General features: G+C 70.4%; 74 protein-coding genes, 2 tRNA genes and 6 pseudogenes. 48 read left to right on the top strand and 34 right to left on the bottom strand.

The annotated features are described in order from the left end of the window. Positions 1-212: 212 nt before the first annotated feature. The 3 genes and pseudogenes from VQ02_RS10110 to VQ02_RS10105 all read right to left on the bottom strand — a co-directional run. A pseudogene (locus VQ02_RS10110) lies at positions 213-1,214 on the bottom strand (sodium:proton exchanger); the annotation flags it as partial. A gap of 51 nt (positions 1,215-1,265) precedes the next feature. After that, entirely contained in the window at positions 1,266-1,514 is a 249-nt protein-coding gene (locus tag VQ02_RS39015) for a hypothetical protein (protein ID WP_236012820.1), read from the bottom strand. Positions 1,515-1,611: 97 nt separating this feature from the next. Then, the gene (locus VQ02_RS10105) at positions 1,612-2,163 is read right to left on the bottom strand and encodes a DedA family protein (protein ID WP_091891680.1); all 552 of its coding nucleotides are present in this window, start codon (positions 2,161-2,163) and stop codon (positions 1,612-1,614) included. 225 nt (positions 2,164-2,388) lie between these two features. Here VQ02_RS10105 and VQ02_RS10100 point away from each other — a divergent pair, with 225 nt between their 5' ends. Next, positions 2,389-3,924: a phospholipase D-like domain-containing protein gene (locus tag VQ02_RS10100; protein ID WP_048444050.1), complete on the top strand. Its 1,536-nt coding sequence runs from the start codon at positions 2,389-2,391 to the stop codon at positions 3,922-3,924. A 6-nt stretch (positions 3,925-3,930) separates the two neighbouring features. On the opposite strand, the gene VQ02_RS10095 is transcribed toward VQ02_RS10100, so the two are convergent. Continuing rightward, positions 3,931-4,335 carry a flagellar basal body rod C-terminal domain-containing protein gene (locus VQ02_RS10095; protein ID WP_048444049.1) on the bottom strand — a complete coding sequence of 135 codons (405 nt, stop codon included), beginning with the start codon at positions 4,333-4,335 and terminating at the stop codon, positions 3,931-3,933. Positions 4,336-4,557: 222 nt separating this feature from the next. On the opposite strand from VQ02_RS10095, the gene VQ02_RS10090 reads away from it, so the two are divergent. Then, positions 4,558-5,037: a DUF2721 domain-containing protein gene (locus tag VQ02_RS10090; protein ID WP_048444058.1), complete on the top strand. Its 480-nt coding sequence runs from the start codon at positions 4,558-4,560 to the stop codon at positions 5,035-5,037. Between the two features lie 106 nt (positions 5,038-5,143). Next, positions 5,144-6,679 (top strand): carbohydrate porin, encoded by a 1,536-nt coding sequence (locus VQ02_RS10085; protein ID WP_053080306.1) that lies wholly within the window; start codon positions 5,144-5,146, stop codon positions 6,677-6,679. A 505-nt stretch (positions 6,680-7,184) separates the two neighbouring features. Here the strand turns inward: VQ02_RS10085 and VQ02_RS36865 are convergent. Beyond that, positions 7,185-7,328: pseudogene (locus tag VQ02_RS36865) on the bottom strand (IS5/IS1182 family transposase); the annotation flags it as partial. A gap of 92 nt (positions 7,329-7,420) precedes the next feature. Between VQ02_RS36865 and VQ02_RS10080 the strand changes: the two are divergent. After that, positions 7,421-8,449, top strand: a complete 1,029-nt coding sequence (locus tag VQ02_RS10080) for an IS110 family RNA-guided transposase (protein ID WP_048444048.1) — start codon at positions 7,421-7,423, stop codon at positions 8,447-8,449. 260 nt (positions 8,450-8,709) lie between these two features. Here VQ02_RS10080 and VQ02_RS35495 read toward each other — a convergent pair. After that, positions 8,710-9,048: pseudogene (locus VQ02_RS35495) on the bottom strand (transposase); the annotation flags it as partial. 74 nt (positions 9,049-9,122) lie between these two features. Here VQ02_RS35495 and VQ02_RS10075 point away from each other — a divergent pair. Next, positions 9,123-10,151 (top strand): IS110 family RNA-guided transposase, encoded by a 1,029-nt coding sequence (locus VQ02_RS10075; RefSeq protein ID WP_048444047.1) that lies wholly within the window; start codon positions 9,123-9,125, stop codon positions 10,149-10,151. Between the two features lie 248 nt (positions 10,152-10,399). Here the strand turns inward: VQ02_RS10075 and VQ02_RS36860 are convergent. Next, positions 10,400-10,582 (bottom strand): annotated as a pseudogene (locus tag VQ02_RS36860) (IS5/IS1182 family transposase); the annotation flags it as partial. 306 nt (positions 10,583-10,888) lie between these two features. Between VQ02_RS36860 and VQ02_RS35120 the strand changes: the two are divergent. After that, positions 10,889-12,301 (top strand): ISL3 family transposase, encoded by a 1,413-nt coding sequence (locus VQ02_RS35120; RefSeq protein WP_048444046.1) that lies wholly within the window; start codon positions 10,889-10,891, stop codon positions 12,299-12,301. Between the two features lie 58 nt (positions 12,302-12,359). Here the strand turns inward: VQ02_RS35120 and VQ02_RS35490 are convergent. After that, positions 12,360-12,512: pseudogene (locus tag VQ02_RS35490) on the bottom strand (transposase); the annotation flags it as partial. 125 nt (positions 12,513-12,637) lie between these two features. Here VQ02_RS35490 and VQ02_RS10065 point away from each other — a divergent pair. After that, complete coding sequence (locus VQ02_RS10065) at positions 12,638-13,864, top strand: IS701 family transposase (RefSeq protein WP_238235811.1); 1,227 nt, start codon at positions 12,638-12,640, stop codon at positions 13,862-13,864. 68 nt (positions 13,865-13,932) lie between these two features. On the opposite strand, the gene VQ02_RS35485 is transcribed toward VQ02_RS10065, so the two are convergent. From VQ02_RS35485 to VQ02_RS10055, 3 genes are all read right to left on the bottom strand, one after another. Continuing rightward, positions 13,933-14,226, bottom strand: a complete 294-nt coding sequence (locus VQ02_RS35485; RefSeq protein WP_083469131.1) for a FitA-like ribbon-helix-helix domain-containing protein — start codon at positions 14,224-14,226, stop codon at positions 13,933-13,935. A 69-nt stretch (positions 14,227-14,295) separates the two neighbouring features. Next, the gene (gene mobF, locus VQ02_RS10060; protein WP_048444045.1) at positions 14,296-17,241 is read right to left on the bottom strand and encodes a MobF family relaxase; all 2,946 of its coding nucleotides are present in this window, start codon (positions 17,239-17,241) and stop codon (positions 14,296-14,298) included. Beyond that, positions 17,238-17,534 (bottom strand): hypothetical protein, encoded by a 297-nt coding sequence (locus tag VQ02_RS10055; RefSeq protein ID WP_048444044.1) that lies wholly within the window; start codon positions 17,532-17,534, stop codon positions 17,238-17,240. The genes mobF and VQ02_RS10055 overlap by 4 nt, the downstream gene beginning before the upstream one ends. A 314-nt stretch (positions 17,535-17,848) precedes the next feature. On the opposite strand from VQ02_RS10055, the gene VQ02_RS10050 reads away from it, so the two are divergent. From VQ02_RS10050 to VQ02_RS36855, 5 genes are all read left to right on the top strand, one after another. After that, positions 17,849-18,376: a hypothetical protein gene (locus VQ02_RS10050; RefSeq protein WP_048444043.1), complete on the top strand. Its 528-nt coding sequence runs from the start codon at positions 17,849-17,851 to the stop codon at positions 18,374-18,376. After that, complete coding sequence (locus VQ02_RS10045; RefSeq protein ID WP_048444042.1) at positions 18,376-19,122, top strand: P-loop NTPase family protein; 747 nt, start codon at positions 18,376-18,378, stop codon at positions 19,120-19,122. The genes VQ02_RS10050 and VQ02_RS10045 overlap by 1 nt, the downstream gene beginning before the upstream one ends. Before the next feature lie 83 nt (positions 19,123-19,205). Beyond that, entirely contained in the window at positions 19,206-19,760 is a 555-nt protein-coding gene (locus tag VQ02_RS10040) for a hypothetical protein (RefSeq protein ID WP_048444041.1), read from the top strand. A gap of 54 nt (positions 19,761-19,814) precedes the next feature. Next, positions 19,815-21,479, top strand: coding sequence for a type IV secretory system conjugative DNA transfer family protein (locus tag VQ02_RS10035; protein ID WP_048444040.1), 1,665 nt, complete (start codon positions 19,815-19,817; stop codon positions 21,477-21,479). A 175-nt stretch (positions 21,480-21,654) separates the two neighbouring features. Beyond that, positions 21,655-22,341 (top strand): hypothetical protein, encoded by a 687-nt coding sequence (locus VQ02_RS36855; protein ID WP_135417729.1) that lies wholly within the window; start codon positions 21,655-21,657, stop codon positions 22,339-22,341. On the opposite strand, the gene VQ02_RS10030 is transcribed toward VQ02_RS36855, so the two are convergent. Further along, positions 22,338-23,153 (bottom strand): IS5 family transposase, encoded by an 816-nt coding sequence (locus VQ02_RS10030; RefSeq protein WP_048444039.1) that lies wholly within the window; start codon positions 23,151-23,153, stop codon positions 22,338-22,340. The two genes, VQ02_RS36855 and VQ02_RS10030, sit on opposite strands and share 4 nt — an antisense overlap. 1,121 nt (positions 23,154-24,274) lie before the next feature. Here VQ02_RS10030 and VQ02_RS35480 point away from each other — a divergent pair. The 10 genes and pseudogenes from VQ02_RS35480 to VQ02_RS09985 form a co-directional block, all read left to right on the top strand. Further along, positions 24,275-24,665 (top strand): annotated as a pseudogene (locus VQ02_RS35480) (hypothetical protein); the annotation flags it as partial. Between the two features lie 216 nt (positions 24,666-24,881). Beyond that, positions 24,882-25,625 carry a YoaK family protein gene (locus VQ02_RS10025; protein WP_048444038.1) on the top strand — a complete coding sequence of 248 codons (744 nt, stop codon included), beginning with the start codon at positions 24,882-24,884 and terminating at the stop codon, positions 25,623-25,625. A gap of 54 nt (positions 25,626-25,679) precedes the next feature. Continuing rightward, positions 25,680-26,813, top strand: a complete 1,134-nt coding sequence (locus VQ02_RS10020) for a cupin domain-containing protein (RefSeq protein ID WP_048444037.1) — start codon at positions 25,680-25,682, stop codon at positions 26,811-26,813. Between the two features lie 259 nt (positions 26,814-27,072). Further along, complete coding sequence (locus tag VQ02_RS10015) at positions 27,073-27,540, top strand: hypothetical protein (protein ID WP_048444036.1); 468 nt, start codon at positions 27,073-27,075, stop codon at positions 27,538-27,540. Beyond that, complete coding sequence (locus VQ02_RS10010; RefSeq protein WP_048444035.1) at positions 27,537-27,791, top strand: monovalent cation/H+ antiporter complex subunit F; 255 nt, start codon at positions 27,537-27,539, stop codon at positions 27,789-27,791. The genes VQ02_RS10015 and VQ02_RS10010 overlap by 4 nt, the downstream gene beginning before the upstream one ends. Then, the gene (locus VQ02_RS10005; protein WP_048444034.1) at positions 27,788-28,072 is read left to right on the top strand and encodes a monovalent cation/H(+) antiporter subunit G; all 285 of its coding nucleotides are present in this window, start codon (positions 27,788-27,790) and stop codon (positions 28,070-28,072) included. The genes VQ02_RS10010 and VQ02_RS10005 overlap by 4 nt, the downstream gene beginning before the upstream one ends. A 24-nt stretch (positions 28,073-28,096) precedes the next feature. Next, positions 28,097-28,342, top strand: coding sequence for a hydrogenase subunit MbhD domain-containing protein (locus VQ02_RS10000; RefSeq protein ID WP_048444033.1), 246 nt, complete (start codon positions 28,097-28,099; stop codon positions 28,340-28,342). Next, complete coding sequence (locus VQ02_RS09995) at positions 28,339-29,115, top strand: MnhB domain-containing protein (RefSeq protein ID WP_048444032.1); 777 nt, start codon at positions 28,339-28,341, stop codon at positions 29,113-29,115. The genes VQ02_RS10000 and VQ02_RS09995 overlap by 4 nt, the downstream gene beginning before the upstream one ends. Next, entirely contained in the window at positions 29,112-29,486 is a 375-nt protein-coding gene (locus VQ02_RS09990) for a sodium:proton antiporter (protein ID WP_048444031.1), read from the top strand. The genes VQ02_RS09995 and VQ02_RS09990 overlap by 4 nt, the downstream gene beginning before the upstream one ends. Further along, positions 29,483-31,228, top strand: a complete 1,746-nt coding sequence (locus VQ02_RS09985) for a complex I subunit 5 family protein (protein WP_053080303.1) — start codon at positions 29,483-29,485, stop codon at positions 31,226-31,228. Before VQ02_RS09990 ends, VQ02_RS09985 begins: the two co-directional genes overlap by 4 nt. 348 nt (positions 31,229-31,576) lie before the next feature. Here VQ02_RS09985 and VQ02_RS09980 read toward each other — a convergent pair whose 3' ends face one another. Further along, complete coding sequence (locus VQ02_RS09980; RefSeq protein ID WP_048444030.1) at positions 31,577-33,205, bottom strand: long-chain-fatty-acid--CoA ligase; 1,629 nt, start codon at positions 33,203-33,205, stop codon at positions 31,577-31,579. Between the two features lie 186 nt (positions 33,206-33,391). Here VQ02_RS09980 and VQ02_RS09975 point away from each other — a divergent pair, with 186 nt between their 5' ends. Further along, positions 33,392-33,874, top strand: coding sequence for a MarR family winged helix-turn-helix transcriptional regulator (locus VQ02_RS09975; RefSeq protein WP_048444029.1), 483 nt, complete (start codon positions 33,392-33,394; stop codon positions 33,872-33,874). A 116-nt stretch (positions 33,875-33,990) separates the two neighbouring features. Next, the gene (locus VQ02_RS09970; RefSeq protein ID WP_048444028.1) at positions 33,991-35,130 is read left to right on the top strand and encodes an aldose epimerase family protein; all 1,140 of its coding nucleotides are present in this window, start codon (positions 33,991-33,993) and stop codon (positions 35,128-35,130) included. A 17-nt stretch (positions 35,131-35,147) separates the two neighbouring features. Here VQ02_RS09970 and VQ02_RS09965 read toward each other — a convergent pair whose 3' ends face one another. After that, positions 35,148-35,801: a glutathione S-transferase family protein gene (locus VQ02_RS09965; RefSeq protein ID WP_048444027.1), complete on the bottom strand. Its 654-nt coding sequence runs from the start codon at positions 35,799-35,801 to the stop codon at positions 35,148-35,150. A 370-nt stretch (positions 35,802-36,171) separates the two neighbouring features. Between VQ02_RS09965 and VQ02_RS09960 the strand changes: the two genes are divergently transcribed. Both VQ02_RS09960 and rpsU read left to right on the top strand, forming a co-directional pair. Next, entirely contained in the window at positions 36,172-37,401 is a 1,230-nt protein-coding gene (locus VQ02_RS09960) for a polyhydroxyalkanoate depolymerase (protein WP_048444026.1), read from the top strand. A 324-nt stretch (positions 37,402-37,725) separates the two neighbouring features. Beyond that, positions 37,726-38,025 carry a 30S ribosomal protein S21 gene (gene rpsU / locus VQ02_RS09955; protein ID WP_048444025.1) on the top strand — a complete coding sequence of 100 codons (300 nt, stop codon included), beginning with the start codon at positions 37,726-37,728 and terminating at the stop codon, positions 38,023-38,025. Positions 38,026-38,114: 89 nt separating this feature from the next. Here the strand turns inward: rpsU and VQ02_RS09950 are convergent, their stop codons facing one another. Beyond that, positions 38,115-38,498 (bottom strand): response regulator, encoded by a 384-nt coding sequence (locus tag VQ02_RS09950; protein WP_048444024.1) that lies wholly within the window; start codon positions 38,496-38,498, stop codon positions 38,115-38,117. Positions 38,499-38,937: 439 nt separating this feature from the next. On the opposite strand from VQ02_RS09950, the gene VQ02_RS09945 reads away from it, so the two are divergent. Then, entirely contained in the window at positions 38,938-39,729 is a 792-nt protein-coding gene (locus VQ02_RS09945) for a class II glutamine amidotransferase (protein WP_048444023.1), read from the top strand. 98 nt (positions 39,730-39,827) lie between these two features. Here the strand turns inward: VQ02_RS09945 and VQ02_RS09940 are convergent, their stop codons facing one another. Both VQ02_RS09940 and VQ02_RS09935 read right to left on the bottom strand, forming a co-directional pair. Next, on the bottom strand, positions 39,828-41,507 hold the full coding sequence (locus VQ02_RS09940; protein ID WP_048444022.1) for a methyl-accepting chemotaxis protein: 1,680 nt from the start codon (positions 41,505-41,507) through the stop codon (positions 39,828-39,830). Positions 41,508-41,729: 222 nt separating this feature from the next. Then, on the bottom strand, positions 41,730-43,220 hold the full coding sequence (locus VQ02_RS09935; protein ID WP_048444021.1) for a carboxypeptidase M32: 1,491 nt from the start codon (positions 43,218-43,220) through the stop codon (positions 41,730-41,732). A gap of 352 nt (positions 43,221-43,572) precedes the next feature. On the opposite strand from VQ02_RS09935, the gene metG reads away from it, so the two are divergent. Next, positions 43,573-45,252, top strand: a complete 1,680-nt coding sequence (gene metG / locus VQ02_RS09930) for a methionine--tRNA ligase (protein ID WP_048444020.1) — start codon at positions 43,573-43,575, stop codon at positions 45,250-45,252. Between the two features lie 55 nt (positions 45,253-45,307). Here metG and VQ02_RS09925 read toward each other — a convergent pair whose 3' ends face one another. Beyond that, the gene (locus VQ02_RS09925; RefSeq protein WP_053080302.1) at positions 45,308-46,060 is read right to left on the bottom strand and encodes an AprI/Inh family metalloprotease inhibitor; all 753 of its coding nucleotides are present in this window, start codon (positions 46,058-46,060) and stop codon (positions 45,308-45,310) included. Between the two features lie 20 nt (positions 46,061-46,080). Next, entirely contained in the window at positions 46,081-47,037 is a 957-nt protein-coding gene (locus VQ02_RS09920; protein WP_209436995.1) for a 2-hydroxyacid dehydrogenase, read from the bottom strand. 276 nt (positions 47,038-47,313) lie between these two features. Here VQ02_RS09920 and VQ02_RS09915 point away from each other — a divergent pair, with 276 nt between their 5' ends. The 9 genes from VQ02_RS09915 (at position 47,314) to VQ02_RS36850 (ending at position 54,946) form a co-directional block, all read left to right on the top strand. After that, complete coding sequence (locus tag VQ02_RS09915; protein WP_048444019.1) at positions 47,314-48,405, top strand: ABC transporter ATP-binding protein; 1,092 nt, start codon at positions 47,314-47,316, stop codon at positions 48,403-48,405. A gap of 89 nt (positions 48,406-48,494) precedes the next feature. Continuing rightward, positions 48,495-49,805 carry an ABC transporter substrate-binding protein gene (locus VQ02_RS09910; RefSeq protein ID WP_048444018.1) on the top strand — a complete coding sequence of 437 codons (1,311 nt, stop codon included), beginning with the start codon at positions 48,495-48,497 and terminating at the stop codon, positions 49,803-49,805. A 357-nt stretch (positions 49,806-50,162) separates the two neighbouring features. Then, the gene (locus VQ02_RS09905; RefSeq protein ID WP_048444017.1) at positions 50,163-51,107 is read left to right on the top strand and encodes a carbohydrate ABC transporter permease; all 945 of its coding nucleotides are present in this window, start codon (positions 50,163-50,165) and stop codon (positions 51,105-51,107) included. Positions 51,108-51,123: 16 nt separating this feature from the next. Continuing rightward, entirely contained in the window at positions 51,124-52,014 is an 891-nt protein-coding gene (locus tag VQ02_RS09900; protein ID WP_048444016.1) for a carbohydrate ABC transporter permease, read from the top strand. 209 nt (positions 52,015-52,223) lie between these two features. Next, on the top strand, positions 52,224-53,639 hold the full coding sequence (gene leuC, locus VQ02_RS09895) for a 3-isopropylmalate dehydratase large subunit (RefSeq protein WP_048444015.1): 1,416 nt from the start codon (positions 52,224-52,226) through the stop codon (positions 53,637-53,639). Positions 53,640-53,733: 94 nt separating this feature from the next. Continuing rightward, positions 53,734-53,818, top strand: a tRNA-Leu gene (locus VQ02_RS09890). Between the two features lie 396 nt (positions 53,819-54,214). After that, positions 54,215-54,299: transfer RNA gene (locus VQ02_RS09885), tRNA-Leu, on the top strand. A gap of 165 nt (positions 54,300-54,464) precedes the next feature. After that, entirely contained in the window at positions 54,465-54,662 is a 198-nt protein-coding gene (locus VQ02_RS09880) for a hypothetical protein (protein ID WP_157080560.1), read from the top strand. Between the two features lie 143 nt (positions 54,663-54,805). Beyond that, positions 54,806-54,946, top strand: coding sequence for a hypothetical protein (locus VQ02_RS36850; protein WP_157080559.1), 141 nt, complete (start codon positions 54,806-54,808; stop codon positions 54,944-54,946). Between the two features lie 198 nt (positions 54,947-55,144). Here the strand turns inward: VQ02_RS36850 and VQ02_RS09875 are convergent, their stop codons facing one another. The 5 genes from VQ02_RS09875 to fliL all read right to left on the bottom strand — a co-directional run bounded on the left by VQ02_RS09875 (position 55,145) and on the right by fliL (position 62,123). Next, positions 55,145-58,537, bottom strand: coding sequence for a hypothetical protein (locus VQ02_RS09875; RefSeq protein WP_048444013.1), 3,393 nt, complete (start codon positions 58,535-58,537; stop codon positions 55,145-55,147). Between the two features lie 124 nt (positions 58,538-58,661). Next, positions 58,662-59,690, bottom strand: a complete 1,029-nt coding sequence (locus VQ02_RS09870; protein WP_342447817.1) for a MotE family protein — start codon at positions 59,688-59,690, stop codon at positions 58,662-58,664. Beyond that, a complete protein-coding gene (locus VQ02_RS09865; protein WP_048444012.1) occupies positions 59,687-60,316 on the bottom strand; it encodes a DUF6468 domain-containing protein in 630 nt (209 codons plus the stop codon). Before VQ02_RS09865 ends, VQ02_RS09870 begins: the two co-directional genes overlap by 4 nt. Before the next feature lie 52 nt (positions 60,317-60,368). Further along, on the bottom strand, positions 60,369-61,583 hold the full coding sequence (fliM, locus tag VQ02_RS09860; protein ID WP_048444011.1) for a flagellar motor switch protein FliM: 1,215 nt from the start codon (positions 61,581-61,583) through the stop codon (positions 60,369-60,371). Between the two features lie 27 nt (positions 61,584-61,610). Next, on the bottom strand, positions 61,611-62,123 hold the full coding sequence (gene fliL, locus VQ02_RS09855; protein ID WP_048444010.1) for a flagellar basal body-associated protein FliL: 513 nt from the start codon (positions 62,121-62,123) through the stop codon (positions 61,611-61,613). Between the two features lie 291 nt (positions 62,124-62,414). Here fliL and flgF point away from each other — a divergent pair, with 291 nt between their 5' ends. From flgF to flgH, 4 genes are read left to right on the top strand one after another with little or no spacing between them, the layout of a single operon-like run. After that, entirely contained in the window at positions 62,415-63,161 is a 747-nt protein-coding gene (gene flgF / locus VQ02_RS09850) for a flagellar basal-body rod protein FlgF (RefSeq protein ID WP_048444009.1), read from the top strand. A gap of 12 nt (positions 63,162-63,173) precedes the next feature. Next, the gene (flgG, locus tag VQ02_RS09845; protein ID WP_048444008.1) at positions 63,174-63,965 is read left to right on the top strand and encodes a flagellar basal-body rod protein FlgG; all 792 of its coding nucleotides are present in this window, start codon (positions 63,174-63,176) and stop codon (positions 63,963-63,965) included. An 8-nt stretch (positions 63,966-63,973) separates the two neighbouring features. Then, positions 63,974-65,026, top strand: coding sequence for a flagellar basal body P-ring formation chaperone FlgA (gene flgA, locus VQ02_RS09840; protein WP_048444007.1), 1,053 nt, complete (start codon positions 63,974-63,976; stop codon positions 65,024-65,026). Between the two features lie 12 nt (positions 65,027-65,038). Beyond that, a complete protein-coding gene (gene flgH, locus VQ02_RS09835) occupies positions 65,039-65,779 on the top strand; it encodes a flagellar basal body L-ring protein FlgH (RefSeq protein ID WP_048444006.1) in 741 nt (246 codons plus the stop codon). Between the two features lie 317 nt (positions 65,780-66,096). On the opposite strand, the gene dksA is transcribed toward flgH, so the two are convergent. The 4 genes from dksA to VQ02_RS09815 all read right to left on the bottom strand — a co-directional run bounded on the left by dksA (position 66,097) and on the right by VQ02_RS09815 (position 69,637). Further along, positions 66,097-66,516, bottom strand: a complete 420-nt coding sequence (gene dksA / locus VQ02_RS09830; protein WP_048444005.1) for an RNA polymerase-binding protein DksA — start codon at positions 66,514-66,516, stop codon at positions 66,097-66,099. 160 nt (positions 66,517-66,676) lie between these two features. Then, complete coding sequence (locus tag VQ02_RS09825; protein ID WP_048444004.1) at positions 66,677-67,720, bottom strand: hypothetical protein; 1,044 nt, start codon at positions 67,718-67,720, stop codon at positions 66,677-66,679. Positions 67,721-67,735: 15 nt separating this feature from the next. Continuing rightward, on the bottom strand, positions 67,736-69,112 hold the full coding sequence (locus VQ02_RS09820; RefSeq protein ID WP_048444053.1) for an MBOAT family O-acyltransferase: 1,377 nt from the start codon (positions 69,110-69,112) through the stop codon (positions 67,736-67,738). 108 nt (positions 69,113-69,220) lie between these two features. Continuing rightward, a complete protein-coding gene (locus tag VQ02_RS09815; RefSeq protein WP_048444003.1) occupies positions 69,221-69,637 on the bottom strand; it encodes a flagellar assembly protein FliX in 417 nt (138 codons plus the stop codon). 233 nt (positions 69,638-69,870) lie between these two features. Here VQ02_RS09815 and VQ02_RS09810 point away from each other — a divergent pair, with 233 nt between their 5' ends. From VQ02_RS09810 to VQ02_RS09800, 3 genes are read left to right on the top strand one after another with little or no spacing between them, the layout of a single operon-like run. Further along, positions 69,871-70,986 carry a flagellar basal body P-ring protein FlgI gene (locus VQ02_RS09810; RefSeq protein WP_048444002.1) on the top strand — a complete coding sequence of 372 codons (1,116 nt, stop codon included), beginning with the start codon at positions 69,871-69,873 and terminating at the stop codon, positions 70,984-70,986. Positions 70,987-71,026: 40 nt separating this feature from the next. Next, positions 71,027-71,365, top strand: a complete 339-nt coding sequence (locus VQ02_RS09805) for a rod-binding protein (protein ID WP_048444001.1) — start codon at positions 71,027-71,029, stop codon at positions 71,363-71,365. After that, positions 71,358-71,846, top strand: a complete 489-nt coding sequence (locus VQ02_RS09800; protein ID WP_048444000.1) for a hypothetical protein — start codon at positions 71,358-71,360, stop codon at positions 71,844-71,846. Before VQ02_RS09805 ends, VQ02_RS09800 begins: the two co-directional genes overlap by 8 nt. Before the next feature lie 6 nt (positions 71,847-71,852). Here VQ02_RS09800 and VQ02_RS09795 read toward each other — a convergent pair whose 3' ends face one another. After that, complete coding sequence (locus VQ02_RS09795; RefSeq protein ID WP_245239673.1) at positions 71,853-72,182, bottom strand: porin; 330 nt, start codon at positions 72,180-72,182, stop codon at positions 71,853-71,855. Positions 72,183-72,479: 297 nt separating this feature from the next. Next, positions 72,480-73,685, bottom strand: a complete 1,206-nt coding sequence (locus tag VQ02_RS09790) for an iron-containing alcohol dehydrogenase (RefSeq protein WP_048443998.1) — start codon at positions 73,683-73,685, stop codon at positions 72,480-72,482. A 348-nt stretch (positions 73,686-74,033) separates the two neighbouring features. Between VQ02_RS09790 and VQ02_RS09785 the strand changes: the two genes are divergently transcribed. The 3 genes from VQ02_RS09785 (at position 74,034) to VQ02_RS09775 (ending at position 76,883) form a co-directional block, all read left to right on the top strand. Next, on the top strand, positions 74,034-75,245 hold the full coding sequence (locus VQ02_RS09785) for an ABC transporter substrate-binding protein (protein ID WP_048443997.1): 1,212 nt from the start codon (positions 74,034-74,036) through the stop codon (positions 75,243-75,245). 17 nt (positions 75,246-75,262) lie between these two features. Next, complete coding sequence (locus tag VQ02_RS09780; RefSeq protein WP_048443996.1) at positions 75,263-75,853, top strand: glutathione S-transferase family protein; 591 nt, start codon at positions 75,263-75,265, stop codon at positions 75,851-75,853. Positions 75,854-75,965: 112 nt separating this feature from the next. Then, on the top strand, positions 75,966-76,883 hold the full coding sequence (locus VQ02_RS09775) for a LysR substrate-binding domain-containing protein (protein ID WP_048443995.1): 918 nt from the start codon (positions 75,966-75,968) through the stop codon (positions 76,881-76,883). 12 nt (positions 76,884-76,895) lie between these two features. On the opposite strand, the gene VQ02_RS09770 is transcribed toward VQ02_RS09775, so the two are convergent. From VQ02_RS09770 to VQ02_RS09760, 3 genes are all read right to left on the bottom strand, one after another. Beyond that, a complete protein-coding gene (locus tag VQ02_RS09770) occupies positions 76,896-77,921 on the bottom strand; it encodes a UDP-glucuronic acid decarboxylase family protein (protein ID WP_048443994.1) in 1,026 nt (341 codons plus the stop codon). Between the two features lie 158 nt (positions 77,922-78,079). Next, positions 78,080-79,180 (bottom strand): CgeB family protein, encoded by a 1,101-nt coding sequence (locus VQ02_RS09765; RefSeq protein ID WP_048443993.1) that lies wholly within the window; start codon positions 79,178-79,180, stop codon positions 78,080-78,082. After that, positions 79,177-80,304 carry a CgeB family protein gene (locus VQ02_RS09760; RefSeq protein WP_048443992.1) on the bottom strand — a complete coding sequence of 376 codons (1,128 nt, stop codon included), beginning with the start codon at positions 80,302-80,304 and terminating at the stop codon, positions 79,177-79,179. Before VQ02_RS09760 ends, VQ02_RS09765 begins: the two co-directional genes overlap by 4 nt. 191 nt (positions 80,305-80,495) lie before the next feature. On the opposite strand from VQ02_RS09760, the gene VQ02_RS09755 reads away from it, so the two are divergent. Then, positions 80,496-82,469, top strand: coding sequence for an SDR family NAD(P)-dependent oxidoreductase (locus tag VQ02_RS09755; protein ID WP_048443991.1), 1,974 nt, complete (start codon positions 80,496-80,498; stop codon positions 82,467-82,469). Positions 82,470-82,644: 175 nt separating this feature from the next. Here VQ02_RS09755 and VQ02_RS09750 read toward each other — a convergent pair. Next, positions 82,645-83,714 (bottom strand): extracellular solute-binding protein (locus VQ02_RS09750; RefSeq protein ID WP_342447816.1); only part of this gene is annotated, 1,070 nt, incomplete at its 5' end.

Here is an 83,714-nt window from a genome sequence, read left to right as displayed (position 1 = left end):
AAGCAGGCGGTCGCGACCGCCGAGCAGAAGGCAGGCGGCAAGGCGGCCGAGGCCGAGGTCGAGCGTGAGGCCAGCAGCGTGCAGTACAAGATCACGGTGATGACCGGCAGCCAGTCGCAGAAGATCAGGGTCGGGGCGGACGGAAAGATCATGCCGAGCAAGTAGGTCGGCAGGGCTGGGCGGAGTTGTCGGCTCCGCCCGGACCGCTCCGATCAGCGGGCCGTAGACGGGACGCGGCTCTCGTCTGCCGATGGCTCCAGGTCGGTTCGTGTGCCATCCGAGAGATCCTCAGACGGCTGACCGGTGAGAGCGCTGCGCACCAAGGCCACAAGGCGGCGTCCGTTGATCAGGAACAGAAGGCCGGCTAGGCCGAGATAGACCCAGGCGAGCCAGGTCAGCGTCGCGATCGTGCGCGCCTCGTCGTTGCGGTAGACGAAGGCGAGCCCGACCTGCACGGCAAACAGCCCGGCCAGAGCCAGCGCGGACCAGAGGCCGAGGCGCAGGCGCAGCAGGAGCGCGATGCCGAGCAGCGACTGGGCCGCTGTCAGGAAGAACTCCTCGCCCTGGCGCGCATCGAGCGGCAGGGGGCTCATCGCGCCCGCGCCGACGCTCAGGGCGAGCGGCAGCATGCCGACGAGCAGCGTCCACTGGTTGATCTTGTCGCTGATCATGGCGATCAGCCCGTCGCCGGCGCGGTTGGCCAGCACGAACAGCACCGCCACCGAGATGGCCGGCGCCTCGCTGGCCAGGGGCGCCAGCCACTGGATCAGCAGAAACTCGTTGAGCCCGATCGCCCGGCCGGTGCCCACCATGGCCTCGGCGAAGGGTTCGGCCGAGGCGAGGATGACGCCGCAGGCCACGGCCACCAGAGCCCCGATCGCGGCCCATTGCTGGCCGGGAGACAAGGCGTTTAGAGCGGCAGCTGGCCCCGGCTCCTCCGCCTCGTCCGGATTGTCGCTCTTCTGAAGGTTGCGCACGCGCCAGACGTAGGCCGCAAAGATGGCCGCGAGCACGGCGAAATCCACGACGGAAATGCTGCGCTTGAACAGGATCACGAAGGCGTAGAGGCTGGCAAGCAGCAGGAAGCCCATCTCGACGGCATTGACAGGGGCAAGATCGACCGCGCGGTGCCGGTCCTTCGTCCAATGCAGGAACACCATCAGGGGCCAGGCCAAGCCGACGAGCAACCGGTTGGCGCCGGTCATGTTGGCGGCGGCGTAATGAACGTATTGCGACCCCGGACCCTCGAGCCCGGCCTTGTAGGCTTAATAGAGATCGACCGCGTATTCCGGCAGCACGGTCACCAGGGCGACCACGGCCAGGATCAGGCCTTGCGCGATATGCTGCTCGGCCGTCTCCGCTCCCCAAGACAGCAGGAAGCCCGCCGCCAGAATGGCGCTGCCGAAGGCGGCGGCATCGAGGACCGGGCTGGGCCGCCAGCCCGTCGCGCGCAGCAGGAGGGCCGGGAGGGTGGCCATGACCGCGACGGCAACCAGGATCAGAAAGCGTTTCACGCGAACTCCTCTACGTCATGTCACGGCCTGCCTGTTCGCGTTCCGCTGAAGCGAGCGTCGCGCGATCACGCCGGCAAAGGACTGTTTCTGCCGCGCCTCAGCCCCGAACGCCGCTCCGGCGTCCGAAGGTGGCGACACGATAGAGGTAGAGCACGAGCGCCAGGACCAGCACGCCGTTGCCGATCGGCTCGATGAGGCGGCCCACGCTGCGGTAGTTCTCGCCAAGCCCGTAGCCGGCCGCCGTCAGCAGCCCGGTCCAGACGATCGTGCCGAGAGCCGAGTAGGCCAGAAAGGGCGTGAGCGGCATACCGGCCACCCCGGCCGGCACCGAGATCAGGCTGCGCACGCCCGGGACGACGCGACCGACTAGGACGGTGACGCCGCCGCGCCGGGCGAACCAGGCGCCGGCCCGATCGACCTCCGCCGGGCTCAGGGTGAGCCAGCGCCCGTGCCGGGCCGCGAAGCGCCGCAAGCGCTCGCGTCCGAGCCAGCGCCCCACGCCGTACCAGACCAGCGCGCCGGAGAGCGATCCGGCCGTGCCGGCGAGGAACACGCCGACGAGGCTGAGCTGGCCGCGCGCCGCGGCAAAGCCTGCCAGCGGCATGATCACCTCAGAGGGGATCGGCGGGAAGATGTTGTCGATCAGCATCAGCAGGAAGACGCCGAGATAGCCGGTCCGCTCGATCGCGGCTACGATCCAGTCGACCAGCGCAACCTCCTCGCAAGCGGCACCTGCAGAAGCCTTGCCGCCGCAGGTCGGATCGGGAACGCACTAAGTGGGGGGCGGGTTCATACGCAGACACCAAAGCGCTGCCCGCGCCCTGTTGCAGCGCGACGATGCAGCGGGCCGCCATCCCGGGGACCAAACGCGCCGATGCATCATCCGCCCCATACGGCATCGGTCCCGCTCACGGGCGGGGCGAAGCTGCTGCAGTCCGGCCTGACCTGCTGGCGCGTCGAGCCTGCGGCGCGCTTTGCCCCAATCGTGGATGCCGCCGCCTACTTCGCGCATCTGCGCAGCGCCCTCCTGCGCGCCCGCCACGCGGTTTTGTTCATCGGCTGGGAGTTCGACACCCGCATCAAGCTCGACCCCGACCACCCGCTGCCGGGCCTGCCGGAGGAACTCGGCCCGTTCCTGTCCGAACTCGGCCGGCGCCGGCCGGAGCTGAGCATCCGCGTGCTGCAGTGGAATTTAGGGGTCCTCGGCACGCTGGCGCGCGGCACGACGCCGCTCTACCTTCTGAACTCGATGCGGGCCCGCGGCTTCCAGTTCCGGCTCGACAGTGCCCACCCGCCCGGAGCCTCGCATCACCAGAAGATCGTGGTGATCGACGACGCGCTCGCTTTCTGCGGCGGCATCGACATGACGGACGACCGCTGGGACACCCGCGACCATGCCGACCAGGACACGCGCCGGGTGCGCCCGTCGGGACGCGCCTACGCGCCGTTCCACGACGCCACCGTCGCGGTCGACGGCGCGGCCGCGTCAGCCCTCGGTGACCTTGCGCGCGAGCGCTGGCACTATGCTACCGGCGAGCGGATCGCGCCGCCCGGTCCATCTACGCAAGACCCCTGGCCCGACGGGCTGAGGCCGCTTCTGCGCGACGTGCAGGTGGGGATCGCCCGGACCGCGCCGCCCTTTCACGGCCGCCCCAACGTGCACGAGATCGAGCAACTCTACCTCGCCGCCATCGCAGCCGCGCGACACACGATCTATATTGAGAGTCAGTACTTCGCCGCACGCTGCATCGCCGAGGCCATGGCATCCCGTCTGAGGGAGCCGGACGGGCCCGAGATCGTCGTGATCAATCCCGAGCGTGCCATGGGCTGGCTCGAGGAAGCGGCCATGGGACGGGGACGCGGCCGTGTTCTGGCGCGTATCCGCGGCGCGGACCGCTTCGGACGCTTCCGCATCTATCGTCCGGTGACCGCAGCCGGGCAGCCGATCTACGTGCATGCCAAGGTGCTGATCGTCGACGACTGCCTGCTGAAGATCGGCTCGTCCAACCTGAACAACCGCTCGATGGGCCTCGATACGGAATGCGATCTGGCCGTCGAAGCCGTGCCTGGCCATGCGACCGATCGAGCCGTCGCGGCAGAGATCCTCGGCTTGCGCGATGCGCTTCTCGGCGAGCACCTCGGTGTTCCACCGGACGACATCGCCCGCACCCTGGCGCGCTCGGGTTCGCTGATTGCGGCGATCGAGGCGCTACGCTGCGACACCGGGCGTACACTGGTTCCCCTGGACGCATCAGCCGCAGGAGCCGTGCAGCCGTTGAGCGAGGGCGAGCTTCTGGACCCCGAGCAGCCCGAGCCGGTCTGGAGAGCCGTGCTGCACGCGCTCGCCGATCGGCGCCGCGCGCATCCGCTGCGCCGCGGAGCCGAACGAACGGGCGTCTCAAGCGAATGACGCTCCTCAGATCTTCAGCAGGTCGACGGTGCGCCTGTTGAGGTCGTCGAGCGTCGCGATCACCTTCAGATTGGATTCGTAGGCGCCCATCGCCGCGCGCAACCCGGCCATCTCGGTGGCAGGATTGACGTTGGGCAGCTTCAGAATGCCCTGCGCGTCGGCAGCGGGGTGCCCGGGGCTGGAGATTGAGCGGAACGGGCTGGTGTCGCGCACGACGCGACCGGTCGGCTCGGCATCGGCCCCGACCGGCTCGAACACCGCGATCTTGCGCCGGTAGGGGTCGCCGCCGGGCGTGCTCGCGGTGCTGTTTGCGTTGGCGAGGTTCTCGGTCATGACGCGCAGGCGGCCCTGCTGCACCCGCAGGCCTGCCGCCGCAATGGCGGATCCAGAGACGCCCTCGCTCCCGGCCATCTGTTCTCTCCCCTGATCCGGCGAGCGGACGATCGATGCCGGCGCGACTCGCAAAATCCTGAAGGAAGGGTTAGGGATTGCGGTTAATGGCCGGTTAATCACGGCGCGTTGGTTCAGTGGATGGCGTCGCGACCGCGCTCTGCAGGGCTGCACGTGGCGAAGCGTCAAACCGCCCGCGATCGGCCCTGGTATCCAAGGCCTGCTTTGCCTATGAGCCTCGGCATGCCAAATCCGACTGCTGTTGCCCTCGACAATCTGTCTCACATCATCCAAGTCGCCTTGACCCCGATCTTTCTACTCTCGGCCCTGGCGACCTTGCTCAACGTTTTCGCAACGCGCCACGGCCGGATCGGGGACCAAGTCCGTGACCTCTCCCAGGATCTTAAGAAGGGGCCTTCCCGCGAGACCAAAAGGCTGGCGCGTCAGCTGTCGCAATTGCAGCGGAGATCCCTCCTGCTCGACGGAGCTGTGTGCCTCGTGGCTTTGGCGGGGTTCCTGACGGGCATCGCAGCCATGGTGCTTTTCATCGGCGAGTTGAGGAACGCGACAACGGAGACGGTGCTCTACGGTTGTTTTGGACTGGCTCTGGCCTTCACGATCGCCGCCATTGCAGGCTTCCTGTGCGAAATCCTTATGGCAAGCCGGAGCATCCGGCTTGAGGTCGGGCACCAGCAGGACACTGCAGTTGCTGCAGCGGATTGAGCATTCCTCGTGGCCTGAGCACACCGCTTACGGTATAGCAACAGCTAATCAATTCGGGCCCGCATTCACGATGCCTACCCGGTGTTGCGCCCTCCCTGCAGCCGCTATGGGTGCGCTGACCCTGTTGCTGATGTCGGTTGAGTTCGGTCGAACGGCTGACCTCCCGCTCGGTCGCTCGATGCCGTCGAGGCCGACCTTCGTCGATTGGTTCGGCGACCATCTCAACGCAAAGGGCGGCGCTGACGCTTCCGACAGCGGCTCCGACTTCAAGCTGACCACGGGCAGCGGACCCAGCATCCCGATCTTTCGGACCGGCGACGCGGTTTGGAATTCTGCCGGATCGGAGATGAAGGATACGTCGCGTTCGCCCTCTTCGGACGCTCCGGTGTCAGATGCTTTCGTCGAAGAAGACTGGGCCATTCGCGCCCAGACCACCTTCGTCACACAGGGCAATTCTCGGTTTCGCTCGCCCTACCGTGGGCCGAACAGCCTCAACGCCAAAGGGCAGATTAAGGAGACCTTCGATTTCACGCTCTACGCGGGTATGCGGCTGTGGCCCGGGGCAGAGATTTGGTTAAACCCGGAGGTCGATCAGGGTTTTGGTCTCAGTACCACGCTTGGTGTCGCTGGTTTCCCAAACGGGGAAGCTTACAAGGTCGGCAGCATCACCCCCTACGTGAAGCTTCACCGCGCTTTCATCCGCCAGATAATCGGCTTGGGAGGCGAAACCGAGAGGGTCGATCCAGATCTGAACCAGCTCGGCGGGTCGCGGCAGGCCGACAGGATCGTGCTGACGTTAGGGAAGTTCAGCGTCGCTGATGTCTTCGACACCAACAGGTACGCCCACGACCCACGAACCGACTTCCTCAACTGGGCCCTTATTGACACCGGCACATTCGATTACGCTGCGAATGCGTGGGGCTATACGGTCGGCGCCGCAGCAGAGTGGTACCAGGACGCCTGGGTGTTCCGCGCGGGCTTTTTCGACCTCTCTATTGTCCCCAACAGCAAGGATCTGGACCCAGGTTTCAATCAAAATCAAGCCGTTCTCGAGATCGAACGGAGGCATGAACTTTGGGGACGACCCGGCAAGATCAAGGTCACCGGCTTTCTCAGTCGCGGCCGCATGGGTCGCTTCGACGACGCGGTTCGTCTGGCAATGGTGACGGGCGGGCCCGCGGATGTGGCGACCGTCCGCCGCTACCGCAGCCGCCCAGGGCTCAGCTTCAACCTCGAACAGCAGATCTTGCCCGACGTCGGTATGTTCGTCCGATGCGGCTTGGCCGACGGAAATGTTGAGCCGTACGAGTTCACCGACGTCGATAGAACCTTGGCAGCGGGATTGTCGATCGCGGGTGAGCGTTGGGGACGCCCATCGGACACCGTGGGATTAGCCGGCGTCATCAACGGTATCACCCGCCCGCATCAAGCCTACTTCGATGCCGGAGGACTCGGCATCCTCGTCGGGGACGGTCGATTGCCCCACCCTGGGGCCGAGAGGATCGTCGAAGCTTACTACAGCTTGCCGCTGGCGCCTTCTATACGACTGACGTTCGACAGTCAGATCGTAGTAAGCCCCGGATACAATCGGGATCGTGGGCCGGCCTTTATCTTCGGGACACGGCTGCGTGCACAGTTCTGAAGCCGACATGATTTCGAACAGGATCGAAGCCGACCGGATGGCCGTGTTGACCTTGGAGTTTAAGAGACTTTTCTGGTTGGGGTTAGTGGCGCAAGCTACTCCAGGCTGTCATTTTTTAATTTCAGGATATTTCGCTCCCGCGGGTCACGCACTTCTTTTCAGTAGAGCGTCGAAGCGGCTCAACGTGACGCGCAGCGCCTGGCGGGGGGGCCAGTCGCGCAGTTGAGAATGCAGATCGTCTTTGTCCCACAGAACCACGTCAGCAACCCGCTCTTGAGGCAGGCGCCTCCGCACCGGCGATAGGCGCCATAGATAGGCCTGACGTACACGGGTTCGGTGAGCGTCTGCGGTGTGCCCACGTCACCTTGCGAAGCGCTGGGGTGCGCTTCGGCAGAGACGCTCGACGCCAACAAAATCAGCAACCATCGACACAACATGTCTGATCACTGCCTAAAATCCTAGCAATTCATAGTTTGAACCGTCTCGCGCTCTTGGTCAATTAAAGTCAGGGACAAAACCGTTTGACCTGTTTGCGGCAGATGAGGGCGCAGGTGACGGTGGTAAAGGCGAGATGGAGGTCGGCGCGCCGTTCGTAGCGGATGGCCCGCCGGCGGAAGCGGGCCATCCAGGCGAAGGCGCGCTCGACATGCGCTGATCGCGACCCGAGCCGGAATTGAAGGCTGCTGAGGGTGACGCGATGCGGTCTGATGGCCGCGTCCTTACCTGCATCGGAGCGCCTCCATGCCCCAATACGGCGCCCTCGATGTCTCCAACGAAGAGACCGCCATCCACGTTATCGACGAGACCGGAGCCACGGTCTGGCGCGGCAAACGCGCCAGCGATCCGGATGTGCTCACCACGACTTTGCGGAGTCACGCCCCCGATCTCCTGCGCGTCGGCCTGGAGACGGGGCCGCTGACCCCTTGGATCTACCACACCTGCAAGGCGCTCGGCCTGCCCATCGTCTGCCTGGATGCGAGGCATGCGCGAGCCGCCACGGCCCTGCAGCGGAACAAGACCGACGCGCGCGATGCAGAGACGCTGGCGCAACTCGTACGCATGGGTTGGTACCGCGAGGCCCGCGTCAAAAGCTACGCCGCCCATGCCGTGCGCCACCTCATCGGCGCCCGCGCCCAGCTCATGGGCGTAGCGGTTGACCTGTCCAATCAGATCCGCAGCACGCTCAAGACGTTCGGTTTGATGGCCGGCAAGGGAGCGGGGCGGGCCTTCGAGATCCGGGTGCAAGACCTCATCGCGTCCCGTCCGACCGTCGCCGTCATCGTCGAGCCGCTCTTGGCGGCATGGCGCGCCGTGCGCGGCCAGATCGGTGTCCTGGATCGACGGCTCATCACCTTGGCCAGGGGCGATGCGACCTGCCGCCTGCTGATGACTTGCCCCGGCGTTGGGGTCATCGTCGCCACGAGCTTTGCGGCCGCCATCGAGGCGCCCGAGCACTTCCGCCACTCACGCTCCGTTGGGGCCTATCTCGGGCTGACGCCGGTCCGCCGTCAGTCCGGCGAGATCGACCGGACGGGCGGGATCTCGCGTCGCGGCGACCGGCTGATGCGAAGCTACCTGTTCGAGGCGGCGGCCAGCCTGTTGGTGCGCGTGCGGCAGGACTCGGCCCTGAAGACTTGGGGACGGGCACTGGCCGAGCGCATGGGCTTCAAGCACGCCGCCGTCGCGGTGGCGCGCAAACTCGCGGTCGTGTTGCACGCGATGTGGCGAGCGGGAACACCGTTCCAGCCGTGGCCGCCGGCTGCCGCGTGAGGCACGTACTGAACGCACGCACGGGTACCGTTCATCGAGTTCCGCCAGCGTGAGGCGGACAAGGGCGTCCCCGCCGGGACGCGAGCAGGGCCATCCCGGGGTCGGGTCTTGCGGCCGGTGTCGAGCCGGACCGCGCGTTCGACATGGTGAGCCTCGCTTCGAGACGCATGGTGCGGCGGTCAGAGGGGCCGACCGCGGAAACAACCACGATCCGGCGGCGACCGCTCTCGTCCAACTTGACGCCTGCAACGCGATCAAACAACGACCCAGCGATAGCGCCCGAGCCGCTCGCGGCTCTCCACCCCACGCCGAGCGATCCGTGGCACGATCCCGCGTGCCCGGCACTCGTGCCGGCAGCGACGATGATCGTAGCCTTTGTCGGCGTGCAGCTTGTCCGGTCTGCGCCGCGGACGGCCCCGGCGGCCCGTGCGCACGCCCGGCACCGCGTCGAGGGTAGCCGCAAGCATACGGCTGTCGTTGCAGTTGGCCCCGGTCAGCGTCAGGCCGAGCGGCGTGCCGTTGGCGTCCACGACGAGGTGGCGCTTCGTCCCCGGCTTGCCCCGGTCCGTCGGGTTCGGGCCCGTCGCGGAGCCCCCTTTATGGATGGCCCGCCCCTCACCGGGCTGCACTGCTAGGCTTGCAGCGCGGCCGAGATGAGGGATGGAGCGGAACGATGACGATCGCGGTGCTGGGGATCGATCTGGGCAAGAACAGCTGCAGCCTTGTCGGGCTGGATGCGAGCGGGCGGGTCGTGCTGCGCCGCCAGATGCGGCGCGAGACGGTGATCGCCTTCGGCGCGAAGCTGCCGGGGTGCGTCGTGGCCATGGAAGCGTGCTGCGGTGCGCACCACATGGGCCGCGCCCTCGTAGAGCAGGGACACACGGTCCGGCTGATGTCGCCGGAATACGTGCGCCCGTACGTCAAGGCGCAGAAGAACGACGACCGCGATGCCGAAGCCATCGCCGAGGCGGCCACCCGCCCGACGATGCGGTTCGTGGCGCTCAAGTCCGAGGCGCAGCTCGACGTGCAAACCCTGCACCGGGTCCGGGACCAGCTCGTGGGCGAGCGCACGGCGCTGATGAACCAAGTCCGCGCCATCCTTCTGGAGCGCGGCCATGTCGTCGCGCAAGGGCGGGCCAAGCTGGCCGCCTGTCTGGCTGCGTTACTCGACACAAGAGCGGGCTCCTCGCTCACACCGCGCATGCGCACCCTCGTGGCTGAGGTGCGCGAGCGTTGGCAGGGCCTCGACCGGCGTATCGCCGCGCTCGATGCTGAGTTCGCCGAGCAGGCGCGCACGGACGAGAACGCGCGTCGGCTGACCACCATCCCAGGCATCGGCGCGCTCAATGCGACCGCGCTGATTGCGGCCATCGGCGACGTGGCAAGCTTCGCCCGCGGACGCGACCTCGCCGCCTGGCTCGGCCTCGTACCGCGGCAGGTGACGACCGGCGGGAAGCCCCGGCTGGTCGGCATCACCAAGCGCGGCAGCAAGTACCTGCGCAAAACGCTCATCCAGGGTGCCCGGGCGGCGATGCCGACGCTCCGGCAAAGTGATACGCGGCTCGGGCAGTGGCTGCGCGGGCTTCTGGCGCGGGCGCATGCCAACACGGCGGTAGTGGCGCTGGCGGCGAAGATGGCGCGCATCGTCTGGGCGCTGCTGCGCCACGGGCGCGTCTACGAGGCGACGGCCGTGGCCGCCTGATCCGAGTTTGGCTGGCGCGGCGCGCGCCGGCCTTCCGATGTCTGCGAGCGGTGAGAGGAAGATGGCCTGACAGTAGATCGGTGTTCTGGAAGCCTCCCGGCAAAAATGGCGCTCGACGCCGACCCCTTTATGAGGCCCAGGACGCGCGGATCTCCATCTTGGCCAAGGGCTCGCCCGAAGGCCGGATACGTTTATGCAGACTGCTCAGACCAGCGGATCCAGAGCCACTTGCGGACGGGGCGGGCCATACGTTTTGCCGGCAGGCTCCTACTGTCGAGGGCCGCGCGCGACCAGTTGAGCGCATCGGCGTCCTGAAGCTGCTCCATCATCACGCGGTGCAGGGCGGCCCAAACACCGGCTGCCTGCCACGTGCCGAGCCGCCGCCAACTCGTTTTGCCGCTGCAGCCCACCTCAAAACGCGGCAGGTGCTTCTATCAACGGGCACCGAAGTCTGGTTCTTCCGCACTTCGTGTGGCGAAGTGTGCCGGCCGGCGTGACGTGCCCCATCTCCGGAGATCGGCTTTCCGGAGGACGCCATGCCCCGCCGTATCCTGCCCCTCGTGCCCGATGGCTTGAACGTCGTCGGCATCGAGCCGGCGACCGACCCGCTCATCGTGCGCGTTGTACCCCGCCCGAGCCCGACGCGCTGTCCCACCTGTCGATCGTCAGCAGGGCGCAAGCACGGTCATTGCGAGCGCACCCTCGCCGATTTTCCCTAGCAGGGCCGGTCCGTCCGCCTGCGCCTCCGGCTGCAACGCTTCCGCTGTGCGAACCCAGCCTGTCCGCGGCGGACCTTCAGCGAGAGCGTTGGTGACGTCGCCGTCTCTCACGCCCGCCGGTCCGAGCGGCTGCGCGTGCTCCAGCGCCATCTCGGTCTCGCCCTCGGTGGTGCGCCCGCCGCCCGTATGGCGCATCGTCTCGCGATGCCGGTGAGTGGCGATACCCTCGTGCGCCTCGTGCGTGCGGCGCCACTGCCGACGCAACCCGAGCCGCGCGTCGTCGGCATCGACGAGTGGGCTTGGCGGCGCGGGCGCAGCTACGGCACTATGGTCGTCGACCTCGAACGTCACACCGTCCTCGATCTCCTGCCCGACCGGGACGCCGGGAGCGTCGCCGCGTGGCTGCGCGCCCATCCGGGCATCGAGGTCATCGCTCGCGACCGCGCCGACGTCTTCGCCGAGGGCGCCCGCGCGGGCGCGCCGCAAGCCCAGCACGTGCTCGATCGTTTTCACCTGCTGCGTAACCTTAGCGTCGCCCTGCATGCGATCGTTGCCCATCATCATGGCGTGATCCGCGCCGTCGGTCGTGCGCGCGTCGATTACGAGGTCGAGGCGGCGCGGGCTGTGGCGGGAGCCGCGCGGCCGCCGACGGCGATCGAGGTTCGGAAGCAGGCGACGCACGCGCCGCGTCGGGCTCGGCACTCCGAGCTCAAGCGGCTGTCCGAGGCCGGCGCCTCGGTGGCCGGCATGGCTCGCGCTCTGGATCTCGATCGCAAGACGGTGCGGGTCTGGCTGCGCCAGGACGCACCGCCCTCCTGGCAGCGACGCCGCATCGTGCCGACGATCCTCGACCCCTACCGCGATCATCTCGAGGCGCGCTGGCAGGCCGGCTGCCGCAACGCCGCCGAACTCGCCCGCGGGCTGATCCACGCGGGCGCCGACATCCGTCCGCGTATGGTGCGGGATTGGGCGATGCGGCGGCGTCGCGCGAGCACGGACGTGATGGACGCCACGCCCGGCTCGACGAGCGCGCCGCCATGGCGGCCCCCGTCGATCAACCGGACGGCGTGGCTTCTGCAGGCGGACCCGAGCACGCTCGTTGCGGACGATCGCCGCTTCCTCGATCGCTTACGGGTAGAGGCACCCGATCTGGCGAAGAGCGTGGCCGTCGCGACGCGCTTTGCCGACCTCGTGCGACGGCGCTCGGGCGAGAGCCTGGAGGCTTGGTTCGCGGCGGCGGCTGCGACGCCGCTGGCGAAGTTCGCCGTCGGCCTCGAGGGCGACAGGGACGCGTTACGCGGCACGATCACGACGCCCTGGTCGACGAGTCCGGTGGAGGGGCAGATCGGTAGGCAGAAGATGCTCAAGCGCACGATGTTCGGCCGCGCGGGCTTCGCGCTGTTGCGCCAGCGCGCCCTCATAGCGATCTGACCTGTCGTTCCGCGCCGCACGAAGTGCGGAAGAACCAGTATTCAACGCCCGCTGACAGCTTCCACTGCATGCCCGTGCGCAGAACCAGGATGATGCCAGCCAGCGCCGCCCGATCCGAGGTGCGCGGTCGACCGCCTTTCGGCTTCTCAGGCTCAAACGGCAGAAGCGGCTCGATCACTGCCCACAGGTCGTCGGGAACGAGAGCGTCCATACGCTCCCAACCCACTCACACCAGTTTTGTCCCACGCTTTTAGCATTACAGTTGAAGGGAAAGGCTCCTATCTGAGAGGTTTCGGATGGGAGAGCGCGATGTCCTAAGCCTCGCTCCAATCCACGCTGGAGCTCTGGTCCAGGACGCTACGACAGGCCAAACAGCGCATCCGCCCCTTGTTCGCCGCCCCGAGTGTCGCCGCCTCGGTTAACGCTTTCTTGGACGGCCTGCTCGGGGGTGAGCGGCGCAAAACCGGCTGGATGCGGGCTGAGGCTGCCGGGGACCCGGGTCCCTGGCGCCAGCAGGCCATCCTCGGTCGCACGCACTGGGATGCGGAGGCGTTGCGCGATGTCGTGCGTGACTACGTCGTCGAGACGCTTGCCGCACCCGACGCGGTTCTCGTGATCGACGAGACCGGTTTTCTCAAACAGGGCAAAGCCTCATGCGGTGTGGGCCGGCAGTACACAGGCTCGGCCGGTAAGATCACCAACTGCCAGACCGGGGTGTTTGCCGCTTACGTCTCGGATCAGGGCCATGCCTTCATCGACCGTCGCCTGTACCTGCCCAAAGCCTGGACCGGCGATCCAGCCCGAAGGCAAGCAGCGCATGTGCCCGAGGCGATCACGTTCGCCACCAAGCCGCAGCTGGCGCAGACCATGATCGAGCGGGCCATCCAGGCAGAGGTGCCGTTTGCCTGGATGGCGGTCGACAGCATCTACGGCGTGGGCGAGATCGAGCTGGCTCTGCGGCGCGCCTACAAGGGCTACGTGCTGGGCGTTACCGGTCAGCATCACTTCTGGTCCTGGAACGCACACCTCGACGTCGCGGGCACCGCCGCGGAGATCGCCAAGGGCATCCCCGACCAGGACTGGCTGCGCCTCTCGGCCGGAGCCGGAATCAAGGGACCACGCCTGTTTGACTGGGCCTATCTGCCGCTGGCCACGCTCCGGGCCGACGCGCTCGACGCCGCGCTCGATCAGAGCTTGTGGACGCGCGGCCTGCTGGTGCGGCGCAGCCTGTCGGACGGGGCGCTCGCGTACTTCACCACCTGGTGCCCGGCCGGCACGCCGGTCGAGAAGCTGGTGATGGTGGAAGGCCGGCGCTGGGCGATCGAGGACGCGTTCCAGACCGCCAAGACGGAACTCGGATTGGCCCACAACGAGAGCCGCTCGTGGCACGGCTGGCACCGGCACGTCAGCTTGGTGATGCTGGCCTTCGCGATGCTGGCGCGGGTGCGCCACTTGGCCAACAGTCCGCCCCCAAAAACGACGCTCATCGCCAAGCTCGCCGGTGCCGTGGTCCATCCAAGAGATCCGGCGCGTGGCGATGCGGCTGGCGCAGCGGCGCATTGAGCCCGCCCTCGTGCTCGCCTGGTCAGCCTGGCGGCGCGCCCACCAAGCTGCCGCTCGACAGGCGCATCTCAGAAGAAGGATGCAACTGTAATCTTAGAGCACCATCCGAGCGGCTCACCGAGCGAGATGGCTGGATGATCTTCAAGCTCAATGCCACGAAGCGGCGCGACCCGCCGGCGGATCGCTTCCGCCAAATTCACCGACTCGACTGCCTCGGTGCCGAGCGTGTCCGAGAAGATTGAACGCACCTCGGCTTCCATTGATCGGCCATTCATAGCAGCGCGCCCGCGAAGCCGCTTCTTCACCCGCCCGTCAAGATTACCGATCGTGATCGTCGCGCTGGGTGCGTGGGAAACGGCCATGCTCCGATCGTAGGCGTTGCTAGCACTGCTGGCAACGAAATCGTTTTTTGCACTCTGCATTCAGCCTTATCATCGCTCGATGTGGCGACCCCGCTCACGGTCGAGTAGCGGATCGGGGCGATCGAGGCGGCGGGCGAGCTCGTCGACCAAAGCGCGCGTCGCCCGGGCCGGTGCCTGCGTCAGACGACGCCCGTAGGCATCCACCAGCCGCCACGTCGGCACGATGAGCGGCTCGACGCCAAGCCACGACATCGCCTCACGTAAAAGCCGCGCCGCGCGCATCACGCGCGGCACGTCGACCCCTTGGCCGATGGGCTCGCGCGTTTCCAGCGATCCATCCCGCACGAAAGCCACCCGGTCGGCGGCGTGATCGACTACGTTGGCCTTCTCGCTGTAGTTCCGCGCCTCACGGAACAGGCGCTCCAGCACCATCGCGTCGGTGGCCGGCATCCACGCATCCGCCTGACGTTGCCGGCACAGGGCGTCGAGCCGGTCGCGCTCGACCACCACCCTGGCCTCGTGCCGGTGCCGGGTCAGGCCGACATAGAGCTCGCGCGCGTCGGTCGCCGCCCCGACATACATCACCGCCGCGGACGAGGTCCGGCCTTGCGCCGCGTAGGCCGTGCCCGCATAGGCATGCACGATCCTGGGCTGCGGCCGCTTCCGGCCGAACCGCGGCTGTTGCGCCAGATCCGACCACGCCACCTCCAGCGCGCGACCATCCTCCAGCGCCAGGCGCAGGCGTGCTCCTCCCTCCGGCTCGACTGTGATCCCCTCGACCCGGGCGCGATTGCCGTTGCGCAACCCGAGATGCGGCAGGCTCTCGCCGATGCGAAGGCTATCGCCGACAGCGAGAGCGAGCGGCACTGGCCTGTCGTCACGGTCGCGCGCCGGCAGGGTGACCACATCGGGACCGAGGTGTCCCTCTGTCCGCAGCACGGCCCGCGCCCGGATATTCAGCGCTGCAGCGTCGGCGTTGCGCCGGGTCACGATCAGCACGTCCTCGCCCTGCGCCGCGCGCTGTTCGGTCCAGATCGCGAGCACGCGCGCCTGCGCAGCCTCGGCGCCGGCGACCAGCTCGATCTGGTCCCGGGCCGAGTAGGCGCGCAAGCCCGCCTCGACCTCGCCGCGCGCCATCAGCACCGAGGCCGCGCGCTGCCACTCCACCGTCTGCCGGCGGACCTGTTCGAGCACCACAGAGCGCCCGACCACATCGGCGACCGCCCGCAGAGCGCTCGCGCCCCCGACCGAGGCGAGCTGGCGCCGATCGCCGATCAGAACCACCTTCGCCCCGGCCGACCGGGCCGCGCTCAGCACGGCCTCCATGTCGCGGGTCGCGACCATCCCCGCCTCATCGACCAGCACCAGGGTACCGGCGTCGAGCAGCGCCGGCCGGTCGGGGCGGTTGGCGGTATCCGGACCTGCTGTCAGCGTCCGGTCCTGGCGCCAGCGCGCGATCGCCTGCGCCGGGATCCCGGTCGAGCGCCCGAGCTCGTCGGCGGCCACCCACGACGGGGCGAGGCCGATCACCCGGAGACCGGAGCCGCGGGCGGCGGCCACCAGGGCGGCCGCCGTCGTGGTCTTGCCGGTCCCCGCACCGGCCTGCAGCAGCGACACCCCGTCCCGACCGGCGGCGTGGCGCACGGCTTCGCCCTGCTCGGCGCTGAGGTGAGGCGCATGCTCCAGCGCATCCTCGACCGCCTCGGGCGTAATCCAGGTCCGCTCCAGGGGACGATCGGCCGCGCGCAGCATCGCCGCCTCGCAAGCGGCGATGCCCGGGCTGGTCCAGCACGCGCTGGCACCCGGGACCATCGCGGCGTCGGCCAGCGGCAGCAGCGCGCCATCCCGTTCGAGCTGGGCGAGCTCCGCCTCCACGGCGTCGACCCCGACGCCGGCGAGGCCCGCGACCTCCAGGGCGCGCTGGAGCAGATCCTTGCGCGCCACGACGCTCTCGTGCCGGAACAAGGCCGAGGCGGCGCGTGCCACCGCACCGTCGCCGGGGATCTCGGGCGGCTCGAACGGGGTCTCCCGCTCCCGATCGCGCTCGGCGGTCAGCACGAGGGCGGAGTCGCGCTCAAGGTGACGCGCGGCCAGCCACGGATCGATCACGCAGGCGGCGAGTTCCGCGCGCCAGCGTGCCTCCAGCTCCGGCCCGGTCGGCAACTCCTCCTTGCCCCGGCGGGTCGCCAAGGCGGCGATCTCGCGCTGGGCGCTGCTGGCGCCCGTGCCCGCATAGGCTAGGATCTGCTGCGAGCGCTTGGAAAAGGCCGCGAGTAACGTCTCCGGCAGGCCGGCGACCTCCCACTGCCCGCGTCCGGCCTCGCGATACTGCAGGCCGAACCGCTCGCGCAGCCCTTCGGCGAGGGCCGCCCTGTACGCCGCTCCCACTCCGAGCTGGGCGGCATATAATCGCTCAGGCTCAATGGTTAGATGCGTCCGGGACTTGTATCGACCAGCACCGGCATTTGCAGGCGTACCAGCGACATTGATGAACACGCAGTGCGTGTGAATATTCGGGTCACCCTCACGAGTTGTATAGTGATCGAACCGGCCGACGATCAGGTCGCGCGGGCGATGCTGGTCGGTACCGCCGGCGCCGGTCCGGACAGTGACGAGGCCCTCCGCGGTGACAAAACTCAGCGCCCGCTCGACGGCGGCGCGATGGGCGGCCTCGATCGCAGCGCGTTGCTCGGGCGTGCCGGCCATCCAAAGCACGGACACACTCTTCCCGGGGGTCATAGTGCAGTCGACGCCCGCCCAGTGACCCGGGCCGGCACCGCGCACCAGCGGCTTGCCCGTGCCTGGGTGGATCCCCGCACACAGGTCGCGAAACGAGGCTGCATCGATCGCCGCGCCGTGGCGCACGATCGTCTCGCCGCTGCTCCACCAGACCCCGCCGCCGTCCGAGAGGTAGTACTCGTCCCGCTTGTCGGGTTTGGCTTCGCGCTGGCTGTCGTGGGTGTAGTACGACGCTGCCGGCGAACCGGCACCGAGCCGGTGCAGCGAGGCGGTCACGGCGCCGGATCGGCGACGCCGTCGCCCTTGTGCAGGCGGCAGACCTTGGACAGGTCGATGCCGGCCGACGGCGCACCGAGTTCGCCGACCGCCTGGGCCATCTCGAGGATGGCGCCGTCGATCTGCTCCATCCGCTCGACTAGGACGCGGTGACGGATCGCCACTTCCAGGTGCTGGACGATGCACTCGACGGCCAAGCTCTCGGCGGACCAGCCGCGCTCGGCCGCGGCGGCTCGCAACCGGGCGGCGAGCGCCGCTTCCAGGGTCACGGTGAGCTTGACCTCCTGGGCCATCGGCGTACCTGCTGCGCGCGGATCGAGACGGCAGGCTTGGCACGGACGAGGCGGTTGGGCGAGGCCGACACGGCCGCGCGGTTAACGCCGGGCCACTTCAGTGCGTGTGGTGTGATATCCCTTCTGCTACCGTGGCCCAGCCGTAATCGCTGCCGTACTTGGCCGTGGGTTGCCGTATTGCTGCCGCGTCCAGCCGCGATGCAACCGTTACCTGCCGTATGCAGCCGCGCGCTAACGATTCCTTGCCGTGATCCCTGGCATTTGCCGGCCCCACCACACCGGCCGACAAGGGACCGCCTGATAGGTCGGCGTACATGCCGATGCAGTCCCGCCTCGACCTCAGCCGCCTCAAGCGCGACCTCGCCGCCTCCGCCAAGGCGCGCGACGGCATGACGCTCGCCCCGGGCGGGCGGGCGGCCACAGGGCTGATGGCGATGGTGCGCGACAACCTCGACGCGCTGCTCGCCCTGAAGGCCTCCGGCAGCACCTGGAAGGAGATTGCCGCCGGCCTGACCGCACAGGGTTACGCCACCGCCGACGGGCGCCCGCTCACCGACACGCAGCTGACCGGCGTGATTTCTAGCGTGCGCCGGCAGGCCCGCCGCCGGGCCGCGCGGGCGGCTCTGCGCGACATGCGGCCCGATCTCGCCGCGGCTCCACTGCCACCGCGCCGGCCCGCGCCGGCTTCGCCCTCCGATGCCGGCGCACGGCGAGCCCGGCTCGCCCCCGAGCTCACGGCCGGTTCGCCTCCGGAATCCGGCGAGCCGCCCATGAGCGAGGCCGAAATCCGCGATCATCACGTCACCAAGCACAAGCACCTGTTCAGGAAGGACCCCGAGTGATGGCCCGCGTTCTTATCGTCGCTCAGGAAACCGGCGGCATCGGCAAGAGCACGATCACCCGCGGGCTGGCCGAGGCGGTCACCGACGTGCCGATACTCGAAGTCGAATCGACCCCGCGCCTTACGGAGTTCAAGACCGCGAAGGCCGACAACGAGCCGGGAAGCGTGCGCCACTTCTCGGTGCGCGCCAGCCGCGAGGCGATCGAGGCCTCGGGCGGCAAGGCAGCGCGCGCCGAGTTCGACCCGGTCGTCAACGCGCTCTACAGCGTGACCGGTCCGACGCTGGTCGATCTCGGGGCCAATTCCTCGGCGAGCCTGCTCGGCGTGCTCAAGGACGAGGCGGCGTCGCTGCGTGAGGCCGGGATCGAGCTCGGCCTCGTCGTGGTGGTCGCGGCCGAGGCAGGGTCGCTGGCGGATGCGGGCAAGCTGCTTCAGGCGGCCAAGGACTGGGCGGCGGCAAGCTTCGTGGTGGCGAACGCGCTGCGCGGCGCGATCGATCCCGTCATTCTGAAGCGGGTCGCAGGTGCGGCGACGCTGAGCCATTTGCGCGCGTTCGAGCTAGAGGACGCCACCCGCGAGGTGCTCACGGCGGGGCAGCTCCGCGGCATCCCGAAGCTCGACCGCGCCAGGCTCGCTAAGGAGACCTCGCCGGCCCAGGCCGGGCGGATGCTGCGCGACCTGACCGCCTTCCGCCTCGCGGTGATGGAAGCGGTCAAGCCCGCGGCTCTCTGGCTAGTCGAGGGCTGAGCCTCGTGGCCATTCCACCGAAGCGCCCCGCGGGCCCGCCCGCCTCGGCTCCATCTGCCTCGGGATCACCGACGGCGAAGACGGTGCGGGACAACCTCGCTGCCGCCACTAAGGCGGCCGAGGCCGAGGCGACGGAGGTGGCGCGGGTAAGCAAGCGTCGGCTTGACGGGCTTTTAAAGGCGCGACCCGATGCGCGCTTTGCCGCCCTCGCCGAGGCGGAATCCGTACTCACGCCGGAAGACCGCCTGGCGCTGTTGGACTCGCTGCGGAATGCGGAGGCCTCGCATCGGCCGATCCGAGCCGGGACGGCGAGCCGGCTCGCGATCTGGCGCTCTCGGCTGCCCTACCGCCTCGTGCCAATCGGTCTCGGCCTGGGCAGTGCCTTACTGCTTTTCGGCTTGGCACTAGTCGCTTGGTACCGCACGCCAGAGCGATGGGTCACCCTGCGGGGTGCGGAGCCGCAGCCGATCGGCTGGCGTATGCCGGACGGCATGCGCGTCGCGGGCCGGCTCGATCCTGGTTCCCGCGCACTGCTTTGGCGCCGTGATGGCGCGGACGGTGTGCTGCGAAGCTGGGTGGCGCAGTCCGGCTACGCGGAGGCGCGCGTGCCCTTGAGCCTCCTCGCCACAGCCCCCTGAGCTGAATGACCTCTCGCCTGCGCTCAAACCGCTGATCGACGGAATCCACCATCGATGTCCTTCGCATTGAAGATCGTCGTCCTGACGATCGCGATCCTGCTTCTTGGCTACCCCACTGCGGCGCTCGTCGTGCACGGGCTCGATCCAACCCTCTGGCCGAGTGAGGCCATGCGCCCGGGCATGTGGTTCGCGCTCTGGCGCACCGGGCAGCTCGATGCGATCGTGGAACTGTACTGGGCGATGCTCATCGGCCGCGCGCCGGCGTTCGCGAGCGGCTTCTGGACGCTGATGGCGGTGCTCGCACCGATTGCCTTGATGATCGGCTGGCGCTTCGCCGGATCGAAGGCCGCGCCCCGGCGCGACGCCTCCGACCTGTTCGGGGGGGCGCGCTTCGCGACCGCCGCCGAGCGCGCCGCGATGGGTCGAGGCCTCGAACTCGGCCTCGACCCGGAGACCGGGCGCGCGGTGCGCGTCGCCGTCCAGGGCACGCTCGCGACCATCGCGCCACCGCGCAAGGGCAAGACCTCCGGCGCGTTGATCCCGAACCTGGCCTATCCCGAGCCGAACGCCTGGTCCGGGCCCGCGGTCGTCTTCGATCCGAAGGGCGAACTTTACAGGGCTACGGCCGAGCGGCGCCGCGCCATCGGCAGGCGTGTCATTTGTCTCGATCCGCTGAACCTCGTGGGAGGCACGGACCGATGGAATCCCCTTGCTGACCGCGATCCGGAGGATGTGCTCTATCTTCAGCATACCGCTGCCGCCCTCCTTCCCGAACCGGGCGGCGACGGCGAGGCTGCCGCCTACTTCCGCAACCGGGCGATCGATCTCATCACCGGTGCACTCCTAGTCACCCTGAAGCGCGGCACCCGCAGCGTCGCACAGGTCCAGGCGCTGATCGCCGACCCTGATACTTTGATCGCGCAACTCGAACATTTGCGACCGGCCCCCGCCGCGCTGAGCGCCCTGGAGATCCTCAAGGCCGATCCGAAGACCCGCGACCCGCTCGTCGCCACCTGCGCCCAGGCCTTCCAATGGCTCGCCGACGCGCGCCTACGCCATCTCGTCGGCGCCACCAGCTTCGACTTCGCCGACCTCGCCACCGGCCGGGTCGATCTGTTCGTGGCGGTGCCGCCCGAGTACAAAGATCTGCTGGCGCCGCTGCTGCGCTGGTTCCTCAGCGATCTGTTCACGAGCGTGCGCCGCAACCGGCCGGCCGAACGCATCTTGGTGATGATCGACGAGGCCGCAGCCCTCGGGCGGTTCTCCGAGATCCTGACTGCATCTGCCGAGCTTCCGGGCTACGGCGCCTCGCTCTGGACTCTGTGGCAGGACCGTTCGCAGATTGTCGGCCTCTACGGGCAGGCGGGGGCCGACACCATCCTCAACACCGCCGAGATCGTGACTGTGTTCGACGTGCCGGCGGTCGATCCCGACGCGAGCGAGCGCTGGTCGCGGGCGCTCGGCGACTACACCGCCCGGGTCGAGACGCTGACCCGGCCCGCCGAGGGGCAGGGTCAGCGCAGCATTGCCCTGACACCGCAGGCCGCGCGGTTGGTCCCGGCTCAGGCCCTGACCAGCATGCCGAGCCGAGAGCTTCTGGTGTTCGCCAACAGTGCCGCTTATCCGCGCCATCCGATCCGCTTGCACAAAACCGTGGCTCATTCCGACCCACGCTTCTTAAGTCTGATCAACTCTGTAGCCCCGGTCGGACAAAGCTGATGATGCACTTACATTGAACGACGTGCAAAACTTATTGAACTGAATTATATCGATTCACAATAAATATATTATTATAAAATTGCAAATTCGCGATAAATGCTACGTTTGTCATTAGAATTATAATGGCACAATTATTAGCAGTGTCGTCAACTACAGTAAAATGAAGGTCTGAGCCATGAAAATCTTCAAGAAAAATCTCCTGATGTTGAGCCGCGAAGAACTCAGTGCAAAACATCAGACTAAATCGGGTGTAATCATGCATGAAATTGGGCATGTGATTGCATACCGCCGCATAGGTATAAGCACAGCTTATATAGCGATACATGAAGATTATAACATAGGATCTATATTTGCCCCTTCTCCTTCTGATACTTCAGAAATTTCAATTGAAAATCAAATCCTAATCCATGCTTCGGGAGTATTCATGGAGAAGGCAATTTTTGGCGATTTTAATGTCGACACCGCATACGGCGATTTCATGAAGATTGCCGATATGGTTAGAGCATCAGGAAAAATATACCCAGCCCTCACAAACAGAATCGATTCCGGCGTTCCGTTTGCGGAGAGATTATTTGCGGATTACGGAACCAAATTTCCGACTAGGTCGGAAAGGTATTTTGCATACGCCCTACACCACGCAATCCTCAAGAAATTGGGCAGTGGTAATCTTATAGAAGGACATAGAGTAATTCGGTTCTGCGATATGCCGATGCTATACAGAATCACGCATCACTCTCAGTCTTCTGCCCTCAGAGAACAAACCAAAAGGTGGGATCGTTTAGATGAACTCACAACATCGTTAGAGGAAAACAGTAGTTATGCTGAACAGGAGATCCTGAGTAGACTTCGCTTCGGGCCCTAGAGGCTGTTACGGACTGCTGCGAAATCGGCAGCCCTGCGGAGCAGTAGGACGCTGAAGGCGACGAGGTGCAGCCCGGCCAGGGTAGCCGGCAGGCGTTCGTAGTCGCGGGCCAAGCGGCGGAAGCGGGCCATCCAGGCGAAGGCGCGCTCGACCACCCACCGGCGTGGCAACAGGACGAAGCCGCGCTTGGCTTCGGGCAGCTTCACCACTTCCAGGGCGATGCCGTGATCAGCCGCCGCCTTCGCCGCGCGCTCGCCGGTGTAGCCCTGATCGACATAGGCGAGATCCACGCTGTCGCCGGTGGCCTCCTGCACGGCATCAGCCAGCGCGGCCACGGCGGCGCGGTCATCGGCATCGGCGGGTGTGACATGCAGCGCCAGCACTTGGCCGAGCGTATCGACCGCCGCGTGCAGCTTCGAACCGCGGGTGCGCTTGTGTCCGTCCCAGGCGGCGCGAGCGCCACTCTCGGGCGTCGAGCGGAGCGTCCGGCTGTCGAGCACCACGGCCGAAGGTTCCTCGGTCCGGTCCGAAGCCAAGCGCAGCACGGCGCGCAGGTCGTGGACCAAACTCTCGAAGCAGCCCGCTTTCAGCCAGCGTTGCGCCTGGTCATACACGGCGTGCCAGGGCGGCAGATCGTGGGGCATCGCGCGCCAAGCCACGCCGTAGCGCACGACGTAGCGCAGCCCGTTGAACACCTCCCGCAGACTGTGCTCGCGCTGAGCGGCCGTTTCGGGAAGCAAGGTCAGGTAGGGGGCGACCAGCGCCCATTCTTCATCGCTGACATCGGAGGGGTAGGCACGGCGGGACTGCATCGCCGCCAATTTGGTGCCCTCGTAGGTCCGTAACACCCTCTAGAATTCTGACTACACCTCATAGTTAGCTCCAATTCGACTTTGAAGGGCAAACCTCAGCCGGCCACATTCGGCCATTCATTACATGCTGACCAAGCCGAACTGACGTCCGCAATATTGAGCCAACGACGAGTTGCACGTTGTCGCACATCAATGTATGACAACGCAGCTGTAACGCCGTTTAGTGCTGCTGAGTCAACGACTTACGCGGGCTGCCGCTTAGGTGAGAATCCTGGCGCCCCAGCCATTTCCGACAACTCTGCTCAAAATCAGCGACTGAGCCTGGAATGGCAGACGCCGGACGAGGGCGAGTTGTAGTGGTCAGGCGAGTGCTACAGCCGGAGCGTCACGAGCGCTTTCAGAGGTCGGCCGGGACCGGGCGTCCCTGCTGACCATGGCTGTCAGCCTCATCGTCGGAACATTCCGCAGCGGTCATCGACTCGGGTCGGTGTCCTACGCGATCAACACCTCCGCCTGCCCGTCGCTGGGCCGCGGCTTCCTCGGGCCTGGGCCGCTTCGCTCCCAACCGTCCGTCCTCGTCTTTGCCCAGAGGCCGCAACTCAGGGCGGACTACTCTCACATGGGCGGATCACGATGCGACGGGGAGCGGTTCGTACAACTCAAGCGCTGCGATTCGACACCAACCCCACGTTGAATTCTGCGAAAAAAATTTCAGCGCCGCCGTGGGCTGGGAGCATTCACTGAAGCCAAGCCTGGCGCGAATTGACAATTGGTACAACAACTTATGGGTGAATTGTGTTGTTTGATAAAGTAACAAATTGTATTTTTTCTGGATCTAGCCATGCTCATTGGATTACTGCTATGGGTTGAAGGCAAAAATTTCTCCGGTCACTAATAAATTGGCTGAAAAGCCAGGCCTTACTCGTTCAGGAAGCCGCCCATGCACTTCACTCGGAGCGATTCCAATGGGCTTCTGATCAATATGCTCGCCCAGGTCGCACAGCGTCGTCGGGGCCAGGGGATCCAGATCGACATCCGGGCATCGGCCTCCTCCTCCGTCGCCCGAAGCCGGTCCTGCACAAGCGTTGACCGTGGACCACCGCAGAGGAGCTGATCAGTTCATGCCGCTCAACGAACCCGAGCGCGAGGACGACCAACGGATCATCTCCGGAATCCCGCCTGCGGCTCCCGTCGGCCCGGCTGCCCAGCCGGGTACGGGCCGCGCACCACGGATTGCAGCCGCTTCGACAGGTGGTCACGGCGCGGCATCCGGCGGGGCATGCTGGCCGCCCCGGCCGAGGTGCGGCGAAGGCATCACTCCCAGCATCCCCGGCGCAGGCGCCCGCAGGCTGCACAATGCGGCACGACGAGCGGCACTCTCGCGAACGCTGGCGCAGCGTTGCGACTGTCCGCCGCTTCAATGACTTCCGCCGCATCGCCAAACGCTACGACAAGCTGGCTCGCAACGATACGTCAGCCGTCGCGCTCGACGCCAGCCAGGCATTTGGGTGTGACTCGCTTCCGGATGTCCGATCTAGACCACAGACAAAATTCAAATATAATTTCAATTTTTTGATATATATCAAAGTAAAACTACAGCAAAAATAACATATTCTTATCTCAAATGTAATTTTTCGCCCGATAATATTCTTTTATTTTTCCGATAAAATCTGCAACTGAAACACACTAGTCAAATTTTCCGCCATCGTAGCTCGGGAGGGCGCGTGCATGGACGGCACAGTCGCAATGGATCATCCGGCGATTGCCCGGTATCCACTCATGGAGCGGCCGTATACCGGCTTTCTCCTGGCTCTGATGGCCGGCTCGATGGACGCCTGGACCCTGTCCCAGGCTCAGACCTTCGCGACGGTGCAGTCTGGCAACGTCGTGCAGAGCGGGTACCGCCTCGTGCAAGGAGATTGGCAGGCCTTCTCCTTCTCTGCTCTGTCCGTGCTTGCCTTCGGCATTGGCTCCGCCGTGTGCGGCGCGCTGATGACCAGCATGTTACGCAAGGGCGAGGTGTTTACGCCGATCGTGTTGCTCGCGATCTGCGCCGTGCTCGTCGGCCTCGGCCTCGGCGCACGCTCCGGCGCTGTTGAGCCGCAATACATCGCCTACGGCATCAGTTTCGTCGCCGGCGCACAGGGGAACGCCTTCCACAAGGCCCGCGGCATGCTGTTCGGTGCAGTGGCCGTTACATTCGTGGTCCAGATGGCGTTCAACTTTGTCGTGCAGTCTTTGTTCTCGGAGACTGGGCCCAAGGGCAAGTCGAACCTGAGCTGGGCAGGAATATTCTTCCTGACTCTTCTCGGTTTCGCGGGCGGTGGTGCCATCGGCTACCTCGTCGACCAGCAGTTTGCCGGCGCCGCGATTTTTCTGCCCGCCGCGATCGCCCTCATCATCGGCCTGATTGCCTTCGGGGAATCCAGGAAGGTGGATCCTGACCCGACGCCCGGGGGCCTGATCGGCTGACCGGATTTCGGATGGAGCCGGACCACGGCATCTACTTCTCGCGTGGAGGAAAGCATGACCGAGTTGAAAGAACCGATCCGCGGCAGCAAAGGCGCCACGATCGTGGGGCCGCGCAATCCCGCGGTCGAGGCGCAGAATCCCGACCTCTTCATGCCACCGGAATCGGATCACGGCGGCATTCCGAACCTCAAGTTCCCCTTCTCCATGGCCCACATGCGCCTCGAGGACGGCGGCTGGGCGCGCGAGGTGACTCAGCGCGAGATGGGCGCTCTGAAGGAACTGGCGATCGTCGACATGCGCCTCCCTCCGGGCGTGGTGCGCGAGCTTCACTGGCACAAGGAAACCGAGTGGGCCTATGTGCTGCAGGGCAAGGTGCGCTTCTACTTGGTGGACCACGACCGCAACACGCTGATCGAGGATCTGGAGGCGGGCGATCTGTGGCTGGCGCCGCCCGGCATTCCCCATGCCATCCAGGGCCTCGAAGAAGGCACCGAGTTCGTGCTCGTCTTCAACGACGGCAACTTCTCCGAGAACGAGACTTTCCTCGTGACGGAATTGTTCGCTCACAACCCGACCGAGGTCCTGTCCCGGAACTTCGGCGTGCCGAAGGAAGCGTTCAATGGCCTTCCGGACCACGAGAAGTACATCTTCCGCCTGCCGGTTCCGCCGCCTCTCGAGGAGGTGCGACGTGCTCTGGGCAACGCGTCCTTCACCGATAAATATGTCTTCCGCGCCTCCCAGGTTCAGCCGACCCGCTATCCGGGCGGGGCAGGCACCGTGGTCGACTCGTCGAACTTCAAGGTCACCAATCTGGCTGCCCTGTTCATCGACCTCGAACCTGGCGGCATGCGAGAGATACACTGGCACCCTGAAGCGGATGAGCTTCAATATTACATCAGCGGGAAAGCACGAATGACCGTCTTCGATGCGGTCAACAACGCTCGGACATTTGATTTTGCGGCCGGAGACGTGGGCTACGTCCCCAAGACCCTTGCCCATTACATTGAGAACATCGGCGACGAGCCGATGCGCGTGCTCAACATCTTCCATAAGCCGGAATATCGCGACGTGTCGCTGAACAACTGGCTGGCGCTCACGCCACGCCATCTCGTGCAAGGCCACCTCGACGTGGGCGATCCGCTCATGTCTTCGCTCCGCGCCACCCGTCAAACCATCACAAAGGGCTGACATCCCAACTCACCGGAGGAGCGTACGCGCTCCTCCACCTCGCCGGGACCAGTGTCGCGCGCCTGACATTTGCGACGAAGGGTTGTCAGTGGCGCCAGTGTCGAGCGGTCGCAGGCAGGAGCGCCTGACGCTGGCCAGGAGGGTATCAACCGATTCACCCCAGCGGAGCGGCGTGAGACGGCTTTCGTGCGGCACCAGCCGGCGAACGCGAAAGCCTCGAGGGCGTTAGACCTTCTACGAACACCGGACGCCCCCGACGATGCTCCGCAGCGCCCTCACCTGGCTCGGCACGCTCGCCCTCTACCTCCTGCTCGCCGGCGAAGCCGGCTCCCACGAGGTGGCGACCGGGATCGTCGTGGCGAGCCTGATGACGGCCTGGGCCTGGCGGATCCGCACCGCTGCGAAGCGGCACTTTCGCGTCTCGTGCGCCCACCTCGCCCCCTGGGGCCGGGCGCTCGCGGGCTTGGGACCCGCGACCCTGCGCACCGGCGCGGTACTGGCGCGCGCGATCCTCGTCGGCACCCATCCGGGTCACGCTCACCGCCGGCCGTTCCGGCGCGGGCCGGAGGACGAGCCGGCCGAGCGGGCCCGGCGGGCCGGGGCCGTGCTCCTCGCCTCGCTCGCGCCCGACAGCTTCGTGCTGCGCGCCGATCCCGGTCGCGACGAGGTGCTGATCCACGCCCTCGGCGAGACGCCCCCGCCGGCCGATCCGCGGTGGCTGGCATGACGGGGCTCTGGCTCGCCGCCGCTCTCGCGCTGCTGCCTGCCCTCGGCCTCGCGGTCGCGGCAGCGGCCCGCGGCGCCCTCGCCTTCCGCCTCGTCGCGGTGCAGCTCGCCACCTCGGTCGCGGTGCTGCTCCTCGTCGTGATGAGCTTTGCCCTCGACCAACCCGCCACGATCGACCTCGGGCTCGTCCTCGCGGTGCTGACCCTGCCCGGCACCCTGCTCTTCGCCGTGTTCCAGGAGCGCTGGCTGTGAGCGTCCTCGTCGGGCTCTGTCTCGCTCTCGCGGTGCTCGCCGCCTGGATCGGCACCCTGGCGCTCTGGCGGCTCACGACCCCGTTGGGGCGCCTGCACACCGTCACGTTCGTCAACGTCGCCGGGGGCGCAGCCCTCGTCCTCGCCGCCTGGCTCACCGACGGTCTCTCGCCGCGAGCGCTGAAATGCACCGCGATCTGGCTGGCGACCCTGCTCATCGGTGCGCTCCTCTCGCACGTCACCGGTCACGCGCTGCACATCCGCGACGGGGAGCGGCGATGAGGATCCCTGCATGAGAATCACTGTATGACCTGGCTCGTCGCCGGTCTCCTGATCCTCGCCGCCCTCTCGGGCCTGCTCGTGGTGATCACCCGCGACCCCAGGCGGCAGGTCTACGCGCTCGCCGGCAACGGCCTCGTCCTCGGGCTGCTGTTCCTGGCGCTGGAGGCGCCCGACGTGGCCCTGTCGGAGATCGCCGTCGGCACGGCGGTGACGCCGTTCCTGTTCCTGGTCGCGCTCGCCGCCATCGCCACCGACCGGGTCGGCCGATGAGCGTGCGGCTCCGCCTCGTGGTGCTCATCCTCGCGCTCCTGGCGCTGGCGCCGGCCGTCGCCCACGTCGCCCTCGCCCTGCCGGGCTTCGGCGCGCCGATCTCGCCCTACGGGCAGGCGGTGAACGCCCTGCTGCCGGAGCTGCGACACGTCACCAACATGGTCGCGGCGGTCAATTTCGACGTGCGCGGCATCGATAGCTTAGGCGAGGAATGCATGCTGCTCTGCGCCGTGACCGGCGCGACGGTGCTCCTGCGCGGCGCCCGCGGCGAGAGCGGGGCCGAGCGGGCGGGCCACGTGCCAGGGCGACCGGTGATCCCGCGCGCCGACGCGACGGTGCTGACCTGCCGGATCGCCGCGACGCTCACCCTGCTGCTGGGCCTCTCCGTCGTGCTCCACGGCATGACGACGCCGGGCGGCGGCTTCCAGGGCGGGGTGATCATCGCCTCGGGCCTGCTGCTCCTCTATCTCGGCGAGGGCTACGCGGTGTGGCGGGCGCTGGTGCGCGGGCCGGTGCTCGCCCTGCTCGAGGGCGGCGGCGCGCTGCTCTACGTCCTGGCAGCGGCCCTGCCGCTCGCCATGGGCCGGCCGGCCCTGGAGAACATCCTGCCCCTCGGCACCCTCAAGGACCTCTATTCCGGCGGGCTGATGATCGTGGTCAACGCCGCGGTCGCCCTGTCGGTGACCGGCAGCTTCGGGCTCCTGCTCCTCGAGTTCATGGAGGAGACCCGCGCGCCCGACCACGATTCCGTGCCCGACGAGGAAGGCCGATGAGCGCATTGCCCTGGTTCGTCGCCGCCTGGCTGTTCGGGATCGGGCTCTACGGACTTGCCACCTCGCGCCACGCCGTGCACCTCGTCGGCTGCCTCACCGTGTGCCAGTCGGCGACCTACGTGCTGCTCCTCGGCCTCGGCTTCGTGGACGGCGCCGGGCCGCCGATCTTCTACGACCACCCGCCCGGCACGCCGGCGGTCGACCCGATCGTGCAGGCGCTGGTGCTCACCGACATCGTGGTCGGCGCCGCCGTGTCGGCGCTGCTGCTGGCCGTCGCCGTCCAGGTGCAGAAGCGCCGCCACACCCTCGATCCGCAGGTCCTGCGCCCCCTGCGCCCGCCCGAATCCACGCCCGAGCGGTCCAGCCGGTGAACCCCGACGCCGCTCTCGCCATCGCGGTGCTGCTGCCCCTCGGCGTCGCGACGCTGATGCTCAGCCTCGCCCACTGGCTGCCGCCGCGCCTGCCGAAGGTCGTCGCGATCCTGACCGCGCTCGCCGTCTGCGGCTTGTGCGCCTGGCTCGCCCGCCACAGCCTCGACGGGCCGGTGCGGCACTGGTTCGGCGGCTGGACGCCCGACGCCGCGCATCGGCCGGGCGTCGTCCTCGGCATCGGCTTCCAGGCCGATCCGGCGAGCGCCGCCCTGGCGGCCTTCTGCGGCCTGCTGTTTGCCGCCGCCTTCGTCTTCGCCTGGGGCTATTTCGACGCCGAGCACGCGCATTTCCAGGTATTGATGCTGCTGTTCCTCGCGGCGATGGTCGGCTTCTGCCTCACGCGCGACCTGTTCAACCTGTTCGTCTGGTTCGAGCTGATGAGCGTCGCGGCCTTCGCGCTCACGGCCTACCCGCTCGGCCGCAGCGCGCTGGAGGGCGCGTTCACCTTCACGGTCACCAACGCGCTCGCGAGCTTCCTGATGCTGGCGGGAACCGGGCTGCTCTACGCCCGCACCGGCACCCTCGACTTCGCCGCCATGGGCCGGGTCGTCGCCGGGATCGTCGGCGACCCGGTCGTGACCGGCGGCTTCGTGCTGGTGGCCGGGGCCCTCCTCACCAAGGCAGCAATCCTGCCGTTCCATCTCTGGCTCGCCGATGCCCACGCCGTCGCGCCGAGCCCGGTCTCGGTGATCTTCTCCGGCGCGATGGTGAGCCTCGGCCTGTTCGGCCTCGCCAAGCTGGTGGCGCAGGTCTTCGCCGGCGATCCCGCCGTCATGGGGCTGGTGCACGGGCTGATGCTGTGGCTCGGCCTCGCCACCGCCCTCGTCGCCGGCCTGATGGCCTTCGCGCAGCGCCACCTCAAGCGGCTGCTCGCCTTCTCCACCATCGCGCATCTCGGCATCATGCTGACGGCGCTCGCGGCCGACAGCGGCACCGCGAAGGCGGGCCTGCTCCTCTACATGGTCGGCCACGGCCTGGTGAAGGGCGCGCTGTTCATGGTGGCGGGCACGCTGCTTGCCCTGCGGCACTCGGCCGACGAGATCGTGCTCTACGGCCAGGGCCGGGGCCTGTGGTCGCCGGCCCTGGCGATGGGGCTCGGCGGGCTCCTCCTCGGCGGGTTGCCCCTCGGGCTGATGCACGGCGCAACCGGGCTGATGGAGCACGAGGCCGGCCCGCTCGTCACCACCGGCACGACCCTCGCCACCGCCCTCACCGGCGGCGCGGTGCTGCGCGCCGCCGCCCGGATCTTCCTGCGCGCCAGCGGCGTGCCCGGGCCGGAGCTCCTCGCTCCGACCGAGCGCGAGCGCGAGAAGCCCGACCGTCCGCTCTGGCTGATGGCCCTGCCGGCCCTCGCCCTCGTCGCCCTGGCGCTCGCGCCCTACGACACCGTCGCGCCGTTCCTCGGCGCCGCGGCGGCGCGCCTCGCCGATCCGGCGGCGCCTCCCCTGGTCTTGCCGCCGGCCGAACTCGGCAACCTCGCGCCGATCGGGCTGACGCTCGGCTTCCTGGCCCTCGCCCTCGCACGCCGCCGCGCGCTGTCACGGACGATGCGGCGGATCACCGGCGTCGAGCGGGCGGCCTTCGGGGGGCTGCAGGCGCTGCACAGCGGGCTGGTGAGCGATTACGTGACGTGGATGGCGGTGGGCCTGGCGCTGTTCGCGGTGGCCTGCGCGATGGCTTGAATGGGCTGAAGAAGATGCCTCCGTGCAAGGGTCGGCCCCCGCGTAGGCGGGGGAGCCGCGGGCCGGTCACGGGCGCAAACCATGCCGATGGGTCGATCCCCGCGTAGGCGGGGGAGCCTCTCCCTGCGAAGCAGCTGATGCCATTCACGATATCAAAGAACGCCGTCAACGACGGAGGAGAAGCGTGCCACAGGCCCGTCCGGACCCGTGGATCGCCCCCTCGGCGCCGTCGCGGTTGGCCGCACGGACGAGGCTCTCCCGCCGACGCGAGGCGCTCGCAGGCTCGGGCCGGATGCGTCGCAGGGGTGGAGCGGGCACCCGAGGAATGCCCGCTCCCGCGGGGCGGCGTCAGGCCGCCCCCGGCAGGCGGTAGTCCCGGAACTGGTCGCGGAGGGCCGTCTTCTGGATCTTGCCGGTGGCGGTGTGGGGGATCTGCTGCACCACCACCACGTCGTCGGGCATCCACCACTTGGCGATGCGCGGCGCCATGAAGGCCAGGATGTCGGCCTTGTCGGGTACCCTGCCCTCCTTCGGCACCACGATGAGCAGCGGACGCTCGTCCCATTTCGGATGCTGCACGCCGATCACCGCGGCCTCCGCCACGTCCGGGTGGCCGACCGCGAGGTTCTCGAGGTCGATCGAGGAGATCCACTCGCCGCCGGACTTGATCACGTCCTTCGAGCGGTCGGTGATCGCCATGTAGCCGTGCGAATCGATGGTGGCGACATCGCCGGTGTCGAAGAAGCCGCGATCGTCGAGGATCGGCTCGTCGCTGCGGAAATACGCCTTGGCGACGGCGAACCCCGCGACCTTCAGGCGCCCGAAGGTCGTGCCGTCCCAGGGCAGGTCGCGGCCCTCGTCGTCGGTGAGGCGGAAGTCGACGCCGAAGGGGGCGTAGCCCTGCTTCATCTTGAGGTCGAGGCGGGCGTCGCCCTCGAGGTGGGCGACCTCGGGCTTGAGCGAGCAGTAGGAGCCGATCGGGCTCATCTCGGTCATGCCCCAGGCGTGGTCGACGGTGACGCCGAAATCGCGCTCGAAGCGCTCGGTCATCGCCCGCGGGCAGGCCGAGCCGCCAATCACCACCCGCTTCAGGTGGCTCAGGCGCTTGCCGGTCGCGTCGAGGTGCTGGAGCAGGCCGAGCCAGACGGTCGGCACCGCCGCCGTCACGGTGACGCCGGTGGTCTCCAGGATCTCGAGCACCGAGGCACCGTCGAGCTTCGGGCCCGGCATGACCAGCCCGGCGCCGGACATCGGCGCCGCGAAGGTGAAGCCCCAGGCATTGGCGTGGAACAGCGGCACCACCGGCATCGCCATGTCGGTGGGCTTGAGCGCGATGAAGGCCGGGTTGTTCACCATCAGCGCCAGGAGCACGTTCGAGCGGTGCGAGTAGAGCACGCCCTTCGGCAGGCCGGTGGTGCCGGAGGTGTAGCACAGGCCCGCGGCGGTGTTCTCCTCGAAGGTCGCCCAGGCGAAATCGTCGTCGGCCTCCGCCAGCCAGTCCTCGTAGGCGACGGCGTTGCGCAAGCTCGTCTGCGGCATGTGGGCGCCGTCGGTGAGGACGACGTAGCGCTCGATCGTCGGGAGCTTGTCGGCGAGGCGCTCGATCAAGGGCACGAAGGTCAGGTCGAGGAGCAGGATACGGTCCTCGGCGTGGTTGATGATGTAGGCGATCTGCTCCTCGAACAGGCGCGGGTTCACCGTATGGTAGATCGCGCCGATGCCGGTGATGCCGTACCAAGCCTCGAGGTGGCGCCAGGTGTTCCAGGCCAGGGTCGCGACCCGGTCGCCGAGGCGGATGCCGTCGGCGGCGAGGCGCTTCGACAGGCGCAAGGACCGCTGCCGCACCTCGGCGTAGTTCGTCCGGTGCATCGGCCCCTCGACCGAGCGCGAGATGACCGGGCGGGCACCGTGCTGCACGGCGGCGTAGTCGATGACGCGGTGGATCAGCAGGGGCCAGTCCTGCATCAGGCCGAGCATGGCGTGTCTTCCTTCCCTCTGGGGACGCTCGCGGGCGCGCCCTCGATCACCGGGGCTTGGTGCCCGCGGTCTTGCGGGCAGCTTATGGCAGCGGTGCCGGGGCGGCTAGAGCGGTGCCTGGGCGCATCCCGGGGATCGGCGGCGGCCGGGCGTGGCGCCGAGATGGTTCTGATGTAAACTATCGCCATGACGGCATCCTCGCGCCCCCACCCCCTGCCCGGAAGCGGCTCCCCGGCCGAGGCCGACCCGCTGCGGGTCTGGTTCCGCTTCATCCGCCTGCACCGGCGCGTCTCCGCGGCGGTGGCGGCGGAGCTGAAGGCGGTCGGGTTGTCGATCCCGCAATTCGACGTGCTGTCGACCCTGTCGGAGCGCGAGGGCCTGACCCAGCAGGACCTCGCCGAGCGGCTCTACGTCACGAAGGGCAACGTCTCGGGCCTGATCGACCGGCTGGTCGAGGCCGGCCTGGTCGAGCGCCGCCCGATCCCCGGCGACCGGCGCTCCCACGCCCTGCACCTGACCGAGGCCGGGCTGGCGCTCGCCCGCGCCGGCATCGCGGCCCAGACGGCCTACGTCGCCCGCACCCTCGGCCGCCTGCCCCCCGGGGACGTGGCCGAGCTGGAGCGGGTGGTGCTCGCCTGGCGCGACGCGGCCCGGGCCGACGGCGCCTGACTCACCTTGGGGCATTGCCATCCGCCCTCCTATTTGTATGAGTATATCGCCCGGTGCCCGCGTGAGGCGCGCCGGTCCAGCCGCCCGCGCGAGGCGGCGCGACGGAGGGAACGCGGATGCGTGCATGGATCACGGCGCTCGTTTGCGCCTGCGCCCTGCCGGCGGGTCTCGTGCCGGCAGCGGCCGGAGAGGCCCGGAGGGCGCCGTTCGGGAGCCTGCCCGACGGGCGCGCGGTCGAGGAGGTGACGCTCGCGAATGGCGGGCTCACCGCGCGGATCCTCACCTGGGGGGCGCTGCTGCGCACCCTTGAGGTGCCGGACCGGACGGGCCGGGCGGCGGACGTCGTGCTCGGCTACGCCGATCTCGCCGGCTACCTCAAGGCCCCGAACTACTTCGGGGTCAGCGTCGGGCGCTACGCCAACCGCATCCGCGCCGGCCGCTTCAGCCTCGACGGCACGGCGTACACGCTCGCCCGCAACGACGGCCCGAACGCGCTCCACGGCGGCCGCGAGGGCTTCGACAAGCGGCTGTGGACCGTCACCGAGGTCAAGGACGGCGCCACCCCCTCGATCACCCTGCGCTACGTCAGCCCGGACGGCGAGGAGGGCTATCCCGGCACCCTGACGGCGAGCGTCACCTACGCCCTCGACGCCGCCGGCACCCTCGCGGTGGAGTACCGGGCGACCACCGACAAGCCGACCATCGTCAACCTGACGAACCACAGCTTCTTCAACCTCGCGGGCGAGAATTCCGGCCGGACGATCCTCGACCATGTCCTGACGATCCCGGCCGAGCGCTACACCCCGGTCGACGACACCCTGATCCCGACCGGCGAGATCGCCCCGGTGAACGGCACGCCGTTCGACTTCCGGACGGCGACGGCGATCGGCGCGCGCATCCGCGACGGTCGCGACCCGCAGATCGTGCGCGGGCGCGGCTACGACCACAACTTCGTCGTGACGGCGGCCCCGACCAACGAGGCCCACCTCGTGGCCCGCGTCGAGGACCCGGCCTCGGGCCGGGTGATGGAGGTGTCGAGCAATCAGCCCGGCGTGCAGTTCTACGCCGGCAACTTCCTCGACGCGACGGCGGTCGGCAAGTCGGGCCTGTCCTACCGCCAGTCGGACGCGCTGGCGCTCGAGCCGCAGGTGTTTCCCGACACCCCGAACCAGCCCGCATTCGGCAGCGCACGGCTCGATCCGGGGGCGACGTACCGGAACATCATCACGTACCGGTTCTCGAGCGGGGCGCGGTAGGCGGCCGAGGATGCCGTTCAGAACTCCATGTCGAGTTCCTCGATCTCCTCCGGCTCGTCCGCCGCCGCCGCGATCCACTCGCGCATCAGGTCCCAGGCCATGATCGCGTCGCGGTAGGCGGCGCAGTCGGGCGGCAGGGCGACGCCGTAGGTGACGAAGCGGGTGCAGACCGGGGCGTACATCGCGTCCGCCACCACCGGCCGCCTCCCGAACAGGAACGGTCCCCCGTGCGCCCTGAGAGCCTCCTGCCAGATCTCGACGACCCGGGCGATGTCGGCCTGGGCGCCGCCCCAGAGCTTGAAGTCGGCGTAGCGGGCCCGCAGGTTCATCGGCAGCGCCGAGCGCAGGTTGATGAAGCCGCCGTGCATCTCGCCCGAGATCGCGTGCGACCAAGCCCGGGCCGGCAGCGCCTCCGGCAGCAGCCCGGCCCGCGGCCACACCTCGGCGAGGTACTGGGCGATGGCCAGCACGTCCCAGACCCGGACGGCGCCGTGGGTCAGGCGCGGCACCAGGAACGACGGCGAGAGGTGCAGGAGCTCGGCCCGGCTCGCCGGGTCGCCGGACAACACCTCGACCGCGAGGTCGAGCCCCGCCATGCGGCAGAGCAGCCAGCCCCGCAGCGACCAGGACGAGTAGTTGCGGCTTGAGATCGTCAGCGTCGCCTCGGCCATCCTCGTCCTCCCCGGGGGCGATCGACCCGCCCCGCGCTCGGTCGGCCCTGACGATCCAAGACTCGTGCCGGCCCGAGGCGCGTGCTGAGCCAGAATGCGTACCGACCGGAACCGGCGCTGCGATGCCCGGGAGCAATCCTCGCAGAGTTCGGCCGGCCTTTGAACAGATTTGGCTCGGACTTGGCTCGAACTTGGCTCGGGGCCTGTCTCGAACTCGACACGGGACAGACTTGGCACGGGGGTCGCATCAGGCGAACCAGGAACCGGCGGCTGTTTGTCGCCGAAAGTCCGGTCGCCGGGGATCGGACCGTGCCTTACGCTGGGTGACGGGCCGCACCCCGTGCGCGTCCGTGAGGGAGTGCCCGGGCCGATGCTCTACGATACCTTCGAGGTCCGCTCCGACGCGGCCGCGGCGACTCGCGCCTGGGGACGGGTGCTGCACGACGGCATGACGCCCTGGACGCGCGCCGGATACGGCCCGCCCGTGACCTGGGTCGCCGCCGCCGCCCGGATGATGATGCGGGCCGGCCTCACCCATGCCCGGCCCGCCTACGGGATCGAGGCGGTGCGAATCGGCAACCGCGACGTGCCGGTGACCGAGGAGCCGGTGGTCTCCACGCCCTTCGGCACCCTGCTGCGCTTCCGCAAGGACCTCGTCAGCGAGCAGCCCCGGGTTCTGGTGGTGGCGCCCCTGTCGGGCCACTTCGCCACGCTCCTGCGCGGCACCGTCCGCACCCTGCTCGCCGACCACGACGTCTACATCACCGACTGGCACAACGCCCGCGACGTGCCGCTGAGCGCCGGCCGCTTCGGCTTCGACGACTACGTCGCCCATCTGGTGCAGTTCCTCGAGGCGATCGGCGAGGGCGCCCACCTCGTGGCGGTGTGCCAGCCCGCCGTGCAGGCGCTCGCCGCCGCCGCCGTGATGGCCGAGAGCGGCAACGCAGCCCACCCGGCCAGCATGACCCTCATGGCCGGCCCCGTCGACACCCGGATCAACCCCACCAAGGTCAACGAGCTCGCCACCTCGCGGCCGATCGCGTGGTTCGAGCGCAACCTGATCGCCACCGTGCCGCGCCGCCACGCGGGGGCCGGGCGGCGGGTCTATCCCGGCTTCATGCAGGTCGCGGCCTTCATGTCGATGAACGCCGCGCGTCACATGCACGGCCACCTCGACCTCTTCTGGCACCTCGCCGAGGGTGAGGGCGACGCGACGGCGCGGGCCAAGGCGGCGCAGATCGAGACCTTCTACGACGAGTACTTCGCGGTGCTCGACCTCGCGGCGGAGTTCTACCTCGAGACGGTCAAGACCGTGTTCCAGGACGCGACACTCGCCCGGAACCGGCTGACCTACCGGGGCGACCCCATCGATACGCGGGCGATCCGCAGGACCGCCCTGATGACCGTGGAGGGCGAGCGCGACGACATCTGCGCCGTCGGACAGACCGTGGCGGCCCACGACCTCTGCACCGGCCTCAAGCCGTTCCGCAAGCGCCACCACCTCCAGGCCGGCGTCGGCCATTACGGCGTCTTCTCCGGCCGCAAGTGGGAGAACCAGACCTATCCGCTGGTGCGCAGCTTCATTCAGGCCAACGCTTGACGTGACCACGCCCCGCCTCATGTAGAAGACAGGGCGCGCCCGGGGTGAGATCCGCGCCCGGGCACGGCCGCTCAAATTTCGGTCAGGCGGCCACTCGCCGGTTGGAAGTCGCGGCGGAGTGGTGTATGGCCCCGATCAGGCGCTTACCGTGCGCCGACAGCTTGCGCCGGGCTCCGGTGCGACCGCGATGCAAGACCAGCCCCTCCCGGTCCCCAGAGGTCCGGGGCGTGGGGCGCATTTCGGTTTGCCGGGCAGGCAGCCATCCGGGCGCGTTCCGCGCAAGGTCGGCCACGATTCGGAATCTTTGACAGAGGACATACACCCTTGCAGGTACTCGTTCGGGACAACAACGTCGATCAGGCCCTTCGCGTGCTCAAGAAGAAGATGCAGCGCGAGGGCATCTTCCGCGAGATGAAGCAGCGCAAGGCCTACGAGAAGCCGTCGGTGCGCAAGGCCCGCGAGAAGGCGGAGGCTGTGCGCCGCGCCCGCAAGCAGGCCCGCAAGACCGCGATCCGCGAGGGCCTGATCGCCGCGCCGAAGCCGAAGCCCCGCGTCGGCGCCCCCCGCCGTCCGGCCCCGGCCGCCGCTGCCCCGGCCGCTGCAGCTCCGGCCGCCAACGCGTAAGATCGACGGTCGGCCCCGCGCGCACGCGCCGCGGGGCTCGTTCCGAGCCGATGAGCCCGACGCCGCGAGGCGTGCGGGCTTTTCGCGTTTCAGGCTGCGGCGGCGAAGGTCGCCCGCTCGGCCTCGAGCAGCACGTCGAGGGGCCGCCAGGGCTTCTGCATGTAGACGGCGTGATCCGGCACGGCCTGGGGAGCTCCCGGCCGGGACGTCACCACCAGGCGCACGTCGGGCCAGTCCCGCTCCACCGTGCGGGCGAGGGTGGCGCCGTCCATCTCGCCCGAGAGCTGCATCTCCGTGAACAGCAGCGCGACCTCGGAGCCGTGCTCGCGCATCACCGCGAGCGCGTCGGCGGCGCTGTCGCAGGCGATCACGTCGAGATCGGTCTCCTCCAGGATCGCCGCGGCGAAGTCCCGAACGGATTCATCGTCCTCCACCACGACGGCGATCGGAGCGGTGGGTGCTGCTCTGCCCATGAAGCCTCCTGTCGTATTTCTCGAGTCTTGTTAGTTCCCGGATGCGCGCGAGGGCTCGGGATGGACGCTGGATCGATCGGCGGCCCGGCGAATCGCCCGATCGCCCCGATGCGCGAAGCGGGGCGGGCGGAATCAACGGAGCGGGGATCGGGCCCGGCGCGGATCGTGTGCCGGGACGGCGGACGCAAGCCGGCTACGCGAACACGCCTGCGCGAGCATCAACGGTTCAATCCTGACATTGATCCCGGCAAAAGGTCTATACGTCCGGCGACGGCGAATGCACCGGGCGCAAGCCGGGCCCCTGCCCGCGCGTTGGGCATGCTGCGGTGCATTAACGAGCTGTTCACCGTGATGAGGAGAATGTTACCGTCCGATGACGGCGGCGGACGAGGCACGGCCCGGGGCGGGACCGGCATCCGCCGCGGGAGGTGAAGAGCCGATGTGCCGCTTCCTCGCCTACCACGGCGACCCGGTTTATCTCGACGAGCTGGTCTGCGCGCCGACCCACTCCCTGGTGCACCAGTCGCTGCACGCCGCGGAGGCCCAGACCGAAACCAACGGCGACGGGTTCGGTATCGGCTGGTACGGCGAGCGGCCGGAGCCGGGCCTCTACCGCGACGTGCGGCCGGCCTGGTCCGACGAGAACCTGCGCAGCCTCTCGCAGCAGATCCGCGCCCGCACCTTCTTCGCCCATGTCCGCGCCTCGACCGGCACCGCGACCACCCGGGCGAACTGCCACCCCTTCGCCCATGGCCGCCACCTGTTCATGCATAACGGCCAGATCGGCGGGTATCCGCGCATCCGCCGGCGGCTCGAGGCGCTGATCCCGGACGCCCTGTACGAGGCGCGCCAGGGCACCACCGATTCGGAGGCCCTCTTCCTCCTCGCCCTCGCGCACGGCCTCGACCAGGACCCGGTCGGCGCCATGGCGGCAAGCCTGGCGGCCGCCCGCACCCTGATGCGCGAGGCCGGGGTGGACGAGCCCCTGCGCTTCACTGCCGTGCTCACCGACGGCGAGAGCCTCACCGCCTACCGCTGGGCCTGCGACGGCCGCCCGCCGAGCCTGTACTGGCGCGAGACCGGCACCGGCCTCGCGGTGGTCTCCGAGCCGATCGACGGCCGCCGCGCCGGCTGGGCCGAGGTGCCGAAGGGCGGAACCCTGCTCGCCCGCCCGGGCGAGCCGGTCCGCGTGGTCGGGCCCGACGAGGGCGGCCTGCGGGCGGCGGCCTGAGGGCTCCGGGCGCTCAACGTCGCTCCGCGCTCACCGGGAACGCGAGAGAGCCCGGACCCGCCGGGAGTAAGCGGCGGTGACGGGGCGCGATCCGAACCTCACGCCGCCCGGACCTCGCCCAGGAAGGCCGTGACCGACTCCGCCAGCAGGGCGGAGTTCTGCGCCAGCACCTCGGCGACGGCGCGGACCTGATCCGACTGGGCGGCGCTCGCCAGGGAGGCGGCCCGGACCTGGTCGATGCTCGCCGCGACGCTGCGGGCCTCGGCGCTGGCGCGGTCGATGTTGCGGCCGATGCCGGCGCTCGTCGCCTCCTGGTCCTGCATCGCGCCGCGGATCTCGTCGGCGAGGCGGCTCGTCTCGGCGACCGCCTCGATGATCGTCCCGATCTCCTGGGCGGTGTGCCGGGTCGCGCCCTGGATCGCGGCGATCTGGGCGGCGATGCGGTCGGTCGCGGCCGCGGTCTGGCCGGCGAGGGCCTTGACCTCGGCGGCGACGACCGCGAATCCCTTGCCGGCGGTGCCGGCCCGGGCCGCCTCGATGGTGGCATTGAGCGCGAGCAGGTTGGTCTGCCCGGCGATGGACGAGATCAGGTCCGCCGCCTCGCCGATCTCGCCCGATGCGCTCACCAGGCGCTGCACCGTGGCGGCGGTGGCTTGGCTGCGCGCCAGGGTCGCGCTCGCCATCTCGCTCGCCCGGCCGACCCGGCCGCCGACGCCGGCGGCGGATTGGGCGAAGTGCCGGAACGCGCCCTCGACCGCGTCGACCGCCTGGGCAGCGACGCCGGAGGCCCCGGTGACCGCGCCGGATTGCTGCTCGACCTCGTGGGCCGCCCGTGACAGCACGTCGGCGGTGAGCTCCATCTCGCGGGTCGAGGCGTTGAGCGCCTCGGCCGCCTGCGACGCGCGGGCCTCGAAGGCCCGGCAGGCCTCCTCCAGCCGCTCGGCCCGCCGCAGCTCGACCCCGGCGCGGGCCCGCTCGACCGCCTGCGCCGCCGCCTGCTCGCGCAGGGCGGCCTGGAACACCGCGAGCGAGGCGGCCATCTCGCCGATCTCGTCGCGGCGCCGGGTGAAGGGCACGGCGACCGCGAGGTCCCCCGCGGTGAGGGCCTGCATCGTGCCGCGCAGGCGATGGAGCGGACGGCGCACCTGCGACAGGCTCACCCAGAGGGCGCCGGCGACCGCGAGGATGAGCCCGAGGACCGGCACCGCGACCAGGGCCACCGCCTCCTGGCGGCGCGCCTGCCGCACGGCCTCGCGCTCGGACTGGAGGCGCTCGAGCACCGCGTCGCCGAGCGTGAGGATCCGGGCCACCATCCGCTCTCGGCTCCGGATCGTCGCCTCGTCGGCAGCCTGGATCTGGGCCGCCTTGGGCGACAGGGTCTGGCCGAGCTCGGCGGTGTCGCGCTGGTAGGCCAGGAATTCCTGCAAGGTGAGCGACAGCGCCCTCGCCTCGCCCTCGTCGAGGTAGGGTCCGAGCGCGGCGAAGAAGGCCGGGCGCTCCGCCTCGAGCGCCTCGAGCGCCCCGCGCAGCGCCCCGAAGCGCTGCTTGGCCTCGGCCACGTCCTCGGCCGCCACCAGGGCCTGCACCGTGACCACGACGTGCTCGATGAGCTGGGCCAGGGTGCGGGTGTGCAGGGCCGCCTCCCAGGCCGCCTCCACGGCGCCCGCGCGTCGCTGCTCGTTGTGCGAGAGGGAGATCGCGAAAGCGGCGATGCCGGCCGCGACGAGGATCGGCAGCCCGACGACGATGCCGAGCTTCTTGCCCAGGGTGAAGCGCATGGGACGCACCGGGAATTGTTCTGATGCCGCGCCTCTACGACGACAGAACCTTACGCGGCCTTAAATGAAGCCGTCTAAGCATCAATATGACGAATTCATGTATTTTCCGACCAATTTGCCGCTGAATTGTGCGAAGGCGCGAAGATCGGTGCGAAGATTTGCTTATTATCGCCCCGCACAGATCTTTGATTAGCAATTTATTCCTAATCTTCAAGTCGAACTTCATGCATCGAGGTAGCGCCGGCGCAGATGGCCGAGGAAGATGTCGGCCGAGAGCGGCCGCCCGGTCGCCAGCGTCAGGATCTCCTGCGTGCCGAGCGCGCTGCCCTTCTGGTGCACGTTCGCGCGCAGCCAGCCGACGAGCGGCGCGAAATCGCCCCGGGCGAGGCCGGGGCGCAGGTCTGGTTCCGCCGCGCAGGCGGCCTCGAACAGCTGGGCGGCCATCATCGCCCCGAGGGTGTAGGTCGGGAAGTAGCCCCAGGCGCCGCCGGGCCAGTGGATGTCCTGCAGGCAGCCCCGGGCGTCGTCCGGCACGCTGAGGCCGAGGAGCCGGTGCATGCCGTCGTTGAACGCCCCCGGCAGGTCGTCGATCTCCATCTCGCCCCGGATCAGCGCCCGCTCGAGGCGGTAGCGCAGCAGGATGTGGGCCGGGTACGTCACCTCGTCGGCGTCGACCCGGATGAAGCCGGGCTCGACCCGGGTGTAGTTGCGGTAGAGGGCGTCGGCCTCCCAGGCCGGCCCGGTGCCGCCGAAGGCCTCCCGCACCAGCGGTGCGAGGTAGGCGACGAAGTCGCGGCTGCGGCCGGCCTGCATCTCCAGGGTGAGCGACTGGCTCTCGTGCAGGCTCATGCCCCGGGCGGCGCCCACGGGCTGGCGGCGCCAGGCGGCGGGGCGGCCCTGCTCGTAGAGGGCGTGGCCGGTCTCGTGCAGCACGCCCATCAGGGCGCGGGCGAAGTCGGTCTCGTCGTATCGGGTGGTGATGCGCACGTCGTCGGTCGCACCGCCGCAGAACGGGTGCAGGCTGACGTCGAGGCGGCCGCGGGCGAAGTCGAACCCCGCCGCCCGCATCAGGGCGAGCCCGACCTGGCGCTGGGCCTCGACCGGAAACGGCCCCGCCGCCACGGGTGCGGGTCCCGCCGCCTCCTGGCGCGCCCGCGCCGCGGCGATCAGGTCCGGCAGCTCGGCCTCGAGCACCGAGAAGAGCGGGTCGATGTCGGCCTGGCGCAGGCCCGGGTCGTAGCTGTCGAGGAGCGCGTCGTAGGGGGAGAGGCTCAAGCGCTCTCCCTTCGCCCGGCCGATCTCGCGCTGGAGCCGCAGCACCTCGGCGAGGTCCGGCCTCAGGAGGGCGAAATCGGCCGTGCGGCGGGCCTCGCGCCAAGTCATCTCGGCCCGCGACACCGCCCGCGAACTCGCCTCGACGAGGTCGCGCGGCACCGCGGCGGCGTGGATGTAGGCGCGGCGCATCTCGGCGAGGTTCGCCCGCTGCCAGTCGTCGAGACCGTCCTCGTCGGCGGCCGCGGCGAGGCGGTCGGCGGTGGCGGGATCGGTCAGGAGGTCGTGGGCGAGGCCGCGCAGCACCGCGATCTGGTCGCCGCGCCCCTCCGCCGCCCCGTCCGGCATCAGCGTCTGGGCATCCCAGCCGAGGATGCCGGAGGCGTCCTCGAGGGCGCTGATGCGGGCGAAGGTGGCTTCGAGGGCGCGGTAGGCCTGCATGGCAAGATCCTGGTCGGGCGGGAATCGTCGCCGGGTTGTCCGACACCGGCCGGTGGCCTGGCAAGGATCGCAGCAAGGATCAGCCGCGGCCGGGGAAGAGACCTGGCGCTCGAAGGGCCCGGCTCCTCCTTGATCGCGCCCCGCCGGCAGGATAGTTTTCCCTGATGCGCCCGTTCTTCGCCATCACCCTGCGAATGACCCGGCCCGACCGCGCGAGGTCCGGCCGGAGAGGGTGACGCGCGCCAGCGCGCGACAGGCGAGAGCGCCGAACCCAGCCCTTCCGTGCCGAGCGGGAGGGCTTTTTCGTATCGACGGGTTCGGCGCGTCCACCCTCTCCGCACGGGACGCCCCCATGTCACGCCGCATCCTCGTCACCAGCGCGCTGCCCTATGTCAGCGGCGCCAAGCATCTCGGCAACCTCGTCGGCTCCCTGCTGCCCGCCGACGTGCACGCGCGCTTCCACCGCCAGATCGGCAGCGACGTGCTCTTCATCTGCGCCACCGACGAGCACGGCACGCCCACCGAGATCGCGGCGGCGCGGGCCGGGCTCGATCCCCGCCGCTTCTGCGACGGCGAGCACGCCCGTCAGGCGGACACCTACCGCCGCTTCGGGCTGAGCTTCGACCATTTCGGCCGCTCCTCCGCCCCGTCCAACCACGCGCTGACCCAGCACTTCTACCGTCGCCTCGACGAGGCCGGGCTGATCGCCGAGCGGAGCGTGCCGCAGATCTGGTCGCCCGCGGACGGCCGCTACCTGCCCGACCGCTACGTGCTCGGCACCTGTCCCCATTGCGGCGACGCGGATGCGCGGGGCGACCAATGCGACGCCTGCGGCACCCTGCTCGATCCCGTGGACCTGGTCGCGCCGCGCTCGGCGCTCTCGGGCGACACCCGGCTGGAGCTGCGCGAGAGCCGCCACCTGTTCCTGCGGCAGTCGGCCCTCGTGGACCGCCTGAACGGCTGGCTCGACACCCGCGCGGGCTGGCCGCCCTTCGTCGTCTCCCTCGCGCGAAGCTGGCTGACCGCCGACCTCAAGGACCGCTGCATCACCCGCGACCTGTCGTGGGGCGTGCCGGTGCCGTGCCCCGGCTTCGAGGGAAAGGTGTTCTACGTCTGGTTCGACGCGCCCATCGCCTACATCGCCGCCACGCAGGACTGGGCCGCCGCCCGGGGCCGGGAGTGGCGGGACTGGTGGTGGGGCGAGGCGGCGCGCGAGACCCACTACGTCCAGTTCCTGGGCAAGGACAACGTGCCCTTCCACGCCGTGAGCTTCCCCTGCACCCTGATCGGCTCGGGCGAGCCGTGGCACACGGCCGACGTGATCAAGGGCTTCCACTGGCTCACCCACGAGGGCGGCAGGTTCTCGACGAGCCAGGGGCGCGGCCTCTCCTGCGAGGCGGCCCTCGCGGCGCTGCCCGCCGACCTGTGGCGCTGGTGGCTGATCGCGAACGCGCCCGAGGGCGCCGATGTCGACTTCCGGGCCGAGCGGTTCGTGGCGGACGTGAACAAGGACCTCGCGGACGTCTTCGGCAACCTCGTGCAGCGGGTGACGCGCTTCGCGGCGACGGCCTTCGAGGGGCGCGTCCCGACCGGAGGAGAGCCGGGCCCGGCCGAGCGCACGCTGGCGGCGGAGGCCGGGGAGCGCGTGGCCGCGATCCGCCGGCATCACGAAGCACGGGAATTCCGACGCGCGGCGGCCGAGACGCGGGCGCTCTGGACCCGGGCGAACGCCTACGTCCAGGATGCCGCGCCGTGGTCGACGCTCCGGCACGACCGCCCCCGGGCGGCGGTCACCACCCGCGTCGCGCTGGGCCTCATTGAGGTCTGCGCCGCCGTGGCCTGGAGCATCGTTCCGAGCCTCGCCTCCTCGGCCATCGCCGCGGTCGGCGGGAGGGCCGCGGACGTGCCGGCATGGCCGAGCGACGTCGAACGCCTGATCCTGGGCGACCGGAACTCCGGCGCTCCCTTGGCCCCGTCCTTCGAGCCGGTCGTGAAGCTCCGCGCCGAGGATCTCCGCCCATCCCGTCGCTAAGGGCGCGCGATGCGCCCTCCTCGGGGTGCGGAGAGAGGCGGGAGCAGCCGCTCGCTCACGGCTCCACCCGGCGCAGCACGAAGGTCGTCCCGATCTCCGGGTCGCGGCGCCAGCGCCCCTCCCCCACCGGGATCAGCTCGACGCTGTGGCCGCGCCGCGCGACGAGAACGAGGCGCCCGGCATCGTAGTGCCAGGCCGTGGGGTCGAACAGGGCGAGGCCCGGGTCGCGGCAGCCCTCCTGCACCTGTGCGCCGTCGGACTTGAGCGCGACCCGGCAGACGTCCTTCTCGACGAAGCGGTCGAGGGTGTAGAGGCCGGCGACGGCGGTCGCGCTCGCCGGGGCGCCGGCCCAGGTGTCGCGGGGGATCGGCGGGGAGGACAGGGCCGCGGGCGTCACCAGCGGCGCCTCCGGGGCGGCCGGCCGCGCGCCGGCCTGGGCCAGGCTGTAGCGCTCGCCGCTCGGGGCCTCGGCGCTGCGGGGGCCCTCGCCGTCCGGGCCTGCGAAGGCCAGCACCGGCTGGCCCTCCCGGTCGAGGAACTGGATCAGATCGCCCTCCCGGCGCCAGCCCGCGATGCCGTTGACCACCGGGAGCGCCCGCCGGCAGCCGGCCGGAAATCGCAGGGCCTGGCCGACCGGGCCGGCCTCCGCCGCCAGCATCAGGCCGCAGCGGCGGAAGCTGCCGTCGAGGGCCAGTTCCCACGGCCCGGCCGCCCCGGCGGCCTCGCGGGGCGGGCCTAGATCCTGCGCCGCCGCGCCCCCCGCCCAGATCGCCAGACCGAGGACGGGGAGGAGGCGGCGCAGGCACATGGCTCGGGTCTCTCGTAGGGTCAGGCCTTCCAGGGTGTCTCGGCCACGGGGGTCACCGGACCCTTGCCCTGGAACCAGGAGGTCAGGTTATCAACGACGAGCTGGCCCATTGCGTTGCGCGTGTGAATCGAGGCCGAGCCGACATGGGGCAACAGGACCGCGTGCTCCTGGGCGATCAGGGCGTCCGGAACCTTCGGCTCGTCGGCGAAGACGTCGAGGCCGGCGCTCTGGATCGTGCCGTCGGCGAGCGCCGCGGCCAGCGCGTCCTCGTCCACCAGGGTGCCGCGGGCGACGTTGATCAGCACGCCCTCGGGCCCCAGCGCTTCCAGCACCTCGCGGCCGATCATGTTCTTGGTCTCGGGGCCGCCGGGCGCCACCACCATCAGCACGTCGCAGGCCTTCGCCATCTCGAGGAGCGACGGATAGTAGGTGTAGGGCACGTCCGCCTGCCGGGTGCGGCCGTGATAGGCGATCGGCATCCCGAAGGCGACGAGGCGGTGGGCGATCGCCCGGCCGATGCGGCCGAGGCCGAGGATGCCGACCGTGCGCCCGCGCAGGGTGCCGGTGAGCGGATAGGGCTTCTCCAGCCACTTGCCCTGGCGCAGGTAGCGGTCGACCTGCGGGATCTGCCGCACGGTGGCGAGCAGCAGGCCGACCGCGAGGTCGGCCACCTCGTCCGTCAGCACGTCCGGGGTGTTGGTGACCATCACGCCGCGCCGCCCGCAGGCCGCGGCGTCGATCGTGTCGTAGCCGACGCCGAAATTGGCGACGATCTCGAGCTTCGGCAGCCGGTCGAGGAGCGCATCGTTCACGTGGACGTGGCTCACCGCCATGCCGCGAATCCGTGGGCCCACCTCGTCGAGGAAGCGCTCCTTGTCCTCGGCCTTGTCGCCGCGGTGGAGGGTGAAGAGCCTCTCCAGGCTGTCGGTCACCAGCGGCATCATCAGCCGCATGATCAGCACGTCTGTGGACTTCAAGCCTGTCTCCCGGTGGTTTCTTGCGCATCCGACGATGGGCGCATGGCGGAGGCGCTTGATCTTGCGCTCCGCGCGCCCGATGATGGCCGCCAACACGAGAGGCGGCAAGACAGGCCGCCCCGTTCTACGGGTTGAGGAAACACCCCCATGAGCGCCAGACGCCCCACCGAGGGCCCGCCTGTCGTGTGTTCGTCGCCTGCCTGTGGCAGCGCTGCCGTTCCGGCCCGCGCGCCGCGCGCGGCCTTGTCCTGACTAGAACACGAACACGAGGAGCCGATGGCCGGGCTGGAAATCAGGAACGTGCGCAAATCGTTCGGGGCCACCCCGATCCTGCACGGCGTCTCGATCGACATTCAGGACGGGGAGTTCGTCATCCTGGTCGGCCCTTCGGGCTGCGGGAAGTCGACCCTGCTCCGGATGATCGCCGGGCTCGAGAACATCACGGCGGGCGAGATCCGGATCGGCTCGCGGGTCGTCAACGCGGTGCCGCCCAAGGAGCGCGACATCGCCATGGTGTTCCAGAACTACGCGCTCTACCCGCACATGACGGTGCGGGACAACATGGCCTTCTCGCTCAAGCTGAGGAAGGCCGCCAAGGAGGAGATCGCGACCCGGGTGAACCGCGCCGCGGCAATCCTGGGGCTGGAGAAGCTCCTCGACCGCTACCCGCGCCAGCTCTCCGGCGGCCAGCGCCAGCGCGTCGCCATGGGGCGGGCGATCGTGCGCGACCCGCAGGTGTTCCTGTTCGACGAGCCCCTGTCGAACCTCGACGCCAAGCTGCGCGTGGCGATGCGGGCGGAGATCAAGGAGCTGCACCAGCGCCTGCGCACCACCACGGTCTACGTCACCCACGACCAGATCGAGGCCATGACCATGGCCGACAAGATCGTGGTGATGCATGACGGCGTGGTCGAGCAGATCGGCGCGCCGCTCGAGCTCTACGACCGGCCCGACAACCTGTTCGTCGCCGGCTTCATCGGCTCGCCGGCGATGAACTTCCTCAAGGGCAAGGTGGCGGGCGATTCGTTCCGCACCGACGGCGGCCTGACCCTGCCGCTGCCGACCCGCGGGGCGCGCCCCGCCGACGGGATGCCGGCGGTCTACGGCCTGCGGCCCGAGCACGTGCGCCTGTCGGAGGGCGGGGTCCCGGTCGAGGTGGCGGTGGTGGAGCCCACCGGCTCCGAGACGATGGTGCTGGTGCGCCCGCCGGGCGCCGGGACGCAGGACATCTCCAAGGAGGTCGCCCGCGACATCGCCTGCGTGTTCCGGGACCGCATCGGCGCCGGCCCGGGCGAGCGGATCAGCATCACGGCCGATCCCGGCCTCGTCCACCTGTTCGACGCCGACAGCGGCCGCCGCCTGAACTGAGCGAAGTTTCCGGCCGGCCCGCGGGACGCTGTCCCGTGGGCCGGCCACACTGCCCAACGACACGAAACCATCCCGGGAGAGACGCCACGATGTCAGCCTTCGACCGTCGCCAGATCCTCAAGGGGGGCGCCGCCCTCGGCCTCGCCTCCGCGGCCGGCCTGGAGGGCTTCGCCCGCGCCTGGGCGCAGGAGAACCAGTGGAAGCCCGAACAGGGCGCCTCGCTCAAGCTCCTGCGCTGGAAGCGCTTCATCCCCTCCGAGGACGAGGCTTTCATGCGCCTCGTCGACGCCTTCACCAAGGCGACCGGCGTGCCGGTGAGCGTGACGAGCGAGTCCTTCGACGACATCCAGCCCAAGGCCTCGGTCGCGGCCAATACCGGCCAGGGGCCGGACATGGTCTGGGGCCTGTACTCGTTCCCGGCCCTGTTCCCGTCGAAATGCCTCAAGGTCGGCGACGTCGCGGACTACCTCGGCAAGAAGTACGGCGGCTGGCTGCCCGCGGCGGAAGCCTACGGCAAGGTCAAGGGCGAGTGGATCGCCATCCCGATGGCGTTCAACGGCGGCTACCTCAACTACCGCATCTCGGCCATGAACAAGGCCGGCTTCACCAAGTTCCCGGAAGACCATGCCGGCTTCTTGGAGCTGTGCAAGGCGATGAAGAAGAACAACACCCCGGCCGGCTTCGCGCTGGGGCACGCCACCGGCGACGCCAACTCGTGGATCCACTGGGCGCTGTGGTCGCACGACGCCTACCTGGTCGACGCGAACGAGAAGATCGTCATCAACTCGCCGGAGACCGCCAAGGCGCTCGAATACGTCAAGGCGCTCTACGAGACCTTCGTGCCCGGCACGGTGTCGTGGAACGACTCGTCCAACAACAAGGCGTTCCTGTCGGGCGACCTCTACCTCACCAACAACGGCATCTCGATCTACGCCGCGGCCAAGAACGAGAAGAAGGAGATCGCGGCGGACATGGACCACGCCGCCTATCCGGTCGGCAAGTCCGGCAAGCCGACCGAGTTCCAGCTCGCCTTCCCGATCCTGGCCTACACCTACACCAAGGCGCCGAACGCCTGTAAGGCCTTCATGGCCTTCGCGCTCGAGGCCCAGAACTACAATTCCTGGCTTGAGGCGTCGCAGGGCTATCTCTGCCATCCGCTGAAGGCCTATTCCAACAACCCGATCTGGACCGCCGACCCGAAGAACAAGGTGTTCGGCGAGGCCTCGACCCGCACCCTCGCCGCCGGCGGCCTCGCGCCGGTGAGCGAGAAGGTGGCCGCCGTGCTCGCCGACTTCGTCGTCGTCGACATGTTCGCCTCCTACTGCACCGGCCGCGAGGACCTGAAGAGCGCGATCCGCACCGCCGAGCGGCAGGCGCAGCGGATCTTCCGGTCGGCCTGACGGCCCGGCGCCCCTGCTCTTCCATCGGCGGGGCAGGGCCGCTGCTCGGGTTCGTCGTGAGGGCGTGGGACTCGGCTCGACGGATCTCGCACCCTCCTCGTCAACCCCGGGGCCGCGCAGCGGAGCCCGGAGTGCCGAAGGCACACCCAGACGCTCGGGTGTCCCGGGACAGGGCACCACCTGCGATTCTGGATCCCGGGCTCCGCTGCGCTGCCCCGGGATGACTCGGTGAAGCGTGACGATGAGCGTCTATCCTGTCCCCACGCAGTCGAGCACGCTCTACAGTTCCTAAAGCCCTTCGTTTTCGACCCCCGTCCGCAGGGGCAAGATACAAACAACACCCGGAGGAGGCTCCCCGTGGCCGACATCGCCCTCGCCCGCCCCGCTTCGGCGGCGCCCACGACCGGCTCGGCCTGGGCCCGGTTCCGGGCCAGCCGCGGATGGCTGGGCTTCTGGTTCATGCTGCCGGCAGCCGCGATCCTGCTGCTGTTCCTGGCCTATCCCCTCGGCAAGGGCATCTGGCTCTCGCTCACCGACACCCGCATCGGGCGCGGCGGCAGCTTCGTCGGGCTCGAGAACTACGAGTGGCTGTGGGACGACAGCGTCTTCTGGCTCTCGGTGTTCAACACGCTGGTCTATACGGGCTTCGCCTCGGTGGCGAAGTTCGCGATCGGCCTCTACCTGGCGCTGCTCCTCAACAAGCGGCTGCCGTTCAAGGCCCTGATCCGCTCGATCGTGCTGATCCCGTTCGTCGTGCCGACGGTGCTCTCGGCGCTGGCGTTCTGGTGGATCTTCGACAGCCAGTTCTCGATCATCTCGTGGTCGCTGCGCCATCTCGGCCTGCTCGACCGCAACATCGACTTCCTCGGCGATCCGACGATGGCGCGGATCTGCGTGACCTTCGCTAACATCTGGCGCGGCGTGCCGTTCATCGCCATCACGCTGCTCGCCGGCCTGCAGACCGTCTCGCCCTCGCTCTACGAGGCGGCGACGATCGACGGCGCCACGCCGTGGCAGAACTTCCGCCACATCACCCTGCCGCTGCTCACCCCGATCATCGCCGTGGTGATGACCTTCTCGGTGCTGTTCACCTTCACCGACTTCCAGCTGATCTGGGCGATGACCCGCGGCGGTCCCGTCAACGCGACCCACCTGATGGCGACCCTGTCCTACCAGCGCGGCATCCTCTCGGGGAACCTCGGCGAGGGTGCGGCGATCGCCACCGCGATGGTGCCGTTCCTGATCTTCGCCATCGGGATCTCGTGGTTCGGCCTCCAGAACCGCAAGTGGCAGACCGGCTGAGAAGGAAACATCAACGATGGCCGCGACCACGACCACCGACACCACCGACAACAACGAGGGCATGGCCTATCTCGACACGCTGCCGAAGCGCGTCGTCACGGTCTACCTGCCGCTCTTCGTCATCCTGGTGGTGCTGCTGTTCCCGTTCTACTGGATGGCGCTCACCGCCATCAAACCGGACGAGCAGCTCATCGACATGGAGACCTACAACCCGTTCTGGGTGGTCTCGCCGACGCTCAAGCACATCTCGAAGCTCCTGTTCCAGACCCACTACCCGTTGTGGCTGTGGAACACGATGATGATCTCGGTGGCGGCGACCGTGCTGTCGCTGTTCGCCAGCGTGCTCGCCGCCTACGCGATCGTGCGGATCCGCTACAAGGGCGCGGTCGCGGTCGGCGCGGCGATCTTCCTCGCCTACCTGGTGCCGCCCTCGATCCTGTTCATCCCGCTCGCCACCATCATCCAGGCCTACGGGCTCTACGACTCGCCCTTCGCCCTGGTGCTGGTCTACCCCACCATCCTGATCCCGTTCTCGACCTGGCTGCTGATGGGGTACTTCAAGACCATCCCCTACGAGCTGGAGGAGTGCGCGCTGATCGACGGGGCGAGCCGCTGGCAGATCCTGGTCAAGATCATCCTGCCGCTGGCGGTGCCGGGGCTGATCTCCGCCGGCATCTTCTCGCTGACCCTGTGCTGGAACGAGTTCATCTACGCCCTCACCTTCCTGTCCTCGACCGACAACAAGACCGTGCCGGTGGCGGTGGTGAGCGAGTTCGTCGACGGCGACATCTACCGCTGGGGCTCGCTGATGGCGGGCGCGCTCGTCGGCTCGCTGCCGCTGGTGATCCTGTACTCGTTCTTCGTCGAGCACTACGTCTCGGCTATGACCGGGGCGGTCAAGGAATAGCGACACGCCGCGCCCCCGACCGGCCGCGCCCGGAGGCGCGGGACAGGACGACGGACCGGTCCCCGCACGCTTGCGGCCCCTGCATCCCCTTGCGGCGCCGCAGGCCCTACCCGCCTGCCGATGAGACGGTTACATGACGATGCGCCGGGGCCAGCCGACACGGAACCCGGCTCTTACCGACAGGTCTTCGTGACAAGGCACACACCCCGATGACTGCCCCCCGCACCCTCTACGACAAGATCTGGGACGACCACGTCGTCGATCGTCAGCCGGACGGCACCTGCCTCCTCTACATCGACCGGCACCTCGTGCACGAGGTCACCTCTCCCCAGGCCTTCGAGGGGCTTCGTCTCGCCGGGCGCCGGGTGCGCCACCCGGAGAAGACGCTGGCGGTCGTCGACCACAACGTCCAGACCTCGGACCGCAGCTTCGGCATCGAGGATCCCGAGAGCCGCACGCAGATCGACACGCTGGCCGAGAACGTGCGCGAGTTCGGCATCGAGTACTACGACGCCCTCGACCGCCGGCAGGGCATCGTCCACATCATCGGGCCGGAGCAGGGCTTCACCCTGCCGGGCCAGACGATCGTCTGCGGCGATTCCCACACCTCGACCCACGGCGCCTTCGGGGCTCTCGCCCACGGCATCGGCACCTCGGAGGTCGAGCACGTGCTCGCTACCCAGACGCTGATCCAGAAGAAGGCGAAGAACATGCGCGCCGTCGTCGACGGCCGCCTGCCCGCCGGCGTCACCGCCAAGGACATCATCCTGGCGATCATCGGCGAGATCGGCACCGCGGGCGGCACCGGCCACGTGCTCGAATACGCCGGCGAGGCGATCCGGAGCCTCTCGATGGAGGGCCGGATGACGATCTGCAACATGTCGATCGAGGGCGGCGCCCGGGCCGGCATGGTGGCCCCGGACGAGACCACCTTCGCCTACATCAAGGACCGGCCGAAGGCGCCGAAGGGCGAGGCATTCGAGCGGGCGGTCGCCTACTGGCGCGATCTCGTTTCCGACGAAGGCGCCCATTTCGACCGCGAGATCCGCCTCGACGCCGCCAACCTGCCGCCGATCGTGACCTGGGGCACCTCGCCCGAGGACGTCGTGTCGGTTCAGGGCCGGGTGCCGGATCCGGCCTCGATCGAGGACGAGAACCTGCGCCTCTCGAAGGAGAAGGCCCTGTCCTACATGGGCCTGACGCCGGGCACGCGGATCACCGACATCGCCCTCGACAAGGTGTTCATCGGCTCCTGCACCAACGGCCGGATCGAGGACCTGCGGATCGTCGCCCGCATGGTCGAGGGCAGGAAGATCCACCCGAACGTCGCCGGCATGGTGGTGCCGGGCTCGGGCCTCGTGAAGCAGCAGGCGGAGCAGGAGGGCATCGCCAGGATCCTGATCGAGGCCGGTTTCGACTGGCGCGAGCCGGGCTGCTCGATGTGCCTCGGCATGAACGCCGACCGCCTGAAACCCCACGAGCGCTGCGCCTCGACCTCGAACCGCAACTTCGAGGGCCGCCAGGGCCACAAGGGCCGCACCCACCTCGTCTCCCCGGCGATGGCCGCAGCCGCCGCCATCGCGGGCCACTTCGTCGACATCCGCGAGTGGCCGGCCGGGGCCTGACGGCCTTTTCGCGGAGCGGCGGAGTTCGGCGTTGACGCCGCCTCCGCCGCCGACTAAACGACCCGTACCGCGGCGCTGCCCAGCAGCGCTTCGGGCCCAGGTGGCGGAATTGGTAGACGCGCTGGTTTCAGGTACCAGTGGTGCAAGCCGTGGAGGTTCGAGTCCTCTCCTGGGCACCAACACCTCTCAGTGGTGTTGATGCTTCTCGCGATGCGGTGAATCCTGACACGACTGAGTTCGTGATCGACGGCTGAGAGCGACCGGTGCGCGGCAAGGCCTGCGCCGAGACCCCAAAGACAGCTGCCTCTCCCCTGCCCGAGCATGCGGCCCTCCACGAATCCCAGCGCCGCTGGCATCGTCGGACTCCCGGAACCCGCGCAGTGGACCTTGGATCCCTGACCGCTGGCGGTTCAAGGGCGGTCCGGTTGCGCGCCGCGTCGTCGCCATGCGTCCGGCGATCCCACCTGCTCGCGCCCTCAGTGCACATCCTCTGCCGACGCCGCTCAATCCCGTTGACGCCGCCTCCGCCGCCGACTAAACGACCCGTACCGCGGCGCTGCCCAGCAGCGCTTCGGGCCCAGGTGGCGGAATTGGTAGACGCGCTGGTTTCAGGTACCAGTGGTGCAAGCCGTGGAGGTTCGAGTCCTCTCCTGGGCACCAACACCCCTCAGCGGTGTTGATGCCGTCCCCGAGCAGGACGAGATCTGATCCGATCGCGAAGTCGCTCCTCTCCTGACCATTGCCGCCGCGATAATCGACTTTCCGCGTGATCCGAACCGGTCCGGACCGCCCCGCGTTGGGCTGGATCGACCGGAGGACATGCTCATGCCGCGCAGCGACGATCTGCTCACCGCCAGACCGCACCTGACCCGCCGCGACGAGGATGCGGCAGCCGCCAAGGCCGGCGTGTCACCGGCCGACCACGACGGCGCGCGAAAGCCCGATGCCCTCGATCCGGGCACCAGCACCTCCGGGGACGAGCCGCGGCCCCGGTCCGCTCCGGCGGGCGAGGGCGAGGTCTGATCGGGATCCGGCCGGCTGGACCGAGTGGGAATCGGCCCGGGCCGTCGACCGGACGAGTGCCGCCGCGCGCGTGGGCTTCCGGCCGGGCACTTCGAGGTGTTGCGCTGGCTATTTCTGGGGCAACCAGAAACTGATCCGCCCACATGGCCACCTATCGCTTCATGCGCCCCTTCAGCCGCGTCGCGCAGCCGATCCAGCTTTGCTGCGCGACCTGCGGGTGGGTGGACGACGTCCTGGACATCCGCGCGCAGCAGATCGAGCACCGCGCCTTCGCCGGCGATTAAGCGCCTTTGGCCAACCTGTCGCTCTGCGCCTACCTCTCCGACCCGGCCGACGAGTCTGGCTACGACCTCGCGGCCGGCCAACCCGCGATGCACATGTGACGGGGGCGGATCGCGGCCCTTCCTGGCCGGCGGCGCCCGATAGCGCCGGCGTGGTCCTGGTCGCAGCTGCCCGCGGGTTCCCGGCCCGGCGCTAGATCCTCAGCCTGGCGCCGGCCCGCCGTTGCCACGGGCCTCGGGCGCCGGACCGGGGCCCGGGGCCGGCGTCCCGTCCGGGCCCGCCTTCGGCCGCTCCGGCGCGGCGCTCTCGGGGTAGCGGGCGCGGTAGGCGCGCAGGAACTCGGTGAGCGTCTCAGCGCTGGTCGCCTGGCGGACGAGGCTGCGGAAGGCCGCGGTGCCCGACGCGTTCGGTGCCGCGACGAGGCCGAAGGTGCGGGCGTCGGGGCTCTCGGCCATCTTCGGGGTGTACTTGGTGCGCAGCCGGTCGAGGCTCAACGTATCCTCGGCGAGCGCGTAGGCGATCGCCGCCCGCATCACGTCGGCGCGCTCGGGGTCCGAGAGCGGGGCGGGCTCGCGCCAGCGGGTGCCGAGCAGCGCCTCGTGCGCCTCCCCGGCCTCGCGCCAGCGGCGGGCGCCCCACAGGATGTCGCCGCGCAGGTGCGCCGCCTCCGGCCCGTCGTTGCCCTCGAGCAGCTCCAGCGCCAGGTCGGTGCGCGAGAGGTCGGAGAGGGCGCGGGCCTCGAGGAGCAGGCGCGCGTCGCGGATCTGGGCCGGCAGCTCGGGCAGGCGCGTGCTCTGCAGTACCTTGAGCGCCTTGAGCGGCTCGCCCTCCATCAGCCGGACGGTCGCCAGCCGCGCCGCCACGCTCGCCCGGGCCGCCCCGGTGAGGCGGTTGTCGACCTGGTGCTGCAGCAGGTCGCCGGCGGCGTCGAGGAGGTCGAGGGCGACGAGGCGGTCGGCTAGCCGGCGCACGATCTCGTCGCCCTGGCGGCCGATCGGCGTGAACTCCTTGAAGTCGTAGAACAGCGCCAGGGCCTCGATCCGCCCGAGGCTCGCGCCGCGGTCCGACAGGAACAGGGCGGCGAACAAGGCCACCGTGTCGTCGTGCAGGCCCCGGGTCGCCGGATGATCCGGAAAGAGGCGGTTGGCCTTGCGGGCGCTCGCGAAGGCATCGCGCCAGCGGCCGGTGCCGGCGTACAGCCGGCCGAGCCGGGCCAGGGCCTCGGCCTCCGCGTCGCCGTGCCAGACCAGCGTCAGGCGCTCCAGGCGATCGATCGCCTCCTCGGGCGTCATCGTGCCGGTGGCGCGACCGAGGTCGACCACCCGCAGGGTCGCCTGGGCGGCCACCGGCGCCTCGCCGGTCTCGGCGAGCTGCTGGTAGGCGCGGCGGGCCTCGCCGTCCTGGCCGATCGCCTCGGCGAAGCGCGCCTTCAGGAAGGCGAGCTGGTCACGGGCGAAGGGCCGCTCGGCGAGGGGGCCCACGGCGGTGAGGGCTCGCTGGGCGAAGGCCGGATCCTTGGCGTCGAGGGCGGCCTCCGCGGCGGCGAGGTAGAGCGGCAATTGCAGGTCGTCGGGATAGGCCTCGATCACCGGCAGGCCGGCCTTGAAGGCGGCGAGCGCCACGGCGCTGCGCCGGCCGCGCACGTCCAGGATGCCCCGCCAGAGCCGCATCTCGGCATCCTGGGCCTGCCTGCTGTCGGGGTTGAGGAAACCGGCCGCCCGCGCGTCCTGGCCCATGCGGAGCGCCGCGATCGCCGAGAGCAGCCGCACCGGCCGCTCCGCCGCGAGGGCCGCGTCCTCCCGGGCGGCGTGGGTGAGCACGCCGGAGGCCTCCGCCGAGAAGCCGTTGGCGAGGAGCACCCGGGCGAGGTCGAGGCGCGCGGCGGAGCGGGCCGGCCGCTCCGCCGTCGCCGCTGCGACTTCGGCGGCGCGGATGCGCGCGCGCACGTCGCCGCGCTGGTCCTCGCGCCAGCGCTCGGGGAGCACCATCAGGGCGGCGGCGGCCTGCGCGCCGGCCTCCGGCGCCTCGACCACCGCCGGCGAGACCGACAGGCCGCCGGAGCGGGTGATCGTCACCTCGTTAAGGCCGGGACGCACCGCCACGTCGTCCGCCGTCGCCAGGACGGCCACGCCCTGGCGGCTCGGCAGCAGCTCGAACTCGACGAAGCGGCCACGCTTGGGGACCCCGGCGGTGCGCGGGCCCCGGGCGGTCACCACGGCGATGCGCTCGCCGTCGCGGTCGAGCCAGAGCGCACCGCCGGGGCGCGCCAGCGGCACCGCCACCGCGGGCTTGCCGGTGGGATCGGCGCTGCGCTGCGGGGCGAGCAGGTCGCCGCCCGGCGCGCTGCCGTCGCCGAGCACCAGGTCCCAGCCCTGCCCCTCCCCCGCCGCGAGCTGGGCGAGGATGCCCGGATCGAGGCGCAGCCGCAGGACCGTGAAGGCGCCCTCCACACGCGGCCCCTCGGCGAGGCTCGCCGGCGCTCCCGCCGGCAGGGGGGGCAGGCCGATGGCGGAGGTGGTCTCGAACACGAGGGTGGCGGTCCCGCCGCGCTCGAACAGGGCCGCGGGCGGCCGGGCGGCGAACGGGAAGGCGATGCGCAGGCCCGGCCCGGCCCGGGCGATCCGCGCCTGGACCGGCCCGACGGGCGCCGGCTCCGCCGCGGCAGGCGATGGGACCGGCGCCTGGGCCGGAATTTGGTCCTCGGCCTGGGACCGGGAGAGGGGCGCGGCGGGAGACTCGGCCTGCGACGCCTCGGCCCCCGGCGGCTTGGCGCCGGGCTGCGGCGCGGCGCCGGCCTTCGCCGCGGCCGCGGGCTTCGCGAGGTCGAGGACGTAGGACTCGTCCTCGCGGTAGCCCTCCGCGGTGTAGCCTTCGGCGAGCTTCAGGGTGAGCCGGGCGGCCTCCGCACCGGTCTCGGCGGCAAGCGCCGTCGCGGCCGGTCGCAGGGCCGCGCGGGCCTCCGCGGCCTCGACCGTGTAGGCGCCCGGGATGCGCAGGCGGACCTCGGAGCCGGTGCGCTCCAGGCCGACCTCGGTCTCCCGCGGCAGCCGGACGGAGAGCCGGGTCAGGGTCGGCAGGTGCGCCACCTCCAGGCGCAGCGGCACCGTGCGCCGGGCCTGGGCGGCCTCCCGGCGCAGGCGCGCGCCCAGCTCCTCCGCCCGCCGGGTGAGGTCGGCCAGGACCTCCGGCGGCAGGCCAGGCGGCAGGCCGGTCCAGCTCTCGGGCATGAGGTCGATGAAGACCCGCTCACCGGCTTCCAGCACGTTGACCTTGTAGGGCGCCTGGAGCGCGACGCGCAGGCCGGCGCCGTCCGGATCGCGGCGGACCTGCGCCACGTAGGCCGGCATCTCGGTGGCCAGGCGCTCGCGCTGGCCCGTCACCGGCTCGCGGAAGCTCACCACCAGCACGCCGCCGGTGACCTTGGCGAACACCTTCACGCTGTGATCGAAGGTGAGCGCGATGCGCCCGAAATTCCGCTGCTCGCTGCCCTGAATTGCGACGAGCTGCGCCGCCGCGGCCGCGCTCGCGCCGGCGGCCAGTCCCGCCAGCGCGATCAGCGCCGCACACCAGCGGCTCCTGCCCGTCGAACCCATCGCGATCCGCCCGAAAACCCCGAGCCGGCACCATGCCGCCACACGGCTAACGAGGGCTTAAATCTGGCGCGTGCCGGCATCGGGCGCCGGGCGGGCCAAGCTCGCGAACGGACCGGGGGCGGGGTCAGCGCGCGCCGTCGATCGCCGGCAGCTCGCCCGGAGGCAGGCCGGGGACGCCGGCGGGCTTCGGCCCGCCCGCACCCCGGGCGCGCTGGGCGAGAGCCACGGTGAGGCGCTCGGCGGCCTCGGGCTGCATCACCGCCAGCACCTCGGCCATCTTGCGCGGGTTCATGCCGGTCACCACCGGCACCAGCACGTCGAGGCGCAGCCGGTCGAAGACCCGGGCGGCCTCCTTCGGCTTCATCGTCTCGTACATCGTCACCAGGGACCGGAGCCCCGCGGCTTCCGCCTCGGCGCGCTTGGCTGCCGCGTCGTCGCCCTTCTGCTCCAGGGTCTTGAGGTCGTTGATGCGGCTCTCGAGCTTGCGCTCGGCGTTCTCGATCAATTGCTCACGGGTCTCGAGGTCGCGCGAGCGCTGCTGCAGGGCGTCGCGCCGGGCGCCGAGCTTCTCCAGGATCGCCCGCTCGGCGGACGGGGCCGGCTCGCCGGCCGGGCGCGGCGGCTCCGGCGAGGGCGCCGCGGCGGCCGGCTCCTTGGCCGCCTCCTTCGGCGAGACCGAGCCGGTGATCGTCGGATCGGTGGGCTCGTAGCCGGAGCGGGCATGGACCAGCAGCTCGGCGAAGCGGGTGCCGGTGGACGGCCCGGCGGAGAGCAGGGCGAGAACCTTCAGCAGCAGCAGCCCCGAGGCGGCGACCGCCACCGCATCGACCAGGCGCAGGCGGATCATCGGCCCGCGCCAGGCCGGGGTCGTGACGAGGCGCCGCACCAGGACGGCGAGGGAGGCCGGCGGCGGCGGAACCCTGACGGGCAGCGTGCCGGGCGCCGCGGCGGTCCCGGACGCGGCCGGCTTCGATGCAGCCGGCTTCGATGCAGCCATCCTGGGCGCCGCATTGGCCGCAGCCACCGTGGGGGCCGCCTTCGCGGCGGCTGCGGCGGGCCCGGCCTTCGCGTCCGCGAGGGCGGCCGGGGCCGGCGCGCCGGCCCCGGCCGCCGGCAGCCCGGCGAAGCGGCGCAGGAGCGCTCCGAGGATCATGCGGCCTGAGCCTGGAGGCGGCTCAGGGCCCGCTCGCTCAGGGCGCGGGCGGCGGCCGCGGCGGCGCCGAGGCGCTCGCTGGTGGAGACCGGCCGCGGCTCGGGCGCGGGCGGCGGCACCGGCGCAGGAGCAGCGGGCGCCTGCGCGACGGGACCTTGAACGACGGGACCTTGAACGACGGGACCTTGCGCGGCCGGAGCGCCGGCGCCCTGCGCGGCTGGGGCCTGGGCGAACGCTTGAGCGAAGGCGGCGGCTTGCGCGGACGCGGCCGGGGCCGCCATCTCGGTGGGCGCCGCCGCCCGGGCCTGGGCGACGATGCGGCCGATGCGGGAGAGCACCTCGTCGCCGGCCTGGAGCTGGGCCGCGAGGTCGGCGTTGGTGCGCTCGGCCAGGCGCAGGCGCTCGGCGAGCGTCCGGTCGCACTCGGCGAGCGTGGTGCGCAGGCCGGCGATCGCCCGCTCGGCGGACTCGGTCGCCCCCATCAGGTCGCCGATGGTCTGGCGCATCGCCGCCTCGTCGGCCTTGAGGCGGGTGATGCGGCGGCCGAGGCCGACGGAGGTGACGATGCAGGCGACGAGCAGGACCGCCACCAGCAGGTCGGCCAGGATGCTGACGATCAGGCTCACGGCGTCGCCTCGCTCCGGGGCTGCGGCAGGTTCAGGGGGGACATGGTCGACCTCAGCCGTCCTTGCGGTTCTGCATCGAGGCCTCGAAGGCCGCGAAGGTGGTGCGGGCGCGGCGCAGGGGGCGGGTCACCTGCACGGCGATGCTGTCGTCGAGGCGTCCGATCCGCCCCTGCGTCATCGCCCAGTCGCCGCAGCGCAGGGTGATGAGGTCGGAGGGCTTGGCGTCGAACATGATGGTGTCGCCGACCTCGAGCGAGAGCACCCGGCGCAGGGGCAGCGACATCTCGTGCAGCACCGCCTCGACCGCGACGTCGGCCTGGAAGATCTCGGTGGCGAGGTGCCCCTCCCAGATGTGGTCGCGGCCGAGCTTCTCGCCCATGAAGCTCTGCAGCAGCAGATCGCGGATCGGCTCGATCGTGGCGTAGGGAAACAGGATCTGGAGCAGCCCGCCGCGGCCCTCCATGTCGAGCTTGAGGTCGATCAGGATCGCCGCGTTGGCCGGCCGCGTGATGGTGGCGAAGCGCGGGTTGGTCTCGATCCGGTCGATGAGGAAGCGCACCGGCGAGAGCGGCTGGAACGAGGCCTCGAGGTCGCCGAGGATGATCTCGACCATGCGGCGCACGAGCTGCATCTCGATCGGCGTGAACGGCCGCCCGTCGAGGCGGATGCTGGTGCCGCCGCGCTTGCCGCCGAGCAGCAGGTCGAGGGTCGAATAGGCGAGGTTCGACTCGACCGTGACGAGCCCCGAATTCTCCCACGCGTCGGCCCGGAACACGCCGAGCAGCGTCGGCAGCGGGATCGCGTTCAGGTAGTCGCCGAAGCGCACCGAGGTGATGTTGTCGAGGGTGACCTCGACGTTGTCCTGGAAGAAGTTGCGCAACGAGGTCGACAGCAACCGGATCATCCGGTCGAAGACGATCTCGAGCATCGGCAGGCGCTCGTACGAGACGACGCCCGAATCGACGATGGCCCGGATGCCGCCCGCGCCCGAGGCCGAGAGCTCCCTCAGCGAGAAGCCGAGGACCTGGTCGATCTCCTCCTGGTTCAGGATGCGGTCGTTGCCGGCGAGCTCGGGGAGGTTCTCGGCCTCGCCCTCGTCGATCATGTTGGCCCATTCGGCCGCCATGTCGCTCGCCTGGGTGGCGGTGCCCTGCTCCGCCAGCGCCGCGCCCCACTCCTCGGCGAGCGAGGCGTCGCCGCCCCCGCCCTGCTCGATCAGCGCGGCGGCCCAGTCGTCGTCGTCGATGGTGTCGTCAGGTCCGGCCACGGAAGCACCAAATCCCGCTCGAGGATTCTACTGGATGATGAAGTCCTTGAAGAGCACCGCGTCGACCTTGGCGGGGTAGACCGCCACGTTGACGCGCCGCAGCAGCTCCTCGCGCAGGCGGTAGGTCCCGCCCGCCGCCTCGAAGTCGCCGACCCGCAGCTCGCGCACGAAGACCTGGAACGTGTCCTCGACCCGCGGCATCAGCGCCTGGATCTCGGACGCCACCTTGGCGTCCCGCACCTCGAGGGCGAGCTTCAGCCGCACGAAGCGCGGCTGGGTCTGCCCGGGCTCGGGGATCAGGTTCATGGTCATCTCGCGCATGTCCATGAAGGCGACCGGCAGCTTCTGCTCGACGGCCGGCTTCTCGGCATGGGCGGCGCGGCTGCGCATCACCATGAAGCCGCCCCCGGCGCCGGCCACCAGCAGCACGGCGGCAGCGATGATGACGAGCTTCTTCCGGCCCCCGCCGGCGGGGGCCGCGCCCTCCTCGCCCTCGGCTTCCGGAGCTGGTGCCTGACCCTTCTTGGGCTTCCTGGCCATCGCGCCCGCCGTCCAAACCTGAAGAACAACCCGTGATCGGGACCCACCCGCAGATTGTGGGAAGACGGTTAACGCGCCGTTAAGGCGGCAAATTCTGCCCGGTCGAACCTGCCGGGCCGGCAATCCCGTCACGGTCCGGGGCCCGCGACCGATTAACCAAGCATTTGCCATAACAGCAGGAATTCCGGCGCACCGACCTGGCACGCGCCCTGCCAACCAAAAGGAACGGGTCGGCCGCTGGGGAGCGGGGTGGCCCGGACAGGAACCGCATCGTCGGGGAGCACGAGACGGATGCAGAATGCCCAGCTGATCGGGCTCTCGGCCCAGATGGCCCTGGGGCGCGAGCTCGAGGTCATCGCCAACAACATGGCCAACGTCACCACGACGGGCTTCAAGGCGCGCACGACGCGCTTCCAGGAATACCTGATGCCGAAGGCGAGCGCGGAGACCTTCCAGCGTCCCGACCGTCGCCTGTCCTACGTCATCGACGCGGCCACGCCCCTCGACCTGAGCCAGGGTCCCGTCGAGGCCACCGGCAACCCGCTCAACGTCGCGATCCGCGGCGAGGCCTTCTTCGCGGTGCAGACGCCGCAGGGCGAGCGCTACACCCGCAACGGCGCCTTCGAGATGAACCCGCAGGGGCAGATCGTGACGAGCGACGGCCACCTGGTGCTCGGCGACGGCGGCCCCATCCAGATCAGCCAGCAGGAGACCGGGCTGACGATCGGGCCGGACGGCACCGTCTCGACCAACCAGGGCAACCGCGGCAAGGTCCGCCTCGTCACCTTCGCCGACCCGCAGGGCCTGACGAATGCCGGCGGCAACCTCTACTCCGCGACCGCCGCGCCCCAGCCGGCGGGCCCGCAGGGGCGGCTCGAGCCCGGGGCGCTGGAGCGCTCGAACGTCCGCCCGGTCCTGGCGATGAGCCGGATGCTGGAGGTGAACCGGGTCTACCAGCTCGTCTCCGACACGGTCTCGCGGCTCGATTCCCTGCGCGGCATGGCGATCCAGCGCCTCGCCGACGCCTCGGCCGCGTAAGGAGGACCGACGATGCGCGCGCTCTACGCCGCCGCCACCGGCATGGCGGCCCAGGAACTCAACGTCCAGGTCATCTCGAACAACATCGCGAACCTGCGCACGACCGGCTACAAGCGCCAGCAGGCGCATTTCCAGGACCTTCTCTACCAGAACCTGCGCCGGGCGGGCTCCGCCACCTCCGACCAGAACAACCAGCTGCCGGCGGGCCTCGCCCTCGGCTCGGGCGTGAAGACCACCTCGACCGCCCGGGTGATGTCGCAGGGCACGCTGTCCTCGACGGAGAAGACCTACGACGTCGCGGTGCGCGGCGAGGGCTTCTTCCAGATTACCATGCCGGACGGGCGCACCGCCTACACGAGGGACGGCTCGTTCGACCTCGACGCGCAGGGGCAGATCGTCACCCGCGACGGCTACCTGATGAACCCGAACATCACGGTGCCGAACAACGCCACCCGCGTCACCATCAGCGCCTCGGGCGTGGTGCAGGCGATGGTGCCGGGCCAGACCGCGCCGCAGAACCTCGGCCAGATCCAGATGGCCCGGTTCGTCAACAAGGTCGGCCTCGAATCGATCGGCGACAACCTGTTCATCGAGACCCTGGCCTCGGGCCCGCCCATCACCGGCATCCCCGGCAACGAGGGGTTCGGCAACCTCCAGCAGAGCTACCTCGAGGAGGCCAACGTCAACGCCGTCTCGGAGATCTCCTCGCTGATCGCCGCGCAGCGCGCCTACGAGATGAACTCGAAGGTCGTGACCGCCGCCGACCAGATGCTCTCCACCACCTCGCAGATGTTCCGCGGATGAGCGCCCCGATGATCCAGTCCGCCACCCCCGCCCCGGAGGCGCGCCGCGCGCTCCTCGGCGCCGGCATCCTCGGGCGCACCGCCTTCACGCTCGTGGCCCTCGGCCTCCTCACCCTGCCGGTGCTCGCCGCAGAGTCGCCCCGCCTCTCCCTCAAGGGCGACATCACCGCCGAGCGCGACGTCATCACGCTCGGCGACCTCGTCTCCGGGGCGCCGCCGGCCCTCGCCCAGAGGGCGCTCTTCCGGGCGCCGGCGCTGGGCAGCTCCGGCACGATCCAGGTGCGGCGCATCGTCGAGGCGGCGGCCGGCCTCGGGCTCGACGCGCCGGAGAGCGGCGGCCGTCTCCAGATCTCGGTGCAGCGCGCGGCCCGCCGCATCGCCGCGCCGGAGATCGAGGCCGCCGTGAAGGCGGCGCTCGTGAAGCTCCGCGGGCTCGATGCCGGCTTCGTCACCGTCGCCTTCGAGGGCGAGCCCCCGGTCCTGACCGTGCCGCCGGACCTCACGAGCCCGCTGGCCGCCCAGGACGTGACCTACGATCCCCGCAGCCGCCGGGTCACCGCCCTCGTGGTGGTGGGCGAGCGCCAGGCCTCGCTCCGTGTCGCCGGCCAGGTGGTCGAGATGGCCGACGTCGCGGTGCTCACCCGGGCGATCGGCCGGGGCGAGACGCTCTCCGCGCCCGACGTCGCGGTCGAGCGGCGCCCGCGCGAGGGCCTGCCCGCCGACATCGCCGCCGACCCGGCGGCCTTCGTCGGCCAGGTGGCGCAGAAGCCCCTCGGCGCCGGCACGGCGCTCCGCGCCGGCGATCTCGGCCGGCCGGACCTCGTCGCCCGCGGCGAGTCGGTGACGATCGTCTACGAGACCCCCGGCGTGGTCCTGGCGCTGCGCGGCCAGGCCCGGGAGGGCGGCCCCCTCGGGGCGGTGATCGGGGTGGTCAACCCGGTCTCCAAGAAGGTGATCCAGGCCACCGTGATCGGCCCCGGCCGCGTGACCGTGGCGCCGATCGTCCCGGTGACGGCGGCGGCCGCGCCCGGCCGGCTCGCCGCCGCCGTCCCGGCCCGCTGAGGGACACGCGCGATGACGCCCGTCTCCCGCCTCGCCCTTCCGGCCCTCGCGGCCCTGCTGCTCGCCGGCTGCAACACCGTCGACCGCCTCTCGAACATCGGCGCGCAGCCGGCGCTCTCGGCGATCGAGGACCCGACCGCGCAGGCGGGCTACCGCCCGGTGCGGCTGCCGATGCCGGACGTCCAGCCGGTCTCCTACGCCTCGAACTCCCTCTGGCGCACCGGCTCGCGGGCCTTCTTCAAGGACCAGCGCGCCGCGAAGGTCGGCGACCTCGTGACGGTGAAGATCAACGTCACCGACAAGGCGAACCTCAACAACGAGACCAAGCGCTCGCGCTCGAGCAGCGAGTCGTTCGGGCTGCCCAACGCCTTCGGCCTCGAGACGAAGACCAAGCTCCTGGGCGGCGCCGATCCGTCGAAGCTGCTCACGGCGGATGCCGTCACCAGCAACGACGGCGCCGGCTCGGTGCAGCGCGCCGAGACCGTGACCACCAACGTGGCGGCGATCGTCACGCAGGTGCTGCCGAACGGCAACCTGGTGCTGGAGGGCCGGCAGGAGATCCGCATCAACTTCGAGGTGCGCGAGCTGATCGTCGGCGGCGTGGTGCGGCCGGAGGACATCGAGTCCGACAACACCATCGACTCGAGCAAGATCGCCCAGGCCCGCATCGCCTATGGCGGCCGCGGCCAGATCACCGACGTGCAGCAGCCGCGCTACGGCCAGCAGTTCCTGGACATCGTGCTGCCGTTCTGACGAACGGAGCCGTTCTGACGAACGGTGCTGTTCCGGCGGACGCCCGCTCGCCGGAACGCCCCCTCAGGATCCCGCACTGGGCGGCGCGCTCCCCCCTTGAGCCGCCCGGACGCGGCGCGGCCCCGGCACTCCCCGGCCGGGGCCGACTCTCGTTTCCGGGGCCGAAACGCCGTTGACCGGGAAGCCGGCTCGCGCCGCCCGGTCAGATCACGTGTCAAGGAAGAGGCGCTTCGCGCCCTGGACGTTGACCCTCCCCCTCTGCGGGGAAGGGTTCATGCGCGGCTTCCGGGCGAGGTATTGGGCCGACGTCCCCGGGTTCAATCGTCCCGGTACACCCGCTCCCGGCGCTCGTGGCGCTCCTGGGCCTCAAGGGACAGGGTGGCGATCGGACGGGCCTCCAGGCGCTTGAGCGAGATCGGCTCGCCGGTCTCCTCGCAGTAGCCGTAGGATCCGTCCTCGATCCGGGCGAGCGCCGAGTCGATCTTGGCGATCAGCTTGCGCTGCCGGTCTCGCGCGCGCAACTCGATCGCCCGGTCGGTTTCGGACGAGGCGCGGTCGGTCAGGTCGGGGTGATTCTCGTTCTCGCTCTGCAGCGCCACCAGGGTGTCCTGGGCCTCGCGCAGAATGTCTTGCTTCCAACTCTGGAGCTTGCGCCGGAAATACTCCCGCTGACGCTCGTTCATGAAGGGCTCGGCGTCATTGGGGGCATAGCCCTCCTCGATCACGATCTTCGCCATCGCGCCCCTCGGATAATCGATGTTCTCATGACAGCGGCCGACTTCACGGCAGCAGCCCTCTTGGCGCAGCCCTATAATAGAGGCTGGACGCCACCACAACGTCTCTGCGCCGACACGCAAGGTCCGGACCATGGGCCGGCGGCGTTCTGCTGCAAACGTGTCACGGTCGCGGACCATCTGCGTCCGGCCCCCGGGCTCCGAGGGCGGCGGCGATGTCGGCCTCGAGGCGCCGGGCCAGCGGCTGGCGGTAATGGGTGGCGTCGAAGAACAGGGCCGGGTCGTGCAGCTCGGGCCGGTCGCCGGACCAGTCGACGACGCGGCCCCTCGGCGCCACGGCGGCCGTGAGGGCGGCGCGGCAGGCCTCGGCGGCGGCGGCCCGGAGGGTACCCGGCCGGGCCCGCGCGGCGGCGTAGACCGGGGGGAAGACCAGCACCAGGGCCGTGCCCGGGGCGAGGCTTTCCGCCAGGTCGCGCAGGCGGGCGGCCGCCGGAAACTCGGGCCCGCCCTCCCCCGGATCGGGCTCGGACGGGGCCGGCCGCGCCAGGGCGGCGGCCCGGTCCGGCGCATCGGGATCACCGAGGCGCCGGTAATCCGCCTCGTAGTCCCAGTAGCCGTCCGGCGCGGCCCGGCGCGGGGCCGGCCGCGCCGCCCAGGCGAGGCGGCCGGCGACCTCCGCGGCGCTGCCGAGGCGCAGGAGGCCGCGCAGGTAGCTCGCCCAGTCCTCGGCGAGGAGCCAGGCCGGGAACGGCCGCAGGGGCGGCAGCGCGGGATCGCCGGTGCACCAGGTCGAATCGGTCCCGATCACCAGGGCCCTCGCCTCGGGGTGGTGGCGCAGGAAGTAGCCGGCGAGGAGCAGCTGCTCCCCCGGGCCGGTGCCCGGCACGGCGAGCTGCACGACAGGGATCCCGGTGGCGTTGCGCAGGCGCTCGGGCGAGACGAGCTGGATGTGCGAGTTGCCGATGACCGCCGCCGTGAAGGCGGGGTCGCGCCCCCGGCTCGCCGCCGCGGTGCGGGGACCCTGCGGACGCACGCCGTCGCGGTGCAGGAGCCGCGGCCGGCCGGTGTCGTAGGGATCGACCGCCAGCGCCAGGGCGAGGTAGCCGAGGAGCAGCGCGGCCGCCGTCGCGACGAGGCAGGCGGCGAAGCGGCGCCACGCACCGTCGGCCAGTGCGGTGCCGGCCGGAGCCGGGGGATCAGCGCGCATCGGATCGGCCCCGGCTCAGAACTGGAAGTAGATGAACTCGTAATTGGCGTCGTCGCCGATGCGCAGCAGCACCGCGACGAGAAGCACCGCGAAGGCGACCGCCAGGGCCGGCCGGGGCGGCAGCCGGTGGACCGCCGCCCAGGCGGTCGGGCCGAGGAGGGCGACCAGGGCGGCGGGCAGGAGCGCCCGCCACTTGAAGCCGTGCCCGACCGGCGCGAGGCCGACGAGGCCCTTGAACATCGTGAGTGCCGCCTCGAAGCTGGTGGCGCGAAACAGCACCCAGGTGAGCGCCACGAAGGCGAAGGTGAGGACCCAGCCGAGGAGCGCCGGCAGGGGTAGGCCCGCCCGGCGCCACAGCACGCCGGCGCCGAGGCCGGCGCCGTGGGCCGCCCCCCAGGCGACGAAGGTGAGGCCGGCCCCGTGCCAGAGGCCGCCTAGGGTCATGGTGGCGAACAGGGCGGCGACCTGCACGGCCAGGCCGCGGCGGTTGCCGCCGAACGGGATGTAGAGGTAGTCGCGCAGGAAGCGCGACAGGGTCATGTGCCAGCGCCGCCAGAAGTCCTGCAGCGACGTGGCGCGGTAGGGCACGTCGAAGTTCTGCGGCAGCACGATGCCGAACAGCAGGGCGAGGCCGAGCGCCATGTCGGTGTAGCCCGAGAAGTCGAAGTAGATCTGGAAGGTGAAGGCGAGCGTGCCCTGCCAGGCCTCGGCCACGCTCACCACCTTGCCCTCGGCGGCGGCCTGGAACACCGGGTTGGCGTAGGCGGCCAGCGGATCGCCGAGGAAGACCTTCTTGGCCAGCCCGATGCAGAGCAGCATCAGGCCGCGGCCGATCCGCTCGGCGGCGTCCGGCCGGGCGTAGGGCTTCTCGTCGAACTGGTGGAGGATCTCGCTCCAGCGCACCAGCGGGCCGGCGAGCACCTGGGGCCAGAACGCGATGTAGAGGGCGTAGCGCGTGAGACTCATCTGCGGCGCCCGGCCGGCGCGCAGGTCGGTCAGGTACATCACGTGGTGGAAGGTGAAGAACGAGATGCCGAGCGGCAGGGCGAGGCTCGGCCGCGGCAGGTCGTGCAGTCCCGGCAGGACGGATGCGAGGCCGGCGAGGAAGCCCGCGTACTTGAACAGGGCCAGCACCGCGAGGTTGGCGGCGATGGCGAGCGGGATCAGCAGTGCGGCCCGGCTCCGCCCGAACCAGCGCGCGACGAGCCAGTTCAGCCCGATCGAGGCCACGAGCAGCGGCACGAAGCGCGGGTCCCACCAGCCGTAGAACACCAGCGAGAGCGCGACGAGGAGCGGCAGCCGCCAGCCCGGCCGGTGCAGGGCGATGAACGCGTGGAGCGCCAGCGCGACGGGCAGGAAGCCGAGGAGGAACGGGAAGGAGTTGAACAGCATCGAGGCCGGGGTGACGCGCGTCTCCGGCGACAGCAAGGCCGCCTGTCTTCAAACGGGCGCCGTTGTGGGAGATCGGGGGTTGGGCGTCAACGGCCGGGAACCGCCCCCTCAGCCCCCCGCCATCCCGAGCTTCGCCAGCTCCACCTGCGCCCGCAGCTCGATGTGGCCGATCAGGTCGTCGAGGCGCGGATCGCCCGTGCTACCGGCGCGCTCGGCGAGGCGGCCGGCGATGGCCTTCAGTTCGCTTGCGGCGACGCGGCCGCCGAGCAGCGCGGCCTTGAGGCGGTCGAGGGCGTCGAGGATGTCGTGGCCGCGCTTCGTCGCCCGGCGGCGGCGGTCGCCCGAGACCTCGTCCTGGCTCTGCAGGGTCAGGATGGCGCTCAGGCCGGCGAGGGGCACGGCGCCGCCGGCGCTGGTCGGGACCCGCACCGCCTCCGCCCCGAGGGTGAACACGCCGCCTGCCGGCAGGGAGCGCGGCCCGGCTCCCGACAGGGGAGCGGCCGCAAGGCGGGTGTCGACACGCATGGGATCGGGTCCGGGTCACGGGGTTCGCTTTGGCCCGATAAACCTCGCCCCGGTATGGTGAATGCGCCGTAAACGGGGCGGCAGTTCTTGCCGCGGGGCGAGAACGACCGGGTCCGGATCGCCCGCAGGCTCCCCCCATCGGAAACGGATCGGTAACCTTACCAGATACTTACGCCCAGCCGTGGCGCTGGCACGGTCCTGGCAGCGGACATCCCGAGTTTCGGGACCCCGTCATGCGCCTCCGCTTCCTCGTCCTCGCCTTCCTGGCTTCCCTCTCGGCCCTCGTCGCGGCCCGGCCCGCCCTCGCCCTGTCGCGGGTGAAGGACCTCGCCAGCGTCGAGGGCATGCGGAGCAACCAGCTCATCGGCTACGGCATCGTCGTCGGGCTCAACGGCACCGGCGACACCCTCAACAACGCGCCTTTCACCAAGCAGTCGGTGCAGGCGATGCTGGAGCGGCTCGGGGTCAACACCCGGGGCGCCACCATGCGCACCGCCAACCTCGCCGCCGTGATGGTGACGGCGAACCTGCCGCCCTTCGCGGCGCAGGGCACGCGCATCGACGTGACGGTGTCGTCGCTCGGTGACGCCAAGTCGCTCCAGGGCGGCACCCTGCTGGTCACGCCGCTGCTCGGCGCCGACGGCGAGGCCTATGCGGTGGCGCAAGGCTCGCTCGCCATCGCGGGCTTCCAGGCCGAGGGCGACGCGGCCAAGATCACCCGCGGCGTGCCGACCAACGGGCGCATCGCCAACGGCGCGGTGATCGAGCGCGAGATCGCCTTCAAGCTCAACGAGCAGAAGTGCTTGCGCCTGTCCCTGCGCAACCCGGACTTCACGACCTCGAAGCGCATCGCCGCGGCGATCAACGACTTCATGGGGGCGGACACCGCCGAGCCGACCGATCCCTCGACCGTCACCCTGCAGGTGCCGGCGCGCTACCAGGGCAACATGATCCGGCTGCTCACCGAGATCGAGCAGCTCAAGGTCGAGCCCGACCAGACCGCCCGGGTGGTGATCGACGAGCGCTCCGGCATCATCGTGATGGGCCGCGACGTGCGGGTCTCCACCGTGGCGGTGGCGCAGGGCAACCTCACCGTCACCATCACCGAGCAGCCGCAGGTGAGCCAGCCGGCGCCGCTCTCCAACGGCGAGACCGTGGTGGTGCCGCGCACTGCCCTCAAGGTCGATGCCGGCGACAAGAACAAGCTCGCCCTGGTCAAGGAGGGCGTGACCCTGCGCGAGCTGGTCGACGGACTCAACGCGCTCGGCATCGGCCCGCGGGACCTGATCTCGATCCTCCAGGCGATCAAGACCGCCGGCGCCCTCCAGGCCGACATCGAAGTGATGTGACGCCGAGTTCCCCTTCCCTTTCGAACACGAGGACCGTCCGATGCTTCCTCTCGCTCCCCTCGCGGCCTCCGCCGGCCTGGCGGTCGGCCAGGCCCTCGCCGGGGCCGTCTCCTCCGGCCTGTCGGCCGCCGCCGACAAGACCAAGATCCAGAAGACCGCCAAGGACTTCGAGGCGATGTTCCTGGAGCAGAGCCTCGACGTGCTCAACCGCTCGCAGGGCACCGACGGGCCGCTCGGCGAGAACGGCACCGGCGGCGGCGTCTACCGCTCGATGCTCAACAAGGAATACGCCCAGTCGATCGTGCAGAGCGGCGGCGTCGGCATCGGCGACCAGGTGATGCGCGAGATGCTGCGGCTGCAGGGAGGCGCGAATGGCTGAGACGTCCCGTCCCGCTCCGGTCCGGGTCGCGGATGCCGGCAGCGCCGAGCGCCTGGTCGCCGAGACGCTGAGCGTGATGCGCGAGCTCGAGGCCCTGCTCGGGCGCGAGAGCGACCACATCCGGGTCGGCCGCCTGGGCGACGGCCTGGCCGAGGCGCCGCAGAAGACGGCCCTCGCCGGCGCCTACCTGCAGGGCCTGCAGGCGGTGAAGGCGAACGCCGTGGCGCTCGCCCGCTTCGCCCCGGAGGGCGTCGCGGCCCTGCGCGAGGCCCACGGGCGCTTCACCGACGCGGTCTCGGCCAACCAGGCGGTGCTGGCGACCGCCCGGGCGATCTCGGAAGGCCTGCTGCGCAACCTCTCGACCGAGCTCACCCGCAGCGCCGAGCCCAAGGGATATGGCACCGGCTACGGCGGGCGACCGGCGCCCTCCCCCTACGGCCGGAGCCGCAGCGCGCCGCTGGTGCTCTCACGCAGCCTGTGAGGGGTCTCAGTGCCCGGTGCCGAGCCGGATATAGGCCCGGGCCGGGCCGTACTCGGTCTCCGTCCGCGTGTCGATCGCGACCTGGCCGGAGCCGCTGACGACGCCCCGCGCCGCGCCGTCGAGGGTAGGCGCCGGCACCGGCGTGCCGGCCTCGGCCCGCACCCGCCCGCTGATCCGCACGCACGGGCCGCCGGGAACGAGGCGGGCGAAGCCGGGCCCCTCGCGCGGGCAGGACTCGGGGGCCTTGGCGATGGGCAGGTCGCGCACGTCGAGCGCGTGGGCCGGCAGGACCGCGAGGAAGGCGGCGGCCGCGAGGATCATCGATGTCGTGCGCAAGGCCGGCCCTCCCGTTCGGGGTGGAGAGAAGCATGGCGGGGGCGAGCGCGCCAGGGCGTGGGGGGACACGGGACGTGACGCGTCGCCCTCGTGCGATTTGCCGGCCGTGCCAACGTTGCCGGATGAGTCGCGAGCCTTCTCCCCGCCCGCGAAGAGAGGAGAAGACCCGCGCCCTTGCTATTGCCCAGACAGTCCTGCCGCACGCGGGGAAAAGGACAATGCACGCGACCCGCATGTTAAAACGACCTCACCGAAAGAAGATCTGCACCTTCCGTAAGGACCGACGCGACGAGTTTCTCACCCGACGCACCGCTCGAAGATCTCCTCCGCCTGCCTCACCGTCATCTTGCGCGCCGCCGGGCTCGCGATGATCGTGCGGTCGTTGGCGCTCGCCGGGTCGAAGTCCTTGGCGGCGATGCCGGCATAGAGGCCCGGCACGGCGCGGAGCGCCATCTCGCGCACCCGGTCGCGCGGCAGCTGCGCGGGGGTGAACCGCTCGGGAAAGCCGATATCGGCGTAGAGCGCCCGGACCGCGTCGGCGCAGGCAGAACTCATCTCCCGGCGCGACAGGCCCGTGGTCTCGACCTCAAGCGCCTCGGCGAGAGGCTTCACCTTGGCCGGCAGCACCGCGAGGTTGAACGTGATGACGTGCGGCAGGAGCACCCCGACGCCGTAGGGATGGGCCAGGTCGAGGTGGCCCTCCAGCGGCAGCGACAGGGCGTGGCCGTGGCCGAGGCGGGCGTTGCCGCACGCGATGTTGGCCATGCAGGAGGCGACGAGGTTGTCCTCGCGGGCACGGTCGTCGTCGGAATTGATCGAGGCGCGCAGGGAGGCCGCCTGCAGCCGCACCGCGGCGAGCGCCACCGCGTCGGTGAGCGGCGAGGCGATGCCGCTCAGATACGCCTCGACGCCGTGGGTCAGCGCGTCGACGGCCGGCAGGGCCGCCACGTGCATCGGCAGCGAGCGCAAGGTCGCGGGGTCGAGGATCGCCGCGTCGGGGAAGCTCAGGGGACCGCCGCCGAGGAGCTTCAGGTGGCGCTCCTCGTCCTTGACGATCGTCCACTGCGACACCTCCGAGCCGGAGCCGGCAGTGGTCGGCACCATGATCATCGGCAGCGCCTTGCGGTCGAACCGGCCGACGCCGGTGCACTCCGCCATGGGCTTTTGGTTCGTCGCCACGATGGCGATGCCCTTGCCGGTGCACATCACCGAGCCGCCGCCGATGCACACGACGCCGTCGATGCCCTCGCGGCGCACCCGCCCGCCCTGGTCGTCGATGTGGGAGCAGCGGGCGTCGATGCCGCACTCGTCGAAGCGCGACACCGCGATGCCCGCCTCGCTCAGGGCCGCCAGTGCCTCGGCGTGGAAGCCCTGCGCCGAGATGACCGGATCGGACACGACCAGGACCCGCGTCATCTTGAGGTCGCGGGCGAGGGTGCCGATGGTGGCGAGCGCGCCGGCGCCCGAGACGATCCGGGTCGGCATGTAGAAGCTGGTGATCATGCGGGCGTCTCCTCCGGGGCGGGGCGCTTCGTATCGTCGGGCCCTCGCGATCGTGCCGATGATGTCGCCGATCCGCCGGCGTCACGTCCAATACAAACACCGGTCGCGAGCCATAGGCGGCAGCGATGACGGCGCGTCGAAGCCAAGGTCGGGCCATGCCATACCGGGAAACGATGGCGAGCCCTCGCGCAAACTATTGGACTTCAACTGCCGCCAGCCGCGATATCGCGGCGATCCGCAAGATCCGTGTCGATCATCAGGCACCGCTCCGACGTCCCTCGACGGACGCGGGAAGACGGATGTCGAATCCCGAGGAAACGCCCCATGCCCCGCACGCCCGTTCCTTGCATGCCTGCTCCTTGCACGTCTTGGACGCGACGCCTCGCCGTCGCCGGCCTGTTCGCCACCATGCTGACCGCCCCGGCGCTCGCCCAGACGCCCCTGCGCATCGGCGTGCTCGAGGACCTATCGGGGATGTATTCCGGCAATGGCGGGCCGAACATGGTGCTCGCCGCCACGATGGCGGCGGAGGATTTCGGCGGCAAGGTGCTGGGGCGGCCGGTCGAGGTGATCGGCGTCGACCACCAGAACAAGCCCGACATCGGGTCGGGCCTCGCCCGCCAGCTCGTCGACCAGCGCGGCGTCACCGCCTTCGTGCTCGGCGGCGCCAGTTCCGTCGGCCTCGGGGTGCAGGCCTATGCCAAGGAGCGCAAGATCACCACGATGGTGACCGGCGGCTATGCCTCGCAGTTCTCCGGCCCCGGCTGCTCGCCCTACGGCACGCAGTGGGTGCCCTCCACCGGCGAGCTTGCCAACGCGGTGGCGGGCGCGGTGGTGCAGGCCGGCGGCAAGAAGTGGACCTTCATCACCGCCGACTACGTCTTCGGCCACGGGCTGGCCGCCGACGCCGGCAAGGCCGTGAAGGCCGCCGGCGGCACGGTGGTGGGCGAGATCCGCCATCCCCTCGGCGCCACCGACCTGTCCTCGCAGCTGATCCAGGCACAGGCCTCCGGCGCCGACGTGATCGGGCTCGCCAATGCGGGGCCGGACCTCGTCAACACCATCAAGCAGGCGCGGGAATTCGGCATCACCTCGAAGGTGGTGGCGATGCTGGTCTTCACCAACAACACGGTGGCGCTCGGCCTCGACGTGGCGCAGGGGATCCGCATGGCGGTGAACTTCTACTGGGACGCCAACGACGCCAGCCGCGCCTGGGCCAAGCGCCTGATGGCCCGCAACGGCAACGTCGTGCCGACCATGGGCCACGCCGCCGCCTACTCGTCGGTGAGGCACTATCTCAGAGCCGTCGAGAAGGCCGGGACCGACGAGGCCGGCGCCGTCAACAAGGCGATGAAGGAACTGCCGATCGACGACGGCTTCTACGGCAACCCGCGCATCCAGGCGAACGGCCGGGTGGTGATGGACATGATGCTCGTCGAGGTGAAGAGCCCGAAGGAGTCGAAGGGCAAGGCCGACCTCTACCGCGTCATCGAGACGGTGCCGGGCGACACGCTGTTCACCCCCGCCGACAAGAGCGGCTGCCCCCTGACCACCGGCTGACCGGGAGAGACCGCACCATGAAGCTCTACGCCAACCCGACCTCGCCCTTCGTGCGCATCGTCCGCATGGCGCTCATCGAGAAGGGCCTGAACGAGGCGGTCGACACCACCATCGTCGACGCCTGGGCCGACGACCCGGCCTTCCTCGACGCCAACCCGGCCGGCCGCGTGCCGACCCTCGTCACCGACGAGGGCGCGCGGCTCACCGAGGCGCTTCTGATCCTCACCCATCTGGATGCTGTCGGCCCGGAGCCGGCGGTGCTGGCGGGCGGACCGGAGGCGTTATCGGCCGCCGGCATCGCCATCGGGGTGTTCGACGCCGCCGTCGCGGTCATCATCGGGCGCAAGTCGGCGCCGGACTTCGACACAGGCCTCGTCGGCATCAAGCGCTTCCGCACCATGCGCGAGGGCCTGAAGCGCCTCGATGCGGCCTTCGCCGGGGCGGAAAGGTCCTTCGGCCTCCCGGCCATCGCGGCGATCACCGCCCTCGACTACCTGGCGTTCCGCTTCCCCGACCAGGACTGGCGCGCGCTCTGCGCCCGGGTCGCGGCGTTCCGCGAGGCGCAGGCCGACCGTCCCTCGGTGCGGGACACCGTGCCGCGCGGATAACCCCATCCCATCGCGCCCCATGCGATCCCCCCGGACCTCGGCTATCGTAGGGCTTTCGGACGACGATCCGGCAGCCGCGGCGGAAACCGGGGGACAGGGGGGAACCGGCGCGATGGAGCTTCGCCATCTTCGCTACTTCGTCGCGGTGGCCGACGATCTCAGCATCACCCGGGCGGCGGAGCGCCTGAACATCGCCCAGCCGGCGCTGAGCCACCAGATCAAGAGCCTGGAGCACGAGGTCGGGACGGCCCTGCTCCAGCGCCTGTCGCGTGGGGTGGCGCTGACCGAGCCGGGACGAGCCTTCGCCGACGATGCGCGGGCGGTGCTGGCCGCGGTCGACGCGGCGAAGATCCGGGCGCAGCGCATCGCGACGGGCGATGTCGGCCAGATCCGCATCGGCTTCACCTCCTCGGCCTCGTTCCATCCCCTGGTGACCGGGGCGATCCGCGACTACCGGCGCGCCTATCCGGACGTGCAGATCGAGCTCCTGGAGGAGACGACCGCGAGCCTGCTCTCCGCCTTCCGCAGCGGGCGCGTCGACGTCGCCTTCATGCGGCCGGGCGAGGGGGACGTCGACGACCTCTGGGCGCGCTACCTGTTCGACGAGCCGATGGTGGTGGCGTTGCCGGCCACCCATCGGCTGGCCGCCGAGGCGGGGCCGGTCGGCCTCGCGGAACTCTCGGGCGAGGGGTTCATCGTCTATCCGCGCCACAACGGGCGGGCGCTCTACGACGGCATCATGGCGGCCTGCGCGGCGGCGGGGTTCTCGCCGCTCATCACCCAGAACGCGCCCCAGCTCGCCTCCGTGGTCAACCTCGTGGCGACCGGCATCGCGCTCGCCATCGTGCCCCGCTCGATGGCCCGCCTCGCGACGGAGGGCGTCCGCTACCGGCCGATCGCCGGCCCGGCGCCGGTCGCGCCGATGACCCTGGTGCGCCAGCCCGCGCCCGAGATGCCGCATGCACGCATCTTCACCGACCTGGTGCTGGCGCGGGTCAGGGGCGAGGGCGAGATCGACGCAGCACGGTGATGCGAAGAGGCTTCAGGCCACGGCCGCCGGCGCCTCCTGCGCCGCCCGCAGGCTCGCCCGGGGCCCGTCCTCGGCCTCGTCGGAGAACCACATCACGGTGGCGCGCAGGCCCTGCTCCAGGGGCACCCGGGGGGTCCAGCCCAGGATCTCGCCGGCGCGGGTGATGTCGGGCCGGCGCCGGCGCGGATCGTCGACCGGCAAGGGACGGTTGACCACCGCGGAGGGCGAGCCGGTCATGGCGAGGACGCGGCGCACCAGGTCCGACACCGTCAGCTCGACCGGGTTGCCGAGGTTGACCGCTCCGATGTCCCGGGCCTCGGCCGGGTGCTCCATCAGGCGGTAGAGGCCCTCGATGAGGTCGTCGACGTAGCAGAACGAGCGGGTCTGGCTGCCGTCGCCATAGACCGTGATGTCGTCGCCCGCGAGCGCCTGGCAGATCACGTTCGAGACCACCCGCCCGTCATCGGCGCGCATCCGCGGCCCGTAGGTGTTGAAGATCCGCGCCACCCGCACGGCGACGCGGGCCGCCCGGGCGTAGTCCGCGCACAAGGTCTCGCCCGCCCGCTTGCCCTCGTCGTAGCAGGCGCGGGGACCCGTCGGGTTCACGTGGCCCCAGTACCCTTCCGCCTGCGGGTGCATCTCCGGGTCGCCGTAGATCTCGGAGGTCGAGGCCTGGAGGAAGCGGGCGCCGGCCTCCTCGGCCGCCAGCAGCAGGTGACGGGTGCCGAGCACGCTGGTGAGCAGCGTGTGCTCCGGGTCGGCCTGGTAGTGCGGCGGCGAGGCCGGGCAGGCGAGGTTGTAGATCCGGGCGAAGCGCTGGCGCCGCAGCCGGGCCGGCAGGGGCTGCACCACGTCGTGGGCCACGACGTCGAAGCGCGGCTCGCGCTCGAGGTGGCGCAGGTTGCGGCGCCGGCCGGTGCCGAAATGATCGAGGCAGACGACCTCGTGCCCCTCGGCGAGAAGTCGATCGCACAAGTGAGACCCCAGGAACCCCGCCCCGCCGGCGACCAGGACGAGCGTGCTCTCGCGGTGTCTCATGCGGTAACCCTCTTCTCAGCCTGGCGGGGCGGGACGCAGGGGGACCTGCCAGGGCGCCCTGCGTCCGCCGCCTCACGAATCCGGGATCTTTGTTCCCGGACCGCACCCGCTCCCAACGCGGCGCTCGGGCCCTCGTTGCGATACAGGGTGCAAGTATTTTAGGGTGCGGCGCGGATGCCGCCAGCCCCTGCTTCGTGCAGGGCGGCCTCAAGCTCCGCCGCCCGGCAGGCGGCGGTGTGGCGCGCGAGCACCCGCGCCCGCGCCGCGTCCGCGAGCGCCGTGCGGGCGGCCTCGTCCCGGTCGGCCAGGACCGCCAGGACCGCGTCGGAACCGTCGGCCACCAGGATCTCGCGGCCGGGGGCCAGCACCGTGTCGAGCCCGTCCCAGGCATCGGAGATCAGCGGCGTGCCGCAGGCTGCGGCCTCGAACAGCCGCACGCTCGGGCTGTAGCCGGCGGCGATCATGTCGGCCCGGGTGACGTTCAGGGTGTAGCGGCTGGCGGCGTAGAAGGCCGGGTGGTCGGCCGGGCCGACGTGATCGAGGCGCTCGACGTTGGACGGCCAGGCGATGTCGTCCGGATATTGCGGCCCGGCGACGGCGAAGCGCAGGTGAGGCGCCCGGCGGGCGGGCTCGATCAGCAGCCGCTCCAGGGTGGGCTGCCGGTCGGGGCTGTAGGTGCCGAGATAGCTGAGGTCGTAGCGGATCGGCGCCGAACGCGGGGCGTAATGCTCCGGGTCGACCGAGCAGTAGAGCGCCCGGGCCATGGGGGAGCCGTGCTCGCGCTCCAGCCGGGCGAGCGTCGGGCCGCCGGTGAAGGACAGGTAGAGGTCGTAGGATCGGATCAGGTCCGGCGTCAGGTACTCGCGGTCGCCCCGGGCGAGCTTGGCGAGGGTCACCGGCGTGTCGATGTCGTAGAAGGCCGCGACGATTCCCGCCCGTTGCGCGGTCCGGATCGCCATCTCGCCGACCGCGACGCCGTCCGGCACGTAGGAACCGATCATCACGGCGTCGGCCGCCGCCACGCGCGGCATCAGGTCGGCGAGGGCCGCGAGGTCGGGGTAGAGCACGAGGTCGCAGTAGCCCGGCGCCGCGACGTCGCGGTGGGCGGCGTACCAGGGCACGTCGCGCTCCAGGAAGGTGACCCGGTGGCCCCGGCCCGCGAAGGCCCGGAGCAGCGCCCGGTAGGTGGTGGCGTGGCCGTTGCCCCAGGACGAGGACAGGCTGAGGCCCAGCACCACGAGGTCGAGGGGCCGGCTCACGCGGGCATCCCGGCCGACGGAGCGGCAACGGGAGCGGCGAGGCTCTGGCGGGCGGCGAGCGCCCGGCGCAGGAGCACGTCGACCTCGGCGCCGCGCCGCGCGTAGGTGTGCTCGGCCAGGATGCGCCGGCGCGCCGCCTCGCCGATCGCGCGGGCCCGCTCGGCGGTGAGCGCCTCGACATGGGCGGCGACGTCCCGCCCGTCGCGGGCGACCAGCACCTCCTCGCCCTCGGCGAGGAACATCTCGAGGCCGGTCCAGGCATCGGTGATGAGGCAGGCGCCGGCGCCGGCGGCCTCGAACACCCGGGTCGCCGGCGACCAGCCGGTGGCCGCCATCGAGTCGCGGGCGATGTTGAGCACCGCCCGGGGCGAGGTGTTGAAGGCGTTGTGGTCCGCCGTCGGCACGTGGCCGATCCGGCGCACGTTCTCCGGCAGCGCCCGCCACTCCCAGCCGTTGCCGCCGATCAGGAAGCGCCGGTCCGGCAGCTGCGCCGCGGGCCCGAGGAAGAACTCCTCCACCCGCGCCTCCCGGTCCGGCAGCCGGTTGCCCAGGAAGGCGAGGTCGGCGGAGAACCGGCCTTGCGCCGGCACCGGGTGGTGGGTGTCGGGGTCGAGGGCGTTGTAGATCGGCACGCAGTCCCGCGCCCCGAAGCCCCGGTAGGCCGCGACCACCGGCGGCCCGCCGCCATAGGTGAGGACGAGATCGAGCTCCGGCAGGGTCCGGCGCAGGGGGTGATCGGGATGGGCGCCGATCTCGGCCAGGGTCGCGGGCGCGTCGACGTCCCAGAACAGCCGCACCGCGTCCGGCCGCGCCGCCCGGGCGAGGCCCTCGAGCAGCAGGTCGTCGAAGACGCCGACGCCCGACGCCTTCACCACCACGTCGGCCCGGGCGGCCTCGGCGATCACCGCGCGCGCCGCCTCCTCGGTGGCGGGGTAGACGACGACCTTAGCCCAGTCCGGCGGGTCGATGTCCCGGTGCTGCTGGCGCTCGAAGGCGTCGGGCTCGTAGAAGGTCGTCTGCCAGCCCCGGCCGGCGAGGTCGCGGATCAGGCCCCGGTAATAGGTGGCGGCGCCGTTCCAGTACGAGGAGAGCAGGCTGGAGCCGTAGAAGGCGAGGCTGGGCATGCGGCGCGACGATCTCCTGATCGCACCGCCGTTCCGCGATGCTCCTGTCGTGTATGCCCAGATGGCGGAGCGGCGGCGTTTGGCAAATCCCGGTCCGCCGAGAAAGCCAGGGATGCGCGGGCGCAAGCGTCCCGCCGGGCCCCCCGCGTTGACACCGCGGAAGCCCCAGCCGATACCGCGCCCGGCTCCCGATGCGCAGACAGATTCTCAAGACCGCGACGATCATCGTCCACGACCTCGTGGCGACGGCCCTCGCCGTGCTCCTCACCTTCGCGATCCGGTTCGACGGCCCGCTGCTCCCCGAGCGGCTCGCCCACCTGCCGGTGCTGCTGCCGCCCTTCGTGGCCTGCGCCGGCCTGGTCTACCGCGCCTTCGGGCTCTATCGGACCAAGTGGCGCTTCGCCTCGCTGCCGGACCTCGCCAACATCGTCCGGGCGGTGGCGGTCCTCACGCTTCTCCTGCTCGTGCTCGACTACGTGCTGGTCTCGCCGGTCCTGTTCGGCATCTACTTCTTCGGCAAGATCGCCATCGGGCTCTACTTCGTCCTGCAGATCTTTCTGCTTGGCGGCCCGCGGCTGGCGTTCCGCTACCTGAAGTACAGCCGCTCGCGCCAGAGCCTTGCGCGGGCCGCCAGCACGCCGACCCTGCTGATCGGCCGCGGCCACGACATCGAGGTGGTGCTGCGGGCGATCGAATCGGGCGCGGTGCGCAAGCTCGACCCGAAGGGCATCCTCTCGCCCCGGGCCGAGGAGCAGGGCCAGACCATGCGGGGCGTGCCGGTGCTCGGCGCCGTCTCCGACCTCGAGGAGGTGGTGGCGGGCATGGCCGCCCGCGGCGTGCCGATCCGCCGCCTCGTCGCGACCCCGAGCGCGCTCGCGCCCGAGGCCGAGCCAGAGGCGCTGATCGCCAAGGCGCGGCGCCTCGGCCTGCCGCTCGCCCGGGTGACGAGCCTCGGCGATGCCGGGCGCGGGGCGGAGCTCGCCCCGATCGAGATCGAGGACCTGCTGCTGCGCCCGACGGTCGCCATCGACCGGCCCCGCCTGGAGCATTTCCTGACCGGACGGCGGGTGGTGGTCACGGGCGGCGGCGGCTCGATCGGCTCGGAGATCTGCGCCCGCGCCGTCGCCTTCGGGGCGAGCGCCGTGCTGGTGCTGGAGAGCTCCGAGCCCGCCCTGCACGGCGTCCTGAGCCGCCCAGGCCTGACCGGCACCGAAGCGGAGGTCAGCGGCGTCATCGCGGACATCCGCGACCGCGACCGCCTGTTCCGGGTGCTGAGGGACTTCCGGCCCGACTACGTCTTCCACGCCGCGGCGCTCAAGCAGGTGCCCTACCTGGAGCGGGACTGGAGCGAGGGGATCAAGACCAACGTCTTCGGCTCGGTCAACGTCGCCGACGCGACGCTGGCGGCGGGTGCGCGGGCGCTCGTCATGATCTCGACCGACAAGGCGATCGAGCCGGTCTCGCAGCTCGGCGTCACCAAGCGCTTCGCCGAGATGTACGCCCAGGCCCTCGATGCGGATCGCGGGGCCGACGAGACCCGCCTGGTGGCGGTGCGCTTCGGCAACGTCCTCGGCTCCGTCGGCTCGGTGGTGCCGGTGTTCAAGGCGCAGATCGCCCGCGGCGGTCCGGTGACGCTCACCCACCCCGACATGGTGCGCTACTTCATGACCGTGCGGGAGGCCGCCGACCTCGTGCTGACCGCCGCCTCCCACGCCGACCGCGAGGCCCGCGACCCGGGGGCCCCTGACCGCTTGGCGCGTGAACCTCTGGCCGGCGACCAGCGCGCCGCCGTCTACGTGCTCAAGATGGGCCAGCCGGTGCGCATCCGCGACCTCGCGGAGCGGATGATCCGCCTCGCCGGCTTCGAACCTGGTGAGGACATCGACGTGGTGGTCACCGGCGCCCGGCCCGGCGAGCGCCTGAACGAGATCCTGTTCGCCCACGACGAGCCGATGGTGAACCTCGCCGGCATCGACGGCGTGATGGCGGCCAAGCCCGTCTTCGCCGACCGTGCCCAGCTCGCCACCTGGCTCGACCGCCTGGCCGCCGCGGTGGCGGCGGACGACCGGGCGGCGGCGGACGCGGTGTTCGAGGAGGCGATCCCGGACTTCCTGCGGCGGGCGGGCGCGGCGGCGGAGGCGCCGGCGCTCTCCCGGGCAGGTTAGGGCCGGGTCCGGACAGTCCGGCCAGTGCAGTGGCGGTGGCGGCGCTGAAGGACGCTTCCGTGGCGCGACCGTCAGGACTGATCCTCGCCGCAGATGGTTCCAAGCGGACGCAAGGGCGTTGCGGGCCGCACAGCTGGGGTGGACCTCGCGCGGCCCGCGATGAGGCCCTGCCGCGTCACGGAGTCCGGACCTTGGCTCCGTAGCGGCGGCTCCACTCGGCCAGGATGCGGGCGCGGTTGCGGGCCATCCAGTCGAGGTCGTTGCGGATCATCCGCGCCTCGGCATGGGGCGGGTAGACCGGCGCCGGGCTGGAGACGCCCGGATAGGCCACGATGGCGAAGCTGCGGGCGTAGAGCGCGTTGGCCTCGCGGCTCGCCGCCCAGTCGGCCACCCGTCGGGCGAGCGCCAGGTGCGGCCGCCCGGCGACGACCGCGAAGGCCTCCGCCTCCCAGCCGGTGCCGTCGACCGGCACCACGATGTCGATGGGGGCGCCCGCCGCCTTCTCGGCGGCGGCCCGCATGTCGAGGGAGAGGCCCACGGCGTGGCGGCCGGTCGCCGCCTCCTGGCACGGGGCCGAGCCGCTCGGCAGGTAGGCCGAGACGTTCTCGTGCAGGGCGTCCATGAAGGCCCAGCCCGCATCCTCCCCGAGGGTCTGCAGCCAGGCCGCGACGAGGAGGTAGCCGGTGCCGGAGGCCACCGGGTTCGGCATGACGATCCGGCCCCGCAGGGCGGGGCCGAGCAGGTCGCGCCAGAAGCTCGGCCGCGTGATCCGGTGCTTCGCCGCCACCTCGACGTTGAAGCAGATCACCCCGAGATAGGCGTCCATGCCGGTCCAGGTGTAGGGCGGTGTCGGGTCGCGGAAGAACGGCCGCAGGGCTTCGACGCCGACGGGCCGGTAGGCGTCGAGGAGCCCGGCGGCCTCGAACTGCAGCAGGCTCGTCGCCGCGATCCCGAGCAGGAGATCGGCCTGCGGCGCGGTCCGCTCGGCCAGCACGCGGTCGGTGAGGATTCCGGTCGAGGCGCGCACCCAGGCGATCTCGACCTCCGGCACCGCCGCCTCGACGGCCCGGCGGATCGGGTCGAGCTGCTCGACCTCCAGCGCCGTGTAGGCGACGAGGCGGGTGCGGTCCACCGCCGCGGCCGGCGCGAGAGTCGCGAGGAGCAGGGCGAGCCCGGCGCAGCACCACAGGATGCCCGGCGACCAAGCCGTCCTTCCGCCCACGGATGCCCCCCGCATCACGCCCC

The sequence above is a fragment of the Methylobacterium variabile genome (assembly GCF_001043975.1).
Lineage (GTDB): Bacteria > Pseudomonadota > Alphaproteobacteria > Rhizobiales > Beijerinckiaceae > Methylobacterium > Methylobacterium variabile.
This window is presented reverse-complemented; position numbering and strand designations above follow the sequence as displayed.

Coding starts and splice junctions, on each gene's coding strand:
- VQ02_RS10085 (WP_053080306.1), top strand. CDS start 5,144: ATGGGTGCGCTGACCCTGTTGCTGATGTCGGTTGAGTTCGGTCGAACG.
- VQ02_RS36850 (WP_157080559.1), top strand. CDS start 54,806: ATGGCCACCTATCGCTTCATGCGCCCCTTCAGCCGCGTCGCGCAGCCG.
- flgF (WP_048444009.1), top strand. CDS start 62,415: ATGCAGAATGCCCAGCTGATCGGGCTCTCGGCCCAGATGGCCCTGGGG.
- VQ02_RS09945 (WP_048444023.1), top strand. CDS start 38,938: ATGTGCCGCTTCCTCGCCTACCACGGCGACCCGGTTTATCTCGACGAG.
- VQ02_RS09935 (WP_048444021.1), bottom strand. CDS start 43,220: ATGCAGGCCTACCGCGCCCTCGAAGCCACCTTCGCCCGCATCAGCGCC.
- VQ02_RS10050 (WP_048444043.1), top strand. CDS start 17,849: ATGCCGATGCAGTCCCGCCTCGACCTCAGCCGCCTCAAGCGCGACCTC.
- VQ02_RS09900 (WP_048444016.1), top strand. CDS start 51,124: ATGGCCGCGACCACGACCACCGACACCACCGACAACAACGAGGGCATG.
- VQ02_RS09940 (WP_048444022.1), bottom strand. CDS start 41,507: ATGCGCTTCACCCTGGGCAAGAAGCTCGGCATCGTCGTCGGGCTGCCG.
- VQ02_RS10100 (WP_048444050.1), top strand. CDS start 2,389: ATGCATCATCCGCCCCATACGGCATCGGTCCCGCTCACGGGCGGGGCG.
- VQ02_RS35485 (WP_083469131.1), bottom strand. CDS start 14,226: ATGGCCGTTTCCCACGCACCCAGCGCGACGATCACGATCGGTAATCTT.
- VQ02_RS10045 (WP_048444042.1), top strand. CDS start 18,376: ATGGCCCGCGTTCTTATCGTCGCTCAGGAAACCGGCGGCATCGGCAAG.
- VQ02_RS09870 (WP_342447817.1), bottom strand. CDS start 59,690: ATGATCCTCGGAGCGCTCCTGCGCCGCTTCGCCGGGCTGCCGGCGGCC.
- VQ02_RS10105 (WP_091891680.1), bottom strand. CDS start 2,163: ATGCTGATCGACAACATCTTCCCGCCGATCCCCTCTGAGGTGATCATG.
- VQ02_RS10090 (WP_048444058.1), top strand. CDS start 4,558: ATGCCAAATCCGACTGCTGTTGCCCTCGACAATCTGTCTCACATCATC.
- VQ02_RS09910 (WP_048444018.1), top strand. CDS start 48,495: ATGTCAGCCTTCGACCGTCGCCAGATCCTCAAGGGGGGCGCCGCCCTC.
- leuC (WP_048444015.1), top strand. CDS start 52,224: ATGACTGCCCCCCGCACCCTCTACGACAAGATCTGGGACGACCACGTC.
- VQ02_RS10055 (WP_048444044.1), bottom strand. CDS start 17,534: ATGGCCCAGGAGGTCAAGCTCACCGTGACCCTGGAAGCGGCGCTCGCC.
- VQ02_RS09925 (WP_053080302.1), bottom strand. CDS start 46,060: ATGTGCCTGCGCCGCCTCCTCCCCGTCCTCGGTCTGGCGATCTGGGCG.
- VQ02_RS09915 (WP_048444019.1), top strand. CDS start 47,314: ATGGCCGGGCTGGAAATCAGGAACGTGCGCAAATCGTTCGGGGCCACC.
- VQ02_RS09970 (WP_048444028.1), top strand. CDS start 33,991: ATGCGTGCATGGATCACGGCGCTCGTTTGCGCCTGCGCCCTGCCGGCG.
- flgH (WP_048444006.1), top strand. CDS start 65,039: ATGACGCCCGTCTCCCGCCTCGCCCTTCCGGCCCTCGCGGCCCTGCTG.
- VQ02_RS09990 (WP_048444031.1), top strand. CDS start 29,112: ATGAGCGCATTGCCCTGGTTCGTCGCCGCCTGGCTGTTCGGGATCGGG.
- VQ02_RS09760 (WP_048443992.1), bottom strand. CDS start 80,304: ATGCCCAGCCTCGCCTTCTACGGCTCCAGCCTGCTCTCCTCGTACTGG.
- fliL (WP_048444010.1), bottom strand. CDS start 62,123: ATGGCCAGGAAGCCCAAGAAGGGTCAGGCACCAGCTCCGGAAGCCGAG.
- VQ02_RS10010 (WP_048444035.1), top strand. CDS start 27,537: ATGACGGGGCTCTGGCTCGCCGCCGCTCTCGCGCTGCTGCCTGCCCTC.
- VQ02_RS10020 (WP_048444037.1), top strand. CDS start 25,680: ATGACCGAGTTGAAAGAACCGATCCGCGGCAGCAAAGGCGCCACGATC.
- VQ02_RS36855 (WP_135417729.1), top strand. CDS start 21,655: ATGAAAATCTTCAAGAAAAATCTCCTGATGTTGAGCCGCGAAGAACTC.
- VQ02_RS10080 (WP_048444048.1), top strand. CDS start 7,421: ATGCCCCAATACGGCGCCCTCGATGTCTCCAACGAAGAGACCGCCATC.
- VQ02_RS09965 (WP_048444027.1), bottom strand. CDS start 35,801: ATGGCCGAGGCGACGCTGACGATCTCAAGCCGCAACTACTCGTCCTGG.
- VQ02_RS09815 (WP_048444003.1), bottom strand. CDS start 69,637: ATGCGTGTCGACACCCGCCTTGCGGCCGCTCCCCTGTCGGGAGCCGGG.
- VQ02_RS10025 (WP_048444038.1), top strand. CDS start 24,882: ATGGACGGCACAGTCGCAATGGATCATCCGGCGATTGCCCGGTATCCA.
- VQ02_RS10030 (WP_048444039.1), bottom strand. CDS start 23,153: ATGCAGTCCCGCCGTGCCTACCCCTCCGATGTCAGCGATGAAGAATGG.
- VQ02_RS09880 (WP_157080560.1), top strand. CDS start 54,465: ATGCCGCGCAGCGACGATCTGCTCACCGCCAGACCGCACCTGACCCGC.
- VQ02_RS09975 (WP_048444029.1), top strand. CDS start 33,392: ATGACGGCATCCTCGCGCCCCCACCCCCTGCCCGGAAGCGGCTCCCCG.
- VQ02_RS09800 (WP_048444000.1), top strand. CDS start 71,358: ATGGCTGAGACGTCCCGTCCCGCTCCGGTCCGGGTCGCGGATGCCGGC.
- flgA (WP_048444007.1), top strand. CDS start 63,974: ATGATCCAGTCCGCCACCCCCGCCCCGGAGGCGCGCCGCGCGCTCCTC.
- VQ02_RS10035 (WP_048444040.1), top strand. CDS start 19,815: ATGTCCTTCGCATTGAAGATCGTCGTCCTGACGATCGCGATCCTGCTT.
- VQ02_RS09875 (WP_048444013.1), bottom strand. CDS start 58,537: ATGGGTTCGACGGGCAGGAGCCGCTGGTGTGCGGCGCTGATCGCGCTG.
- VQ02_RS09780 (WP_048443996.1), top strand. CDS start 75,263: ATGAAGCTCTACGCCAACCCGACCTCGCCCTTCGTGCGCATCGTCCGC.
- VQ02_RS09810 (WP_048444002.1), top strand. CDS start 69,871: ATGCGCCTCCGCTTCCTCGTCCTCGCCTTCCTGGCTTCCCTCTCGGCC.
- dksA (WP_048444005.1), bottom strand. CDS start 66,516: ATGGCGAAGATCGTGATCGAGGAGGGCTATGCCCCCAATGACGCCGAG.
- VQ02_RS10095 (WP_048444049.1), bottom strand. CDS start 4,335: ATGGCCGGGAGCGAGGGCGTCTCTGGATCCGCCATTGCGGCGGCAGGC.
- flgG (WP_048444008.1), top strand. CDS start 63,174: ATGCGCGCGCTCTACGCCGCCGCCACCGGCATGGCGGCCCAGGAACTC.
- VQ02_RS09995 (WP_048444032.1), top strand. CDS start 28,339: ATGAGCGTGCGGCTCCGCCTCGTGGTGCTCATCCTCGCGCTCCTGGCG.
- VQ02_RS10000 (WP_048444033.1), top strand. CDS start 28,097: ATGACCTGGCTCGTCGCCGGTCTCCTGATCCTCGCCGCCCTCTCGGGC.
- metG (WP_048444020.1), top strand. CDS start 43,573: ATGTCACGCCGCATCCTCGTCACCAGCGCGCTGCCCTATGTCAGCGGC.
- VQ02_RS09755 (WP_048443991.1), top strand. CDS start 80,496: ATGCGCAGACAGATTCTCAAGACCGCGACGATCATCGTCCACGACCTC.
- VQ02_RS10075 (WP_048444047.1), top strand. CDS start 9,123: ATGACGATCGCGGTGCTGGGGATCGATCTGGGCAAGAACAGCTGCAGC.
- VQ02_RS09950 (WP_048444024.1), bottom strand. CDS start 38,498: ATGGGCAGAGCAGCACCCACCGCTCCGATCGCCGTCGTGGTGGAGGAC.
- VQ02_RS09805 (WP_048444001.1), top strand. CDS start 71,027: ATGCTTCCTCTCGCTCCCCTCGCGGCCTCCGCCGGCCTGGCGGTCGGC.
- VQ02_RS10015 (WP_048444036.1), top strand. CDS start 27,073: ATGCTCCGCAGCGCCCTCACCTGGCTCGGCACGCTCGCCCTCTACCTC.
- VQ02_RS09770 (WP_048443994.1), bottom strand. CDS start 77,921: ATGAGACACCGCGAGAGCACGCTCGTCCTGGTCGCCGGCGGGGCGGGG.
- VQ02_RS09820 (WP_048444053.1), bottom strand. CDS start 69,112: ATGCTGTTCAACTCCTTCCCGTTCCTCCTCGGCTTCCTGCCCGTCGCG.
- VQ02_RS09775 (WP_048443995.1), top strand. CDS start 75,966: ATGGAGCTTCGCCATCTTCGCTACTTCGTCGCGGTGGCCGACGATCTC.
- VQ02_RS09785 (WP_048443997.1), top strand. CDS start 74,034: ATGCCTGCTCCTTGCACGTCTTGGACGCGACGCCTCGCCGTCGCCGGC.
- VQ02_RS09790 (WP_048443998.1), bottom strand. CDS start 73,685: ATGATCACCAGCTTCTACATGCCGACCCGGATCGTCTCGGGCGCCGGC.
- VQ02_RS09960 (WP_048444026.1), top strand. CDS start 36,172: ATGCTCTACGATACCTTCGAGGTCCGCTCCGACGCGGCCGCGGCGACT.
- VQ02_RS09825 (WP_048444004.1), bottom strand. CDS start 67,720: ATGCGCGCTGATCCCCCGGCTCCGGCCGGCACCGCACTGGCCGACGGT.
- VQ02_RS09980 (WP_048444030.1), bottom strand. CDS start 33,205: ATGCTCGGCCTGATGCAGGACTGGCCCCTGCTGATCCACCGCGTCATC.